A 115,343-nucleotide genomic window follows, 5' to 3' on the forward strand; every position below is an offset into this window, starting at 1 on the left:
AGGGGACGGACATGGCACGTGCGGTCGGGATCGACCTCGGTACGACGAACTCGGTGGTGGCCCTCCTGGAAGGCGGCGACCCCACCGTCGTGACCAACGCGGAGGGCGCGCGCACCACCCCCTCCGTGGTGGCCTTCGCCAAGAACAGCGAGGTGCTCGTCGGCGAGGTCGCCAAACGTCAGGCCGTGACGAACGTGGAGCGCACCGCGCGCTCGGTCAAGCGCCACATGGGCGACGCGAGCTGGCGCTTCCCGGAGCAGGGCTCCGTCGACGGCACCCGCTACCGTGCCCAGGAACTGTCGGCGCGCGTTCTGCAGAAGCTGAAGCGGGACGCGGAGGCCTACCTCGGCGAGGACGTCACGGACGCCGTGATCACCGTGCCCGCCTACTTCGACGACGCCCAGCGCCAGGCCACCAAGGAGGCGGGCGAGATCGCGGGCCTGAAGGTGCTGCGGATCATCAACGAGCCGACGGCAGCCGCCCTCGCCTACGGCCTGGACCGGGGCGAGGAGCAGACCGTCCTCGTCTTCGACCTGGGCGGCGGCACCTTCGACGTCTCGCTCCTGGAGATCGGCGACGGCGTCATCGAGGTCAAGGCGACCAACGGCGACACCCGGCTCGGCGGCGACGACTGGGACCAGCGGATCGTCGAACATCTCGCGCAGCGCTTCAAGGCCTCGTACGGCATCGATCTCGGCCACGACAAGATGGCGCTGCAACGGCTGCGCGAGGGCGCCGAGAAGGCCAAGATCGAACTGTCCAGTTCCTCCGAGACCTCCGTCAACCTGCCCTACATCACCGCCACCGCCGACGGCCCCCTGCACCTGGAGGAGAAACTCACCCGCGCCCAGTTCCAGGAGCTGACCGCCGACCTCCTCGACCGCTGCAAGACCCCCTTCCACCAGGCGGTCAAGGACGCGGGCGTCAAGCTCGCCGCGATCGACCACGTCATCCTCGTCGGCGGCTCGACCCGGATGCCCGCGGTGACGGACCTGGTCAAGGAACTCTCCGGCAAGGACCCGCACAAGGGCGTCAACCCCGACGAGGTCGTGGCGCTCGGCGCGGCCCTCCAGGCGGGCGTCCTCCGGGGCGATGTGAAGGACGTCCTGCTGCTCGACGTCACCCCGCTGTCCCTCGGCATCGAGACCAAGGGCGGCATCATGACCAAGCTGATCGAACGCAACACCACGATCCCGACCCGCCGCTCGGAGATCTTCACCACGGCCACCGACAACCAGCCCTCGGTCGGCATCCAGGTCTACCAGGGCGAGCGCGAGATCGCCGCGTACAACAAGAAGCTCGGCGTCTTCGACCTCACCGGGCTGCCGCCCGCGCCGCGCGGAGTGCCGCAGATCGAGGTCGCCTTCGACATCGACGCCAACGGGATCATGCACGTCTCCGCGAAGGACCTCGCCACCGGGCGCGAACAGAAGATGACCGTCACGGGCGGCTCCGCGCTCCCCAAGAACGACATCGACCGCATGATGCGCGAGGCCGAGCAGTACGCCGAGGAGGACCGCGCGCGCCGCGAGGCCGCTGAGACCCGCAACCAGGCCGAACAACTCGTCTACCAGACCGAGAAGTTCCTCCGTGAGAACGACGAACGCATCCCCTCAGAGACGAAACCCGAGGTCGAGTCCGCCGTCGCCGACCTCAAACGCCTCCTGGAGGACTCCGCCACCGACACCCCCGCCCTGCGCACCGGCGTCGAGAAGCTGGCCTCGGTGAGCCAGAAGATGGGCCAGGCCATGTACGCCCAGGCCCAGCAGACCCCCCAGGAGGAGCCGGCCGCCGAGCACACCACGGCGGCGGAGGATGGTGTGGTGGACGCCGAGATCGTGGACGACGAGACGGAGACGAGGGGCGGCGCGGCGTAAGGGCTTTTGAGGAGAGCCCCTCTCTGAGAGCCCCTCCCTGGGAAGGTCCTCCCTGGAAGTCCTCGCTGGGAACTCCTCAGTAGGAGTCCCGGATCTCCCGCAGGATCTCCTTGGTGCGGGGCACGGAGGCGGCGTGGGCGGACATGTGGTCCAGCACTTCCAGGTGCATGGCCACCTCGGGGCGCGAGTCCAGGTAGATGGCACCGGTCAGGTATTCGCTGTAGACCATGTCGGGCAGTTCCGGCTCCGCGAAGCGGAACAGCGCGAAAGAGGTGTACGTCCCTGGATGCGGGCCGCTCGCGTACTCGGCGACCTGGACGGAGATGTCGTCGCTCTCCATCTCGCGCAGCAGCCGGTCGATCTGGTCCCGCATGACCTCCCCACGGATGCTCACCGGGCGCCGCAGCGCGGTCTCGTCCATGATCACCCAGAGGTGGGGCCGGTTCTCGCGCCCCAGCAGCAGCTGCTGCCGCGTCATGCGCAGCGTCACGTGCCGCTCGATGGCCTCGGGCCCTGTCTGGCCCACCGTTCCCGCCTCCAGCACGGCGCGTGCGTACTCCTCGGTCTGCAGCAGCCCGGGCACGAAGTGCGGTTCGTACGAGCGGATCAGACGGGCGGCACCCTCCAGGCTGACGTGCATGCTGAACCAGTCCGGCAGCACATCGTGGAACCGCTGCCACCAGCCCGGCTGGTTCGCCTCCTCGGCGAGCGCGACGAAGGCGGCCACCTCGTCGTCGGCCACTCCGTACGTCGTCAGCAGCACCTGGAGGTAGGGGATCTTGAGGGCGACCTCGGCCATCTCCATCCGCCGCACCGTCGCCGGGGCGACACGCAGGACACGCGCGGCTTCTTCCCGCTTCAGCCCGGAGGCCTCCCGCAATTCCTGCAGCCGCCGCCCGAGCACCACTTGCCCCACGGTGGGCGCAGCCCGCCGCTCACTCACGCCACGCCCTCCCCAAGCGCCGAAGCCTCCACTCAAACGGATCGGCGACGCTCCGTCAAGACACCAGTGACTGAAGGTATTTGACCGTCGCCGGATCCGCGGGCAGAAACGTCTCGATGGCCAGCTCGGCGACGGTGACGTCCATCGGGGTGTTGAAGGTGGAGATGGATGAAAGGAAGGACAGCACGCGCCCGCCGTGCTCGATCTGCAGGGGGAGAGCGAAATAGGGAACGGGCTCGACATCTTCATCCGGTTCCAGTGCCATTTCCCCTTCCTGCCCCTGGGCCGGTACCGGGTAGGCCGCCACCTCCTCGTAGAGCGCACGCAGTGGCTCGGAGCGGTCCAGGGCGATCTGCCGTTCCATCTGCGCGAGCAGGTGGTCGCGCCACTCGCGGTGGTTGCGGATCCGAGGCGCCAGGCCCTCCGGGTGGAGAGTCAGCCGCATCGCGTTCAGCGGCGGCGTGAGCAGCGACTCGGAGACGCCCTCCAGGAGCATGGCGATGCCACGGTTGGCGGCGAGCACGGTGTACGTGGCGTCGACCACCAGCGCCGGGTAGGGCTCGTAGCCCTGGATCAGCCGCTCCACGCCCTGGCGCAGGGCGTCCATCGAAGGGTCGTCGAGGGGGGTCTCCGGGTAGTGGGGCGCGTAGCCGGCGGCCAGGAGCAGCGCGTTGCGCTCCCGTACGGGGACGTCGAGGTGTTCGGCCAGCCGCAGCACCATCTCCTCGCTCGGACGGGAGCGGCCGGTCTCGATGAAGCTGATGTGCCGGGCCGAGGAGTCGGCCCGCAGCGCCAGTTCCAGCTGGCTGACCCGACGCTGTTCCCGCCAGCCGCGCAGCAGCGGGCCGACGCCCTTGCCGACGGAGTTGGTTGAGGGCCTGGTCGGACCGGACGCGACGATGGACATACGCCGACCGTAACCGAGGAAGGCCGTGTACGGAGGGTGGTGATCGCAACCCGATACGCGGCCTAGTCCTGCGGACCCGCGGCAAGCACTGTGTGGCAGTCCGACCAAGCGGCTTGGCTCAACAGGGGCTGGAATCGGGTGAACAGGGCGAGGAGTTCGGCTCCCCACTGTTCGCGGAAGACGGGGTCAACGCGGGCAAGGTCGAGTTCGTTGGCGGCGGACAGTTCGGCGAAGTCTCGTCGAAGTTGCGGCCGGGGAGTGTGGAGACGGCCGGTGAACCGATTCCGGAAGGCCCCGTCGGCATCCGCGAGGGTGGGATAGGTGGCCTTCCGGTCACACGACGCGTAGAGATACACGATGGATTCGGTCTCGGCGCCGATCGCCTCTGCGAGTTCGGTGCGGCTGTCCAAAGACAGCAAAGCAGTGGGGAAGCCGTCGGTGCCGTAGAACGCGTGACACAGGCCCGCGAGCTGGAGGGCGGGGCGGGCGCCCCATGCGGCGAGTCGTCCCTGGACGCGCTGGAGATGGGTGACGAGAGTGCCGCCCGGATGGGCGATGTCCGCAGCGCCGAGCTCGCGCAGCAGCGCGATGGCCTGGTCGGCAGCGGCAGGAGAAGCAGGCACAGGGCGGTGTCCTTCCGTCGCTAGGCCCTGTCGTCACATTGGGGTCGGCACCCGTCCGCGCCTTCGCCTGTGGTCCGGACCCCGCGAAAGCGCCGGACGGGTTGCCGCCTGGGCCCTGCACCGATCATCCTGGACCCCATAACCCCCAGTCAATCCTATGGATTTCTAGCTATCTCCAAGCTGTAGCTTGGGGCTATGACTTTGGAGGACCTGCGCGTCTTCGTGGCCGTGTGCAGGGCGGGAAGCCTCAGCGCCGTTGCCCGGGAGCTCGACTGCACGCAGTCAGCGGTGAGCCAGCATGTGAAGCGATTGGAGCGAGAGGCCGGTGTGAGCCTCCTGGAGCGCCAGCCGCGAGGTGTCGTGCCCACACACGCGGGGCGCGTCTTGTGCGAGGCCGCGTCGGACAGCATCGCCGGTCTGGATCTGGCCCTGCGGCGTCTCGGAGACCTTGTCCACGGCGACAGCGGCTCTGTGCGCGTCACCACGGGCGGAACAACCGTGCGGCACTTCATGTCCGACGCCATCGTCGCCTTCCGTCAGCGCTACCCGAAGGTCAGTCTGGAGTTCCAGACGGAGACCTCCAGCCGCAACTGCTTCGAGGCCCTCGCCGCCGGCAACCTGGACCTCGCCTGGGTCACGATCGCCGGCCCGGTGCGCGGTATCGAGCAGCGCCCCGTCGTCGCCCTGCCCTGGGTGCTGGCTGTCCGCGCCGACGATCCGCTCGCGGGCCGGCCCTGTGTCAACACAGCCGAACTCAGCGACATCAGCCTCATCCGACTCCCCCAGAACTCCAGCTCGGGCGCCCGCCTCGATGCCGCGTTCGCCGAGCTCGGTATTCGAAGCAGTTCCGACACCAGCGTCGCCGACTGGGACACCGCCCTCCTGTTGGCAGAGCTCGGCCTCGGCCACGCCGTCGTGCCTGTGCTGCCCGGCTGGGAGATACCCGGTGACGGTCCCCTCCGCCTCGTCCCCCTCCCCGATCTGCCCCCGCTCCCGGTCGGCTGGGCCGTCCGCCGCTGGGACGCCCTCACCCCACTCGCGCGGGTCTTCGCCGATACGGTCGCCCACAGCTGTACGCAGAGGGCCGCTGACACGCAGCTCAAGGAGCACGCAGACCGGGCAGCGCGGATCAGTGGGTTCGACCCATGAGCCTTCCTTGTGCGCAGCCCTCCTTCTGTCCGACGGCTCACCCGCCCCTTCCCTTTCCGAGAGGAAGGGCGAAACGGAGCAGGTTCAGGGGAATGCGACAGGACGCCGCGCTGTACGGGAGCACCTTCGATCCCCTGGTCGGGGGACTGTGGCAGGCTGAGGACCAGCCCCCACCGCACCCCGCCGTACGAAGAACGGAGCGAGGCCATGCCCGTCGAACCGCTGTCGCAGAAGGAGATCGAGGAGCAGCTCGCGGAGCTGCCCGGCTGGTCGCTGGACGGCGACCACCTCGCCCGCTCCTACCACCTCCCCTCCCACTTCGCCGCGACCGCGATGGTCGTACACATCGCCCAGGTACAGGAGCAGCTCGACCACCACTCCGACCTCACCCTCGGCTACAACACGATCTCCCTCACCGTGAACACCCACAGCGTCGGCGGCGCCGTCACCGAGCTCGACCTCAAGCTCGCCCGCAGGGTGGAGGCACTCGCTCCGGGACATGGCGCAAGCTGATCCGCCTCGTTTTCGGGCAGGATGTCCGGTCCTTCAGGGCTGGTGCGAACGCCCGCTCCCGCGGAGCGGGGCAGCGGTGGCCGAATCGCCTTCAGGGCGATTCGGCGTCTTGCCCGACGTGACGGCGCGTCGCACGGCGGCGATCAGCCAGGAGTTCAGGGAACGGTCGTCGGCCTCGGCGGCGGCTCGGGCCTGTTCGTGCAGATCGTCGGGGAGTCTCAGGTTCACATGCTTCATGGGACCATGATCGAGCTAGAATGGTCCCATGGCAAGGTTGCGGCTGTACCCCACGGGCGAGCAGGAGCAGCAGATGCTGCTGCACTGCGCGCACGCTCGGTACGTGGGGAATCTGGCCGTCGAGCAGCACTTGCACTGGTACAGGGGCAGGAAGGCCGCGCCCGGTTTCGCCGAGCAGTGCCGCCAGCTCACCGAGGCCCGCACCGCCAGTGAGTGGCTGCGCAAGGGCAAGGCGGATGTGCAGCAGCAGGCACTGAAGGACTTCGGGAAGGCCAAGCAGGCGAGGTTCACGTCCGGGTTCGGCGAGCCGACCTGGCGCAGGAAGTACCGGCACGAGGGCTTCCGCGTCATCGGCACCGACCGTGTCCCGGAGTTCGACACCGACGGTGGCCCGAAGCTGAGCGCGAAGACCGGCAGGCAGATCATGGGCCGCTCGGTGGTGGTCCAGAAGCTGAACCGGCGATGGGCGCAGGTGAAGGTGCCGGGCTGCGGCTGGGTCCGCTTCCGCCTCACCCGGACCGAGCTGCCGCAGGCGAAGACGTTCCGGGTCACTTGGAAGAACGGGCAGCGGCGCGCCGCCCGCGCACCCAAGAACAGCCTGTACGACCTGGTGCGGTTCGAGAAGCTGAACATCAAGAACATGACCCGCTCGGCGAAGGGGACCATCGAGGAGCCGGGCAAGCGGGTGGCGCAGAGGGCCGGGCTGAACCGGGCGATCCTCGCGCAGGGCTGGGGCCTGCTACGTCAGCGCACCGAGCACAAGGCTCCCGGGCGGGTCGAGGACGTACCCGCCCCTTACACCAGCCTGCGGTGCAGTGCCTGCGGATGGATCGACAAGAACTCGCGCAAGAGCCAAGCCGAGTTCGTCTGTTCCTCCTGCGGCTTCACCTGTAACGCGGACACCAATGCAGCAGTCAACGTCGCGGCAGGACAGGACGGCGAAAGCCGCCCCGGGCGCCAAGCCCGTGCCGGAGGGACAACACCGCCCAGACAGCGGTCGAGTGTCCGTGAACCTCAACCCACCTCGGTTGGAATCCCCCTCTTTAAAAGGGAGAGGATGTCACATGCTGGACTACGACAAGGAAGCCGAGGCGTACGACGCCAGCCGGGGCGGTGAGCCCAGAGCCGTCGCGGCCGCGACCGCCGTCCTCGGCCTCGTCCCCGACGACGTACAGGCCCTGCTCGACGTCGCCTGCGGCACCGGAATAGTCACGCGCCGCCTCGCCACCGCCCGCCCGACGCTCCGGGTGACGGGCGCGGACGCCGCGCAGGGCATGGCCCGGATGGCGGCGGCACGGCTCCCGGGCGCGGTGATCCGCGCCGACAGCCGCCGACTGCCCTTCCCCGACGCCTCGTTCGACGCCGTCACCAGCGTCTGGCTGCTCCATCTGGTCGACGGCGCCGAGGACGTCCGCGCCATCGTCGCCGAGTGCGCGCGGGTCCTGCGCCCGGGCGGGGTGTACGTCACCACCGTCGACAAGGCCGCCGCACATGACGTGGGCAGCGACATCGACGCCGTACTCGCCTCCCGCCCGCGCCGCCCCGCCCAGGACCGTCCCGAGGACGTCGAGGCGTACGCCGTCGAGCACGGCCTCACCCCGGCCGGGCGGGCCCGTTTCCGGGGCCACGGCCAGGGCCGCAGCCCGCGCAGCACGGTGGCGGACCTGCGGCGCGGCTGGTTCACCCGGATCGCCCCCGACGACCCGCTGACCGAGCGCTTCGTCACGCTGCTCGAAGCCCTGCCCGATCAGGAAGTCCCGCGCCCCGACCCGCAGTTCGCTCTCCGCGCGTTCAGGAAGATCCCCGCCGCGCGAACTCCATGACCCAGTTGGTCACCCACGTCTTCTCCCCGTCCACGGAGAAGGCCTGCTCCCAGCGGGCCGTGGTCGGGGAGATCCCCGACCACACGAACCGCACCCGCACGTCCTTCCCGTCGTGGGTGTCGTCGCCGTGGAACTCACCGCGCCCGTCGGGCCCGAACCGCCCCACCACCGGCGGGAACAGCTTCCCGCTGCGGCTCGACGACCAGTTCAGCGACCACACCCGCGCCGCCGGGTCGAAGAGCCGCAGGGTGAGACCCTGCCAGCCCTGACCGGGCACCGTCATCTCGTCGATGTTCGCGGCCCCGTCGAACAGGCTCCAGCAGCGGTTCGTGGCCCCGAACTCCTCCCAGCCGCTGTCGGGGTCGAGGAAGTCGGTCAGACGCCTGTTGTGGACGTCCCACTCACCGCGGAAGAAGTCGAAGTCGTGCGGGCTGCTCATGAGCGGTCTCCAGTCGTGCCCTCGGGGAGGGAGTCGGCAAGGTAGGCGTCGAGGTCGGGGGCGTCGGGTGCGAGCATGTGCCGCACCCAGGCGTCGCGTTCGTGCAGGATCGGCGGCAGCTCCCAGACGCAGCCGATCCAGGGGAGGTCGGGTGTGATGAAGTGCGTGGGGTCCCGGTCCGGGCAGCCCAGGACCGGCTGGCCCGCGGACGCGCCCCGGAAGTGCAGGACGTTGTCCCACACCCAGCTGTACGCGTTGAGGTAGGCGCCGTCGTCGCCGCCCCGGTGCAGTACGACGAAGGTCGCGGGCGGTGTGCCGTCGGGCTCCGGCAGCAGTTTCGGCAGCATCGCGTACGCCGCCGCCTCGACGTCGGGCGCGATACCGGCCGGGTCCGCGGTGACGTGGTAGCGCTTGATCCGGCGCCCCGCCACCTCGACGGGCGGCGGCACCGTCAGCAGTTTCTCCCTGAAGTTCCGGGAGTTCGGGTCGCCCTGTGAGTTCGGGTCGTTCTGTGAGTTCGAGGGGTTCGAGGAGTTCGGGAAGGTCGTCGAGGCCATGACGCGCACGCTAGGCCGACTTCACTGACATCCTGTGTCAGTGAAGTCCAGCCGACTCGTCTCGATCCTCCTGCTGCTCCAGACCCGCGGCCGGATGACCGCCGCCGACCTCGCCGAGGAGCTCGACGTCTCGGTGCGCACGGTCTACCGGGATGTCGAGGCACTGAGCGCGGCGGGCGTCCCGCTGTACGGCGACGCCGGGCACGCCGGCGGCTACCGCCTCCTCGACGGCTACCGCACCCGCCTCACCGGCCTCACGGAGGGGGAGGCCGAGGCCCTCTTCCTCGCCGGCGTCCCCGGTCCCGCCGCCGAGCTGGGCCTCGGCCCGGTCCTGGCCGCCGCTCAGTTGAAGGTCCGTGCCGCCCTCCCGCGCGAGCTGCGCAAGCACGCCGACCGGATCAGCGGCCGCTTCCACCTGGACGCTCCCGGCTGGTACGCGGACGCCGACGACACCCCGTACCTCCCCGTCGTCGCCGACGCCGTCTGGAACGCGCGGGTGCTGAACGTCCTGTACCGCCGCTGGCGCGAGCCCACGGATGTGCGGCGCCGCCTGGAGCCGTACGGCCTGGTCCTGAAGGCGGGCCGCTGGTACGTCGTCGCGGGGCCTGGACCGCGTACGTTCCGCGTCGACCAGATCCTCGAACTAACCTCCACCGACGACGAGTTCAGCCGCCCGGAGACGTTCGACCTGGCCGCGTACTGGACGGCGTACCAACGGGAGTTCCACGACCGCCTGCACCGTGCCGAGGCGGTGATCAGGGTGGCCCCGGGAACCCGACTCACCGGTCCGGTCCGGGCCGCCGAGGTCAACGGCTGTACGGATCAGGATCAGGACGGTTGGACGATTGCCACCGTGCCCATCGAGTCCATCGACCAGGCCCACGACGAATTCCTTCGACTGGGCGCGGCGATCGAGGTGCTGGAGCCCGCCGGACTGCGGGACCGCATCGCGCACACGGTGGCGGCACTGGCCCGCCTGTACGCGTAGCGAGCACTTGCACACAGATGCCTGAGGGCGGCAACTCACCTGTGCACGGTGGCAACTGAGGGAGCAGAAGCAGTCTGTCCTCTCAGGAGGTAACCAACGTGCAGCACCCGCACAGGCAGCACCGCAGACGCGCCATCGGCTCGGCCCTGGTGGCCTCGGCCGCCCTGATCGCCGCCGGGCTCACCGCCCTCGGCACCGGCACCGCGCAGGCGGCCACCGCACGCCAGGTGGAGTTCCTCGACCGGGGTGTCGTCAGCGTTCACACCGACAGCGGCAATCTGGTCAGCTGGCGCTGGCTCGGCACCGACCCGAACGACGTGTCGTTCAACGTCTACCGGGCCGGTGCGCTGGTCAACCCGACGCCGATCACCGGCTCCACGAACTACTTCCACTCGGGTGCGCCCGCCCAGGCCGACTACACGGTCCGCGCGATCGTGAACGGCGTGGAGCAGGGCGACTCGGTGCACGCCGTCCAGTTCCGTACCGGATACAAGGACGTGCCCATCACCCCGCCCGCGGGCGGCACGACTCCCGACGGAGTCGCCTACACCTACGAGGCCAACGACGCCTCCGTCGGCGACCTCGACGGGGACGGCCAACTCGACTTCGTCCTCAAGTGGCAGCCCACCAACGCCAAGGACAACTCCCAGTCCGGCTACACCGGCAACACCATCATCGACGGCATCAAGATCGACGGCACCCGCCTGTGGCGCATCGACCTGGGCAGGAACATCCGCTCGCGCGCGCACTACACACAGTTCCAGGTGTACGACTACGACGGCGATGGCAAGGCCGAGGTCGCCATGAAGACGGCGGACGGGACGACGGACGGCCGGGGCACGGTGATCGGCAGTTCCTCCGCCGACTACCGGAATTCCAGCGGATACGTGCTGTCCGGTCCCGAGTACCTGACCATGTTCAACGGGCAGACGGGCGCCGCCATGGGCACCGTCGACTACGTCCCGGCGCGTGGCACGGTCTCCTCCTGGGGCGACTCGTACGGCAACCGGGTCGACCGTTTCCTCGCGGGAACGGCCTACTTGGACGGCTCCCGGCCCTCCCTCATCATGGCGCGCGGCTACTACACCCGTACCGTCATCGCCGCCTGGGACTGGCGGGGCGGCGCGTTCACCCGGCGCTGGACCTTCGACACCAACTCCTCGACCAACAGCGGCAAGGGCTACGACGGACAGGGCAACCATCAGTTGTCGGTCGCGGACGTCGACGGGGACGGCAAGGACAAGATCGTGTACGGCTCGATGGCCGTGGACGACAACGGCAACGGCCTGTGGACCACCAAGAACGGGCACGGGGACGCCATGCACGTCGGCGACCTCGACCCCTCCCGCCCCGGGCTGGAGGAGTTCAAGGTCGACGAGGACTCCTCGAAACCGGCGTCCTGGATGGCGGACGCCAAGACGGGTGCGATCCTCTGGTCCACGGCGGCCAACGGCGACAACGGCCGGGGCGTGTCCGGGGACATCTGGGCGGGCAGCGCGGGCGCCGAGTCCTGGTCCTCGCACGCCGACGGCGTCCGCAACCCCCAGGGCACGGTGGTGGCGACCCGCAAGCCGGGCAGCGTCAACTTCCTGTCCTGGTGGGACGGCGACCCCGTCCGTGAACTCCTCGACGACACCCACATCGACAAGTACGGCACCGCGTCCGACACCCGCCTGCTGACCGGCTCGGGCGTCCACTCCAACAACGGCACCAAGGCGACCCCGTCGCTGTCCGGCGACATCCTCGGCGACTGGCGCGAGGAGGCCGTCTGGCCGACGACCGACAACACGGCCCTCAGGATCTACTCCACCCCGTACGAGACGACCACAAGGATCACCACCCTCCTCCACGACACCCAGTACCGCACAGCCCTGGCCTGGCAAAATACTGCTTACAACCAGCCCCCGCACCCGAGCTTCTTCATCGGCGACGCAATGCCGACGCCGCCCCGGCCGACGGTGTACGTGCCCTGAACTGCCCGGGCAGCTCCCGCAACTGAACGGAAGGGCGGCTGTTCCGCATCGCGGAACGGCCGTCACACCTTTCACACAACAGGAGGTGACCGCGCCGACCCCGTACCGCCCCTACCAGGCGACGGCGTCGGACCACCTCAGCACCGCTGCTCGTACCGGAGGCCGCCGTACTGTCGGGCGGCGATGTCCTCCCGTGTGCCCACGATCAGGGTCATGGTGAACACCTTGTAGTCGATCGCCTGCCCGGCCATGTGCGCGAAGAGCACGAGATCGCCCTCGTCCGGTGCCATGTCCCTCGAAACTGTCCAGCGCGTCCTCGTCTCCGCCGCCGTCCAGGAACGCGCGGGTCTGCGGGCCCCCGTCCCAGTCGCTGCCCAGGGTCAGTCCCGGCACGGGATACAGGGTGCGTGGTTCATAGACCCTGATCATCGAACTGCCCGCCGAAGGGCACCTGTTGTTCTTCACCGAGATCGAGTACCCGCCGGAGTCGTCCGTGGTGCTCCATGTCCCTGCCGAGCACGCACCACGGAGCGCGCCGCGACATATGAATTCAACGGTGAGGCCACGCAGGGCTGTTCGGCGCCAGCGTCGGCTGGCCGGAGGTGCAACGCCCGAGCTTCGCGTACCCGCAGATTGTGCGTGATCACCACGGTAGAGAGGTGGTTGTCGTCGAGTGAGTCGAGTGAGGGGACGAGCATCCGTGGATGTGTACGAGGCCGTGGACAGTCGCCGGGCGGTGCGGGCGTTCAGCGATGAGCCGGTGTCCAAGGAGGTACTCGAACGAGTGCTGGCCGCGGCGACGCGGGCTCCGTCGAGTGGGAACCTCCAGCCGTGGCATGTGTATGTCGTGACCGGCGAGCCCTTGGCCGAACTGAAGAGGCGCGCGACGGCCAGGGCACTGGCGGGAGACCCGGGGGATGAGCGGGAGTATCCGATGTACCCGGCCGCACTGACCTCGCCCTATCTGGACCGCTTCTCCGCCGCGGCCGCCCAGCGGTACAAGGCGCTGGGAATCGAGCGCGACGACCCGGACAGGCCCATGAAGGTCGCCGCCTTGAACTCGGAGGCGTTCGGGGCGCCGGCCGTACTGTTCTGCTACCTCGACCGGACGATGGGGCCCGGACAGTGGGGGGACGCGGGGATGTACTTGCAGACGGTCATGCTGTTGCTGAGGGCGGAAGGGGTGCACAGCTGCCCCCAGGTGATGTGGACGATGTATCGCAAGACCGTCAGCCAGATCGCCGGAGCGGATGACGGGCTCGTACTGTTCTGCGGTGTCTCGGTGGGATTCGAGAAGGAAGGCGTGCCACGGCTGCGTACCGGCCGGGCGGACATGGCAGAAACGGTGAGCTTCATCGGAGCGTGACTGCCGGAGTGCGAGCCACGGCCGGAGTGCGAGCCACTGGTGGGGCGCGAGCCACTGGTGGGGCGCGTGCCGAGGTCGGCGCGCGCCCCACCCTCTCGGATCAGCTCACCGAGCAGGCCTGATCTCCCAGCTTGAAGGACGTGGGTTTGGTGTTCGTACCCGTCCAGCCGGCCGTGAAGCCGAAGCTGACCGATGAACCCGTCGCCACGTTCGCGTTCCAGGTCAGGTTCTTCGCCGTGACCGTCGTGTCCGACTGGGTGGCGTCGGCGTTCCAGGCCTGGGTGATCTTCTGTCCGTCCGCGAAGGACCAGGCGAGGGACCAGCCGCTCCAGGCGGTGGTGCCGGTGTTGGCGAGCGCCACGTCGGCCTGGAATCCGCCCGACCACTGGTTGGTGATCTTGTACGTCACCGCGCACGCGCCCGTCGGCGGAGGTGTCGGATCAGTGCCGCCGCCCCCGCCACCGGTGTCCGAACTGTCGCCGTAGATGATCCCGCGCCCGTTGGTCGCGATGTACACGCGTCCGTAGATCCGCGGGTCGCCGGTGATGGCTCCGCCGGTCCAACCCCACTGGTGGGCGTCGTCGTTGATGCGGGTCCAGCTCGCGCCCTTGTCCGTCGAGCGGAAGATGCCACGCACCCCGCCGATCTTCGCGCTGGTGTAGAGCGTCTGGTACGAGGCGCCGGTCGCCGCCTTGCCGAAGCCGATGGTGTCGGCCTGGTCGACGTTCGACAGCTTGGTGAAGCTCGCGCCGCCGTCCGTGGAGTGCCACAGCCCGTACGCGCCGTCGCTCGCGCCGCCCGCCAGCCACACGTCGCCCTTCGCGCCGGGCAGCGCCTTGAAGCGCACGCTGTCACCGCTCGGCAGGCCGGTGGCGGCGGAGGCGGTGAATGTGGCGCCGCCGTCCGAACTGACGTAGAACTTGCCGGACTTGAACGCGTAGAAGGTCTTCGGGTCGACCCGGTCCGATTCCACGATCGCGCCGGACGGGATGCCGCCGGACGCCGACCACGACGTACCGAAGCCGGTCGTGTACTGCACACCCGCGCCCGCCGGGCTCCACACGAAGCGGCTGCCGTCGGACGCCGCCGCGACCGTGCCGCCGCCGCTGACGCCCGAAGGGTCGGTGCCCGCGAACCAGTTGGCGCCGTTGTCCGTGGAGAAGGCGATGTGCGGGCCCGAGTCGAGGTTGCCGACGCGCACCACCGTGTTCGGGTTGGTCTCGGCGTAGTCGAGGCTCGTCGTCGTGGTGAGGTTCGGCGAGGTGTACATCATCGACGGCACCTTGGTGAGGTCCGTGTGCCGGAAGCCGCCGATGTCACCGAGGGCGCTGAGGAGGGTGGCTCCGGAGGGGGGAGAGGCGAGGTCGTTGACGGCCGTCTCCTCCAGGCCCTGGACCATGGGCCGAATCGTGAACTGGCCGCCGCTGTCCCAGTTCGTGAGGTTCTCGGTGCCGTAGATCGTCGCGCCCGTTCCGTACATCATCCGTGCGGAGTTGAACGGGTCGATCTCCAACCCCTCGGTCATCCAGCCGAGTTTGGGGGCCTGCTCAGGGGGTGAGGGGTTCGCGTTGAAGGTCAGCCAGGGCACGGACGACACGTCCATCGTGTAGCGGTTCGAGCGGCTGGGGTACGAGGTGTAGTCCCAGGCCTTCGTCCAGGTGCCGCCGCTGTCGGTGGATCGGAAGATCTGGGTGTCGGGCCACCACGAGCTGTACGCCGTGGTCATCACCGTGCCCGGATGCTGCCGGTCGAGGGTCAGTCCGCTGAATCCGTAGTAGGTGTCGGCCTCCGCGACCGGGCTGATGTTCGTCCAGGTCCCGGTCCTGGTCGCGTACCGCCACAGCCGGCCCTTGCCGCCGTCGTACGGGCCGCCCTTGTCGCTGTAGGCCAGGTAGAGGTAGCCGTTCGTGGCGTCGAGGACGCCCTTGTGGGCGAGGTGGCCGGTGGGCTGTCCTGGCAGCCGGGACCAGGTCGCGCCGCCGTCCGTCGAGCGGTAGACCGCGTTGTCCTTGTCGGCGACCCCGACGTAGATCGTCTGCGTGGCGCTTCCGGAGGCGCCCGTCGACTCGTCGAAGGTGACCCAGACGATTCCCTGGTTGTCGGAGGCGTAGCCGCTGGTGTCGGTCGCGTCCTGTACGTAGTTGCCGGCGTTCGGGAAGTTGGTCACCTGTGACCACGTGACACCCGAGTCCGTGGACCGCCACAGACCCTTGCCGCTGGGCGCGCCGAGGTACAGCACGCTGTCGTTGTTGGGGTCGATCGCGAGGCGCTCACCCATGCCCCGGCCCGGCATGTTTCCGCCCAGCTTGAAGGGCAGGTCCGTCTTCTGCCAGCTCGCGCCCCGGTCGGCGGAGCGCAGCACGGCACCGTTGCCGGGGTCCCAGCTGTTCGTGTACGTGCCGACCGCCGCGTACACCTTGTTCGGGGCGACGGAGTCGGACGCGAGACTGACCACCCCGGTGTGGCCCCACTGGTCCCAGCCGATCGAGTCCGTGAGCGGGGTCCAGGTCTTCGTCGACTCCTGCCAGCGGTAGGCGCCGCCGATGTCCGTGCGGGCGTAGACGAGGTTCTTCTCGGAGCGGTTGAAGACGATGCCGGGGACGAAGCCGCCGCCGTCGATCCGCGCGTTCTTCCAGGTGTACGTGTCGGCGGCGAGCGTCGTTGTCGGGGTGCTCGCGGCGAGGGCGGACGGGCTGCCCGCCAGTAAGCCGGCGGCGAGAGCCAGTACGGCGGTGAGGATGCGGGTTCTTCGCACGGTGGGGTCCTCTCTGAAGGAGGGCATGGCTACCGGGCGGCCCCCAGTGCGGGTGGGGGCCGCCCGGCGAGGTGGCCCCGTCGTCAGGTGACGAGACCGCGCACGCGGAGCTTTCAGGCGGTTCCGGAGAAGCGCGGCGAGCTACCGCGCCCCTTCAGGGGCGCGGGGAACCGCGCGACCAGCCACAACCGGCCCGCAGCTCAAGTACCGCCCATCCCGCGGAGCGCCTGGCGGGGACTATTCGAGAAGCTCCGCGTACGAGCCCATGGCCAGGGCGATGTCTGCCTGGGCCCAGAACCGGTGGTACGTGAAGGAGGGCGCGGCTCCGCCCGCCAGATAGGCCTCGATCTTCGACCAGTTCGGGTCGTTCTTGTAGAAGGACCTGAGCGAGGTGAAGGTCGCGGAGGAGTTGATCGTGTCGCCGTTGGGCATCTTGCCGCTCCAGCCGCTCGGGACGTAGACCGTGTCGTCGAAGCGGTTGTAGTCGGCGCGGGTCTCCGGGACCGCGATGCCCAGGCTGTCCTGGTAGTTGCTCCACATGCCGTCGAGGAGTGCCTTCGCCGTCGTCTTCGCTTGGGCGTTGCCGGACTTGGCGGCGTAGTACGACAGGGTCTTGGCGTACGCGGCCGCCACACCCACGTCGTTGGTGTAGTCGGCGACCGTCACGTGAAGTCCGCTGTTGGCGCCGGGACTCGATGCGTTCCAGGCGTCCGGGGCGCCTGACCACTGGAGCGTGGAGGGGATCTGGTAGGTGCCGTCCGGGTTGATCGTGGTCTTGGACAGCGCCCAGGAGACCCACTTGTCGAGGATCGCCTTCGCGCTGGCGTTCCCCGTCTGCTGGTAGTACTCGGCGACCCGCTCCATGGACCAGGCCTGGAAGCCGAACCACTGGTTGGACGGCGGGTCGTGGTACACGGGCTGCTGGTCGTAGTACATGCCGTAGAAGGTCGGCGTCCCGGCCGGCGGGGTCGCGTAACGGCCCGCCCAGCTGTTGGTCGCGCCGCCCGCGATGGCGCCCTCGTTGGACTGCAGCCAGCGGTAGAACTCCAGCTGCCGGGTGAGGGAGGTACCCCAATCGGCCGCACCGGTTGAGGACTTGGGCATCAGATCGGCGTACGAGCTGAGCGCGTACGCGGCCAGCGGGTTCTGATAGCCGCCGTGGACATGGCTGGAGCCGATGCGCCAGGCCCAGCCCGCGGAGGTGTCGTTCGCGCCGCCCCAGGCGTAGTACCAGGAGAGCAGATAGTGCGAGGCGTCCTTGCCGGTGCCGGCCGCGCAGGTCGACGGGCCGACACAGTTGCCGATCTTCTTGAAGTACTTGTCGTACATGGCGTAGCGCAGATAGTCGCCCATCTTCGCCGCCTTGCCGACGGTCGTGGACACATCGCCGCCCTTGCCCTGCGCCTTGGCCCACACGTCGGCCCAGTACGCGGCCTGCACGGCCCGCGCGTCGGCGTCCGGCGCATCGGTGTACTTCCACTGCTTGGCGTACGAGGAGTCCCCGGTGAAGAGGTCCAGGTAGCCGTTCGTGGCGCCGTACTTGAAGGCGTCGCAGGTCGGCTGCGGCACCGTCTCCCACACCGACTCCTGCGCGCCGCGCTGGAAGGTGTTGATGTACGACGGTCCGGTCGCGGTCGGTCCGGCCTCGCACTTGCCGGGCCCGTTGCCGTAGCCGTAGACGTTGTCGACGTCCTGGAGCCAGTGCATGCCGTACACGTCGTCCGTGCCGTACGCGCTCTTCAGTTCGGCCGCGATCGGATCGGAGCCGACGGAGACGCTCGTGTCGAGCTTGGCCGGGTACTCGTTCGGGGTGTCCAGCTCGGGCGCGTACGTGGCCGGCTTCGAGGCGTTGTAGAAGGAGTTCGTCGGCTGGTCGGCGTGGGTGGGGATCATGTACGTCTCCATGGTCGTCCACGCGGCGTTGAACTTGGACCAGTCGCCGGTGACCTTCCCGTACATCGCCTGCAGCCAGATCAGATAGCTGTACGCCTCCGATGTCGTCTCATGACCCTGGTCCGGCGCCTCGACGATCAGCGTCTCCACCGAGTGGTAGGGGATGCCCTCGGGGGAGAAGTAGCCGTTCGCCGGGTTGGTGATCTTGCCGTAGAGGTCCAGGAAGCGCGCGTCGTACGCCTTCGACGCGGCCAGCTCCGTCACGGTGACCGTCGCCTTGGCGTACCCGGTCGCCGAGGCCGTGAAGGTCGCGGCGCCGGTCCCGGAGGCGTCGGCGGTGATGGTGACGTTCTGTGCCGTGTTCCAGTTGGCCGGGGTGAAGGTGAGCGCGGCGCCGCCGGTGACGGACAGTCCCGTAGTGCCGTCCGTACGGGCGGTCGTCACCGTCACGTTCGTGGCCGGCTGTTTCGAAAGCTGCACGGCGAACGTTCCCGACTTGCCCTGCTGGACGCCGAGTTGGGTCGGCGAGGCCACCACGGCGGGACCCGAGGCGACCGTGATGCCGACCGGTGTGGACGCCGCGGAAGCCCCCAGGCTGTCGTACGCCTTGGCCACCAGCGAATGACTGCCGACGGTCAAGCCGGAGGTCGACAGCGTGTAGGGGGAGCTGGTGTCCGTGCCCAGCAGGGTCGCGTCGTCGTAGAACTCGACCTTGCTGATCGTCGCGTTGTCGGCGGCCGCCGCCGTCGCGGCCAGCGGGATCGCGTCGCCCTGCGTGTAGACCGCGCCCGCGGTCGGGCTGGTCAGCACGGTGACCGGCGGCTGGTGGGCGCCGGTGCAGATGGTGCCGTTGATCGTGAAGGAGGCGGGCGCCGTGTTGGTGCCGCTGTAGGTGAACTGCGCGCCGGTGGAGACCGCTGCCCCGGCGGCGATCGTCCCGTTCCAGGAGGCGTTCTTCGCGGTGACCGTCCTGCCGGACTGCGACCAGGTCCCGTTCCAGCCGCTGCTCAGCGTCTGGTTGCCCGCGTAGTCGTACGTCAGGGTCCAGCCGTTGATCGGGTCGGTGCCCCGGTTGGTGAGCGTGAGATCCGCGGTGAAGCCGGAGCCCCAGTCATTGGTCTTGTAGTCGACGCTGCACTGAACTCCTGCCGCCTGAGCGGGAGTTGAGCCATTCGCGAGCATCGTGAGCGGAAGTGCGAGAGCGGCCACCACGGCTGTCCACAGGCTGGGGCGCCCTGGAGGCGATCCAGACAAAGATGCGCGTCTTCTCCTTCTGGAACTGGGGTGCATGTGCTGGTTCCTCCTTGCGGCTCGGAGAAGTGGGGGCGGAGCAGCAACAAGCCTTGAACCAGTGGGAGCGCTCCCATATTGGAGAGGGGGGTCGAAGGGGTCAAGGTGCTTGAAGAGTCGAAATTGTTCGATTGATCAACAGTGCGACGCCTCTGTCCTTTACCGACACTTGGCGCTAACTTCATCCGCACCAGTGGGAGCGGTTCCATCAGTCGACGCGTCCGTCACGACGCGCCCGAGCTGCAAGGAGTCGCTCATGCGACACCCTCCGCGTTCAGGACTTTTAGTGGTCGGCGCCGCGGTCGCCCTCGTGGGCACCGCGATCGCGCCGGTCGTCACGGCTTCGGGAGCCACACCCGCGTGCACGGTGGACTACTCCGTCACGAGCCAGTGGGACACCGGCTTCCAGAGCGCCGTGAAGATCACCAACAACATGGCCGCGCTCAGCGGTTGGAGTCTCACCTTCGACTTCGCGGGCGGTCAGAAGGTCAGCCAGGGCTGGAACGCCAAGTGGTCCCAGTCCGCGACGACGGTCACCGCGGCCAACGAGAGCTGGAACGGCTCGCTGGGCTCAGGGGCCAGCGTCAGCGCCGGGTTCCTCGCCTCGTGGTCGGGGAGCAACGCCGTACCCACGACGTTCAAGCTCAACGGGACGACGTGCAACGTGGACACGGAGCCGTCGCCGACCCCGACGGGCCCGCCGCCCACGACCGGCACCGCGCCCAAGCTGCATGTCTCCGGGAACAAGCTCGTCGACGCCGACGGCACGACGCGGCGGCTGCTCGGCGTCAACCGCTCCGGCGGCGAGTTCATGTGCGTCCAGGGATACGGCATCTTCGACGGCCCGGTCGACGACGCCTCGGTCAAGGCGATCGCCGACTGGAAGGCCAACACGGTCCGCATCCCGCTCAACGAGGAGTGCTGGCTCGGCCTGTCCAACATCAAACCGGAGTACGCGGGCGCCAACTACATCTCCGCGGTCAAGGACCTGGTCGCCAAGGTCGAGGCACACGGGATGACCCCGCTCGTCGAACTGCACTGGAACTACGGGCAGTACACCGGAAACTCGGCGGGCTGCTCCGACGTGCACGCCACCTGCCAGAAGCCGATGCCGGACGCGCAGTACAGCCCGGCGTTCTGGTCCTCGGTCGCCAGTACGTTCAAGGACGACCAGGCCGTCGCCTTCGACCTGTTCAACGAGCCCTACCCGGACCGCGCGACCTCCACCACCGCCCAGGCGTGGGCCTGCTGGAAGGACGGCGGCACCTGCCCGGGCATCGGCTACGAGGTCGCCGGGATGCAGGACCTGGTCGACGCGGTGCGCGGCACCGGTGCCAGGAACCTGATCCTGGCCGGCGGGCTCGCGTACTCCAACGACCTGAGCCAGTGGCTGACGTACAAGCCCAATGATCCGACGGGCAACCTCGTCGCAGCCTTCCACACCTACAACTTCAACACCTGCGCCAGTGAGAGCTGCTGGAACTCGACGCTCGCCCCGGTGGCGGCCCAAGTCCCGCTCGTGGCGGGGGAGATCGGCGAGAACACCTGCTCCCACGGCTTCGTCGACACCGCGATGAAGTGGTTCGACGACCGGGGGCTCTCCTACCTCGGCTGGACCTGGAACACCTGGGACTGCTCCTCCGGTCCCTCCCTCATCTCCAGTTACGACGGCACTCCCACGTCGTACGGAGTCGGGCTGCGTGATCATCTGCGCGCCCTCAACGGATAAACGGTGCGCGCCCACAACGGATGACCGGCGCAGGAATCAGACGCACACCCGCGCAGGAACCCGACGCACACCCGCACAAGAAGTCAACGGACACCCGCACAAGAAGAGATGGGAACCCGCACTCATGAGTCGTACCAAATCCGCGCTCTTAGGGGCGCTCGTCCTGCTCGCCGGCGCCTCGGGCACCGCCGTGGCGGCCGTTCCCGCGGACCCCGCCGGGATCGCCGCCATCCCCTGCACCGTCGACTACAAGGTGCAGAACCAGTGGGACACCGGCTTCACCGCCGCCGTCACGGTCACCAACAACAGCGCCGCCAAGACCTCCTGGGCGGTGAAGTGGGCGTACGCCGGGAACCAGAAGGTGACCTCGGGCTGGAACGCGAAGATCAGCCAGAGCGGCACCGCCGTCACCGCGGCCAACGAGACCTACAACGGGACACTGGCGACCGGCGGTTCGGTCAGCTTCGGCTTCAACGCCTCCTACAGCGGCACCAACGCACTGCCCACCTCCTTCACCCTCGACGGGGTGACCTGCAACGTCGACGACGGCAGCGGCGGGGGAGGCGGGGGAGGGGGCAGTGACCCCTCCGGGAGAGTCGACAACCCGTACGCCGGTGCCAAGGTGTACGTGAACCCGGAGTGGTCCGCGAAGGCGGCGGCGGAGACCGGCGGCAGCCGGATCTCCAACCAGCCCACCGGCGTCTGGCTCGACCGGATCGCCGCGATCAACGGGGCGAGCGGCAGCATGGGCCTGCGCGCCCACCTCGACGCGGCCCTCGCGCAGAAGGGCAGCGGCGAAGAGGTCGTCCAGCTGGTCGTCTACGATCTGCCCGGACGTGACTGCGCGGCCCTCGCCTCCAACGGAGAGCTCGGCCCGACGGAGATCGACAAGTACAAGACGCAGTTCATCGACCCGATCGCGGCGATCCTCGCGGACAGCAAGTACGCCTCGCTGCGGATCGTCACGACCATCGAGATCGACTCGCTGCCGAACCTCGTCACCAACACCGGCAGCCGGGCCACCGCCACCCCGCAGTGCGACACCATGCTCGCCAACGGCAACTACGTGAAGGGCGTGGGCTACGCGCTCGCCAAGCTCGGCGCGATCCCCAACGTCTACAACTACCTGGACGCCGGCCACCACGGCTGGATCGGCTGGGACGACAACTTCGCCCCGTCCGCCACCCTGTTCAAGCAGGCGGCCACCAGTGAGGGCGCCACGGTCGACGACGTCGCCGGGTTCATCACCAACACGGCGAACTACAGCGCCCTCAAGGAGAACAACTTCACCATCAACGACACGGTGAACGGCACCTCCGTCCGCCTGTCCAAGTGGGTCGACTACAACCGGTACGTCGACGAGCTGTCCTTCGCCCAGGCCTTCCGCAACCAGCTCGTGTCGGTCGGCTTCAACTCCGGCATCGGCATGCTGATCGACACCTCCAGGAACGGCTGGGGCGGAACCGCCCGGCCCACCGGTCCCGGCGCGACGACCAGCGTCGACACCTACGTCGACGGCGGGCGCTACGACCGCCGTATCCACGTCGGGAACTGGTGCAACCAGGCCGGTGCCGGTCTCGGCGAGCGCCCGCAGGCCTCCCCGGCCACCGGGATCGACGCCTATGTGTGGATGAAGCCCCCGGGTGAGTCCGACGGCTCCAGCTCCGCCATCGCCAACGACGAGGGCAAGGGCTTCGACCGGATGTGCGACCCGACCTACACGGGCAACCCCCGGAACAACAACAACATGTCCGGCGCGCTGCCGAACGCCCCGCTGTCGGGGCACTGGTTCTCGGCGCAGTTCCAGCAGCTGATGACGAACGCGTATCCGCCGCTGTAGGGCGCCCGACCTGGTGATCCGCCGGGGGTCAGGCCTCCTGGGCCAGCCCCCGGCGGATCGCGAACTCCACCGCCGAGTAGTCGCCGTCCGCCCGCTCCAGCTCGTAGGGCACCGCCGGATACAGCGGCGGCTGCGCCATGAAACGCGGGCGCCTGCCGTGGTGCGGCTGCGCCGCGTGCACCAGGAACGGGTGGCAGAGAAATACGTCGCCGGGGCGGCCGGTGGCGTGGGCGAGCGGGCGGTGCGCGGAGGCCTCGGCCACCTTCGGACCGAGTTCGAGGAACGAGGCCCCCGCCTCGCCGTACGGCTCCAGGACCGGGGGCACATCGAGGTGCGAGCCCACCCTGATACGGGTCGGGGCGTCGGCCTCGGTCACCTCGCTGAACAGGAAGAGCATCAGCAGGGCCCGGCCCCGCGAGCGGAGATTGGAGTGGTAGAGCGCCTCACCGTCGGGGAGGTAACTGCCTTCGATGTGCCAGCCCGCGTCGTCCGGCTCCTCCGTGTGCGGGAACCGCAGCGGGAAGCTGCCCAGCGCATAACACGGCTCCCAGCGTCTCTCGCCGACCAGCAGATCGAAGGCCTGGTGCAGAGCGGGGGAGTTGGCCGCGGCGGCGAACGGGCCCTGCGCCATGCCGCTCACCCAGCGCACGGGGTCCTTCCAGGTGCCGGGGTCGTCCGGGTCGTACCCCGTCTCCTTCCACAGCAGCCGGGCGCAGCTCTCGGCGACGCGCGGCGGGAAGGCGCCCTCGATCTTCACGAACCCGTCCTCGAGGAACCGCTCCACCATCTCGTCGTCCATGGGGCCATGCTGGGGGACGGACCGCTTCGGACGCATCAGGTTTTCCGACCGCCGTTTTTGCTGTTCGCGCAACATCGTTGGCCGTCTCCGGGAGCCGAGGAGCACGCTGTGTACGCACCCGGACGAGAGGCGGACCACCATGGCGCACGACCACCACCACCACGACCAAGAGAACGCCCAGCACGCCCACGACCACACCCACATGGACTTCGCCGAGATGATTCCCATGCTGGAGCAGGAGGCGGAGCTCTTCCGCCCCCAGTACACCGAGGCGGCGGGCTGGTTGCGGGATCAGCGGACCGGGACCGGGCTGATCGTGGACGCGGGCAGCGGCCCCGGTGTCATCTCCTGTTTCCTCGCGGACGCCTTCCCCGCGGCGCGGGTCGTGGCCGTGGACGAGGTGGAACCCCTGCTGGAGCGGGCCCGCGCCCGCGCCGACCGGCTCGGCGTCGGCGACCGCTTCAGCACCCTGCGGGCCGAACTCGGCGGCGGACTCGATGAGTTGGAGTATCCGGCCGACCTTCTGTGGGCGAGCAGGTCCCTGCATCACGTGGGCGACCAGCGCGCCGCGCTCGCCGGTTTCGCGCGCGCCCTCGCGCCCGGCGGCACCCTCGCCCTCATGGAAGGCGGCCTGCCCATGCGCTACTTCCCGCGCGAGATCGGCATCGGCCGTCCCGGCCTTCAGTCCCGTGTCGACGCGGTCCACGACGAATGGTTCGGCCGGATGCGGGACGAGCTGCCCGGAGCGGTGCGAGAGACGGAGGACTGGCCCGCCCTGATGACCGCCGTCGGCCTGCGCCACACGGCGACCCGTACCTTCCTCGTCGACCTCCCCGCCCCGGTCTCGGACGCGACGCGCGCCTTCGTCGTCACCTCCCTCACCCACCGCCGCGACGCCCTCGCCCCCGGCCTCGACGCGGACGACCTCGCCGTCCTCGACCGTCTCCTCGACCCGGACGACAAGGCGAGCGTGTACCACCGGCCGGACGTCTTCCTGCTGACGGCGCACACCCTGTACGTCGCGGTGAAGCCGGAGTAGTTCCGGCCGGTCAGCACGTGCCCGGGCGCGCGTACACGGTGACCCGGGCGCCCTGGACCCGGCGCGTGCCGCACTTCTCGAAGTACGTGGCCAGGACCCGCCGTTTGACGATCTCCCCCGGGGTCGCGTCGAGCGGCTGCCCCGCGGGATCGCTCACGGCGACGACACGGGTCGCCGTGAGCATGCGGGCGCGGATGACCGGTGCCGGAGCCTCGCTGCCGTACAGCGTGTGCGAGGCGGCGGGTGCGCGGTCGAGGGCCAGATCGCGCAGCCCGCGCACGGATCCGGGGTCGGGCAGGGACCACACCCGGCGCCGCGCCGGCAGATAGAGGACCCCGTCACCCGGCGCACCGGCCTCGGCGACGGCGCGGGCGATCGCGCCCACGTCGTCGACCCGGCTCTGCGGTGTACGCAGCTGCAGGGTGACGGGGAGCAGCGCGAGAACGGCAATGCCCGCGCAGGTCAGTGCCGCCGTGCGGGTCCGCCGGGCCCGGGTGAGCCGGTCCAGCGCCGCGCCGGTCAGCAGGGCGGTGCCGCTCTGGCCGTAGAGCACATAGCGGTCCACGTACAGGGGTGTGACCAGCGAGACCAGCAGGAGCAGCAGGGCGGGCAGGACGAGGAGCCCGAGTGCGAGGACGGGCAGCCGCACGCCCCGGAGCACGCGCGAAGTGGTGTTCGGGCACATCGCCGCGCAGACCAGGGCGACGGCGGCCGTTCCCGCGAACCCCGCGAGCGCTTCGGCGTCCGGTCTGCCGATCCACGACACCTGATCCGACTGCCGCGTACTCAGGACGACGAGCGGCGCCACCGTGCCGAGGACCACCGCCGCCGCCCCGGCCCAGGCCCGGCGGGCGGCGCGTGGCACGGCGACCGCGTGCGCGGTGAGCGCCAGTACGGCGAACTCGTGCAGCAGCCCGGCCGCCACCAGCACCGCACCGTAGGCGACCCAGGTCCGGCCGTCCCGGCTCGCCACCGCCCGCACCAGCAGATACGTCGCCCACACGACCAGCGCGCACACGATGGCGTACGACCGGCCCTCCTGCGCGTACCGCTGGACCTGTGGCAGCAGCGCGAAGACGGCCCCCGCGAGGAGCCCCGCGCGGGGACCGGCCAGCCGGCGTCCCAGGAGGGCCAGCGTTCCCGTCGCCGCGGTCGTGGCGAGGACCGACGGGAGCCGGAGCACCAGGAGCGGGTCGAGCCCGCCGGTGACCTCGAACAGCAGGTGCATGAGCAGGTAGTAGAGGCCGTGCACGGCGTCGGCACCGGCGAGCGTGGACCACAGGTCGGGCAGGGACCGCCGTGCCATGTCGTAGGTCACCGCCTCGTCCCGCCACATGGTGCCGCCGCGCCGTACGCCCCACAGTCCGAGGGTGAGCGAGAGCAGGGCGGGGGCGCACACTGCCAGTGGGGTGCGCGGGGCGGGCGACGGCAACCGTGCGGGGGCGAGCGGTGGTCTGGAAGTGTGTGTGGTGGCGATGGCTGACTCCGGCGCGTGGTCGATGCCTCGCGGTCCCCTCCGACGGGGCCCCGAGGACGTGCACCGCCGAGTCCAGCCGCCGGACGGTTGATGGGCAGCCCCGTCGCGGGGCACCTATCAATGCGGGTGGGGAGCGGTGCCGACGGATCGGGCCGCCGCGGACGGGGGGAGTCACCGGTGGGACGCCGAGAGAAGCCGTTGGACCCGGCGCAGGGCGCGGTGGCGCGGTTCGCCTTCGAGCTGCGGGGGCTCCGCGACGAGGCGGGCGCCCCGACGTATCGCGCGATGGCCCGCCGGGCGGGCTACTCGGGGCCCACACTGTCCGCCGCGGCGGCGGGCGAGAAACTGCCGACTCTGCCGGTGCTCCTGGCGTACGTCGGCGCGTGCGGAGGGGACAGCTCCATGTGGGAGCGGCGCTGGCGCGCGGTGCTCGCGGACGAGGCGGGCACGCCCGCCCCGGACGACGCCGAGGGCCCCTACCCGGGACTCGCCCGGTTCGAGCCCGCGGACCGGGACCGCTTCCATGGCCGCGACGACCTGATCGCCGAACTGCTGCGACTCGTCGGCCGCAGACGGGTGTCGGCCGTCGTCGGCGCGTCGGGCAGCGGCAAGTCGTCCCTCTTACGGGCGGGGCTGATACCGGCGCTGCGCACGGCGGCCGATGCGAGGGAAGCGGAGCAGGCCGCCGCGGTGCGGACGCGCGCGTCGCTTCCCGGCCGACGCAGGTCCCCCGTGGCCGTATTCGGGACCACGGCCACCGAGCCCACTCCGCCCGACTCCCACTCCCAGCTGTCCGCCACTCACCCTCCGGCCCCCGCCGCCATCCGCATCCTCACCCCCGGCGCCCACCCGGCCCGCACCCATGGCGCGCTGTTCGTCCCGTACGACGCGCCCGGCGACACCCTGCTCGTCATCGACCAGTTCGAGGAGCTCTTCGCGCTCTGCGCCGACCCCGGTGAACGGGCCCTGTTCATCGAGCGGTTGCTCACGGCGCTGGACCCGGACAGCGGACTCCGCGTGATCATCGGGGTCCGCGCCGACTTCTACGGGCGGTGCGCCGAACACGGCCCGCTCGCCGAGGCGCTGCGGGACTCCACCCTGCTCGTCGGGCCGATGACCCCGCAGCGGCTGCGCGAGGCGGTCGTCCGGCCGGCCGTCGCGCAACGGGTCGTCGTCGAACGCGCCCTCACCGCACGCATCGTGGCGGACGTGGCCGACGAACCGGGCGGTCTGCCCCTGATGGCCCACGCGCTGCGCGAGATCTGGCGGCGCCGCAGCGCCCGCACCCTCTCGCTGGCCACGTACGAGGCGATCGGCGGCGTCCAGGGCGCCGTCGCGCACACCGCCGAGGAGGTGTACGCGCGCTGCACCCCCGTCGAGGCGGCCGCGGTACGGGCGCTGCTGCTGCGGCTGGTGAACCCCGGTGACGGGGCCGAGGACACCCGGCGGCCCGTCCATCGTGACGAACTGGGGGATGCCGACACCACCGCGCGGGTGCTCGAACAGCTGGTGGGAGCACGCCTGTTGACGGTCGACGGCGACACCGTCGACCTCGCGCACGAGGCCCTGATCAGTGCCTGGCCCCGGCTGCGCGGCTGGGTGGACGAGGACCGCGAACGGCTGCGGCTGCATCGCAGGCTCACCGAGGCGGCGCGCACCTGGCAGCAGCTGGACCGGGACGCCGGGGCCCTTTACCGCGGGCTGCGCCTGACGGCGGCGCGGGAGGAATTCGGCTCTGGACAGGGCGAGTTGAGCCCGCTGGAGAGGGAATTCCTGGCCGGGAGCGTGACGGCGTACGAGTCGGGTCGTCGTGCCGCTGCCCGCGCGGCCCGGCGTCTGCGGAGTCTGACCGTCTCGCTCGCCGTGCTGCTCTGCCTCGCCGTCGTGGCCGGAGTGGCCGCCTGGCGGCAGAGCGGGGTCAGCGCACGGCAGCGGGACGAGGCGGAGGCCCGTCGGGTCGCTGCCTTCGCGGACACGCTCCGGCCGACGGATCCGCGCACGGCGATGCGTCTCGCGCTCGCGGCCTGGCGGACCGCGGACCTGCCCGAGACCCGCGAGGCGGTCCGGACGGCCGCCGCCCAGAGCGGCCAGGCCGCCTTCACCCAACCCGCACAGGTCCGCGCCCTCAACGCACCGTACTGGCTCAGCTCGGACGGCCGGATCCTCACAACGGTCGTACGGGACAAGGCTGTTCAGTGGGATGTACGCCGTCAGCGGCAACTGCGTGAGGTCGCGCTGCCCGGCCTCTCGGAGGGGATCACCGACGTCAGCGCCGACGCACGCTGGATCGCGTACCGAGGCCGCGACGGCGCGACGGTCAGGAATCTGGCCAACGGCGCGAGCCACCGCATCGCGACGGGACCCTGGACCGACACGGACGGGGCGTTCGGGCCGAGCGGACGCACCTTCGTCGTACGGCGCGAGGGGCGCGAGGCCGGAGCCGAGCGTGCCACGGTCGAGGTGTGGGACGTACGACGGGAGCGGGTCCTCTTCCGGTATCCAGGGGGCGATCCGGACGGACCGCTGCCGGTACTGAGCCCGAACGACCGGTTCCTGGCCTGGTGCACCCACGACGGTGAACAACTGCGCGTCTGGGACGTCGTCGAACGGCGCCGGGTCGCGAGCGATCCGCCCGCGCGGACGCAGCGGCTGCTGTGCCGGTCGGACCAGTTGACCTTCACCCCCGACAACCGCGCGCTGGCCGCGGGAACCACGGACGGCGTCGTCACCTGGGACTTCCATGCCGACCGGGCACGTCCCCTGCTGCCGATGCCCGGCAAGGGCGTCAACGCGGTGGAGTTCGACCCCACGGGCGCCTACGTCCTCAGCTGGGGTTCGGCCGGCCTGGCCCTGTGGCGTACGGACGGCCCGGCCCCGGCGGACGGCGGGCCGCGTCGGCCGGTCGTCACGTTCCGCGTCGAGACGCCCGCCGTCACCGACATCCGGCTCGACCCGCGTCAGGGCGTGTTGCGCTACCGCGAAGGCTCCCAGGCAGGAGTCGTACGCACCCTCTCGCTGCACGGGCTCATCAGCCCGGCGTGGCGGAAGAAGGCGCGGACCGAGGCCGCGTTCGACGCCGACGGGAAGCCGGCCGCATCCGCGCCACGGTATGGAGCCCGTGCCGTCGCCGCCGACGGCACCGTGCACACCGCCGTCAACACCCGCGACGGGATCCGCGTCACACAACAGGGCCCGCACCCCGGCTCCCGCACCATCGGAACGCGGACCGAGGACGCCATCGCGATCGACCCGGCAGGGCGCACGGTCGTGACCGCCGAAGGGGCCCTGATCGACGTCGGGACGGGCAGGCGCAGGAGGGGGTTCGAGGGTGAGGATCTCCTGCGCACCGCGGTCTTCAGCCCCGACGGACGCTTCTTGGCCGCCGCCGACACCCAGGGGCGCCTCACTGTGTGGGACGCGGGCGGGCAGCACCGGATCGCCGTCCTGGCAGCCGCCGACTCCACCGTCGAGCGGGCCGCCCTGGCTTTCTCGGCCGACGGTTCGCTGCTGGCGTCGAGCCGGGCCGACGGCTCGGTTCGCGTGTGGGAGACGGCCTCCCCGCGACTGGCGGGAGCGACCCTGCCGACCGGTGACGGACCCGTCCTCGCGATCGAATTCACCCCGGATGGTGGGGAGTTGCGCATAGCGACGGCCCATCTGCCCTGGCGCTCGGCGCCGTTGACGCCGGGCCGCGCGGCGGACGATGTGTGCGCCCGCGCGGGGGGCGGGGCCACCCGGACCGAGTGGCGCAGATATCTGCCGGACGTGCCCTACCGGCAGACGTGTTGAGGGAGGTCGGCGGCTCTGCCCTTGACTTCGAGAGAGCTCCAAGTGGTGTACCCCCGCTGGTCTTCACACACATACGGGGGTATCCATGACCGACTCACCTGTCGCACTCATCACCGGTGGCGATGGGGGTACCCCCCGCTCGAGCGAAGCCGAGAGCTTGGGGGAGGTATCGGCGCCGCGGTCGCTCGGCGACTGCTCGATGCCGGCCACCGGGTCACGGTCACCGGCCGCCGTGAGGAGCGGCTTCGTGCCTTTGCCGAGGAACTGGGGCGTCCCGAGGGGCTGTTGACGGTCGTCGGGCACGCGGCCGAGTACGACCAGGTGCGCGCCGCGGTCGAGCTGACGCTCAAGGAGTTCGGCCGCGATCAGCAGCGCGGGACCGAGCACATTGGTCAGCACCATCTCGGGCCAGAGTGTGGCGGGCCACGTCCACGGTCCCGGCAACTTCTACGGGGCCACCAAGTGGGCCGTGACCGGGCTCGCCGAGAACGCCCGTCGCGAGGTGACCGAGTTCGGTGTCGGCGTGACCCTGATCTGGCCGGGCCGGGTGGAGACCCCGTTCTGGGACAGCAACGGGAGCCTGCCACCCGGTCATCTGCTGACGGCGGACCAGCTCGCCGAGTCGATCGTCTGGGCGATCGGACAGCCTTCGGGCGTCGATGTGAACACCGTGGTGGGTATGTCCGATCGGCCAGCCCGACTGACGTCTGACCCGCGGGCGCCTCAGTTGTCGCGGAAGCCTCAGTTGTTCTGCAGGAACTGCTTCGCCAACGAGTCCCCGAGCGACACCGCCGCGCTGTGACTCTCGATCGGCGACACCTGGGAGTTCTTGAACAGGATGTATGTCACCCCGGAGTCGGCCCCGCCCGTCGCAGGGTCGGGGTCGATCCCGAGGGCCTTCGCCGTGGCGTACGACGCCTCACCGATGATCTTCGTGGGCCCGGTGTCGCCGACCACCGCGTACTCGACCTTGTTGTTGTAGATCACGGCGACGACACCGCCGCCCTTGATGCCGTAACTCGTGTACTTCCAGATGCTGCTGGTGCTGGGCACGACCACATACGGCAGTGACTCGGCGCGCAGCGGCTTCCCGTCGGACTGGTGGAACGCCGTGTCGTCCTGGAACCAGGGGTCGGCGTCGCCATTGCACTTGCTGGTGACCTGACCGTCGCAGTCGATGTCCATGTCGGCCTTCCAGAACACCGCGCCGTTCTTGCCGCACACGGGGATGGTGGCCGAGGTCTCGTCGTCGGTCTTGTACTTGCCGCTCGAAATCTGCGAACAGGACGTCACTTTGGCGAGCAGGTCGGCCGCGCTGACCGAACCCTCCTGGGCGGAACGGGGGGTGACGGAGCCCGACGCGCTGGCCGGGAGTGCCGCGGTGGCGAGGAGCGCGGCGCCGGCGACGGCCGCGAGGGTCAGTGTTCGAGAGCGCACTGTGGGGGACCCTTCTGTTAGGAAAGTTTCCTTACCGGGTTGCGGTACAAGGTGGCCCTGCTTGCATGACCGCGTCAAGCCCTCCAGCGGAGTTGGTCCGGTCCAGGAGCTGAAACCGGCGTGGAGGGGGCGCTGATGCGCGTCGATGTGTGCGCGGGAGAACGTCGCCGGCCCGGACACGCGGTGCGCGTCCGGGCCGGCGACGGGGTCGGGGCGGGTCAGCCCATGGGGATCAGGCTCAGCCCATGTCGAACGTCGCCGGGTCGGGACCCAGGCGACGGTCCTCGTTCAGCGCGCTGATCGCCGCGATGTCCTCGGTGTCGAGCGAGAAGTCGAAGACGTCGATGTTCTCCTTGATCCGGGACGGGGTCACGGACTTGGGGATCACGACATTGCCCAGCTGGATGTGCCAGCGCAGCACGATCTGGGCCGGAGTGCGGTTGTGCTTCTGGGCGATGGCGACGATCGCCGGGACCTCCAGCAGGCCCTTGCCCGAACCGAGCGGGGACCAGGCCTCGGTGGCGATGCCCTGCTCCGCGTGGTACTCGCGGGCCGCGTGCTGCTGGAGGTGCGGGTGCAGCTCGATCTGGTTGACGGCCGGGATGACGGACGTCGCCTCGATCAGCTTCTCCACGTACTCCGGGTAGAAGTTGGAGACTCCGATGGCCTTGACCCGGCCGTCAGAGTAGAGCTTCTCGAAGGCCTTGTACGTGTCGATGTACTTGCCCCGGGACGGCAGCGGCCAGTGGATCAGATACAGGTCGAGGTAGTCCAGGCCGAGCTTCTCCAGGGAGGTGTCGAACGCGCGCAGCGTCGAGTCGTACCCCTGGTCGCTGTTCCAGAGCTTGGTGGTGACGAAGAGGTCCTCGCGGGGGATGCCGGAGGTGGCGATGGCCTTGCCCGTGCCCTCCTCGTTGCCGTAGATCGCCGCGGTGTCGATGCTGCGGTATCCGGACTCCAGCGCCGTGGCGACGGCCTGCTCCGCCTCGTCGTCCGGGACCTGCCAGACACCGAAGCCCAGCTGCGGCATCTCGACGCCGTTGTTCAGGATGATCGGGGGGACCTTGCTCACGAGCTCTCGATCCTTAAGTCGTCGGATGGTACTCCCATGGTCAACGATCACCGGCCGTTATGCATTCCTGACCGGCGGATTCGCCGTGGATTCCTGGTGAGGGTCGGAGATTGGCCAAAAATGGATCCGACCTTATCGGTCCGGACCATTGACCGGGTTCCGTCATCCGACCACTCTGTAGGGCGTCACCGAACGGGTTCATGAACCCGGTGCATGCATGTGAACACCAGCACCTGTCTGGGCTCTACACCCCCCACCCATCAGGAAAGCAGGTATGCGCACATGAACAAGAGCGCCCTCGAAGGTCGCCGCGCGGAGCAGGTCATTCGGGAAACATCGGAGGAAAGGGTCTGGGAGACCCCTGGGTATCTGGTCGTCGAGACCGCCCTCGAGGTCACCGCGTACGCGCTCGGCGACCGCCTGGGCCCGGTGGCCGAACGGGCGCCGGCCGGGCGACACCTGGCACGTACCGCGTAGGGCCTGTCCGGGGGATCATGCCGCAGACACGGGGCTTGGCACACCCTCCCCCAAGCTCTTCGAGCAGGGGCTGCCCCCAGCGGCGTTGTCGTCGGTCGCCGACTCCCCCGAGCTCTCGGCTTCGCACGAGCAGGGGGACCCCCATCGCGTCGACGCCCTCCTCCGCCTTGCGGCTGCACGCACCAAGCCCCGCTCATCTGCGTTAGTGAGGCACCGTTGCTTTTCTCCGACCTGATCCGTAGCCCCGCGGCTGTCGAACCATGACCGCGACACCGGTGCGCGACGACGGTGCCGCGGCCCCATGGGGAACCGCCGAGTTCACCGCGCGGCTGCGCGCCGTCGCCGAGGACCGCTACCACGACCGTCATCCCTTCAACATCCGCATGCACCAGGGCGAGTTGACCCCGGCCGAGCTGCGCCGATGGATCATCAACCGCTTCCACTACCAACGCCACATCCCCGTCAAGGACGCCCTGATCCTGGCCAAGTTCGACGATCCCGCACTGCGTCGGATCTGGGTCCGCAGGATCCAGGACCACGACGGCACGGCCGCCGGGCGGGGCGGCATCGAACGCTGGCTGCGGCTGGGCGAGGCCGCCGGCCTGGAACGGCCGGCGCTGTGCGACGCCGCCCGGGTGCTGCCCGGCGTCCGGCTCGCGGTCGAGGGCTACGTCAATTTCTGCCGCCTGCGCCCCGCGCTGGACGCGGTCGCCGCCTCCCTCACGGAACTGTCCGCACCGGGGCTGATGCGCACGCGGATCGCCGCGTTCGAGCGGTATTACCCCTGGATCGAGGCCGAGGGGCTCGCGTACTTCCGTACCCGCATCGGGCAGGGCGGCCGTGACAGCGAGGAGGCGCTCGCCCTGGTCCAGGGCTGGGCCCGCACCCGTGAGCAGCAGGAACGGGCCGTGGCGGCCCTGACGTTCAAGTGCGAGGTGCTGTGGGCGCTCCTGGACGCGGTGGACCGCGCGAGCGACTTCGTGCCGACGGGCACGTCGGACGGGGTGTCGCGGGGTGACCCCCGCGGCGACCCGGCCGCCGCACCGGAGGGCAGCCCGCAGCGCGCGCCGGGTCGCGGCCATCGGGGTGCGTCAGGGAGAGGTCCGGTTCACCTGCCGGGTGCCTCCGGCGGGGTGTCGGGGGATACCTTGTCCGCACAGGCGCCGGGCTCGCCCGCGCGGGTCCGGCATCCCGGTCCGGCGCCTGCCCAGGTCCGGCATCCCGGTGCGCCCGTGCCCACGGACACCCCGGTGGTACCCGGCCCCGCAGGGGGCCCGCCATGAGCTGGCGTCCCGTACTCGCCCGCCCTGTCATGCTCCGTCATGATCCTGTCCGTGGGACCGACTTGCTCCTCATGCCCGAACGCGTCGTCGTCCTGCGCGGCCACGCCGGGAGTGTCGTCCGGCTCTGCGACGGCGACCGTGAGGTGCCCGAGATCGTCGCCGCGCTCGCCGAACGGTTCCCCGGCGCGCCGGTCGCCGACGAAGTACCCCGATTCCTCTCGGCGTTGCGCGAGGAGGGCTGGCTGCGATGACCGTGACTGTCGATCCCCCCTGGGCTCTGCTGGCCGAACTCACCCACGGCTGCCCGCTGCGCTGCGCGTATTGCTCCAACCCCGTCGAACTGATCAGTCGGTCAAGAGAGCTGACCGCCGAACAATGGACCGACGTATTTCGTCAAGCCGCTGACCTGGGCGTTGTCCAGACCCACCTGTCCGGGGGCGAACCCCTCCTCAGGCGCGATCTCGCCCGGATCGTCGCCGCCGCCGACACCGCGGGCCTCTACACCCAGCTCGTCACCAGCGGTGTGGGCCTGTACGAGCGAAGGCTCGCGGAGCTGCTGGACGCGGGACTGCGCAGCGTCCAGCTCTCCGTACAGCACACCGATCCCGGGGCCGCCGGACTCATCGCGGGGGCCCGTGCGTTCACGGCCAAGGAGCGCGCCGCACGGCTGGTGCGGGCGGCAGGGCTGCCACTCGGCCTGAACGTCGTGCTGCACCGGGCCAACATCGACGCCGTCGACGACCTGATCACGCTCGCCCTCGCCTGGGGAGCCGACCGGATCGAGCTCGCCCACACGCAGTACTACGGCTGGGCCGCCCGCAATCGCACCGCCCTGCTGCCGACCCGGGACCAGGCCGAACGGGCCCGCGTCACGGTGCGCCGTCGGCGCGAACAACTCAACGGGTCTCTCGAACTGGTCTGGGTGGCTCCCGACCTTCTCGACGCCACCGCGAAACCCTGCATGGGTGGCTGGGGAGCAGTCTCCCTGACCGTCGCCCCGGACGGCACCGCGCTCCCGTGCCCCTCCGCCGCGACACTCCCCGCACTCGACGCGCCGAACGTGCGCGCACACCGGCTCGACTGGATCTGGCGCGAGTCGAAGGCCTTCAACGCCTACCGGGGCGAGGCCTGGATGCCGGACCCCTGTCGCGGCTGCGCCCTGCGCACGACCGACTTCGGCGGCTGCCGCTGTCAGGCGTACGCGCTCACCGGCGACGCCTCCCGCACCGACCCGGCCTGCCGCCACGCACCCGACCACCACCTCGTCCGCGCTCTCGTCGACGAGGCACCGCTCAGGAACTCCGCCTACGCCTACCGAGAGGGAGGAACATGAGACGACGACTGCGGGCAGCGCTGATGGCGGGCGTGCTCGCCACCGCCGGCCTGACCACGGTGGCCGCCACCGCACCCCCAGCACCTCTGCCCCCAGCACCTGTTGGAAGGCCCGTCGCCGCCCAGGACTGGTCCGTCGCACTGATCGACTCGACCATGGCCCGCTACACCCCGAGCACGATCGGCGGCTGGTCGTACCCGGTCGGGCTGTACCTCTACGGCCAGTACCTCACCTACAAGCGCACGCACGACGCCCGCTATCTCGCCTACATCAAGAGCTATGTCGACCGCTTCGTATCGAGCGACGGTTCGATCGGCCAGAGCTTCAACAGCCTCGACAGCATGCAGGCGGGCCGGCTGCTGACGATCCTGCACCACGAGACGGGCCAGGACCGCTATCGCAAGGCGGCCCTGAAGATCCGGAACCGTCTGAACACCTACCCACGCACCTCCGACGGAGGCTTCTGGCACGCCGACACCAGCAGCCGGGCCCACCAACTCTGGTCGGACGGCGTCTACATGGTGAACCCGTTCCTCGTCGAGTACGGCAAGGAGTTCGGGGACGCGACCTACGCGAACGACGAAGCCGCCAAGCAGCTCTACGTCTACGGCAGCCATCTCCAGGTGGCGAACGGCCTTTTGAAGCACGCCTACGACGAGTCGAAGACGGCGAGCTGGGCAGACCCCGCGACCGGTCTCGCCCCGGAGCACTGGTGCCGGGCGGTCGGCTGGTACGCGATGGCGATCGTCAACGTGCTCGACGCGATCCCGGTCAACCATCCGCGACGGGCCCAACTGGTCGGTATTTTGCGGAGGTTGGCCGCAGGTCTGGAGAAGTATCAGGACCCGGCCACCGGCCGCTGGTTCCAGGTGATCGACAAGGGCGCCCGCAGCGACAACTGGACCGAGACGTCCTGCTCCAGCATGTTCACCTACGCCCTCTCGCGCGGCGCCCAGCAGGGCTACCTCGACCCGCACTACGCGTCTGTCGCCGGGCGCGGTTACCAGGGCGTCCTCGCCAGGATCTCGGTCGGCTCCGACGGCCGCACCAACCTCACCGACATCTCCATCGGCACCAACGTCGGCGACTACGCGTACTACATCGCCCGCGACCGGGCCACGAACGACTTCCACGGCCTCGGCGCCTTTCTGATCATGAACGAACAGCTCACAGCCCACCCACTCAGGACGAGGTGAGTCAGCCATGAGCACCACCAGAAGAACCCTGCTCGGCGCGGCGCTCGGCGGCGCCGCCGGAGCCGCGGTCGGCATCCCGGCGACGGCCACCGCGGCCCACGCAGCCTCCTGGCAGCTGAAGTGGTCCCCATCGGCGAGCAGCGACAAGCTCGGCGCCTTCGAGACGATCGAGGACGACCGCGCCGACTCGCACCCCGCGGGCCGGCCGCACATCTTCGCCACCGGCGACAACTGGCGCTTCAACCTGCACACCGCCGACCGCGACACCTCGACGGACCGCCAGCGCCAAGAAGTCACGGGCCTGCGTAACGGCAGCGGCAGTGACTACCTCAAGTGGACCGTGGGCCAGACCTGGCGGGTCACGTACTCGATGTATATCCCGAGCTCGCTGAAGGCGACCACCACCTTCACCCACATCATGCAGATGAAGCAGCCCGGCACCGGCACCTCGCCGATCGTCGTGCAGTCACTGCGCCGGGTGAACGGGATGCAGACCATCGAGCTGAAGCTCGCGATCGACGACATCCTTGTCGGCCGCACCGATCTGGAGCCGCTGCAGAACAAATGGATCGACGTCGACTTCCAGATCAAGGTCGGCAACGGCTCCGCGGGCACCATCCGCTGGATCCTCAAGAACGGCTCCACCACCGTCATCGACGCGTCCAGGTCCGGCGTCGACACCTTCCTCGCCGACCGGGTGCGCCCCAAGTGGGGCATCTACCGGTCCCTCGGCGACACCTCCGGGTCCCTGCAGGACTGCTACCTGCTGCTGACCAACCTGCGCGGCTACCAACTGGTGTGAGGAGCCGTTCCATGAAACCCCCCATGAGAAAGCGGAGTTGGGCGGCGAGTGTCTTCTTCGCCTTCGCCGTCGTACTCGGCCTGACCCACCCCGAGGCCCTCGCGGCCTCCCGAACCGCCACCGCACCCACGTCCACGTCCACCTCCGCCAAAGCGCCCCACGCCGCGGTCTTCGACGTCCACGACTACGGAGCCAAGGGCGACGGATCCACCAACGACACCCCCGCCATCAACAAGGCCGTCACCGCGGCGAACGCGGCCGGCGGCGGCACGGTCCGCTTCCCGGCCGGCCAGTACAAGTCCAAGAACACCATCCGCATGAGGAGTGATGTCACGCTCCAGGTCGACAAGGGCGCGACGATCCAGGGCTCCAGCGCGGACACCTACGACCCGCCCGAGACCAACCCCAACGACGCCTATCAGGACTACGGGCACAGCCACTTCCACAACGCGATGATCTACGGCGACAAGCTGAAGAACATCGGCTTCGTGGGCGAGGGCGTCATCGACGGCCTCGGCAACCTCATCACCGGCAACCCCAAGTCCGGCGAGGCCGACAAGATCCTCTCGCTGACCCGCTGCGACGGACTGCGCCTCGGCGACGGACTCACCCTCCGCAGGGGCGGCCACTTCGCGGCCCTCATCAACGGCTGTACGAACGTCACCTCGGACCACCTGACCATCGACACCGCGAGCGACCGCGACGGCTGGAACATCATCAGCACGACCGACGTCACGGTCACGAACGCCAACATCAAGGCCAACGACGACGCCCTCGTCTTCAAGAGCGACTACGCGCTCGGCGCCAAGCTCCCCAACGGTCATGTCCGGGTGAGCGATTCCCATCTGTCGGCGGTGTGCTGCAACGCCCTGATGTTCGGCTCCGAGACCTGCGGCGACTTCACCGACTACCAGTTCGCCAAGATCCGCATCGAGGGCTCCGGCAAGTCCGGGCTCGGCATGGTCTCCATGGACGGCGCGAAGATCTCCGACGTCCACTACCGAGACATCACCATGACCGGCGTCCACTCGCCGATCATGCAGAAGATCGGCACCCGAAAGCGCTGCGGCAACAGTCCCGGCGTCGGCTCGATCAGCAACGTCACGTACGACAACATCACGGCGACCGGGGTGAGTCCGTCCTTCAGCCCGACACTGTGGGGTGAGAGCGGCCACCGGATCAACGGGGTCACCTTCACCGACGTCAACATCACCGTTCCCGGCGGCAACGGCACCATGTCCACCGCCGTGCCGAGCAACGACCCGGGCGACTACAACCCGAAGGCCATCGGCACGCGGCCCGCGTACGGCTGGTACCTCCACAACGCCGACAACGTCACCTTCACGGACAGCTCGGTGAAGTACGCGGCCGACGACGGACGCCCGGCCTTCATCGCGAACGCCGCGAACGGGATCAGGTTCACCCGGTTCACGGCCCAGCGGGGGAGCAACTCACCGCACGACATGGGCTTCCAGAACGTCACCGGCTACTGCCTGACGGACAGCCACAACACCTCGGGGGGCACGCTGAGGGTCTCCAACAGCGGCTCCAGCGAGAACTGCGGTACGGCAGCCAAGAGCACGGCGGTGACGACCAGAGCCGTGCGGCAGCCGCACACAGGTGTGAAGCCGCTCGACCTCGAAAACCCCCGCCAGGCCTTCCTGCGCGGCTCCGTCGGCGGACTCTTCCTGCACTGGGGCGAACGCACCGCCCCCGCCCACACCAGCTGCACCGCCTGGGAGAACGACGTCACCAACGGCGGCTGGACCCCCGACTACTGGGTGAACGAGGCCCAGAAACTGCACACCCAGTACCTCGTCCTCGCCACCTTCCACAGCCGCCTCGGCTACGCCCGCCCCTGGCCCTCGAAGATCCCCGGCAGTTGCTCCACCAAGCGGGACTTCCTCGGTGAGCTGATCACGGCTGCCAAGGCCAAGGGTCTCAAGGTCATCCTCTACATGACCGACGACCCCCAATGGCACGACGAGGGCGGTCACGAGTGGCTCGACTCGGCCGCGTACTCCGCCTACAAGGGCACCGACGTCGACCTCACCACCCGCGACGGCTTCGGCCGCTTCAGCTACGACAACTTCTTCGAGGTCATGGACCGCTACCCGGACCTCGGCGGCTTCTGGATCGACAACGACAACGCGTACTGGGAGAGCCACGACCTCTACGCGCAGATCCAGCAGAAGCGCCCGAACTACACGCTCAGCAACAACAACGAAGACACGCCGATCATGGACATGATCAGCAATGAGCAGAAGACGGGCATGACCCCGTCCTACGACTACCCCCAGGCCCTCTACACGGCCGGGCCCCGCCTCACCGAGGCCGACTTCAAGCTCCCGTCGAGCGGAGCGTGGTGGTACGACGGCTCCAACCCGTCCGTGGACAAGATGCTCACTCTCGGCCGGCTGATCACCAACGCGGGCTCGTCCGTGAAGGCACTGATGGCCGAGACCGCGCAGGTCAACGGCAAGTTCCCGTCGAATCAGGAAGCCTTCAACAACTTCGCCAACTCCTACCTCGGCCCCATCTGGCAGTCGCTGCACGGCACCGAGGGCGGCGGCTACCTGTACGGCGGCCTCAAGCCCGGCTTCTGGAACGACGGGGCCCACGGCGTCACCACGGTCAGCAAGACCGACCCCGACCTCCACTACATCCACGTACTGACCCCGCCCAGCACCAGTACCCTGCGCGTCCGCGACAACGGCTACCGCATCGCCTCCGTCACCAACCTCCGTACAGGGGCGGCCGTTTCGTGGTCCCAGTCGGGCGGCGTGCTCACCCTGAGCGGCCTGGCGAACTGGGACCCGTACGACACCGTCTTCAAGGTCACCACGGGCGGCCGCCAGGGCATCGCGTCCGGCGTCACGATGTCCGCGAGCGCCTCGGCGAGCGGTCATGGCGCGGCGGCCGCGGGCGACGGCGACTACCTCACCTACTGGGACAGCAACAAGACGCTGCCCGTCAACCTCACCTTCGACCTCGGCAGCGCGAAGAAGGTCCAGTACATCGGCCTCAACCAGCGTGAGGACTCCGTCGCCTACGCGCGCTCCGACACCGAGCAGTCCGCACGTATCAAGGACTACAAGGTGTTCCTCGGCAACGACGGGTCCACCTGGGGCAGCGCGGTCAGGACCGGTCAGCTCGCCAGCCGGCGCGGTATCCAGGGGATCGACCTGACGGCCGCCAACGCCCGTTACGTACGCCTCGAGGTCGACTCCACCTGGGCCGCGTCCACCGACACCACCCGCTACAAGCGGCTGCGGATCGACGAGGCCTGGATCGGCACGTCGTACGCCACCCCGGCGGCCACGTCCAGGTCCACGTCTCCGCCCTCGTTCGGCACCTACTCGGACAACGGTCAGTCCCTCCGCCCCGCCATGGGCTGGAGCAGCTGGAGTTTCGTGCGCCGCTGGCCGACCGAGGCGAAGATCAAGGCCCAGGCGGACGCGCTCATCGCGAGTGGGCTCAAGGATCACGGCTTCGTCCACATCAACCTCGACGACTTCTGGCAGAAGTGCGACGCGAACGGATTCGTCGTCGACTCCTACGGACGCTGGAGCGTCGACACCGCCAAGTTCCCCTCCGGGATCAAGGCGCTGGCCGACTACATCCACTCCAAGGGACTGAAGTTCGGCTTCTACGTCACGCCGGGCATCGCCAAGAACGCCGTCACCAAGAACACACCGATCGAGGGGACCTCGTACCACGCGGCCGACATCGCGGACACCTCGAAGACCGAGAAGAACTACAACTGCAAGAACATGTACTACATCGACTACGGGAAGCCGGGCGCCCAGGAGTTCGTGAACTCATGGGCCAAGCAGTTCGCCTCCTGGGGAGTCGACTACCTGAAGATCGACGGCGTGGGCAGTGCCGACATCCCCGACGTCCAGGCCTGGGACAAGGCACTGCGGGCCAGCGGCCGGCCCATCACCTTCGCCCTCTCCAACAACCTGCCGATCGCCCATGCCTCCACCTGGAAGTCCCTGGCGAACAGCTGGCGCACCCAGGGCGACGTCGAGTGCTACTGCGGCTCGGGCGCGAACGGCAGCGGCTATCCGCTGACCGACTGGTCCCACGTCCTGGCCCGCTTCACCTCGGCCGCCAACTGGCAGGCGTATGCGGGACCGGGCGGCTGGAACGACCTCGACTCGCTGGAGATCGGCAACGGCGACCAGGCGGGCCTCACCGCGGACCAGCGCCGGTCACACTTCACCCTGTGGGCGATGGCGGGCGCGCCCCTGCTCCTCGGCACGGACCTGACGAACCTCGACCCCGTCGACAGACCGATGCTGAGCAACGACCGCCTCATCGGCGTCGACCAGGACGGCGCCGCCGCGAAACGGATCGTCAGCAGTGGCGTCAAGCAGGTCTGGAGCAAGAAGGAGAGCGACGGCCAGTACGTCGTCGCCCTCTTCAACACCGGTACGTCAGGCAACTCCACCGTCGGTGTGAACTGGTCGCAGGTCGGCTTCACCGGCTCCGGTGATGTCACGGACCTGTGGTCGGGCTCCCACAAGGGCACGATCACCGACTCGTACAGCGCGACCCTGCGCCCGGGGGAGACGCGCCTGATCCGGGTGAAGCCGGTGAGCACCGCGCTGAAGGCCGCCGCGGCCTCACCCGGCATGGCGGTGGCGCCCTACGAGTACCTCGGCTGGGGCAGCCCGCAGAACCCGACGTCGGTCATGTCGGCGACCGGGGTGAAGTGGTTCACGCTCGCGTTCGTCCTCTCCGACGGCTCCTGCAACCCGAAGTGGGACGGCTCGCGCCCGCTGACCGGCGGCAACGACCAGTCGAAGATCAACGCGATCCGCTCGGCCGGCGGTGACGTCGTCGTCTCCATCGGCGGCTGGAGCGGCGCCAAACTCGGCGAGAAGTGTTCCAGCGCCTCGGCGCTCGCGGGTGCCTACCAGAAGGTCATCAACGCCTACGGCCTCAAGGTCATCGACATCGACATCGAGAACACCGAGTGGAGCAACGCCACCGTCCGGCAACGCGTGATCGACGCGCTGAAGATCGTGAAGGCCAACAACTCCGGGCTCAAGACGATCGTCACCTTCGGTACGACGACCAGCGGCCCGGACTCCACCGGCGTCGACATGATCAAGCGGGGTGCCGCCTCGGGCCTGGCGAACGACATCTGGTGCATCATGCCGTTCGACTTCGGCGGCGGCACCACGAACATGGGCACGCTCACCACCCAGGCCATGGAGGGCCTCAAGGCACGGGTCAAGTCGGCCTATGGATACAGCGACACGACGGCGTACGCGCACATCGGCCTGTCGTCCATGAACGGCAAGACCGACGACTCCGGCGAACTGGTCCGCGTCGCCGACTTCAAGACCATGCTCGCCTACGCCCAACAGCACCACATCGGGCGTCTCACCTACTGGTCGGTGAACCGCGACCGGGCCTGCGGCTCCGGCTCCGACGGTGACTCCTGCAGCGGCGTGTCGCAGCAGCCGTACGACTACCTCAAGGTCTTCGCCCAGTACACGGGCTGAGGGGACGAACCCATGAAACTCAACAGAGCGCTGCCCTGGTGCCTCTCGCTCGTCCTGGCCGTGCCGCTCGTCGCACTGACCGGCACGGCGGCGCAGGCGGCCACCGACTACCAGGCCGAGGACGCCACGATCTCGCAGGGCGCCGTGGCCACCAACCACACCGGCTACACGGGCACCGGCTTCGTCGACTACACCAACATCACCGGCTCGTACGTGGAGTTCACGGTGAGCGCGGCCACGGCCGGCACCTCCTCGCTGGCCCTGCGCTACGCCAACGGCACGAGCACCGACCGCCCGATGGACCTCTCCGTCAACGGCACGGTCGTCGCCTCCGGGGTCTCCTTCCCGGCCACCACCGACTGGAACACCTGGGCGACGAAGAGTGTGAACGTCCAGCTCGACGCGGGTTCCAACAAGATCCGCGCGACCGCCACCACGGCGAACGGCGGCCCCAACCTCGACCGCGTCAGCGTCGGTACCGCCGCCGACACCCAGGCACCCTCGCGGCCGGGCCAACCGAGCTGCTCGGCCATCGGAGAGGACGCCCTCACCCTCTCCTGGGGCGCCTCCACGGACAACGTCGGCGTGGCCGCGTACGACCTCTACGAGCACGGCAACAAGCTCGGCGAGGCGGCCGGCGACGCGACCTCCAAGGTGCTCACCGGCCTGAGTCCGAACACCACCTACAACCTCACCGTCATCGCCCGCGACGCCGCCGGCAACGCCTCCCAGGCCAGCCCTGTCGTCGACTGCACGACTCGGCCCAGCTCCGACACCACCCCGCCCGGCAAACCCGGCACCCTCACCTCCTCGAACGTCACGGCCACCAGCGCCGACCTGAGCTGGGGCGCCTCGACCGACGACAAGGCGGTCGTCGGCTACGACGTGCGCAGCGACACGACGGTCTACAAGAGCGTCACCGGCACGTCGACCACGCTCACCGGACTCGCCTGCAACAGCCCGTACACGCTGAACGTGGTGGCGCGCGACGCGGCCGGCAACGTGTCGCCGCAGAGCAACACGGTCACCTTCACGACCAAGGCCTGTGCCACCGACGGCGGGGTCCCCTCGTCCATCGGGACCGTCTCCAGCGGCTGGACGATCCCGTGGGGCACGTACTGGATGCCCGACGGACAGACGGCGCTGGTCACCGAACGGGACGACTTCCGGGTCTGGAAGGTCACCAAGGACGGCACGAGGACCCAGGTCGGAACCGTGCCGAACGCCGTCACCACGAACGGCGAGGGCGGACTGCTGGGTGTGGCCGTCGACCCGAAGTGGGCGACCAACCACTACGTGTACTTCATGCACACGGCCTCCGAAGGCAACCGTGTCGTGCGCATGACCTACGACGGCAGCTCCCTCACGAACTACACGATCCTCCTCCAGGGCATCAAGAAGAACCGCTACCACAACGGCGGACGCCTCGCCTTCGGTCCCGACGGCTATCTGTACGTCTCCACCGGTGAGGCCCAGACACCCGAACTGGCCCAGGACAAGACGTCGTTGAACGGCAAGATCCTGCGGATGACGACGGACGGCAAGGCCGCCCCCGGCAACCCGTTCGGCAACTACGTCTACAGCTACGGGCACCGCAACCCGCAGGGCCTCGCCTTCGACCGCAACGGCCGCCTGTGGGAGGCCGAGTTCGGCAACAGCTCCAAGGACGAACTCAACCTCATCAAACCGGGCGCCAACTACGGCTGGCCGACCTGCGAGGGCAGCTGCAGCGTCTCCGGGATGACCAACCCGAAGGCGACCTGGAACGTCTCCGAGGCGTCCCCCAGCGGCATCGCGATCGTCCGCAACGTCGTCTACATGGCGTCCCTGCGCGGCGAACGGCTGTGGCGCATCCCCATCACCGGCGACACGGAGAACGTCGGCACGCCGACGGCGTACTACGTCGGCACCTACGGCCGCCTGCGCACGGTCACCAAGGTGCCCGGCGCCGACCAGCTCTGGCTCTCCACCACCAACTGCGACAACAACGGAGGAGCGGCGGACGGCTCGGACAAGATCTTCAAGGTGAGCATCAACTAGCCGGACCGGAGGTGTTGTACCGGGCTCATGACCGGTACAACGCCTCCACCTCCGTCGCATACGCGTTCTCGATCGCCTTCCGTTTCAACTTCAGCGAAGGCGTCAGCAGCCCGTGCTCCTCGGTGAACTGGTTCGCCAGTATCCGGAACGTACGGATCGACTCGGCCTGCGAGACCAGGGTGTTCGCGGCGACCACCGCCCGCCGCACCTCGGTCTCCAGGTCCGGGTCGCGCACCAGGTCGGACGGGGACAGCCGCGCCTTGCCCCGCATCTGGAGCCAGTGTTCGACGGCCTCGGAGTCGAGGGTGACGAGCGCCGCGATGTACGGCCGGTCGTTGCCGACCACGATGCACTGGGCGACCAGCGGATGGTCGCGGACACGCTCCTCCAGGACGCCCGGCGAGACGCTCTTGCCGCCGGAGGTCACCAGGATCTCCTTCTTGCGCCCGGTGATGGTGAGAAAGCCATCCTCATCGAGGGTGCCGAGGTCGCCGGTGGCGAGCCAGCCGTCGTGCAGTGCGGCGTCGGTGGCCTTGGGGTCGTTCAGATAGCCCTGGAAGATGTTGCCGCCGTGCAGCCAGATCTCGCCGTCGTCCGCGATGTGCACGGTCGTGCCCGGAATGGCCTGGCCGACCGTCCCGTACCGGGTCCGCTCGGGCGGGGTGACGACCGCGGCGGCGGTGGTCTCGGTGAGCCCGTATCCCTCGTAGATCTGGATGCCCGCGCCGGCGAAGAACAGCCCGAGCCGACGGTCCATCGCGGAGCCGCCCGACACCGCGTGTCTGACCCGGCCGCCCAGGGCGGCGCGCATCTTGGTGTAGACGACCTTGTCGAAGAACTGGTGCTGCATCCGCAGGCTCGCCGACGGCCCGGCGCCGATCCCCCACGCCTTCGCCTCGATCGCGTCCGCGTAGCGGACCGCGACCTCCACGGCCTTCTCGAAGGCTCCGGCCTTTCCGTCCTTCTCGGCCTTGCGGCGGGCCGCGTTGAAGACCTTCTCGAAGATGTACGGCACCGCCAGGATGAACGTCGGCTGGAACGCGGCCAGGTCGGGCAGCAGCACGGCGGCATGCATCTGCGGCTGATGGCCCAGCTTGACCTTCCCGAGGACTCCCGCGACCTGGACCATCCGCCCGAAGACATGCGCGAGCGGCAGGAACAGCAGCGTGGACGCCCCGTTGTCGCGCTTGGAGGTGAAGATCGGTTCCATGAGCCCGATGACGGTGCTCGCCTCGGCCATGAAGTTGGCGTGCGAGATGACGCAGCCCTTGGGGCGGCCCGTGGTGCCCGAGGTGTAGATGATCGTCGCGATCGACTCGGGGGTGACGGCGCGCCGGTGCCGGTGCACCACCTCGTCGTCGATGCCCGCGCCCGCCTCGTAGAGCTCCTGCACCGCGCCCGAGTCCAGTTGCCAGAGCTTGTGCAGCTGGGGCAGCCGGTCGATCACCGTGGCGATGGTCATCGCGTGGTCCTCGTGCTCGACCACCGCGGCCGACACCTGCGCGTCGTGCAGCATCCAGAAGACCTGCTCGGCCGAGGATGTCGAGTACATGGGGACGACATGGGCGCCGATCGTCCACAACGCGTAGTCGAAGAGTGTCCATTCGTAGCGGGTACGGGACATGATCGCGACCCGGTCGCCGAATCGGATTCCCTGGGCGAGCAGTCCCTTGGCAAGTGCGAGGACCTCGTCACGGAACTCGGCGGCCGTCACATCGCGCCACTGTTCGTTCTCGTCCTTGCGGCCGAACGCGGCCCGCAGCGGGTCCTCCTGGGCATGGTCGAACACGACGTCGGCCAGGCCGCCCACCGGCGGCGCCGACGCCAACGGAGGGTTGGTGAACTCGCGCAATCCCGCTCCTAGTGGCGCTCCGCACAGCGCCGTGAAAGCTACCCCACCTCGCCGTCGGGCGGGAGGGGTGCCGGAGCAGGGGTCGGCCGGGGGTGTGTGCGGCATCCGCACAGGTCAGCAGAGAAAATGCCCGCACATGGGGAAGGGCCGGACAGAATCCCTTACGGTTCCGTAGGTTTCGGTCCCGTAATCTCCACGGAATCTGTACGACCCTCCTACGGGGCACGGGGCGCCGAATACCGGACACGGAGTTTCCGATTCCGCGCTGTGCGGCTACCGCCGGAGCCGGTCCCGGTGGCTCCGAAACCGGCTCCGCCGGTGTCATGACCGGGCCCTCACCGGTGTCATGCGCGGGACGCCGTCGCCCGCTTCGCCGGTGCCTCGGCCGTGTCCGTCACAGCGCGCGGCGTCCGCACCAACACCAGTACCAGCGCACCGGCGACCATCCCCGTCACGCCCGCCGCCACCGACGCCGAGTCGAGCCCCGAGGCGAACGCGGCCCGCAGGGTGTGCTCGGAGAGGGGGCCGCGCAGTGCCCCGGCGCCGCCGCCGGCCAGGGTGTGGGCCGCGTCGTGCGAGAGCGTGTCCTGCATGCGGGAGGTCAGCACCGTGCCGAAGACGGCGACCCCGAGCGCGTACCCCAGCTGGCGGACCGTGTTCACCGCGCCGCCCGCCATGCCCGCCCGCTCCGGCGGGACGGCGGCGAGCGCGGCGCCCGCGATGGCGGGGGACACGAAGCCCGTGCCGATGCCGACCAGGACGAGGCCCGGCACCAGCACCGTCCAACTCGTGCCCGCGTCCAGCACGGCCTGGCAGAACGCGCCCGAGCCGACCAGGAGCAGCCCGCCTCCTATCGTCAGCCGTGCCGGAACCCCGTGCAGCAGTTTCCCGGCGAGGATCGCGACCACCATCGTCGCGCCGGTCAGCGGGAGCAGGGTGAGCCCGCCACGCACCGGGCTCATGCCGAGCACGGTCTGCATCCAGATGGACAGGTACGGGATCACACCGAATGCCACCCCGTTGAAGGCGAGCGCGCCCGCCATCACGCCCACGAACGCGGGCTTGCGCAGCAGCGACAGGTCCAGGAGCGGGTGGGCGACCCGCCGCTCGACGAGGACGAACGCGACCAGCGCCAGCGCCGCCGTCCCGAACGAGCCCGTCACCACCCCAGACGTCCAGCCGTCCGCCCCGGCCCGCACCACCCCGTACGTGGTCGCCCCGGCGAAGCAGGCGAAGGCGACGGTGCCCGCCCAGTCGATGCGCATCCCGCGCGGTCCGCGCGACTCCGGCACCACCCGCAGCGTCAGCCACACCGAGGCCACGCTCACCGGCAGGTTCACGAAGAAGATCCACCGCCAGCCCGGCCCCTCGGTGAGCAGCCCGCCGAGCACCGGCCCGACCGCCGCCGCCCCACCGCTGACCGCGCCCCACACCCCGAGCGCCGTCGACCGCTGCCGCCCCTGGTAGACCGAGCCGAGCAGCGGCAGGGTCGTCGCGAACATCGCCGCCGCGCCCACCCCCTGCAGCCCGCGCGCGGCCACCAGCATCCCGGGCCCGGACGCGAGCCCGCACAGCAGCGACGCCACCGCGAACAGCACCACGCCCGCCACGTGCACCCGGCGCCGTCCCAGAATGTCGGCGGCGGCCCCCACTCCCAGCAGCAGCGCGGCGAGCGCGAGCGCGTACCCGTCGATCACCCACTGCAGATCACTCAGCGACGCGTGCAGCGCCCGCGCCATATCCGGCAGCGCGACGACCGCGATCGTCACGTCCAGCAACAACATGAACGTCCCCAGGCACACCGCCGTGAGCGGCCCCCATGTACGCATGTCCTCAACTCCTCCAGAACCCCGTGCCGTGGATGCGTATGCCTCCGTACGATGAGCTCCTGAGGGGTGATCGCGGTGGCCTCGGGCACCGGATCGCCGGAATCCGACGAGGACGGCCCCCATGGAGATGGAATCCCACACCTTCGACAAGCTCGATCTGCAACTGCTGGCCGCGCTGGAACTGGACGCCCGCGCGCCCTTCAGCCGGATCGCGGCGGTGCTGGGCGTCTCCGACCAGACGATCGCGCGCCGCTTCCGCAGACTCTCCGCCGAGGGCGGACTGCGGGTGGTCGCGGTGCGCGACGCCGAACGGCTCGGCCAGAGCCAGTGGATGCTTCGGCTGCGCTGCGCGCCCGACAGCGCGGAGACGATCGCACAGGCGCTGGCCAAGCGGCCGGACACCGCGTGGATCGCACTGGCCTCGGGCGGCACCGAGGTGGTCTGCATGACCCGGCCGCGCAGCCCCGGCGACCGCGACGACCTGCTGCTCGGCAAGCTGCCGCGCACCCCGAGCATCATGGAGATCCGCGCCCACCAGATCCTGAACCGCTTCTTCGGCGGACCGACGGGCTGGGTCAGCAGGTTCGACGCGCTGACGGACGAGCAGATGGCCGCGCTGCGGCCGCGGCTCTCCGCCCCCTCGGGCCCCGTCCGGATCGACCCCGAGGACGAGCCGCTGGTCGCCGCGCTCGAACGCGACGGACGCGCCACCTATCCCGAACTCCAGCGCGCCACCGGCCGTTCCGAGTCCGTCGTCAAGCGCCGCCTCGCCGCCCTGCTCGCCTCCGGCGCCGTGTACGTCGACGTCGAGTACCACTCCGAGACCCTCGGCTACGCCTGCGCCGCCGTCCTGTGGATCACCGCGGCCCCGGCGGCCCTGCACTCCGTCGGCGAGGCCCTCGCCACCCACGACGAGATCGCCTTCGCCGCGGCGACGGCCGGCCCCTCCAACATCGTCGTCACCGCCGTCGCCCGTGACACGGCGGGCCTCTACGCCTACCTCAGCGGCCGCCTCGGCACCCTCGAAGGGGTCCAGCACGTCGAGACGACCCCGTTCCTGCGCCGCATCAAACAACTCACGTACGCGAGACCGACCCGCTAGCCCCGCCACCCCGGAGCAGCCGGTCCCCGCCGCCCAGGATCGCCGCCGCGAGCGCGTCCGCCGCCCCCTGCGCGGACGTACGCCGCTGCCCGTGCACCAGGACGAAGTCGACCTCGCCCAGTTCCGGCAGGCCCGCGCGGTCCGGGACACGGACGAGGCCCGGGGGGATCAGCCCACGAGAGTGGGCCATCACGCCGAGGCCCGCGCGGGCCGCCGCGACGAGGGCGTTCAGACTGCCGCTGGTGCAGGCGATACGCCACGCGCGGCCCTGGCGCTCCAGGGCTTCGAAGGCGAGGGCGCGGGTGATGCCCGGGGGCGGGTAGACGATCAGGGGGACCGGGCGGTCGGGGTCGAGCCGCAGGCGTTCCGCGCCGATCCACACCAGGCGGTCGTGCCAGACCAGCTCGCCGCGCGGGTCCTCGGGCCGCCGCTTCGCCAGCACCAGGTCCAGCCTGCCCGCCGTGAGCTGTTCGTGCAGCGTGCCGGACAGCTCGACCGTCAGCTCCAGGTCCACCTCCGGATGGTCGTACCGGAAGCCCTCCAGGATCTCCGGGAGCCGGGTCAGTACGAAGTCTTCGGAGGCGCCGAAACGTAGTCGGCCGCGCAGGCGGGTGCCCGTGAAGAAGGCGGTCGCCTGCTCATGCACCGCCAGGATGCGGCGCGCGAAGCCGAGCATCGCCTCGCCGTCCTCGGTGAGCTCCACGGAGTGCGTGTCCCGCGAGAACAGCTGCCGTCCCACGGCGTCCTCCAGGCGGCGTACGTGCTGGCTGACGGTGGACTGGCGCAGCCCGAGCCGCCGGGCGGCCTGCGTGAAGCTCAGGGTCTGGGCCACCGCCAGGAAGGTACGCAGTTGGGAGGGGTCGTACACACCGCCCACGTTATCGCGACTCGCGATGACAGTCAGAACGGTATGACGGATTCCCGATCGCGGGCCGGAAGAGGACGATGGAGAGGGCACGACCCGCCCCGGGACCACCCTTGCCCGGGCCGCCCCGTACGACGTCTGAGCAGTGGAGCACCGTGAAACGCCTGCAGTGGCCGAGTTGGATGCCGATCGACCCGTACATCCTGCTGTTGCTCGGGACAGTGGGCCTCGCGGCCCTGCTCCCGGCACGGGGCACGGGCGCCGACGTCGCGTCGGGCGCGTCCACGGCCGCCATCGCCTTCCTCTTCTTCCTCTACGGGGCCCGGCTCTCCACCCGTGAGGCGGTCGAGGGCCTCAAGCACTGGCGGCTCCACGTCACCGTTCTGGCCTGCACCTTCGTCGTCTTCCCGGTGCTCGGCCTGGCCGCCCGCGGCCTCGAACCGGTGCTCCTGACACACAACCTCTACAGCGGTCTGCTCTTCCTCACGCTCGTCCCCTCGACCATCCAGTCGTCGATCGCCTTCACCTCCATGGCCCGCGGCAACGTGCCCGCCGCGATCTGCGCCGGCTCCTTCTCCTCCCTCGTGGGCATCGTCGTCACCCCGCTGCTCGCCGCGGCACTGCTGGGCAACAGCGGCGGCGGCTTCTCCGCGGACTCGCTGGTCAAGATCGTGCTGCAGCTGCTGGTGCCGTTCCTGGCCGGGCAGGTGCTGCGCCGCTGGATCGGGGGGTTCCTCACGCGTCACAAGAAGGTCCTCGGGTACGTCGACCGCGGCTCGATCCTGCTCGTCGTCTACACGGCGTTCAGCGAGGGCATGGTGCAGGGCATATGGCACCAGGTGAGCGCGGTGCGACTGTCGGGACTGCTCGCGGTCGAGGCCGTGCTGCTCGCGGTGATGCTGACCCTCACCTGGTACGGCGCGAAGGCGCTGGGCTTCCACCGGGAGGACCGCATCGCGATCCAGTTCGCCGGGTCGAAGAAGTCCCTCGCCTCGGGGCTTCCCATGGCCAGCGTGCTGTTCGGCGCGCACGCCTCGCTCGCGGTGCTGCCGCTGATGCTCTTCCACCAGATGCAGCTGATGGTGTGCGCGGTGATCGCCAAGCGCCGCGCCCACGACCCCGAGGCGGCTACGACCCCGGTTCCCCCAGTCGCAGCGTCACGAATCGCGGTCGGTACAGCGCCACGTTCCGACTGAGGTTCGCCTGCGCCGAGACACCGCCCGTCGTGTCCAGCCAGTTCACGTCATAGCTCAGGACGAGCCGGTCGCCGTCGCTCAGCTCCGCGTGCACCTGCGGGTTGTACGCGGCCACCTGCCCCTGCGGCAGGGACGGACCGAAGCTCCGGGTGGGCCCGTGCCAGGGGCCGGTCGGCGCGCACGCCCAGTACGAGGTGATCGTCGTCAGGCCCGCGGTGCCCGCCGCCATCGTGAACAGGACGTACGTCCCGCCGTCGCGCACCACCGTGAACGCGCTGCCGACCCCCGTCCGCCGCCCGTCGCCGAGCACCGGCCCCGGCCGTACCCGCACCGCCCATCCGCTGCCGTCCCAGTACTCCCAGGCAGCCGGCTGCCCGAGCCGACCGCGCGGCACCCGGGCCACGTACGCCTGCGAGGCGGGGCGCGAGGCGGCCTGCCCGTCGTCGCCGCCGAAGACATAGGTCCACGCGCCCGCGTCGACCGTCGAGGTGCCGAACAGCACCCGTCGGGAGGGATCCGCCACCAAACTCTGGTCCAGGACCGTGGTGATGCCTTCGAGCCGCAGGTCGGGCAGGGAGAGCGTGGCGACCTCCGTGGACGTGGGCACGCCGTAGATCCAGGGGGCCCGGCCGGCGGTACGGGTCCACAGCAGGACGTGGACGACCTGCTCCGAGGAGCCGGGGGAGCGGGGCTCGACACGGGCCGCGACCGGCCACCGCCACCGCCCCGGCCCCGGGTCCGGGAACACCGGCGTCGGCAGCGTCGTCTCCAGCCGCCCGTCCTTCGACATCACCACGGCCGAGTTCCGCACCAGGGGCGCGCTCGTGTCGCGCCACGCGTACGACTCGCCGACCGGGTTCGGCGGCCCGTGCACCTGGCCCAGATACGTGTCCGAGAACAGCCACAGCACCCGCCCGTCCGGCAGCCGCACCGAGTGCGTGCCGTCGCCTCCGGTCCAGTCGTCGACACGGCTCGCGTCGTCGCCGTACCGGGCGAACTCGCCCGTGAGCCGCGCGTCCGCGCTCCAGGACCGCAGCGTACGGGCCGTGCACGCGCCGCCGCCCTCCCGGTCGTGGTCGGGGAGGGCGGTGAGTAGCACGGCCGCGCAGACCAGGGCGAGCAGGACCCCGAGGCCGGCCCCGGTCCGTCGTCGTCGTGCTCGTGCGTCGTCGGGCACGGACGGGACGTTAGTGTCCGCCGCGCACTTGGTCCATGGGCAGATACAGGACGGTGTCCCGGGTCACTTCCCGGGAGGGCGGCGCGGACAGCTCGTCGTCGCTCAACGCCCGGTCGTAGACGCGTACTTCGTCGATCGCTCCAGTGAAGTACGCCTGGCTGTCCATCCGTTGCCCGACATGGACCCCGAACGGCGAGTTGCGGCTGACCGATCCCGGCACGTCCGCGGCGCCGACCGCCGTACCGTCGACGGAGAGTGTGAGCAGCCCTGCGCTCCTGCGCAGCGCGAGATGGTGCCACTGGCCGTCGTTGTAGGCGCTCGCGGTGCGCACGGAGGCGGAGGTCGGGGCCGCTGCTCCGTTCCTGGTGGTGATGAGCGCGGTGATCCTGTGGGACGCGGGCTCGGCGCGCATCCACACCTGCGGCTGGGTCGTCCCGATCCCGCCCATCCACAGCAGCGGCTGCTCCCCGCCGGTGGCCGTGTAGCGGAACCACAGCGACGCGGTGAAGTCCTTCGTCCCGAGCGGGAGTCGGTCCTGATACGGCAGTCGTACGGCGTCGTCGGCGCCGTCGAACTCCAGCGCGCCACCGCGCACGCCCGCCGTCTCCCGGGCGCCGCCGAGGACCGCGGCCGGCTCGGCGTGCCGGGCGAGGTCGGCGGTCGTCGGGTCGGGGCCGCGGCGCGGGGTGAGCCAGTCCTCGGTGAAGCGGGCGAAGCGGATCTCGTCGCGCGCGTCGACCGCGCCGCCCTCGTACAGCAGCCCCACGGCGCCGTCGCCGATCCGGACCAGGTCGGAGTAGCCCGACCAGTCGGTGGTCACGACCGTGCCGCGGTCCACGCTGTCCCAGGTGCGCCCGCCGTCGTACGAGGAGCGGATCATCATGGTCCTGCGGCGGTCGGGGTCGCCGGGGCAGGCCAGCAGGATGCGGTCGCCGAGGCGGAGTACGGAGCCCTGGACCTGGGGCGCGTAGAGGCCGGGGAGGTCGCGGAAGGGGGCCGTGAAGCTGTCGCCGCCGTCGCGGCTGAGGGTCTGGGTGCGGTGGCCGAGGTCGGTGCCGTCCTGCTCGCGCCCGCTGACGAGGACGGACCCGTCGGCGCGTTCCGTGAGCGCCGGCTCGGACGGCTTCTGGCGGAAGGTGCCGTCGTCCGCGATCGGCCAGGAGTCGCTCGCGCCGATCCGCCAGTGGTCGCCGCCGTCGTCGCTGATGATGAGGGCGGCGTTGTTGGCGGTGACCCGACTGCCGTTCCAGGTCTCGGTGTTGACGCCGAAGACGAGCCGTCCGGCGTGCCTGCCACGGGTCAGCTGGATGCCGTGCACGGGACCGGTGGCGTACCAGGAGTTCCAGTCCGGCGGGAGGATCTCGGAGCTCAGGTCGCGCGGAGCGGACCAGCTGAGGCCGTCGTCGTCGCTGTACTGGAGATGCGGCGTGCGGTCGCAGGGGACGTCGCAACCGCGCCCGTCCGTGCGGCCCGTGTTGTACGTCTCCGCCAGCACGATGCGGCCGGTCTCGCGGTCCACGATCGGGGCGGGGTTGCCGTGAGTGTCGCCCGCCCCCTCGTCGACGACCTGGAGCGGCCCCCAGGTGCGGCCGCCGTCGGTCGACCGCTTGACGACGATGTCGATGTCACCCGCGTCGCCGCAGTCGTGCACGCGCCCCTCGGCGAACGCCAGCAGGGTGCCGTGGGTGCTGCGCACGACGGCCGGAATGCGGAAGCAGGCGTAGCCGGGATCCTGGGAGGCCCTGAAGAGCACCTGTTGCTCGAACAACGCACCGGACGCGTCCGCCGCGTCCGGTGCGTCGGCCCTCGCGGGGTTCGGCAGCGCGAGCACGCACAGTGCGGCGGCCGTGAGGACGGCGGTCAGGGTGGATCTCAGACGTGCGCGGAGACGTGCCGACATGGTGCGACCTGCCCTTCATGCGCCTGGCTGATCCGGACATGGGACATCGGACATCCGACGTCTGATGTGTGTGCCACAGACGCTACTTGGGCCTTCAACGGCCCCACAAGAAGCGAGTGCCGGTCGTGTTCACGCCAAATCTGGGCGCGCAGGTCAGGGGCGCAGCACCACCTTCCCCAGGTTGCTCCGCGACTCGATCGCCGCGTGCGCCTTCGCCGCGTCCTCCAGGGCGAACTCCCCGTGCACGGCGGGCCGCAGGGCTCCCTCCGTGAACAGTCGCCACAGTTCCTCGTGCCACCGCTCGTACCGCCCCGGCTCGTTCCGGGCGATCCGGGCCATCTGGAAGCCGATCACGGACTTGGCGCCCACCAGCAGGTCGTACGCCCGCACGCTCCCGCCGCCCGAGCTGTACGCGACGAGCCGTCCGCCCGGGGTGAGGGCGGTGACGGCCGGGGTGAGCAGATCGCCGCCGACCGCGTCGAGGACGTAGTCGACGGGCTCGCCCCAGTCCTCGGAGCCGTACGCGATCACCTCGTCCGCGCCGAGCCCCCGCACGAACTCCGCCTTGCCGAAAGCGAGCGCGGACACGGCCCCGACGACATGTGACGCGCCCCGCAGCCGGGCGAGTTGGACGGCGAGATGACCGACCCCGCTGGCCGCGCCGGTGATCAGCGCCGACTCGCCGGGTGCGGGGCGCGCCGCCTCCAGGGCGCCGAGCGCGACCAGCCCGCTGCGGACGAGGGCGACGGCGTCGACCGCGCTCGCGCCCGCCGGGACCGGGGTGGCCATGGCCTCGTTCAGCAGGGCGTGATCGGCGTACCCGTGCCCGAAGCAGAGTCCGGTGACGCGGTCGCCCGCCGCGAAGCGGGTGACGCCCGCGCCGACGGCGACGACCTCGCCGGCGATCTCACCGCCGAGCGGGACCGGCTCCACGGCCTCGGTGACCTTGCGGACGACGGGAAGGGTCACGCCGATCGCCTCGGCGCGCACCAGCAGTTCGCCGGGCCCGGCGGCGGGTACGGGGACGTCCTCCAGGAACAGGGGGCCGCCGGTGTGCTCGTATCGGACGCGACGCATCGCACCTCCAGGGGTGAAGGGGCGAGCCCTCAATTCGTTGGGAGTCCCAACGGTATCCGAGATTCATGGGGAAGCCCAACGGTTATTCGCTAAGCTGGTCCCATGCCCGCCTCCGCCCCCCTGTCCGCCATCCGCACCCTCCCCAGCTGGCTCCTCGGTCGCGCCGCCGCCCGCGGCCGTGCCCTCGTCGCCGAGGCGCTGGCCGCCGAGGGACTGAAGATGTGGCACCACGTGGTGCTCTCCGCCGTCTCCGATCTCGGTCCCGTCGCCCAGGCCGAACTGGGTCGCAGCATCCAGCTCGACCCCAAGGACCTGGTCGGTGTCCTCAACGACCTCCAGGACGCGGGCCTGGTCCTGCGCGAACCAGACCCCAGGGACCGTCGCAAGAACGCGGTGTCCATCACCGAGGAGGGCGCGCGCCTCCTCGCGCGCTGCGAGCAGGCGGCGCGCGAGGCCAACGACGCGCTCCTCTCGCCGCTCTCGGAGGACGAGCGGGAGCAGTTCATGGGTTTGTTGATCCGGATTTCCGGTACGGACGGCTGATGAGGGCTAACGTTCCGTCATGACCGCACCCGAAACCGAACCCCGACTCGCCCTCGACCCCGCGCGCACCGCCCTCGTGCTCGTGGATCTGATGGAGCGCATCGTCGGCCTGCCCGTGGAACCCCGCAAGGGCACCGAAGTCCTCGCCGCCGCCGAGGAGTTGGCGGCCACCTTCCGCAAGGCGGGCGCGCTCGTCGTGCTCGTCCGGGGCGAACGGCCCGGGCTGCCCGAGCAGCCGCCCGGAAGCGGACTCGTCGCCGGGCTCGCGGTGGAGGGTGACCTCGAGGTCGTGAAGCGGACCATCGGCGGGTTCCAGGGCAGCGGTCTCGACGAGCGGCTGCGGGAGCGCGGCATCTCCACGCTGGTGTTCGGCGGGATCGCCACCAACCTCGGCGTCGAGTCCACCGCCCGCGCCGCCGGCGACCTCGGCTACGACCTCGTGTTCGCCGAGGACGCGATGGCCGCCCTCACCGCGCCCGAACACCAGGCGTCGGTCCGCCTCGACTTCCCACGCCTGGGCACGGTCGTGACCGTCGCGCAGGTGCACTTCAGCGCGGGCTGAGGCGCGGGGCGGGGCAGGGGATTCCGCGCGGTCACACCAGCACCGTGCCGCTGTCCACGACGACGGTCGAACCGGTGCTGAACCGGCCGCGCATCAGGTAGAGGTATGCCTCCGCCACGTCCTCGGGCTCCCCGGGCCGCCCGACCGGCAGCGACTGCGTGGCGGACGCGAACAGGCCCTCGCGGTCGGCCTCCGGCAGCTCCCGCCACAGTTCGGTGCGGACCACACCGGGGGAGACCACGTTGACCCGGATCGGCGCCAGCTCCAGTGCCAGTGCGCGGGTGAGGGACTCCATCGCCCCGCACAGGCCGGCCGCCACGGTCGTGCCCGGCATCGGACGCCGGCCCGCGGTGCCCGTGGTGAGCACGACGGAACCGCCCTTCCTGATCGACGGGGCACCGTACTTGACCGCCGCGTACGCGCCCCAGAACCGGGTGTCCAGGAAGCGCCGGGCCCGGTCGATGTCCGCGCTCGCCAGCTCCTCCAGCAGCAGCGACTCCCCGGCGGTGAACACCAGGTGGTCGAAGTCCCCGATCCGTGCGAAGAAGCCGCGCACCTCGTTCTCGTCCGTCACGTCGAGCACATGCCCCTCGGCCCCTCCCGGCAGCCGCCGCAGCGCGCTGTCCACGGCCGCCTGCCGGCGCGAGGCGACCACCACGTCCGCCCCCTCCCGTGCGGCGGCCTCCGCCACCGCGAGCCCGATGCCCGCCGTGCCGCCGATGACCACGACCCGCTCTCCTCGCAGACTCATGTCCGGTCCCCTTCCCTCTTCCGCTTTCCTCTTCCGTGCTTGCTTGACGTGTTCCAGCCTGCTGCCGCGGGGAGGCCGTCGTCCAAGACCTGTTTCGGCGTCGGCGATACCCTGAAGGCATCGCCACCGCGACGACGGAAGGGGCGGCCGTGGACCTCGACCTGCGGAAGATCCGCTACTTCGTGGCGGTCGCCGAGCTGCTCCACTTCGGCCGCGCGGCGGAGCGGCTGCACATCGCCCAGCCCGCGCTGAGCCGTCAGATCAGGTCCCTGGAGAAGGACCTGGACGCCGTGCTCTTCGAACGCGACAGCCACGGGGTGCGGTTGACGGACGCGGGAAGACAACTCCTGGACGACGCGGGGCCGTTGCTCTCCACCGCCGATGCCACCCGCCTTCGGGTGCGCCGGGCGGCCCGCGGACCGCGTCGGCTGGTCGTCGGCTTCCGGGCCGGCGTCGTCGTGACCCGCGCCCTGCGCGCCTTCGGGGCCGCCCACCCGGACGTCGAGGCACTCGCCCGCCGCGTCGAATGGGACGACCAGGAGCGGCTGATCCTCGACGGAACCGTCGACCTCGCCTACGTACGCCGCCCCATCCGTGAGCAGGGACTCACGCTGGTGCCGCTGTTCAGCGAGGCACGCGTGGCGATGCTCCCCGCCGACCACCGGCTCGCGGGCAAACCGGAGCTCGCCCTGGCCGACCTGGCGGACGAACCGCGCCTGAGGTACGCCGACCCCGGTCCCGGCGAGCTGCCGATCCGCACCATCGAAGAGAAGTTCGAGTCCGTGGCGAGCGGGGCCGGCATCACGCTCGTACCGGAGTCCGTCGCCGAGCAGTACTCGCGCCCGGACATCACCTACGTACCGGTGCCGGACGCGGAGCGGGACGAGGTGCTGCTCGCCTGGGAGGCGAGCCGGAGCTCGCCCCTGATCACCGCCTTCGCCCCGCTCGCGCCTCTCGCCGACCCGGCGCGGGCGCAGGAGCCGTGAGCCCGGCTGCGGTGGGCTGAGGCGGGGCCCCTACGGCGCAGGGGGCGCTCCCCGCCGGTCGGGACCCCGCCGCCGTGCCGCGGGGAGCCGGTCAGCCCTGGGCGGCCGCGGCCCGCAGGGCGATGCGGTGCTCGCCCGCGTACACGTTCATGGAGGGGCCGCGCAGGAAGCCCACCAGGGTCAGCCCGGTCTCGGCGGCCAGGTCCACCGCCAGCGAGGACGGTGCCGAGACCGCCGCCAGTACGGGGATGCCCGCCATGACCGCCTTCTGCGCCAGCTCGAAGGAGGCCCGGCCCGACACCAGCAGGATCGTGCGGGAGAGCGGGAGGTCGCCGCGTTGCAGGGCGCGGCCGACCAGCTTGTCGACCGCGTTGTGCCGGCCCACGTCCTCCCGTACGTCGAGCATCTCCCCGTCCTCCGTGAACAGGGCCGCGGCGTGCAGACCCCCGGTCCGGTCGAAGACCCGCTGGGCCTCGCGCAGCCGGTCGGGGAGGCCGGCGAGGAGAGCGGGCTCCAGCCGGACCGGGGGAGCGTCGGTGCCGTCGTCGATGGCCCAGCGGGCCGTCGTACGGACCGCGTCCAGGCTCGCCTTGCCGCACAGGCCGCAGGACGAGGTCGTGTAGACGTTGCGCTCCAGCGTGATGTCGGGGAGCACGACGCCCGGCGCGGTCCGGACGTCCACGACGTTGTACGTGTTGGAACCGTCGACGGTGGCGCCCGCGCAGTAGACGATGTTCTGCACCTCGTCGGCCCGGCCGAAGACCCCCTCGCTGACGAGGAAGCCCGCCGCGAGCGCGAAGTCGTCGCCCGGGGTGCGCATGGTGATCGCGAGCGGTTTCCCGTTGAGGCGGATCTCCAGTGGCTCCTCGGCGACGAGCGTGTCGGGGCGGGTGGAGATGGCCCCGTCCCGGATGCGGATCACCTTGCGTCGTTCCGTGACTCGTCCCATGTCCTGATCAGTCCCGGTTCTGTACGTGCTGGTAGCCGAAGCGGCCCTTGATGCAGAGATTGCCGTGGGTCACCGGATTGTCGTGCGGGGAGGTGACCTTCACGATCTCATTGTCCTGCACGTGCAGGGTGAGGTTGCAGCCCACTCCGCAGTACGCGCACACGGTCGTCGTCTCGGTCTGCGCCGACTCGTCCCATGTACCCGCCGCGCGCATGTCGAACTCCGACTTGAAGGACAGTGCTCCCGTCGGGCACACCTCGACGCAGTTGCCGCAGTACACGCACGCCGAGTCGGTCAGCGGGGCGTCGTGCTCGACGGCGATCCGGGCGTCGAAACCGCGCCCCGCGACCGAGATGGCGAAGGTGTTCTGCCACTGGTCGCCACACGCGTCGACGCACTTGTAGCAGAGGATGCACTTGTCGTAGTCGCGGACGTAGAGGCCGTTGTCGATCTTCGGCTCCTCGTCGAGGCGCGCCGCGTCGGGGCCGAAGCGGTCCGGTTTCGCCTCGTACTCCTTGATCCACCCGGCCACCTGCGGGGTGGTCGACAAGTCGACCGAGGAGGCGAGCAGCTCGATGACGATCTTGCGGCTGTGGCGGGCGCGCTCGGTGCCCGTCCGTACCGCCATGCCCGCCTCCGCCTTGCGGGAGCAGGCCGGGACGAGGGTCCGGGCGCCCTCCAGCTCGACGACACAGACCCGGCAGGCGTTCTTGGGGGTGAGCGTGTCGCCCTGGCAGAGGGTGGGGACGTCCTTGCCCGCCGCCCGGCAGGCGTCGAGGATCGTCGAGCCCTCGGGAACCCTGACCTCCTGCCCGTCCAGGGTGAACTCGACGAGCCGACGCGGCACTCCCAGCGGTATCGCGGTCATTCGTAGGCCCCCAAGCGGTCGATCGCGGATTCCACGGCGTTCCACGCGGTCTGCCCGAGACCGCAGATCGAGGCGTCCCGCATCGCGCGGCCGACCTCCCTGAGCAGGGCGACGTCGTCGGATGCCGCCGCGCCGGTCCGCTCGGCGATCCGGTGCAGCGCCTCCTCCTGCCGTACGGTTCCGACCCGGCACGGCACGCACTGCCCGCACGACTCGTCGCGGAAGAACTCGGCGATGCGCAGCAGGAGGCGGGGGAGCGGGACCGTGTCGTCGAAGGCCATGACCACACCTGAGCCGAGGGTCGTGCCCGCTGCCCGGGTGCCCTCGAAGGTGAGCGGGATGTCGAGTTCGTCGGGCCGTACGAAACCGCCCGCCGCGCCGCCGAGCAGCACCGCGCGCAGCCGCTCGCGCACGCCCGCCAGCTCCAGCAGCTCGCCCAGCGTCACCCCGAACGGCAGTTCGTAGATTCCGGGCCGGTCCACGCTGCCCGACACGCAGTACAGCTTCGGGCCGGTGGAGCCCGGGGTGCCGATCGCCGCGTACGCCTCGGCCCCCTTCGTCAGGATCGGCAGGACGTTCACCAGGGTCTCGACGTTGTTCTCGGCAGTGGGTCTGCCGAACAAACCCTTCTCCACAGGGAAGGGCGGTTTGGAACGCGGCTCTCCTCTGTACCCCTCGATCGAGTTGAACAGGGCGGTCTCCTCGCCGCAGATGTACGCGCCCGCGCCCCGCCGGATCTCGATGTCGAAGGCGTACCCCTGGCCGAGGACGTCCTCGCCGAGCAGGCCACGCGCGCGTGCCTGCCCGATGGCGTGCTCCATGCGGCGCAGGGCGCGCGGGTACTCGCCGCGCAGATAGAGGTAACCCTTGTGCGCGCCGACGGCGTACGCCGCGACCGTCATCGCCTCGACGAGGGCGTACGGGTCGCCCTCCATGACGACCCGGTCCTTGAAGGTGCCCGGCTCGGACTCGTCGGCGTTGCACACCAGGTAGTGCGGACGGTCGGGCTGGGACGCCGTGGCCTGCCATTTGCGGCCGGTGGGGAAGGCGGCGCCGCCGCGCCCGACCAGACCCGCGTCGGTGACCTCGCGGATGACCCCGGCCGGCCCGAGTGCGAAGGCCCGCCGCAGCGCGGCGTACCCGCCGTGTGCCCGGTAGTCGTCGAGCGAGGTGGGGTCGACCACCCCGACACGGCTCAGCAGCACGAGCGAGGGATCGCCCGCCTGGGGCACCGCGAAGGCCGCGGGCGGCTCCTCGGGCGCGGAGTCGGGGGCGCTCGCCGCCTGCGCCGCCCACGCGACGGTGGTGGGCGCCGACACGGCCGTACGCACCGGATCGCCCGCCCTGACCGCGAGGGCCGCCGGAGCGCGCTCGCACAGACCCAGGCAGGGGCTGCGCTCGACGCCGACGCCGCTGCCGGGCCCGAGGAGGGCCTCGACCCCGGCACACAGCTCCGTCGCGCCCTCCGCCGCGCACGCGAGGTCCGTGCACACGTGCAGCACGGTCGCGGGGCGCGGTTTCACCGAGAACATCGCGTAGAAGGTCGCGACCCCGTACGCCTCCGCCGGTGGCACGGTCAGCCTGCGGCACAGGTAGTCGAGCGCGCCCTCGCTGATCCAGCCGATCCGGTCGTTGACGGCGTGCAGCCCCGGCAACAGCAGGTCGCGGCGTTCGCGCGCCTCCCGGCCGCCGCGCGCCCACCTGAGGTCGGCGGCCCTCATCTCATCGCGCGCGGCGCCCTCCCACGAGGACTCCGCAGGACCGAGCAGCGCGTCGATCGCCGCCCGCTCCTCGTCCGTCGGTTTGCTGTCACCGAAGTGCAGATCCACCACATCACCTCACTTGAATCGCGACCGGCAGCTTCTCGATCCGGATGGCCGACGCCTTGAACTCCGCCGTCCCCGCGATCGGGCAGTTCGCCTCGATCGTCAGCTGGTTGGTGTCCACCTCGTCGGGAAAGTGCATGGTCATGAACGCCAGTCCGGGCCGCAGCGCGGTGTCGATCCACACGGGGGCCACGACGGATCCCCGGCGCGAGGAGATCTGGACCTCCTCGCCCACCACGACCCCGTAGTGCTCGGCGTCCTCCGGGCAGAGCTCGACGTACTCGCCGCGTCGCAGCGGCGAGGCGAAGCCGCCGCTCTGCACACCGGTGTTGTACGAGTCGAGCCGCCGCCCGGTGGTGAGCCGGATCGGGTACTCCTCGTCCGTCAGGTCCACGGGCGGGTCGTGCTGGACGATCCCGAACGGCGCGGGCCGGCCGCGCTCGGCGGGGTCTGCGGCCCACAACCGGCCGTGCAGGTAGGTGGGTTCGAGCCGCCCGGTGTCGGGGCAGGGCCACTGGATGCCCTGGTGCTCCGCCAGACGTTCGTACGTCATCCCGTAGTGGTCCGGCGACACCGACCGCAGCTCGTTCCAGACGGCCTCGGCGTCCTCGTACTTCCATTCGTGCCCGAGGCGCGCGGCGAGGTCGCAGAGGATGTCGATGTCCTCGCGGGCCTCACCGGGCGGCGTCACCGCGGCGCGTACACGCTGCACGCGCCGCTCGCTGTTGGTGGTGGTGCCCTCCGTCTCCGCCCACCCGGCGGTCGCGGGCAGTACGACGTCCGCCAACTGGGCTGTCTTCGTGAGGAAGATGTCCTGCACGACGAGGAAGTCGAGGGCGCCCAGCCGCCGTACCGCCTGTTCGCTGTCCGCCTCCGACTGAGCCGGGTTCTCGCCGATGCAGTAGACGGCCTTGAGCGTGCCCTCCTCCATGGCCTCGAACATCTCTGTCAGGTTCAGCCCGTAGTGCGGCTGGATGACGGTGTCCCAGGCGGACTCGAACTTCAGCCGCGCCTCGGGGTCGAGGATGTCCTGGAAGCCGGGGAGGCGGTTGGGGATGGCGCCCATGTCTCCGCCGCCCTGCACGTTGTTCTGCCCGCGCAGGGGCTGGAGCCCGGAGCCGTGGCGGCCGACATGCCCCGTCAGCAGCGACAGGTTGATCAGCGCGCGGACGTTGTCAGTGCCGTTGTGGTGCTCGGTGATGCCGAGGGTCCAGCACAGCTGGGCGCGCTCGGCGCGGGCGTACGCGTGCGCCAACTGCCGTATCGCCGCCGCCGGTACGCCCGTCACCTTCTCGGCGAGCGACAGCGTCCAGGGCTCGACGAGCTCCTCGTACTCCTCGAAGCCGCTGGTCGCCCGCTCGATGAAGGCGTGGTTGGCGAGGCCCGCGTGGATGATCTCGCGGCCGATCGCGTGCGCCATCGGGATGTCGGTGCCGACGTTCAGACCGAGCCAGCTCTCCGCCCACTCGGCCGTGGACGTACGGCGCGGGTCGACCGCGTACATCCGGGCGCCGTTCCTGATCCCCTTCAGCACGTGCTGGAAGAAGATCGGGTGTGCGAAGCGGGCGTTGGAGCCCCACATCACGATGAGGTCGGTCTCCTCGACCTCCGCGTACGAGGAGGTGCCGCCGCCGGAACCGAAGGCGGCGCTCAGGCCCGCGACGCTCGGGGCGTGACAGGTGCGGTTGCAGGAGTCCACGTTGTTCGTGCCCATCACGACCCGGGCGAACTTCTGGGCCACGTAGTTCATCTCGTTGGTCGCGCGGGCGCAGGAGAACAGGCCGAAGGCGCCGCGGGCGGCACCCAGTCCCGCCGCCACGCGGGTCAGGGCCTCGTCCCAGCCGGCCCGCCGGAAGGGCTCGTCGCGTGAGTCACGGACCAGGGGGTGCGTGAGCCGGGCGTAGATCTTCGATTCACGTTTCCTCATGCGGCGCTCCTCAGTGCGAGCAGGTCCGAGATGGCGTGGACGGTGCGCAGGGTGGGCACCTCGACGCCGGTGATGTCCGCCAGCTCGACGACCGCCGCCAGCAGTACGTCCAGTTCGAGCGGCTTGCCGCGCTCCAGGTCCTGGAGAGTGGAGGTGCGGTGGTCGCCGACGCGCTCGGCGCCGGCCAGCCGCCGTTCGATGGAGACGCCCACCTCGCAGCCGAGCGCCTCGGCGACCGCGAGCGTCTCGGTCATCATGATCTCGATGACCTTGCGGGTGCCGCCGTGCAGGCACATCTGCCGCATCGTCGCGCGGGCCAGCGCGCTGATCGGGTTGAAGGAGATGTTGCCGAGCAGCTTGAGCCAGATGTCGTTGCGCAGATCCCGTTCGACCGGGCACTTGAGGCCGCCGGCCGTCATGGCCTCGCTGAACGCCGTGCACCGCTCGGACAGGGAACGGTCGGGCTCGCCGATGGAGAACCGGGTGCCTTCCAAGTGCCGTACGACGCCGGGTCCTTCCAGCTCGGTCGCGGCGTACACGACACACCCGATGGCCCGTTCGGGCGCGAGCACCGCACTGACCGCGCCGCCCGGGTCCACGCTCTCCACACGGTGGCCGTCGTGCGGGCCGCCGTGCCGGTGGAAGTACCACCAGGGGATGCCGTTCTGGGCGGCGATCACCGCCGTGGTGTCGTGCAGCAGAGGCTCGATCAGCGGCCCGCACGCCGCGTACGAGTTGGCCTTCAGGCCGAGCAGGACGTAGTCGACCGGACCGACCTCGGCCGGGTCGTCGGTGGCATGGGTGCGCGCGGTGAAGTCGCCGCGCGGACTGAGGACTTGGACTCCGTGCTGCCTCATGGCCGCAAGATGCGGTCCACGGGCGATGAGGTGCACATCGGCGCCGGCGCGGTGCAGCGCGGCGCCGACGTAGGCGCCGATCGCACCGGCGCCGAGAACGGCGACTTTCACTGTGGCTCGCTCCGTTCGGTCGAGGGTACCGAGGAACTGCCGAACTCTGTCGACGAAATATTGTCTACAGTATGTAACTTGGGGCGGCAAGGCTTCGCGCAGCACCTCGACGGGCCACCGCGAGGACCCGTCGACCGTTCGTCGCGCGATGGATACCGCTCACCGCATACCGTCGGCGAGTTGGTGTCGAACGGCTTCACAACCGGGCAACCGCTTCCTATCGTCCGGGATCATGAGTCCCCCCGTCGCGCCACCCGGCTGGAGCCGCTGGCTCGTCCCGCCCGCCGCACTGTCCGTCCACCTCTCCATCGGCCAGGCGTACGCCTGGAGCGTCTTCAAGCCGCCGCTCGAATCCGCGCTCGGCCTCAGCGGGACCCAGAGCGCGCTGCCCTTCCAGCTCGGCATCGTCATGCTCGGACTGTCCGCCGCGTTCGGCGGCACCCTCGTCGAGCGCAACGGACCGCGCTGGGCGATGACCGTCGCCCTGGTCTGCTTCTCCACCGGCTTCCTGATCGCCTCGCTCGGCGCCGCCACCGAGCAGTACTGGCTGATCGTGTTCGGCTACGGCTTCGTCGGCGGCATCGGCCTCGGCATCGGCTACATCTCGCCCGTGTCGACCCTGATCAAGTGGTTCCCGGACCGGCCCGGCATGGCCACCGGCATCGCGATCATGGGCTTCGGCGGCGGTGCGCTCATCGCCTCGCCGTGGTCCGCGCAGATGCTGAAGTCCTTCGGTTCCGACTCCTCCGGCATCGCGCTCGCCTTCCTCGTGCACGGGCTGTCGTACGCCGTCTTCATGACGCTCGGCGTCCTGCTGGTGCGGGTGCCGCGCGACGACAAACCGCCGGTCAAGGCCGGACCCGCGCCGCTCGACGGGGTGCAGGTGTCCGCGAACAGCGCCGTGCGCACCCCGCAGTTCTGGTGCCTGTGGGTCGTGCTCTGCATGAACGTGACCGCGGGCATCGGCATCCTGGAGAAGGCCGCCCCGATGATCACGGACTTCTTCGCGGACACCTCCACCCCGGTGTCGGTCTCCGCCGCCGCGGGCTTCGTGGCGCTGCTCTCGGCCGCGAACATGGCGGGCCGGATCGGCTGGTCCTCCACGTCCGACCTGATCGGCCGCAAGAACATCTACCGCGTCTACCTCGGCGTGGGCGCGATCATGTATCTGCTGATCTCGCAGTTCGGGGACTCCTCCAAGCCCCTGTTCATCGTCTGCGCCCTGGTGATCCTCTCCTTCTACGGCGGCGGCTTCGCGACGATTCCCGCCTACCTGAAGGACCTCTTCGGCACCTACCAGGTCGGCGCCATCCACGGCCGGCTGCTCACCGCCTGGTCCACCGCCGGCGTCCTCGGCCCGCTGATCGTCAACTGGATCGCGGACCGCCAGAAGGAGGCGGGCAAGCACGGTGCGCAGCTCTACGACACCTCGTTCCTGATCATGATCGGGCTGCTGGTCGTCGGGTTCGTCGCCAATGAGCTGGTGCGACCCGTACACGCCCGCCACCACATCCCCGCCCCGAGGGAGGCCGCCGATGACGACTCCGTCCAGCCCCAGCAGTCCGCCTGACCGCCGTCCACTGATCGCCTTCGCCTGGCTCTGGGTGGGGGCGCCGCTCTGCTACGGCCTGTACGAGCTCGTCCTGAAGGCCAAGCAGCTGTTCACGGGATAGATCCCGGCGTACGGATTCGGACGCCGGGCGTGCGTGCGGACGTTGCCAGGACGTCCGAAGGTCTGACAGAAGCCGACAAGCCTGACGCCGCTTTCCTGTGGCAACACCTGCCGTCGTACCCGCGAGTCACTGATCAGACTGGAGGATCCCCCTACCCAAGGCAACGAGGGAGACCCCCCAATGAACGGCTCACGCATCGCGGCCGTCGGCCACTACCAGCCCGCCAAGGTACTCACCAACGAGGACCTGGCGGGCCTGGTCGACACCAGTGACGAGTGGATCACGAGCCGGGTGGGCATCCGCACGCGCCACATCGCCGGTCCCGACGAGCCCGTCGACGAGCTGGCCGCGCACGCCGCGGCCAAGGCGCTCGCGGCGGCGGGAATGACCTCGGGCGACATCGACCTGGTGCTGGTCGCGACCTCCACGGCGATCGACCGCTCCCCGAACATGGCCGCCCGGGTCGCCGCCCGCCTCGGCGTGCCCTCCCCGGCCGCGATGGACGTCAACGTGGTCTGCGCGGGCTTCACGCACGCGCTCGCCACCGCCGACCACGCCGTGCGCGCGGGGGCGGCGACCCGCGCCCTCGTCATCGGCGCGGACAAGATGTCCGAGGTCACGGACTGGAGCGACCGTACGACCTGTGTCCTCGTCGGGGACGGGGCGGGGGCCGCGGTGGTCGAGGCCGCCGCCCCCGGCACCGAGCCCGGGATCGGGCCGGTGCTGTGGGGGTCGGTGCCCGAGATGGGGCACGCCGTACGTATCGAGGGCACGCCCCCGCGGTTCGCGCAGGAGGGGCAGAGCGTCTACCGCTGGGCGACGACACGGCTCCCGGCGATCGCCCGGCAGGCCTGCGAGCGGGCCGGGCTCGCGCCCGAGGACCTCGCCGCGGTCGTCCTGCACCAGGCGAACCTGCGCATCATCGAACCCCTCGCCGCGAAGATCGGCGCCGTGAACGCCGTCGTCGCGCGCGACGTCGTCGACTCCGGGAACACCTCCGCCGCCAGCATCCCGCTCGCCTTCTCCAAGCTCGTCGAACGCGGCGAGATCAGCACCGGCGACCCGGTGCTCCTGTTCGGCTTCGGCGGCAACCTCTCGTATGCGGGACAGGTCGTCCGCTGCCCCTGACGTGCGCGGACACCCGGGTGTGACGCGTCCGACCCTCCCCGGGCCTGGCCATGGTGCGCCGTAGACTGTAGACGAAAGACAATCGATACTGTCGGTTGACACCTGCTTTCCGGTGACGGCGACGGTGGCGGTGAGGGTGACGGGATGGCTCGGCAGGAGGGGACCGCGATGTTGTCGACAGGACTGCCGCCGGGGGCGGTGCCCAAGCTCGAGCGGCCCGGCCCGCTGCGCGACCGCGTCTACGAGGCGCTGCTCGAACTCATCACGACCCGCGCCCTCCAGCCGGGCCAGCACCTGGTCGAGAGCGAGCTCGCCGGGCATCTCGGAGTCTCCCGGCAGCCGGTCCGCGAGGCGCTCCAGCGGCTGAACACGGAGGGGTGGGTCGATCTTCGGCCCGCCCAGGGCGCCTTCGTGCACGAGCCGACCGAGGAGGAGGCCGACCAGCTCCTCACGGTCCGTACGCTGCTGGAGGCCGAGGCCGCCCGGCTCGCCGCCGCCAACGCGGGCACCGCCGGCATCACCGCACTCGAGGAACTGTGCGCCGAGGGCGAGCGCGCGGTCGCCGCCGACGACGTGGACGGCGCGGTCGCGATGAACGCCCGCTTCCACGCGAAGGTCATGGAGCTCGCGGGCAACGCGGTCCTCGCCGAGCTGGCCGCCCAGGTCGACCGCCGGGTCCGCTGGTACTACACCCCGGTCGCCCGGCAGCGCGGCCACCAGTCCTGGATCGAGCACCGCGACCTCATCGCGGCCATCGCCGCCCGCGACGAACCCCGCGCCACCCAGGTCATGCGCGCCCACACGGAACACACGCGCAAGACGTACCACGAGCGCGAGAAGTAGCCCACCGAGAAGTAGCCCATCCGGGGCGTCTCCCACCTCATGCGAGAGCCCCCCCTGTGACCCGGACCGGCCGCGTCCGGGTCTCTCTTTGTCCACTCAGTGGAGAAAGTTGACGGCAATCTCTGCGCAACTTCTTCCCACTCCCGGCAGCCGCTGCTACGTTCCCATCGAAAGCAAGCCACGGTGATGTGGCCAAAACCCGTTGGACACTGGCCGATTGAGGCGGGGAGGGGCTCGTGAGACGCATGACGGCACGACCCGCGAACGCGCACCAGGCGCGCCTGCTGCGCCTGCTGCGCGACGGCGGCCCCAACTCCCGTGCCCAGTTGGGCGATCAGGTCGACCTCTCCCGGTCGAAGCTGGCCGTCGAGGTGGAACGGCTCCTGGAGACCGGACTCGTGGTCGCCGACGGCCTCGCCGCATCCCGCGGCGGCCGCCGCTCCCACAACATCCGGCTCGCCCCTGCGCTGCGCTTCCTCGGCATCGACATCGGGGCCACCTCGATCGACGTGGCCGTCACCAACGCCGAGCTGGAGGTCCTGGGCCACATCAACCAGCCCATGGACGTCCGCGAGGGACCGGTCGCCGTCTTCGAGCAAGTCCTGGCCATGGCAGCCAAGTTGAGGTCATCGGGGCTCGCGGAGGGATTCGACGGCGCCGGGATCGGCGTCCCGGGTCCGGTCCGCTTCCCCGAGGGCGTTCCGGTCGCACCGCCGATCATGCCCGGCTGGGACGGCTTCCCGGTCCGCGAGGCGCTCAGCCAGGACCTGGGCTGCCCCGTCATGGTCGACAACGACGTGAACCTGATGGCCATGGGGGAACAGCACGCGGGCGTCGCACGCTCGGTGGGCGACTTCCTCTGCGTCAAGATCGGCACCGGTATCGGCTGCGGCATCGTCGTCGGTGGTGAGGTCTACCGCGGCACGACGGGCAGCGCCGGCGACATCGGGCACATCCAGGCCGTACCCGACGGGCGTCCGTGCGCCTGCGGCAACCGGGGCTGCCTGGAGGCCCACTTCAGCGGGGCCGCGCTCGCCCGGGACGCCACGGAGGCCGCCCAGCAGGGGCTTTCGGCGGAGCTTGCCGCACGGCTGGAGGCGGCGGGCACACTGAGCGCCGTCGACGTCGCCGCCGCGGCCGCCGCGGGCGACGCCACCGCCCTCGCGCTGATCCGCGAGGGCGGCAACCGCACGGGGCAGGTCATCGCCGGCCTCGTCTCGTTCTTCAACCCGGGCCTGGTGGTGATCGGCGGCGGCGTCACCGGCCTCGGCCACACGCTGCTCGCCGCGCTCCGCACCCAGGTGTACCGCCAGTCACTGCCGCTGGCGACCGGCAACCTGCCCATCGTGCTGGGGGAGTTGGGACCGACCGCCGGGGTCATCGGCGCGGCCCGGCTCATCAGCGACCACTTGTTCTCGCCCGCGTAACCCTGCCAGAGCCGCACGAAGCACTCCTGCCAGAGCCGCACCAAAAGTCATCTCACCAAAGCACCTCACCAAAGCACCTCACCAAAACCACCCCACCTGTACAGCGCCCTGCTCTGCCCTGCCCGAAAACGCCCGCTCCGCGGACGCACCGCCCTGAAACCGGCCCGCACGCCCGCCAAGGGGAACCGTCATGGCACCAGAACCACCGCTGCTCACCATGTCCGGCATCACCAAGTCGTTCCCCGGAGTCCGGGCCCTCGACGGCGTCGACCTCGACGTCCAGGCCGGCGAGGTGCACTGTCTGCTCGGCCAGAACGGGGCCGGAAAATCCACCCTCATCAAGGTCCTGGCCGGCGCCCACCAGCCCGACGGCGGCACCATCGGCTGGCGCGGCGAACCCGTCACGCTCCGCTCCCCGATCGCCGCCATGCGCCTCGGCATCGCCACCATCTACCAGGAACTGGACCTGGTGGAGGGCCTGTCGGTGGCCGAGAACGTCCACCTCGGCCATGAACCCACCGCCGCCGGTTTCGTCGTACGGGGAAAGGCGGCCAAGGCCTCGACGGCGCAGCTGCTACGCCGACTCGGCCATCCGGAGATCGACCCGGCGCGCCTCGTCGGTGAGCTGTCGGCCGCCCAGCAGCAGATCGTCTCCATGGCGCGGGCACTCTCCCACGACGTACGCCTCATCGTCATGGACGAGCCGTCCGCCGCCCTCGACCCCGACGAGGTCGACAACCTCTTCCGCATCGTCGGCGACCTCACCGCGGACGGCGTCGCCGTCGTCTACATCTCGCACCGGCTGGAGGAGATCCGCCGCATCGGCGACCGGGTGACCGTACTGAAGGACGGCCGCGCGGTGGCGGGCGGACTGCCCGCGAAGTCCACCCCGACCCGTGAGGTGGTGGCGCTGATGACGGGCCGCAACGTCGAGTACGTCTTCCCGCAACGGCCCACGAGACCGCCCACGTCCGAGCCGGTGCTCAGAGTCCAAGGACTCGCACGGGCGGGCGAGTTCGAGCCCCTCGACCTCGAACTGCGCGCCGGCGAGATCGTCGGCCTGGCCGGGCTCGTCGGCTCCGGGCGCTCCGAGATCCTGGAGACGATCTACGGGGCCCGCAAGTCGACGGCCGGTCAAGTCAGCATCGACGGGAGGACGTTGCGGCCCGGAAGCGTACGCGCCGCCGTCCGCGCCGGACTCGGACTCGCCCCCGAGGAGCGCAAGGCGCAGGGCCTGCTGATGCTGGAGTCCGTCACCCGCAATGTGTCCGTGTCCTCCATGTCCCGCTTCTCGCACGGGGGTTGGATCGACCGGAGCGCCGAACGAGGCGCCGCCCGCGCCGCGACACGTGAGCTGTCGCTGCGTCCCGACAACCCGTCCGTCCCCGTCCGGACGCTGTCCGGCGGCAACCAGCAGAAGGCCGTTCTGGCCCGCTGGCTGCTGCGCGGCTGCCGCGTCCTGCTCCTCGACGAACCCACCCGCGGTGTCGACGTCGGTGCCCGCGCCGAGCTGTACGCGGTCATCCGCCGCCTCGCCGACGAAGGCCTCGCCGTACTTCTGGTCTCCAGCGAGATTCCCGAAGTTCTGGGGCTGGCTGACCGGGTGATGATTCTCCGCGAGGGCCGGGTGATCCACTTCGGCCCTTCGCGGGAACTGGACGAGTTTCGCGTACTCGACCTTGTCGTGACTCCGCCGTTTCCCGAAGGAAGTGGCTTCTCAATCGGCCGTTGACCGGCCTCATGACGGTCAAGCCCTGACCGTTGCCTGAAGGCACTTGCCAATCTAGCGGCATTTACGACGGGAGTTGCCCGTGCTCAGCAAACTGCACCCGCCAGGATCAACGGCCGCACGGAAGTCCGATCGCGCGGTGTCCCGGGGCGGCCCATTGCGTGCTCTAGCCGCCCGCGCCGACGTCCGCACCCTCTCGCTGCTCGGCGTGCTCGTCGCCCTGATCGTCATCGGCGGCATCACCAAGCCCGACGAGTTCCTCGACACCCGCAACCTCCAACTCGTCCTCACCCAGGCCTCGGTGATCGGCGTCGTCACCGTCGGCATGACCTTCGTCATCACCTCCGGCGGCATCGACCTGTCGGTCGGCGCGATCGTCGCGCTGTCGTCGGTGTGGGCCACGACGCTCGCCACCCAGGAGTACGGCTTCGCGGGCATCCTCTTCACCGCGGTGCTCGTCGGCGTAGGCTGCGGCCTGGTCAACGGCCTGCTCATCGCGTACGGCGGGATGGTCCCGTTCATCGCGACGCTCGCCATGCTCGCCTCGGCCCGCGGCCTCGCCCTCCAGATCACCGACGGCAAGACCCAGATCGTCACCATCGACGGGATCCTGAAGCTCGGCGAACGCGACTCGTACATCCTCGGCATCCCGCCGCTGGTACTGGTCTTCGCCGTCGTCACGATCATCGGCTGGCTGATTCTCAACCGCACCACCTTCGGCCGCCGCACGGTCGCCGTCGGCGGCAACGCGGAGGCGGCCCGGCTCGCCGGCATCGACGTACGGCGCCAGCGGCTGTACCTCTACCTGCTCTCCGGACTGTGCTGCGGCATCGCCGCCTTCCTGCTGATCATCCTGTCCGGCTCCGGCCAGAACACCAACGGGAACCTGTACGAACTCGACGCCATCGCCGCCGCGATCATCGGCGGGACCCTGCTCAGCGGGGGCCGCGGCACCATCACCGGCTCGGTGCTCGGTGTCCTGATCTTCACCACGATCACCAACATCTTCGCGCTGAACAACCTGCAGAGCGACGTCCAGCAGATCGCCAAGGGCGCGATCATCGTCGCCGCGGTCCTGGTCCAGCGGCGTACGGCAGCAACCAGCACCTGACACGGGAAGGGCCCACCGCCATGCCAGAATCCACGAGCTCCACCAGCTTCACGAGCCGCAGAGGACTCCTCTTCGGGACCGCCGCCGCCTCGGCCGGCGCCCTCCTGGTCGGGTGCACCAGCAACGACACCAAGGACGAGAAGACGGCCGCGGACACCCGGCCGGCCGCCGACGACAAGCCCGGCAAGCACATCACCATCGGCTTCGCGGGCCCGCAGGCCGACCACGGCTGGCTCAACGCGATCAACGACAACGCCAAGAGCCGCGCCAAGAAGTACTCGGACGTGACGCTGGAGATCACCGAGGGCTCCAACGACACGGCCGCGCAGATCGGCCAGATCGAGACACTGATCAACAAGAAGGTCGACGTCCTCGTGGTGCTGCCCGCCGACGGCAAGGCGCTCACCCAGGTCGGCCTGAAGGCGATGCGCGCGGGCATTCCGGTCGTCAACCTCGACCGGATCTTCAACACCCCGCAGGCGTACCGCTGTTGGATCGGCGGCGACAACTACGGCATGGGCCTCAGCGCCGGCCACTACATCGGCGAGAAGCTGAAGGACAAGCAGGACGCCAAGGTCATCGAACTCGCCGGGCTCGACAACCTGGAACTCACCAAGCAGCGCACCCAGGGCTTCGACGCGGCCCTGAAGAACTACCCCAACATCAAGAAGGTCGCCCGTCAGGCCGCCGACTTCACCGTCGAGTCCGGTCAGGCCAAGATGGCCCAACTCCTGCAGGCCCAGCCGAAGTTCGACGCCCTGTGGAACCACGACGACGACCAAGGCGTGGGCGCCCTGCGCGCCATCAAGCAGGCCGGGCGCGAGGACTTCCTGATGGTCGGCGGCGCGGGCGCGCTCTCCGCCTTCCAGGCCATCCAGGCCGACAACAGCGTCCTGAAGGCCACCGTCCTCTACCCGCCGACCATGGCCGCCTCCGCGATCGACCTCGCTCGCGCGCTCGGCCAGGGCAAGGGGATCGGAGGGCTCGCCGAGTTCGAGATCCCGGTCTCGCTCACGCTCTACTCGGCCGTCGTCGACAAGGACAACGTCGGCCAGTACATGGCCACCGGCTTCAGGTGATCCGCCCCGCTCACACCCCCCACAGCGTCACGACGACGAGGAGGACATCCGTATGGGACAGCCGCACCAGGGCGAGGCAGCCGGGGTGGAGGCGGGGTTCGTTGCCGGGCCCGGGGCCGAAGCGGGACTCGCTTCCGGGCCCGGGGCACAGGCGGCAGGGGCGAACGCGGGTAGGCCGACGCTCGGCGTGGGCATGGTCGGTTACGCCTTCATGGGCGCCGCCCACTCCCAGGGCTGGCGCACCGTGGGCCGCGTCTTCGACCTGCCGCGCAGCCCGGTCCTCGCCGCCGTCTGCGGCCGGGACGCGAGCGCGGTGCGGGCCATGGCCGACCGGCACGGCTGGGCGGCGTCCGAGACCGACTGGCGGGCCCTGATCGCCCGGGACGACGTCGATCTCGTCGACATCTGCACCCCCGGCGACAGCCATGCCGAGATCGCCCTCGCCGCCCTGGCCGCCGGCAAACACGTACTGTGCGAGAAGCCCCTCGCGAACACGGTCGAGGAGGCGGAGGCGATGACGGAGGCCGCCGAGGCAGCCTTCGCCCGCGGCCAGATGTCCATGGTCGGCTTCAACTACCGCCGGGTGCCCGCGACTTCACTCGCCCGGAAGATGGTCGCCGAGGGGCGGCTGGGAGCCCTGCGACATGTGCGGGTGACGTACCTTCAGGACTGGCTGGTGGACCCGGAGTTCCCGCTCACCTGGCGACTGCGCAAGGAGCTCGCGGGATCGGGCGCGCTCGGCGACCTCGGGGCCCATATCGTCGACCTCGCCCAGTACCTGGCGGGCGAGCCGGTCGTCGGGGTCTCCGCGCTCACCGAGACGTTCGTAAGGGAACGCCCGCTGCCCGGCGCGATGTCGAGCGGACTGTCCGCCGTATCGGAGACGAGCCCGCGGACGGGGGGCGTCGGCACGGTCACCGTCGATGACGCCGCCCTGTTCACCGGCCGCTTCGCCTCCGGCGCCCTCGCCTCCTTCGAGGCGTCCCGCTTCGCGACCGGGCGCAAGAACTCCCTGCGCATCGAACTCAACGGCGAGCGAGGCTCGCTCGCCTTCGACCTGGAACGGCTCAACGAACTCTCGTACCACGACCACACCGAGCCCGGCACACACGCGGGCTTCCGCCGGATCCTCGTCACCGAGCCCGACCACCCCTACCTGGACGCCTGGTGGCCGCCGGGCCACGGCCTCGGCTATGAGCACACCTTCACCCACCAGGCCCGCGACCTGGTGCGGGCCATCGCCGCGGGCAGGCGCCCCGAACCGTCCTTCGCCGACGGGCTGCGCGTACAGCGCGTCCTCGCGGCGGTGGAGGAGAGCGCCGAGAAGAACTCCGTCTACACACCCATTGCGGTCTGAGGAGGCCCCGGACATGCCGCGCACCTTCACACTCTTCACCGGCCAATGGGCCGACCTGCCCCTCGAAGAGGTCTGCCGCCTCGCCCGGGACTTCGGCTACGACGGCCTCGAACTCGCCTGCTGGGGCGACCACTTCGAGGTCGACAAGGCGCTCGCGGACCCCTCGTACATCGACTCCCGGCACGCGCTTCTCGACAAGTACGGCCTCAAGTGCTGGGCGATCTCCAACCACCTGGTCGGCCAGGCCGTCTGCGACGCCATCATCGACGAGCGGCACCAGGCGATCCTGCCCGCCCGGATCTGGGGCGACGGCGAACCCGAGGGCGTACGGCAGCGGGCCGCCGCCGAGATCGCCGACACCGCGCGCGCCGCGGCGGCCTTCGGTGTCGACACCGTCGTCGGCTTCACCGGCTCGGCGATCTGGCACCTGGTCGCGATGTTCCCGCCCGCCCCCGAGTCGATGATCGCGCGCGGCTACGAGGACTTCGCGACGCGCTGGAACCCCATCCTGGACGTCTTCGACGCGCAGGGCGTGCGGTTCGCGCACGAGGTCCACCCGAGCGAGATCGCCTACGACTACTGGACGACACAGCTCGCGCTCCAGGCAGTCGACCACCGACCGGCGTTCGGGCTGAACTTCGACCCCTCGCACTTCGTGTGGCAGGACCTGGACCCGGTCGGCTTCCTCTACGACTTCCGCGACCGCATCTACCACGTCGACTGCAAGGAAGCCCGCAAGCGGCTCGACGGCCGCAACGGCCGCCTCGGCTCGCACCTGCCCTGGGGCGATCCCCGGCGCGGCTGGGACTTCGTGTCGGCCGGGCACGGCGACGTCCCCTGGGAGGACGTCTTCCGCATGCTCCGCTCCATCGACTACACGGGCCCCATCTCGGTCGAGTGGGAGGACGCCGGCATGGACCGGCTCCAGGGCGCACCCGAGGCCCTGACCCGCCTCAAGGCGTACGACTTCGAGCCGCCGTCGGCATCCTTCGACGCGGCGTTCGGCGGCAACGACTGACTTCTCCTGTGTCTCCGGGGTGACGGCGCACCCCGGCGCAAGCACCCGCTCGTACAACCAGCCCCTTTCTGGAGGCATTCGTGCACGGGAAAGACCGCGCCACCCGCACCGACAGAACCGAGACCCACAGACGACGCCCCGCATTCCGCCGAGCGCTCGCCCTGCTGAGCGGCGCGCTGCTCGCGGCCGCCTCGCTCACCCTCACCGCACCTCCGGCCGGCGCAGCCGTCGCCGACCCGGGGAACACGGCAGCGGCCGAGGACTTCCAGCAGGTCACCCTCGCCAAGGGCGAGCCCGAGGTCGGCGAGCCCATGTCGCTCGCCGTGCTCCCCGACCGCTCGGTCCTGCACACCTCGCGCGACGGCGAACTCCGCCTCACCGACGCGGCCGGAAACACCAGGCTCGCGGGCAAGCTCGACGTCTACACGCACGACGAGGAAGGCCTGCAGGGCGTCGGCGTAGACCCGGGCTTCGCCGACAACCGCTTCATCTACCTCTACTACGCGCCGCCGCTGAACACCCCGGCGGGCGACGCCCCCGAGACGGGCACGGCGGCCGACTTCGCGCCCTTCGACGGCGTCAACCGTCTCTCCCGCTTCGTCCTCAAGACGGACGGCACCCTCGACACCGCCAGTGAGAAGAAGATCCTCGACGTCCAGGCCACCCGCGGCATCTGCTGCCACGTCGGCGGCGACATCGACTTCGACGCGGCGGGCAACCTGTACCTGTCGACCGGCGACGACTCCAACCCCTTCCAGTCCGACGGCTTCACGCCCATCGACGAGCGCCCCGACCGCAACCCGGTCTTCGACGCCCAGCGCTCGGCCGGCAACACCAACGACCTGCGCGGCAAGATCCTGCGCATCAAGGTCAACGCCGACGGCTCGTACTCCATCCCCGACGGCAACCTCTTCCCGCCCGGCACGGACAAGACGCGCCCCGAGATCTACGCGATGGGCTTCCGCAACCCGTTCCGCTTCAGCGTCGACAAGGCGACGGGCATCGTCTACGTCGGTGACTACGGCCCCGACGCGGGCGCGGCCGACCCGGCGCGCGGCCCCGGCGGCCAGGTCGAGTTCGCCCGCGTCACCGGCCCCGGCAACTTCGGCTGGCCGTACTGCACGGGCAAGAACGACGCCTACGTGGACTACGACTTCGCGACGAAGACCTCCGGCGCCGCCTTCGACTGCAACGCCCCGAAGAACACCTCCCCACACAACACGGGACTGACGGACCTGCCCCCGGCCCAGCCCGCCTGGATCCCCTACGACGGCGCTTCCGTCCCGGAGTTCGGCAGCGGCTCGGAGTCCCCGATGGGCGGCCCGGTCTACCACTACGACGCCTCGCTCGACTCGCCCGTGAAGTTCCCGCAGGCGTACGACGGGAACTTCTTCGCCGGGGAGTTCGGCCGCCGCTGGATCAAGCGCATCGCGAGCGACTCCGCGGGCACGGTGCAGTCCATCAACTCCGTGCCGTGGACCGGCACGCAGGTGATGGACATGGCGTTCGGACCGGACGGCGCCCTGTACGTCCTCGACTACGGCACCGCCTGGTTCGGCGGCGACGAGAACTCGGGCCTCTACCGCATCGAGAACGCCACCGACGGCCACTCGCCCGTCGCCCAGGCCGCGGCCGACCGCACCTCGGGGCAGGCTTCGCTCAAGGTCCAGTTCTCCTCGGCCGGTTCGTCCGACGCGGACGGCGACGCCCTTACCTACAGCTGGGACTTCGGCGACGGCGGCACGTCGACGGCGGCGAACCCGTCCCACACGTACAGGACGAACGGCACCTACACGGCGACGGTGACCGCGAAGGACGCGACCGGCCGCACCGGCAGCGCGAGCGTGCAGATCGTGGTCGGCAACACCGCACCCAAGGTCGTGATCGAACAACCGCGTGACGGCCAGCTGTTCAGCTTCGGCGATCCCGTGCCGTTCAAGGTGAAGGTCACCGACCCCGAGGACGGCCGCGCGATCGACTGCGCCAAGGTGAAGGTCACCTTCATCCTCGGCCACGACAGTCACGGCCACCCGCTCACCTCGGCGAACGGCTGCTCCGGCACCCTCCAGACCAGTGCCGACGGCGGCCACGACCAGGACGCCAACATCTTCGGAGTCCTCGACGCCGAGTACACCGACGGCGGAGGCGGCGGCCAGGCCCCGCTGACCACCCACGACCAGAACGTGCTCCAGCCCAAGCACCGCCAGGCCGAGCACTACGGCAAGGCCTCCGGCATCACCGTCCAGTCGAAGACCACCGCGCACGGCGGCAAGACCGTCGGTGACATCGACAACGGCGACTGGATCTCCTTCACGCCCTACTCCCTGAGCGACGCCAAGAAGATCACGGCACGCGTGTCCTCCGCCGGCGCGGGCGGCACCCTCGAGATCCGCGCGGGCTCCCCGACCGGCCGCACGCTGGGCCGGGCGACCGTACCGGTGACGGGCGGCTGGGACACCTTCCAGGACGTGAGCGCCGATCTCGCGCACGCCCCGCGCGGCACCACCACGCTCTACCTCGTCTTCAAGGGAAGCGGCACCGGAGCGCTCTACGACGTGGACGACTTCACCTTCACGACGAGCTGACGGGGGGTGGCGGTCATGCGCACATCGGTACGCATGCTGACCGTGGGTGCCGCTGCCGGCCTGCTCCTCGGCTGCGTGTCGGGACCGGCGGTGTCGAAGGGCGCGGACGGTGCCGACAGGAGTCGGGTCCTGGTCTTCTCGAAGACCGCGGGCTTCCGGCACGACTCGATCCCCGAGGGGATCGCGGCCGTACGGGAGCTCGGGGCCACAGGCGGGTTCGCGGTCGACGCCACGGAGGACGCGGGCGCCTTCACCGCGCGCAACCTGGCGCGGTACGACGCCGTCGTGTTCCTCTCGACGACCGGTGACGTCCTCGACACCACCCAACAGTCCGCCTTCGAGCGGTACATCAAGCGGGGCGGCGGCTATGTGGGCATCCACGCGGCCGCCGACACCGAGTACGACTGGGCCTTCTACGGCGGCCTCGCGGGCGCGTACTTCCAGTCGCACCCCGCGATCCAGCCCGCGACGGTCACTGTCGAGGACCGGTCCCACCCGGCGACCTCGGGGCTCCCGAGATCCTGGGAGCGCACGGACGAGTGGTACAACTACCGCTCGAATCCGCGCGACCGGGCCCACGTCCTCGCCTCGCTCGACGAGTCCTCGTACACCGGCGGCACGATGAACGGCGACCATCCGATCGCCTGGTGCCAGGAGTACCGGGGCGGCCGCGCCTTCTACACCGGGGGCGGCCACACCAAGGAGTCGTACGCCGAACCCGCCTTCCGGCAGCACCTGCTGGGCGGCATCCGGTACGCCATCGGCGCCGCCCAGGCCGACTGCCGCCCGGAGAACGGCTACCGGCCGCTCTTCGACGGCACGACCGAGTCGCTGACGGCGTGGAAACAGGCGGGCCCGGGCTCGTTCTCGCTGAGCGACGACGGCACGCTGACGTCGCACGGCGGCCTGGGGATGCTCTGGTACGCCGGCTCCGAGTTCGGCTCGTACTCGCTGAAGCTGGACTGGCAGGTGGCCGGGGACGACAACTCCGGAGTGTTCGTCGGGTTTCCGGAGTCCGAGGACCCCTGGTCGGCCGTCGACAACGGCTACGAGATCCAGATCGACGCGACCGACGCCCCCGACCGCACCACCGGGGCCGTGTACAGCTTCCAGTCCGCCGACGTGAAGAAGCGCGACCGTGCGCTGAACCCGCCGGGGGAGTGGAACACGTACGAGATCCGCGTGGAGGGCGAGCGCCTCCGCGTCTGGCTCAATGGCGTGAAGATCAACGATTTCACCAACACCGATCCGGTACGAAGCCTGCGCGACGGACACATCGGCCTCCAGAACCACGGAGCCGACGACCAGGTGTCCTTCCGCGACGTCCGGATCAAGGAACTGCCCACGAAGGGCGACTGACCGGCGGCGGGCGGGGGACGCCGGACCCCCGCCCGCCGTCTCGCCCACCTCGCTTCTCTCCTCTCTCCTCATCTCCTGTGTGGCTGACGTACGACAAGGAGGCTGCCCATGTCCCCCATGCCCGCGTCCCTTTCCGAACCTCGGGTGGGGGTGTGGCTGATCGGAGCCCGCGGCTCCGTCGCCACCACCGTCATCGCGGGCTGCGCGGCCCTCACCGCCGGCCTGCACCCCCCGACGGGCATGGTCACCGAGACATCCCTCTTCGCCGAGTGCGGCCTGCCCACCCTTTCCTCCCTCGTCTTCGGCGGCCACGACACCGTCGACTGCCCACTGCCGAAACGGGCCGAGGCCCTGGCCGCCGGTGGTGTGCTGCCTCCCGGCCTCCCCTCGGCGATCGCGGCCGAACTGGAGGCCGCCGACGCGGAGATCCGCCCCGGCGGCCCCGTCCCCGGCGACACACGGGACGACTCCGAACTCGTGGACGCCTTCGCGGCCGACCTGCGCGACTTCGTACGACGACGGGGCCTGACCCGTGCGGTCGTGCTGAACGTGGCCTCCACCGAACCCGCACCCGTGGGCTCCGCCCTGCCTCCGAGCTCGCTGTACGCGGCGGCAGCGCTGGCGGCCGGCTGCCCCTACGTGAACTTCACCCCGTCCACCGGCCTGCACCACCCGGCGCTGTCCTCGACGGCACGCGCCGGCGGCCTCCCGTACGCCGGCCGCGACGGCAAGACGGGCCAGACCCTGCTGCGGTCGGTGCTCGGCCCGATGTTCGCGCAGCGCGCGCTGGCGGTCCGCGCCTGGTCCGGCACCAACCTGCTCGGCGGCGGTGACGGCGCCTCCCTCGCCGACCCGGCCGCCGCCGCGGCCAAGAACGCCGGCAAGGAACGGGTCCTCGCGGACACCCTGGGCGGGGCCCCGCAAGGCGAGGTGCACATCGACGACGTACCGACCCTCGGCGACTGGAAGACCGCCTGGGACCACATCGCCTTCGACGGCTTCCTGGGCACCCGGATGATCCTGCAGACCACCTGGCAGGGCTGCGACTCCGCACTGGCGGCGCCCCTGGTCCTCGACCTCGCCCGCCTGGTGTCCCGCGCGCACGAGGCCGGACTCTCCGGCCCCCTGAGCGAACTCGGCTTCTACTTCAAGGACCCGGTGGGCGATGGGCCCGCGGCGCTGGGCGAGCAGTACGCGGCCCTGGCGGGGCTCGCGCGACGGCTCCGCGCACTCCCCGGGGAGACCCGATGACGCCGCGCTCACCCAGGCAGGACCGCCCGACCACGACGAGCCCGAGCCCGAGCCCGATTCCGAGCCCGGCGGCGAGTACGACGGCCAGAGCCTGGGCCGAACTCCTCCGCCTGCCCGCCCTGTTCACCGTCCCGGGCGACACCCTCGCCGGTGCCGCCACCACCGGCACCCGCCCCAACCCCCGCACCCTGCTGGCCATCGCCTCCTCCCTCTGTCTGTACGAGGCGGGCATGGCCCTCAACGACTGGGCCGACCAGACCGAGGACGCCCTCGAACGCCCACACCGCCCGCTGCCCTCCGGACGCATCCGACCGGCCGCGGCCCTCGCCGCCGCAGGCGCCCTCACGGCGACGGGCCTGGCCCTGGCAGCACGCGCCGGACGCCCCGCCCTCGCCGTCGCGGCCCCCCTCGCGGCCACCGTCTGGGCGTACGACCTCGCGCTCAAGCGAACCCCCGCCGGGCCGGCGGCGATGGCCACCGCCCGCGGCCTGGACCTGCTCCTCGGCGCGACGGCCACCGGCGGCAGCGCCCGTCCCGCCCTGCCCGCCGCCCTGACCCTGGCCACCCACACCCTCGCGGTGACCACGGTGTCCCGCGGTGAGACCCGGGGCGGTTCGCCGCTCGCACCGCTCGCCGCGCTCATCACGACGGGCACGCTCGCCTGGACGTTGACGAGAACTCCGGGGGCCCCGGGCACGGCCTCCTCCCGATACTCCGCCGCGGCCCCTTCACGGCACCCCGCCGCGGACGCCCTGCGCACCGCCCTCGCCGCCGCCTTCCTCACCACCTCGGGCCGCCCCCTCCTCCACGCCACCCTCAACCCCTCACCGCCGCTCACCCAGCGAGCGGTCGGCGGCGGAATCCGCGCCATGATCCCCCTCCAGGCCGCCCTCGCGGCCCGCTCAGGCGCCCTCGCCTCCGCCCTTCTCACGGCCGCCCTCGCCCCGGCGGCCCGCAGATTCGCGAGGAAGGTGAGCGTCACATGACCCCGGCCCCCCGCCGCACGAACCCCCGGCCCCACGCCACGAACGCCCACCCCCTCCGTTTCGGCTACGGCACCAACGGTCTCGCCGACCTCCGTCTCGACGACGCCCTCGCCCTCCTCGCGGACCTCGGCTACGACGGCGTCGGCCTGACCCTCGACCACATGCACCTGGACCCCCTCGCCCCGGACGTCGCCGCCCGCACCCGGAAGGTGGCCCGCAGGCTGGACACCCTCGGACTCGGCGTCACCGTCGAAACCGGCGCCCGCTATGTCCTCGACCCCCGCCGTAAGCACGGCCCCTCGCTCCTCGACCCGGACCCGGCCGACCGGGCCCGCCGCGTCGACCTGCTCATCCGCGCCGTCCGGATCGCCGCCGACCTCGGCGCCCACGCCGTCCACTGCTTCAGCGGCGTACTCCCGGCCAGCCCGGCCAGCCCGGCCAGCCCGGCCAGCCCGGCCAACCCGGCCAATCCGCCCAACCCGGCAAAACTGTCCAGCTCGGCCAACCCAGCCGACACGGCCAACCCAGCCGACACGGCCAACCCGGCCGACACAGCCGAGGAAACCGCCTGGAAGCGCCTCGCCGAGGCACTCACCCCCGTACTGGACGCGGCCACCCACGCCGGCATTCCGCTCGCCGTCGAACCCGAACCCGGCCATCTGCTCGCCACCCTCGCCGACTTCCACCACCTGCGCCGCCTCCTCGGCGACCCGCCCGCCCTCGGCCTCACCCTCGACATCGGCCACTGCCAGTGCCTGGAACCCCTGTCTCCCGTCGACTGCGTCCGCGCCGCCGCCCCCTGGCTGCGGCACGTCCAGATCGAGGACATGCGCCGCGGCCACCACGAACACCTCCCGTTCGGGGACGGGGAGATCGACTTCCCGCCCGTACTCGAAGCCCTGGCCGCCACCGGCTACCAGGCACTGACTGTCGTCGAACTGCCCCGCCACTCCCATGCGGGCCCCCACTTCGCCGCACAGTCCCTTCCGTTCCTCCACCGCGCGGCCCGGGCGATCCCCGCAGGCGCCGAAGGGAGCACCCCGTGAACCACCACCCGCACGCACCCCACGGCAGCACGGCCGGCCACCCGGCCGAACCCGCCCTCGCCGCCCTGCACACCCGCCTGAACACCTCCCTCGCCCCGGCCGCCCGCGCCTGGCTGGACCAGGCCCTCGACGAGGCCGCCGACCACCCCGGCACCCACGGACCCATCTCCGTCTGGGAGTTGCGCATCGCAGAGGCGGGCCGCCGCTGCGGCCCCGAGCACGCCGACGCCGCCCGCGTGCTCCTCCTGCACGCCGCCCGCGCCGACCCGGACGCACTCGCCCGCGTCTACCGGCAGGGCACGGCCGCCGAACGCCGGGCCGTCCTGCACGCCCTGCCCCACCTCGTGCCCGGCCCCGACGCGCTGCCCCTCGTCGAGGACGCCCTGCGCACCAACGACACCCGGCTCGTCGCCGCCGCCCTCGGCCCGTACGCCGCCCGCCACCTGGACGCCCACACCTGGCGGCACGCCGTCCTCAAGTGCCTGTTCACCGGCGTACCCGTGGACGTCGTGGCCGACCTGGAGCCGCGCGCCCACGCGGACGCCGAACTCGCCCGGATGCTCGGCGACTACGCGCGCGAACGCACCGCCGCGGACCGTCCCGTCCCCGAGGACCTGCACCGCGTGCTGGCCCTGACCGAGCCCACCGCCGCCCCCGCAGGCTCGTGCGGTACCTCCCGCACATCCGGCAAGGAGTCCTGATGCGCATCTTCGATCCCCACATCCACATGACGTCACGGACCACCGACGACTACGAGGCCATGCACACCGCCGGTGTCCGCGCCCTCGTCGAGCCCTCCTTCTGGCTCGGCCAGCCCCGCACCTCGGTCGCCTCCTTCCTCGACTACTTCGACTCCCTCCTCGGCTGGGAACCCTTCCGCGCCGCCCAGTACGGCATCGCCCACCACTGCGCGCTCGCCCTCAACCCCAAGGAGGCGAACGACCCCCGCTGCGTCCCCGTCCTCGACGAGCTGCCCCGCTATCTCGTCAAGGACCAGGTCGTGGCGGTGGGCGAGATCGGCTACGACTCGATGACCCCCGCCGAGGACACCGCCCTCGCCGCCCAGCTGCAGCTCGCCGCCGACCACGAGCTCCCCGCGCTCGTCCACACCCCGCACCGCGACAAGCAGGCCGGCCTGCGCCGCACCCTCGACGTCGTCCGGGAGTCCGCGCTGTCCCCGGACCACGTCCTGGTCGACCACCTCAACGAGAACACCGTCAAGGAGGCCAAGGACAGCGGCTGCTGGCTGGGCTTCTCCGTCTATCCCGACACCAAGATGGACGAGGAACGCATGGTCGCCGTCCTGACGGAGTACGGGCCGGAGCGGGTGCTGGTCAACTCGGCCGCGGACTGGGGCAGAAGCGACCCGCTCAAGACCCGCCGCGTGGCCGACGCCCTGCTGGCCGCCGGGTTCACCGACGACGACGTCGACCGGGTGCTGTGGCGCAACCCCGTCGCCTTCTACGGCCTCAGCGGACGGCTGAACCTCGACGTCACCACCCCCGACGTCACCCACGAAGGCAACTCCATCCTGCGCGGCGGGGAGTGAGCGATGCGCTTCCGCCACCCCGACGGCTCCACCGTCCACCTCGCCTACTGCACCAACGTCCACCCGGCCGAGACCCTCGACGGCGTCCTCGCCCAACTCCGCGACCACTGCGAACCCGTCCGCCGCCGCCTCGGCCGCGACCGCCTCGGCATCGGCCTGTGGCTGGCCAGGGACGCCGCCCACGCGCTGGTCACCGACCCCTCCGCGCTGCGCGGCCTGCGCACCGAACTCGAACGCCGCGGCCTCGAAGTCGTCACCCTCAACGGCTTCCCCTATGAAGGCTTCGGCGCCGAAGAGGTCAAGTACCGCGTCTACCAGCCGGACTGGGCCGACCCCGAACGCCTCGCCCACACCACCGACCTGGCCCGGGTCCTCGCCCAGCTCCTGCCCGACGACGTCACCGAAGGCAGCATCTCCACCCTGCCCCTCGCCTGGCGCACCGCCTACGACCAGGAGCGGGCGACGGCGGCGCACACCGCGCTGGCCACGCTCGCCGAACGCCTCGACGCCCTCCATGAACTCACCGGCCGCTCTCTGCGCATCGGCCTGGAACCGGAACCCGGCTGCACCGTCGAGACCACCCGCGACGCCCTTGCCCCACTCACCGCGATCGGTCACGACCGCATCGGCATCTGCGTCGACACCTGCCATCTCGCCACCTCCTTCGAAGACCCGCACACCGCCCTGGACGCGCTCACACAGGCCCACGTCCCCATCGTCAAATCCCAGCTCTCAGCCGCCCTGCACGCCGAACACCCCCATCTCCCCGAAGTCCGCACGGCCCTCGCCGCCTTCGACGAACCCCGCTTCCTGCACCAGACCCGCACCCTCACCGCCGCGGGCCTGCGCGGCACCGACGACCTCGGCGAGGCCCTCGCCGGTGATGCCCTGCCCGACGCCTCCCCGTGGCGCGCCCACTTCCACGTCCCGCTGCACGCGGCCCCCGCCGCACCCCTCACCTCCACGCTCCCCGTCCTGCGGGCCGCACTGACCCGCCTCGTCGGCGGCACACACCCCCTCACCCGCCACCTGGAGGTCGAGACCTACACCTGGCAGGCCCTCCCGCCGGAGCTGCGCCCCCGTGCCCGCGCCCAGCTCACCGACGGCATCGCCGCCGAACTCACCCTCGCCCGGGACCTGTTGACGGACCTCGGCCTCAAGGAGCTGCCGTGACCCCACCACCACAGGAGCCGGCCGGCCCCACTCCTCTCCTCGTCCTTGACGTCGTCGGCCTCACCCCCCGTCTCCTCGACCACATGCCCCACCTCAAGACACTCGGCCAGTCCGGCTTCCGCGCCCCGCTCGGCACCGTCCTGCCCGCCGTCACCTGCGCCGCCCAGTCCACCTTCCTCACAGGCACCCACCCTTCCGAGCACGGCATTGTCGGCAACGGCTGGTACTTCCGTGAGCTGGGCGACGTACTGCTGTGGCGGCAGCACAACGGCCTGGTGTCCGGCGACAAGCTGTGGGACGCCGCCCGGCGCGCGCATCCCGGCTACACGGTCGCCAATATCTGCTGGTGGTACGCCATGGGCGCCGACACCGACATCACCGTCACTCCCCGTCCCGTCTACTACGCCGACGGCCGCAAGGAACCCGACTGCTACACCAGGCCCCCGGCCCTGCACGACGAACTCACCCAGAAATTCGGCACGTTCCCCCTGTTCCACTTCTGGGGTCCGGGCGCCGACCTCGTCTCCAGCCGCTGGATCATCGACGCGACCCGCCACATCAACCGCACCCGCCGGCCGGACCTGACCCTCTGCTACCTCCCCCACCTCGACTACGACCTCCAGCGCTTCGGCCCCGACGACCCGCGCTCCTTCCAGGCTGCCGCGGACCTCGACGCGGCCATGGCCCCCCTCCTCGACGACGCGAAGGCGGAAGGCCGCACCGTCGTCGCGCTCTCCGAGTACGGCATCACCCGCGCGGACCGCCCCGTCGACATCAACCGCGCCCTGCGCCGCGCCGGACTCCTCGAAGTGCACACGCAGGACGGCATGGAGTACCTCGACCCGATGGCCTCCCGAGCCTTCGCGGTCGCCGATCACCAGATCGCCCATGTCTACGTGCGCCGCCCCGAGGACCTGGAGACCACCAAGGCAGCCCTCGCCGATCTGCCCGGCGTAGAACGGCTCCTCGACGACGAAGGCAAGAAGACCCATCACCTCGACCATCCGCGCTCCGGCGAACTCGTCGCCGTCGCGGAGCCGGACGCCTGGTTCACGTACTACTACTGGCTCGACGACGCCCGCGCGCCCGACTTCGCGCAGCTCGTCGAGATCCACCGCAAACCCGGCTACGACCCGGTCGAACTCTTCATGGATCCCCTCGACCCCTACGTCAAGGTGAAGGCGGCCACGGCACTGGCACGCAAGAAGCTCGGCCTGCGCTACCGCATGGCGGTCGTGCCGCTGGACCCCTCACCTATTCGCGGCAGCCACGGCCGCCTTCCCACGAGCGACGACGAAGGTCCGCTCATCATCTGCTCCACCCCCCACACCGCTCCCGGCCGCATCGCGGCCACCGAAGTGAAATCCCTGCTGCTCGATCTGGCCGGCCTCGCATGACGAGGCCGTAGGAGCCACGACCACCCGTCACGACCCGTCACGACCCGTCACGAGCAACTACGGAAAGTGAAGCACGCGCCACTGACAACGCGTCCGGCGAGCGCTTCGCACGCCTCTGACCTGCGCACGAGCAGCAGACCTACCCGGCATTCGACACCGCCGCACACCGATCCGAAAGAGAGAAACCGTGACCGCGTTCAACGACGAATCCGCCGCCGGCGACGCCCTGCGCCGCACTCTCGGCATCAACCGCCGCCGCTTCCTCAGCACCTGCACCGCCGTCGCGACCGCGGCGATCGCCGCACCCGTCCTCGGCGCCTCACCAGCCCTCGCCCAGGACCGGGACAGAGGCCACGGCCACGGCGGTGACATCCTCGTCCCCGCGAACAAGCGCGGCATCATCCTCTACACCGTCCGGGACGCCACGGGCCGCGACCCGCTCGCCACCGACCTGCCCTCCGGTTTCCGCGAGGTCTTCAAGCAGCTCTCGCGCTTCGGCTACCGGCAGGTGGAGTTCGCCGGATACGGCCAGCACGCCAACGCTCCCGGCGGCGCGAGCCTGGAGTCCGTACAGGGCGCCAAGCTGCTGCGTTCCTGGCTCGACGCGTACGGGCTGCGGGCGCAGGGCAACCACGGCTTCATACCCCCGTCCTGGCCCCTCACCACGGCCGACCTGGACACCTTCAAGAAGCACCTGGAGATCGCCAACATCCTCGGCATGGCGCACATGGGCACCGGTGGCGACCCCACCGGCAGTGCCTACCGCGCCGACTGGGACGTGGCCGCCGACAAGTGGAACGCGCTCGGGGAGATCGCCCACCGGGAGGGCATCAAGCTGTACACCCACAACCACGACGCGGCGTACGGCTTCCTGCTCGACGGGGGCCCGCTGGACGCCCAGGGCAACCCGACCCGCAGCTCCGGCATCCGCAAGCTGGAGTACTTCCTGAAGATCACCGACCCGAAGGTGGTCTGGCTGGAGATGGACATCTTCTGGGCGCACGTGGCCCAGTACAAGTTCCACACGTACACGGCCCACGACGGCTCCACCCAGGAGAAGGTGTTCGATCCCGCCGGGCTCGTCGTCCGCAACAACAATCGCTACCCGCTCTTCCACGCCAAGGACGGCGTCGTCAACACGACGAACGGCATGGGCTACGACATGGTGCCGTTCGGCACCGGCGTCATCGACTACACCACGTTCTTCTCGCGCGTCGGTGACCGGAACTACCACAACCCGATGGTCGAGCAGGACAACGCCCCGAGTGCCACGGACCCCGGGCAGTCACTCACGCACGCGAAGATCGGCTACGACAACCTCGCGGCCCTCCGCAAGCGGCGTCACTGACTTCGCGGCAGTGCACCGGGCGGCCCTCCCCACAACGCGCCACGTGGGGAGGGCCGCCCGATCCGTGCTCCGTGCCGTAGGAGAATCTCTCAACCCGTTGTCCAGGAGACTTCTCAGCCCGCGGGCTGCGGCTGAGGAGTGCGCACCTCGCTGTCGCGCCCCGGCTGCTTCAGCAGCAACGCGATCGCCGCCGCCAGCATCGAGATACCGCCGGCCAGCGCGTACGCGCCGTTGTAGCCCCAGGCCGCGACCACCATCGAGCCGAGACCGCCGCCGAACAGGCCGCTGATCAGCTTGCCGCTGTACACCAGGCCGTAGTTGGTGGCGTTGTAGTTCTCGCCGAAGTAGTCCGGGGTCAGAGCCGCGAACATCGGGTAGAACGCGCCGCCGCCGAACCCGGAGAGGAAGGCGAAGAACAGGAACAGCCACTCGCTCTTGATGTCACCGGCCCAGATCACGCCGAACTGCGCGAGCCCCAGCACGACGATGACGAACACCAGGGTCAGCTTGCGGCCCCAGGTGTCGGACAGCCAGCCCACCACCGCCCGGCCGATCCCGTTGATGACGGCCATGATGCCCATGGAGGACGCCGCCACCAGCGGACCGAAGCCCACCTCCTTGGCGAAGTCGACCTGGAAGGAGATTCCGAAGATCGACACGCCCGCCGTCATGACCAGCGTGATCCACATCAGGGGCAGCACACCTGTCCTGATGGCCTCCTTGGGCGTGTACTGCTTCACCGCGGGAGGGTTCTTCGCGAGGGCGGCGGAGGTCTTGCTGTTGCCGCCGTACGTCAGCGGGTCGATGTCCGCGGGCCACCAGTTCTTCGGCGGGTCCTTGAAGAAGAACGCGCAGGACAGCACGACGATCATCACGTAGCAGCCGATGAGGTCCAGGACGCGGTGGTAGTTCCCGGTGTCGAACGCGTAGTTGAAGATGAAGATGAACGGCAGGGAGCCGTACGCGAATCCGCCGTTGACGAACCCGGTCCGCGCGCCCCGGCGCTCGGGGAACCACTTGCCGACCATGTTGATACAGGTCGCGTAGACCAGGCCGGAGCCGAGGCCGCCGATGACGCCGAAGCCCAGGATGGCCAGGAGCACGTTGCTCAGGTGCGAGAGGGCCAGGAAGCCGATCACACACATGACCGCGCCGATGTACATGGCCCTGCGGGCGGTGAGAATGCCCCGCTCTCGCAGCCAGCCCGCCGGGAAAGCTATGCCGGCCTGGAAGAAGACCCAGACGCTCAATATCCAGAAGGTGTTGCTCTGCGTCCAGCCGTGGGCGTGGGACAGGGTGTCCTCGGCCGAGCCGTACGCGTATTCGAAGACGCTGATGGCCATCATGGCGATCCACGGCAGATACACCATGAACTTGCGGGAGTGGCCGAGGATGTCGCGGTCCGTCTCACCGATCCGGTAGACACGGCCCCGGGCGTCGGTGACTTCGCGGTACGAGCGGTTCGAGGCGCCGGCGGTGGCCGACGCGCCCTGGGTGGCGATGGGTTCTGTCGTCATGTCACGCCATCTCCTCGCCGAGCGGTTGCGGGTTGGGGACGATGCTCCGGGCCTTCGGCCGGTCCGGTGATTTGAGGAACAGCGCCAGTACGGCGGAGGCGAGGCCGATGGAGCCCGCGAGCACGAAGGCCCCGTGGTAGTCCCACGCGCCGACGACGACCGCGCCCATGCCCGAGCCCACGAGGCCCGAGATCAGCTTCGAGCTGTAGACCATTCCGTAGTTGGACGCGTTGTTGTTCTCGCCGAAGTAGTCCGCCGTCATGGCCGCGAACAGCGGGAAGATCGCCCCGCCGCCGAATCCGGAGACCATGGAGCAGAACAGGAAGAACGGCATGCTGCCCATCTGGCCGGAGACCAGCACCCCGAACTGGGCGGAGCCCAGCACCAGACAGACGATGATCAGTGTGTTGCGGCGTCCGAAGCGGTCGGAGATCCAGCCGATCACGCCGCGTCCCGTGCCGTTGACGATCGCCTTCAGGGACATCGCGGTGGCCACGATCCCGCCCGCGAACCCCATGTCCTTGCCGAACGGCACCTGGAAGGCGATGCCGAAGATGTTGATCCCGGCGGTGCACAGCAGACAGAACCACATCATCCAGAGAACGGGCGTACGGGCGGCCTCCTTGGGGGTGTACTGCTTCACGGCGGGCGGGTTCTTCTCCAGCGCCCGGCGGATCCTCGGGTCGTCGGACACCTTCAGCGGGTCCACGTGCGGGGGCCACCAGCCCTTGGGCGGGTCCTTGAAGAACCAGCCCGCGAAGGCGACCACGGCACAGCAGACCAGGCCCACCGTCACCAGGACGCCCTGGTAGTTCCCGAGGTCCATGTACGAGGTGAACAGGAAGACGAAGGGCACCGAGCCGTAGGCGAAACCGCCGTTGACCAGGCCCGTCTTGCCGCCCTTGCGCTCCGGATACCACTTGCCGACCATGTTCACGCAGGTCGCGTAGACCAGGCCGGCGCCGATCCCGCTGAACATGCCGAAGCCGATGTACGCGACGGTCACATGCGGCGCGAACGCCAGGGAGAGGTACCCCAGCACCGTGCCCAGCGCGCCGAGCATCATGGCGTACCGCGCGGGCAGCCGTCCGCTCTCACGCAGCTGCCCGGCCGGGAAGGCGACGGCGGCCTGGAAGAATATCCAGACGCCCATCAGCCAGAAGATGTGCCCACTGCCCCAGAGATGGGCGTCGTGCAGGGTGTCCTCGGCGGAGGTGAACGCGTACTCCGAGGAGCTGATGCCCATCATCCCCATCCAGGGGAAGAGCACCATGGTCCAGCGTGGTCGCCCCATGATGTCCCGATCGGTCTCACCGATGCGGTACAGGCGGCCGTTGCGATCCGTCACCTCCCTGAAGGGGACGGACGTCGATAGGTCGGTGGTTGTCATGTCGGTTCAGCACCCCTTGCGTCGAAAGATCTGGCCAGCGCCCCCTGTCCAAATGCCTTTCGTGTGCGCACGGGTCCTGGGGGCGGCCGACGCGCACCGTCCGCCGCCCCCGCCCTGGTTCACCTCATGAACCGCCCCCCAACAGGCCCGCCGCCCGCGCCCAGCGATACTTCGCACCGAGCACGTCCACCGGCTTCTCCGTCGTGTACGGGTACGCCACGACCCCCCGCTCGTACAGGTACTGGCAGGCCTCCTCGACCTCGACGTCACCCGCGAGCGACGCCACCACGGGCTTCTCGATGCCGCGCTCACGGAATTCGGCCACCACGCGCGCGGTGAGCTCGGCGAAGACCATGGGCGGGGTCACGATGGTGTGCCAGTAGCCGAGGACGAGCGCGTGGATGCGCGGGTCCTCCAGGCCCAGCCGGATCGTCGCCTCGTACGTCGACGGCGGCTCGCCCCCGGTGATGTCCACCGGGTTGCCCGCGGCCCCGAAGGGCGGGATGAAGGCCCTGAAGGACGCGTCCAGGTCCGGCGGGATCTCCATCAGGGACAGGCCGTTGTCCGTCACCGCGTCGGACAGGAGCACACCACTGCCGCCCGCGCCCGTGATGATGACGACGTTGTCCCCCTTGGGGGTGGGAAGCACCGGCAACGCGCGCGCGTACTCCAGCATTTCGTTCAGCCCGGGAGCCCTGATGACGCCGGCCTGCTTCAGGATGTCCTCGTACACGGCGTCGTCGCCCGCGAGCGCGCCCGTGTGCGAGCCGGCGGCCTTTGCCCCGGCGGCCGTACGCCCCGCCTTCAGGACGACGACCGGCTTCTTCGGGACCGTCGCGCGCGCCGCCGCCACGAAGGCGCGGCCGTCCTTCAGGTCCTCCAGATGCATCGCGATGCACTCGGTGTGCGGGTCCTCACCGAACCAGGTGAGCAGGTCGTCCTCGTCGAGGTCCGACTTGTTGCCGAGCCCGACGATCGCGGAAACACCCGTCTTCGTAGTGCGCGCGAAGCCCAGGATGGCCATTCCTATGCCACCGGACTGCGAGGTGAGCGCGACGCCGCCCTTCACGTCGTACGGTGTGCAGAACGTGGCACACAGGTCCTGCCACGTCGAGTAGTAGCCGTAGATGTTCGGCCCGAGCAGCCGGATGCCGTGCCGCTCGGCGATGGCCACGATCTCGTCCTGGAGCTCGTGCTCGCCGGTCTCCGCGAACCCGGAGGGGATCAGTACGGCGTTGGGGATCCCCTTGCGTCCCACCTCCTCCAGGGCCGAGGCCACGAACTTGGCGGGGATCGCGAAGACCGCCACATCCACCTCACCGGGAACGTCGGTGACACTCTTGTACGCCTTGCGGCCCTGAATGTCATCGGCCTTGGGGTTCACCGGGTGGATCTCGCCGGAGAAGCCCCCGTCGACGAGGTTGCGCATGACCGAATTGCCGATCTTGCCGCGCTCGTTGGAGGCACCGATCACGGCCACGGACGAGGGCTCCATCAGCCGCCGCATGGACGTGAGGATCTCCTCGCGCGTGTACTTGCGCCGCTCCTTGGGGACCGAGTCCGCGAGGATCACACGGATGTCCGCGGCGACCGCGCCGTCCGGAGTGGCGATCACCGGGTTGAGGTCCACCTCGGCGATCTCGGGGAAGTCCGCGACGAGTTCGGAGACCCGGCGGATCTGCTCGGCGATCGCCCACCGGTCCACCGGCGGGGCGCCACGCACCCCGCGCAGGATCTCGGCCGCCCTGATCGAGTCCAGCATCGACAGCGCCTCGTCGGCGTCCACGGGGGCGAGCCGGAAGGTGACGTCCTTCAGGACCTCCACCAGCACCCCGCCGAGCCCGAAGGCGACGACCTTCCCGAACGTAGGGTCGGTCACCGCGCCGACGATGACCTCCTGTCCCTGGGGGAGCAGTTCCTGGACCTGGATGCCTTCGATGCGGGCCTGCGGGTCGTAGGCCCGCGCGTTGTCGACGATCTTGTGGAAGGCGGCGCGTACGTCCGCCGCGCCCTCCACGCCCACGATCACCCCGCCGGCGTCGGTCTTGTGCAGGATGTCCGGCGAGACGATCTTCATCACGACGGGCCCGCCGAAGCGCGCCGCGTACGCCACCGCCTCGTCGACGTCCGTCGCCAGCTCCTCGCCCGGTACGGCGATCGCGTACGCGTCGGCGATCACCTTTCCCTCGGGCGCGGTGAGCGCGGTTCGCCCCTCGGCCCGCACGGCGTCGAGGAGCGTGCGCACCCTCAGCACCCGGTCTTCGGCCATCACTCAGATCACTCCGTTCGACTTGAGCAGGCGCAGCTCCTCGTCGCCGAGGCCGAGCTCGCCGATGTAGACCTCTTCGTTGTGCTCGCCGAGCAGCGGCGAACTGGTCACGTCCACGGGGGAGTCGGAGAGTTTCAGTGGGCTGCCCACGGTCACGAACTCGCCCCGCTCGGGGTGCGGCACCGTCACGACCATCTCGTTGGCCACCAGCGACTCGTCCTCGATGATCTCCTTGGTGGACAGGATCGGACCGCACGGGATGTTGTGGGCGTTGAGCTTCTCCAGCACCTCCCACTTGGGGAGCGTGGCCGACCATTCCTCGATGAGCTGGAACATCTTGGTGAGCTGTGGCAGCCGGGCCTCCGGGGTCGCCCACTCGGGGTCGTCCGCCAGCTCCGGCCGGCCGATGAGCTCGGTGATCGGCTTCCAGCCGACGGGCTGCACGATGACGTACACGTAGTCGTTGGGGCCGCCCGGCGCGCACTTGACCGCCCAGCCCGGCTGGCCGCCGCCGGACGCGTTGCCGGAGCGGGGAACCTCGAGGCCGAAGTCGTCGTTGGGATATTCAGCGAGCGGGCCATGTGTCAGTCGCTGCTGATCGCGCAACTTCACCCGGCAGAGGTTGAGCACGGCATGCTGCATGGCCACATTGACCCGCTGCCCGCGCCCGGTGTTCTCCCGCTGGTACAGCGCCGCGAGAATCCCCGCCACGGCGTGCACGCCCGTGCCCGAGTCGCCGATCTGGGCTCCCGTCGCCAGCGGCGGCCCGTCCTCGAAACCGGTGGTCGACATCGACCCGCCCATGGCCTGCGCGACGACCTCGTACGCCTTGAAGTTGGTGTACGGGCCGTCCCCGAACCCCTTGATGGAGGCATAGACGATCCGCGGATTGATCTCCTGGATGCGGTCCCAGGTGAAACCCATGCGGTCGACCGCGCCCGGTCCGAAGTTCTCGACCATGACGTCGGAGCGCCGGATCAGCTCGGCGAGGATCTCCTTGCCGCGCTCGGTCTTGGTGTTGAGGGTGATGCTCCGCTTGTTGCAGTTGAGCATCGTGAAGTAGAGGGAGTCGACGTCGGGGAGGTCGCGCAGTTGCTTGCGGGTGATGTCACCGGTCGGTGCCTCCAGCTTGACGACGTCCGCGCCCAGCCAGGCCAGCAGCTGCGTGGCGGACGGACCCGACTGGACGTGCGTCATGTCGAGGACACGGACGCCTTCGAGAGCCTTGGTCGACGTGCCTGCGATCGGGGTCATCGGGGTGATCGGGGTCATCGGGGGCACCTCACTTGTACATCGTCTGGTTCATGGTTCCGGGGGCGTACGCGTCCGGGTCGACCCAGACGTTGATCAGCGACGGCTTGCCCGACTCCCGGGCGCGCTGGAGCGCCGGGCCGATGTCGGCGGGATCGCGGACCTCCTCGCCGTAACCGCCCAGCATCTGCGCGAACTTGTCGTAGTGGACATCGCCGAGGGTGTTGCCGACCCGCTCGCGCTCCAGGCCGTACTTCTGGGCCTGGCCGTAACGGATCTGGTTCATGGAGGAGTTGTTGCCGACGATGCCGACGAAGGGGAGGTTGTAGCGGACGAGGGTCTCGAAGTCCCAGCCGGTGAGGGAGAAGGCGCCGTCCCCGAAGAGGGCGACGACCTCCTTGTCGGGCCGTGCCTGCTTGGCCGCGAGCACGAACGGGACGCCGACGCCGAGCGTGCCGAGCGGGCCAGGGTCCATCCAGTGCCCGGGGGACTTGGGCTGGACGACCTGCCCGGAGAAGGTGACGATGTCGCCGCCGTCCCCGATGTAGATCGAGTCCTCGGTGAGGAAGTCGTTGATCTCGCTGACCAGGCGGTACGGGTGGATCGGCGAGGCGTCCGACTTCAGGCTGGGCAGCCGCTTCTCGATGGCCGTCTGCTCGGCGGCCCGCAGTTCGTCCAGCCACTCCTTGCGCTTGGACGCGCCTCCGTTGAGACGCCCTGAGGCCGCTTCGGTGACCGACTTCAGGATCAGACCCGCGTCGCCGACGATTCCGAGGTCGATGTCCCGGTTCTTGCCGACGGTCCGGTAGTCGAGGTCGATCTGCACGACGGTCGCGTCCGGGGAGAGCCGCTTGCCGTAGCCCATGCGGAAGTCGAAGGGCGTACCCACGATGACGATGACATCGGCGTTGGAGAAGGCGTACCGGCGCGAGAGCTGGAAGTGGTGCGGGTCCCCGGGCGGCAGTGTGCCGCGCCCGGCGCCGTTCATGTACGCCGGGATGTTGAGGGTGCGGACGAGCTCGATGGCGGACGCGGTGCCGCGTGTCGTCCACACCTGGCTGCCCAGCAGGATCGCGGGCTTCTCGGCGTGGACGAGGAGGTCGGCGAGCTTCTCGATCGCCTCGGGGTCACCGGCCGAGCGGGTCGAGGCCCGGTAGTGGCCGGCGGCCGGGATCCGGGCCTTCTCCACCGGCACCCTGGCGTCCAGGACATCGCGCGGGATCTCCAGGAAGGAGGGGCCGGGCGCGCCGTGGAAGCACTCCCGGAACGCCATCGACACCATGTCGGCGGCGCGCGCCGTGTCCGGCACGGTCGCCGCGAACTTGGTGATCGGCGTCATCATGTCGACGTGCGGCAGGTCCTGCAGGGACCCCATCTTGTGCTGGGTGTGCGCCCCCTGGCCGCCGATGAGCAGCATCGGGGACTCGGCGCGGAAGGCGTTCGCGACGCCGGTCACGGCGTCGGTCGTACCGGGACCCGCCGTGACGACGGCGCATCCGGGCTTGCCGGTGATGCGTGCGTAGCCGTCGGCGGCGTGGGCGGCGACCTGTTCGTGACGGACGTCGACGACCTCTATGCCTTCGTCGACGCAGCCGTCGTAGATGTCGATGATGTGGCCGCCGCACAGGGTGTAGATGACCTCCACACCTTCTGCTTTGAGTGCTTTGGCGACCAGATGCCCACCGGAGATGGAGTCCTGGCTGATGTCGTCGGGCATGGCGAAGTCCTGTCCCTTCGTAGGGGGTTGGAACGCTCTCGCGGTACATTGCATACAGTCGACGAATACTGTATGAAGCTTGTTATCCCGCATCCGGTGGGTGGTGTCCAGGGGGCGTGCGGCATTTTCCGGGGGTCTGGGGGTCGCTCCCCGGACAGACACAGCAGTCAGGAGCCGGTGATGGACCTGTACGAGCACCAGGCAAGGGAACTCTTCGAGGAACACGGCATCTTGGTGCCGAGGGCCGAGGTCACGGACTCGCCCAAGGAAGCACGCGCGATCGCCCGTCGGCTCGGCGGCCGAGTCGTCGTAAAGGCCCAGGTGAAGACCGGTGGACGCGGCAAGGCGGGTGGCGTCAAACTCGCCGCCGACCCGGCCGCCGCCGAGCTCACGGCACGTCAGATGCTCGGCATGGACATCAAGGGCCACACGGTCGGCAAGGTGATGCTTGCCCAACCGGTCGACATCGAGAGCGAGTTCTACGTCAGTTACGTCCTCGACCGCGCCGCCGGACGCTTCCTCGCGATCGCGTCGGCCGAGGGCGGCATGGAGATCGAGGAGGTGGCCGCGCGCCGCCCGGAGGCGGTGGCGCGTGTCCTCATCGACCCGGCCGAGGGCGTCACCTCGGCGAAGGCGACCGAGATCGCCGAGGCCGCGGGGCTGCCCCCGGAGTCCGTCGACGTTCTCGTACGCCTCTGGGGGGTGCTGACCCGCGAGGACGCCGTGCTCGTCGAGGTGAACCCCCTCGTACGCACCGCCCGGGGACAGATCCTCGCTTTGGACGGCAAGGTCACCCTCGACGACAACGCCCGCTTCCGCCAGGCACGTTGGGGTGAGCAGGAGGCCGCGCACGACGACCCCCTCGAGGCGGCGGCCGCGGCCAAGGGCCTCAACTACGTCAAACTGGACGGCGAGGTCGGCATCATCGGCAACGGCGCGGGCCTCGTCATGTCGACGCTCGACGTGGTCGCGGGCTGCGGCGCACGCCCCGCCAACTTCCTCGACATCGGCGGCGGAGCCTCCGCCCAGATCATGGCCGACGGCCTCTCCGTGATCCTCTCCGACCCGGCCGTGAAATCCGTCTTCGTCAACGTCTTCGGCGGCATCACGGCCTGCGACGCGGTCGCCGACGGCATCGTGCGGGCGCTGGAGACCGTGCGGTTGACCAAACCCCTCGTGGTCCGCCTCGACGGCAACAACGCCGCCCGCGGCCGCGCCATCCTCGACGGCCGCGCGCACCCCCTGGTCCAGCAGGCCACCACCATGGACGACGCCGCACACCGCGCGGCCCGACTCGCCACCGCCGGCTGAAGGAGCAACAGGACATGGCCATCTTCCTCACCAAGGAGAGCAAGGTTCTCGTCCAGGGCATGACCGGTGGCGAGGGCATGAAGCACACCCGGCGGATGCTCGCCGCCGGCACGGACGTCGTCGGCGGGGTCAACCCGCGCAAGGCGGGCCGGACCGTCGACTTCGACGACCGGGCGGTGCCCGTCTTCGGCTCGGTGCGCGAGGGGATGGCGGCGACCGGCGCCGACGTCACCGTCGTGTTCGTACCGCCCGCGTTCGCCAAGGCCGCGGTGGCCGAGGCCGCCGACGCGGGCATCGGGCTCGCCGTCGTCATCACCGAGGGCATCCCCGTCCACGACTCCGTCGCCTTCCACGCGTACGCCGCCACGAAGGGCACCCGGGTCATCGGCCCCAACTGCCCGGGCCTGATCACTCCGGGGCAGTCGAACGCGGGCATCATCCCCGCCGACATCACCAAGCCTGGGCGCATCGGCCTGGTGTCCAAGTCGGGCACACTGACGTACCAACTCATGCACGAACTCCGCGACATCGGGTTCTCGACGTGCGTGGGCATCGGCGGCGACCCCGTCGTCGGCACCAGTCACATCGACTGCCTGGCCGCCTTCCAGGACGACCCCGACACCGAACTCGTCGTCCTCATCGGCGAGATCGGCGGCGACGCAGAGGAGCGGGCCGCCGCGTACGTCCGCGATCACGTCACCAAGCCCGTCGTCGCCTACATCGCCGGTTTCACCGCGCCCGAGGGCAAGACGATGGGCCACGCCGGCGCGATCGTCTCCGGCTCGTCGGGCACCGCACAGGCCAAGAAGAAGGCCCTCGAGGCGGCCGGAGTACGGGTGGGCGGCACACCGACCGAGACGGCCCGGCTGGTGCTGACCCGGTTGGAATCGGAGCGTGTCGCCGCACAGGGGTGAGATGAGACGTCACTCATAGTTGATGTGAGGTGACTGTCACGAGCGGAGCCTCCTCAGTACCTTCCTCCGTACGTACGCGACCACCCTTCGCATACGAACGCTTCCCTCCGTACGTACGCGACCACCCCTCGCGTACGAACCCCTCCCTCCGTGCGGACGCGACCACCGTCCTCCTCCGCACGGATGCGACCACTCCTCGTCCGGGCCCGTGCACCATGCAGCTCGGCAGGAGCCAGGCACCTCCCGCCCCCGACTGTGCACCGAGAGCGGAGACATCCGAATGGCATCCACCCTCAACACCCCCCTCGTCCTGAAGTCCGGTACGTCCTGGGACGACGCCTGGCAGCGCTGCCTCGCCGTCGCCCCCGAGGCGTTCCAGGAAGACCGCGTCCTCAATCTCTGGGACGCCTCCTGGCGGGCGGACGGCCGGGCACTGCCCGCCACCAGTCCGGTCGACGCAAGCCCCATCGCGGGCCCGCCCCGCCTGAACGCCGCAACCGCTCACCTGGCTGTACGGGCCTCACTCGACCAGCACCGGGCCTGGCGCCACGTCCCGCTCGCCGAGCGACGGGCGCGCGTCGCGGCCACCCTCGACGCCCTGACCGAGCACCGCGAGCTGCTCGCCCTCCTCCTCGTCTGGGAGATCGGCAAGCCCTGGCGGCTCGCGTTGGCCGACGTGGACCGGGCGATCGACGGCGTGCGCTGGTACGTCGACGGCATCGAGCCCATGGTGGACGGCCGGGCTCCGCTCGAGGGGCCCGTGTCCAACATCGCGAGCTGGAACTACCCGATGAGCGTGCTCGTTCACGCAATGCTGGTACAGGCATTGGCAGGGAACGCGGTCATCGCCAAGACCCCGACCGACGGCGGCGTCGCCTGCCTCACCCTGGCCGGCGCGCTCGCCGCACGCGAAGGGATCCCCGTCACCCTCGTCAGCGGCAGCGGAGGCGAGCTGTCGGAGGCGCTGGTCCGCGCGCCCGAGATCGGCTGTGTCTCCTTCGTCGGCGGCCGTGACACGGGCGCCGCGGTGGCCACCGCCGTCGCCGACCTCGGCAAGCGGCATGTACTCGAACAGGAAGGACTCAACACCTGGGGCATCTGGAACCACACGGACTGGGACGCACTGACGGCCGTCATCCCCAAGCTCTTCGACTACGGCAAGCAGCGTTGCACCGCCTACCCGCGCTTCGTCGTCCAGCGCTCGCTGTTCGACGAGTTCCTCGCCGCCTACCTCCCCGCCGTCCGCACCCTGCGGGTCGGTCACCCACTGGCCGTCGAGCACCCCGAAGACCCCTACCCCGCGCTGGACTTCGGGCCCGTCATCAACGCGGCCAAGGCGAAGGAGCTGCACGACCAGGTGGCGGAGGCCATCGACCGCGGCGCCGTCCCGCTGCACCGCGGCAGGCTGACCGACGCACGCTTCCTGCCCGGCCAGGACACCGCGGCGTACGTCCAACCGGTCACGCTCCTGAACCCGCCGCCGTCCTCACCGCTGCACCACGCGGAGCCCTTCGGCCCGGTCGACACCATCGTCCTGGTCGACACCGAGGCGGAGCTGCTCGCCGCGATGAACGCGTCGAACGGCGCGCTCGTCGCCACGCTGTCCACGGACGACGAGGCGACGTACGCCCGACTGGCCCCGCAGATCCGCGCGTTCAAGGTCGGCCGCGGCAAGCCCCGTTCCCGCGGCGACCGCGACGAGCTCTTCGGCGGCCTCGGCGCGTCCTGGCGCGGCGCCTTCGTCGGCGGCGAGCTGCTCGTGCGCGCCGTCACGCAGGGGCCGGTGGGGGAGCGGCTGCCGGGCAACTTCCCCGAGTACCAGCTCGTTCCGTGAGATGAGGGTGGGCGGTACCCGCTTCAGGGCGCCGCCCGCTCCCTTGGACTCGTGCGGACTCCTGCGATGATCTCGTCCACCAGCCAGCGGGCGACACCCGTCGGGTAGGGCTGGGGCAGACTGAGCACGACATGGTTCACCCCGATGCCGATGAGATCGGCGACGGTGGCGCGGGTGGCGGCAGGATCGTCGTACGAGACGACGACCTGTACGGAACGGGTGATCTCACGCGGATCGCGTCCGATGTCCGCGCAGTGCGCGTCCAGCACCCGACCGCGCTCGGCGACGAACTCGACGTCGTTGTGCGGCGGTCCGGGGACGTTCCAGATGTCGGCCTGCTCGGCGACGAGCCGCAGCAGTCGAGTTCCCCAGCCGCCGATCAGCAGGGGCGGCCCGGGCCGCTGCACCGGCTTGGGCTCGTTCCGCGTGCCACGCAGCCGGTAGTAACGCCCCTCGAAGTCGAAGGGGTCGTCCCGCGTCCACATCCGGCGCAGGATCTCGACCGTCTCGCCGAGCCGGGCGACCCCCTCGCCCGGCGGGACGAGGGAGAGCCCGTACGCCTCGTACTCGGCGATCGCCGGATTCTCGCCGGCGATCCCGCCCGCGCCGGGCGGCTGATGGGTGCCGCCGACACCGATGCCCATGACCAGCCGACCGCCGGAGATCACGTCCACGGTCGAGGCGATCTTCCCAAGGACGGCGGGCGGCCGGATGCGGTTGCTGGTGACGAGGAGCCCGAGTCGCAGCCGCTCGGTCTGGGCGGCCAGGGCGCTGAGCAGCGTCCAACTCTCATGGATCTGGCCGTCCTTGGGGCCACGGAGCGGAAGCAGATGGTCCCAGAGCCAGGCGTCCTCGATCTCGGGCAGGGCGTCGGCCTCCTGCCAGACACGGCGGATGTCGTCGTAGGAGACGTGCATGGGGGTGGTCTTGATGCCGAAGCGCACGCGTTGATCGCTCATATCGGTCAGCGTAGTAAATCATCAGCAGTCCTGACAATCAGTCTTGGGTACAGTTATGGGCATGACCGGTGAGCGCTCTTCTGTACCTCCCGTGCCCCTTGAGTCCCGGCTCGGCTATCTGTTCAAGCACGCCCAGCAGAGGCTGGCGCGGGCGTCCGCGGAAGCGCTGGCGCCCTTCGGGATCGACGGGCATGAGCTCGCGGTGCTGGCGGTGCTCGCCGCCGAGTACCCGTTGTCGCAGGTCGAGGTGGCCGGACGGCTCGGCGTCGACCGCACCACGATGGTGGCGCTCGTCGACGGTCTGGAGGACCAGGGGCTGGTCGAGCGGCGCCGCAGTCCGCAGGACCGACGCAAGAACATCGTGGAACTGACGCCCGTGGGCCGGGACTGCCTCGACCGGGCCGAGCGTGCGCGCCGGGCGATGGAGCGCCGCTTCCTCGCCCCGCTGGACGAGGAGGTGGCGGCCACGCTCGTGCGGGCCCTGCAGATCCTGGTGGTGGAGGAGCGTCAGGTCACGGAGTGACGGCGCAGGTCTGGTCTCACGGAGTTTGTGTGCGCCACCGTCACCGAGGTGCCGTCCGCGGTCACCTCCGCGACATCCGGTAGCCGCCCGATTGCGCACCGTGAGCACCCTGATTGCCTCCGCGCAGGTGCTCCCGCGACCCGGATATGCAGGTGAAAGGCACTGCGAAACCTTGGTATTGTTGTCCATGTCGCCGCGGGGAACACCTCCGGCCAGGCGGCAGACACCTAGTCCGGGTGGCGGAATGGCAGACGCGCTAGCTTGAGGTGCTAGTGCCCTTTATCGGGCGTGGGGGTTCAAGTCCCCCCTCGGACACACATGGGACCTTCACGAGATCGTCCCCAGTACGTTCGCGAATTGCCGGTTGAGTCATATGGCTCACCGGTTTTTCGTCGTTCCTGGGGCCTTCGGGTCGCGTGATCGGCTCGGTGAGGGGGCGGTGCGGTGGCGGTTCGGGTGCTGCGCGTCTCACCTGCGGAAACAGGACATGCCTGCGCGACGGTTCGTGGCCGTTGCGCAGGCAAGTGGGGCTTTCCACAACCACGCTTCTTCCATCCCAGTACCAAGCGGGACTGGCGGGCGATGGGCGCACAGTACTGGTGTCGAACAGCCCACCGGTCCGCCGACATCGGTCGTCTGTTGGGCGACGTGACGCAATCGCGGTCCCACACGCGGCGAGGGCTGCTCGAGCACCCTGACGCCGCAGGCGGCGGGCGACACGGTGTCGCCCGCCGCCTGGCGGAAGGGATTCAGGTCCAGATGCTTGGGGAGTGACGTGGCGTCAGCCGGTCGCGCTGCCCGCGACCCACTCGCTCCACGGCATGTTCCAGTCGCTGAGGCCGTTGTCGGGGGCCAACATGGTCTTGTCTTCGGAGTTCTTGACGATCACGACGTCACCGATCATCGAGTTGTCGAAGAACCATGCGGCGGGCTGCTTGCCGTCGCCGCCGCCCTTGACGTCCTTGAGGCCCACGCAGCCGTGGCTGGTGTTGACCTTGCCGAAGACCGCGTCGGCACCCCAGTAGTTGCCGTGGATGAAGGTGCCCGAGGCGGTCAGGCGCATGGCGTGCGGTACGGCCTCGATGTCGTAGGAGGGCTTGCCGTCCTTCTTCGTGAGGCCGACGGTCGCACCGTTCATGTGGATCTGCCTGAACTTCTCGGAGATGACCATCTGACCGTTGTACGTCGGGTGCTCGGTGCTGCCGGACGAGATCGGGATGGTCTTGATCGTCTTGCCGTCCCGTACGACGGTCATCTGCTTCGTCTTGGCGTCGACCGTGCTGATCTGGCTCCGGCCGATCTTGAACGTGACCGTCTTCTGGATGCCGTGGAGGTTGAGCGTGACGGTGACGGTGGAGCCGGGCTTCCAGTATTTCTTGGGGCGGAAGTCCAGGCGGTCGTCGTTGAACCAGTGGCCGACGACCTGCTGGCCGCTGCTGGAGCTGACCTGGATCTTCGACTCCACGACGGCCTTGTTGCTGATCGCCTTGTCGAAGTTGACCGTCACCGGCATGCCCACGCCGACGGTCGAGCCGTCCTCGGGGGAGAGGTGCCCGATGAAGTTGTTCGCCGGGGAGACCGTGGTCATCGTGGCGTTGCCGGTGACGGAGCGGCCCTTGGCGTCCTTGGCCTCCGCGGCGACCTGATACTTGGTGGCCCGCTCCAGCCGGCCGTTCGGCTTCCAGGATGTGCCGTCGGCGGACAGGGTGCCCGGAACCTCGGCACCGGTCGCGACGGCGGTCATGGTCACCTTGGTGAGCTTGCCGTTGCTGACGGTGACCTTGACGGAGTCGTTGATCCCGACGGCGTAGGCACCTTGCTTGGGCGTGATCATTATTCGGGCGTCGGAAGCCTCCGGGGTGGCCGCCTGATCCGCCCGCGCCTGCGGTTTCGGGTGATTCCCGGCATCGTTACCGCTGGTAGCAGCGTTGCTGGTACCGCCGAGGGCGGTGAGTGAGAGCACACCGCCGAGTACGCCGACCGCAGCCACCAGCCGGGTGCGTCCTTTATGTGCCGTTATCAAACGCTTCTCCCGTGTCACTGGTCGTTGAATCCCTGGAGCTGGATGCCGAGGGTGTGTAGCTAGCTATAAAACTACTTATATGGGCTCATCTGTCCTTAAATGAGCAAACTGTGGTGAAGGCCACGCGCCGTCGAGTGCGTCGCCGAGGTCCTGCTCGACTGACGGATGGCGCGTAGTCGATCCTGTGGGGCTCGGAAAGTCATCGCTGCAGCTCAAGCGGCATATCTGTACTCGTTGATGACTCCGCCGAGGACGCGGGTGCGTAGGAGCCTTCGTGGGTGGGGGCGTGCCCGATAGCGGGCTGGTCCTGAGCCTCGGGGGTTGTACCACTCGAAAATACGATTCGATGCTGTGCGCTGCGGCGATGCCATTCGGTCAGGCAGCGTGTCGGTACTCATTGATCAGGCCGCCGAGGACGGGCCGTCGTCGGATCCGATGCGCGTGGAGGTCGATGACGGTGGCCGGGGCGGGTGGTGCAGTGCTGTCCGGGGACAGTTGTTGCCTAGCCTGATGGGGACGATGCTGGTTGTAGTGCCGGATGTACTCGGCTAGGACTGCTTGGGCGTGGGTCTCGTTGTGGATCAGGATCCGGTCGAGGACTTCGCGGCGTAGGGTGCCCACGGCTCGCTCACAGGTCGCGTTCGCTCTCGGTGCCCGAAGTGGGCTGAGAGGACCTTTACGGCGTCGGCCTCGAAGACCGCGTCGAAGGCATCGGTGTATTTGCTGTCCCGGTCCCTGATGAGGAAGCGCGGAGAGTCCATGCGGCACCCCGACGTCATGGCGAGATTCCTGGCCTGTTGGACCGTCCGCTGGGCGGTGGGGTGGGTGGTGACCCCGGCGAGGTGGAGGCGGCGGGTGCCGTGCTCGATGAAGACCAGGGCGTACAGGCGCTTGAGCGAGATGGTCTCGAGGTGGAGGAAGTCGGCTGCGATGATGCCGTGGGCCTGGGCGGTGAGGAACTGCCGCCAGGTCGGGCCGGAGCGCTGCGGGGCGGGGGCGATGCCCGCGGCGTGCAGGATCAGCCAGACCGTGGACGGGGCGATCGAGTAGCCAAGGCGCGCGAGTTCGCCCCTGTATGCGCCGGTGGCCGCAGGTACTGTTCTCCTTGGCCAGGCACAGGACGAGTTGCTTGACGGTGGGTGTGGTGGACGGTCTGCCGGGGCGGCCTCTCGGTGGGGCAGGCGCTGACGCATCTCCGGCAGGTGTCAGAACACTCCGCCCATGCGACCTGAATCCCGGGCGGCGCTTTGCCTCACCTGGCTATGTGCCTCACCTGTCGGTGATCTCGGAGAGCCAGGCCGTGTCCTCCGGGCCCGGCGCTTCGGGGCCGGGCGCGGGCAGCCGACGGACCTCGCCCGTGCGCAGGGCGACCGTGGCCCGTGGCCGCATCGGCCCGTCGCCCCTGCGTGAGAGCAGGACGAGTTCCCAGACTGTCGCTGTCATTGCGTCGAGCCGCGTGGCGCAGTCGGCGGTGACTTGCCGCGGATCCCGGGTCCGGCCCAGGGACAGATGTGGGGTGAAGTTCTTGGCGGGCCCACGACAGCGCGGGAACCGCTGCCGCAGTAGGCGGTGCAGGTCCGCCCACGGCGTCTTGCCGGCCGCCGTCGGGTCGAGCCACACGGTGAAGTACGCCCTGTGCCGGAAGGTGCGCACCCCGTCCAGCCGGGCGGTGAACACCGGCGTCTCGGCCGTCGCCGCGGCGAGCAGCGGGGCCGCCCGCTCGAAGTCCGACTCCGGCACGAAGCCGAAGAGCACATTGACGTGCGGCGGCCAGCGGTGGATCTGCGGATCGTAGTCCTGGCGGATGTCCTGGATCGGCGGCCACAGCTCCGCAGGCGGGATCCAGGCCACCGCCGTGCGGGCCGTCGGGGACACGTCGAGGGCGTCGGCGGGCTCGCCCCTGCCGGAGCTCGTGTCGAAGCTCAGGTCCGCTTGCGGGTCCCGCACTCGGCCGGCGCCCGACGCGTCGAAGCGGTCCACACCCGTGGCCCGGTCCCAGACCACATCGCCGTCCGCCTCGATGAACATCACCCGGTGCCACGGGATGTCGCCCCCGGGCACGAAGGACGACAGCGGGATGCGTTTGAGGGCATCCCCGCGCTGGCTGATCCCCAGCACGAACCGGGCCGGGTCGAACCGCGAGTCCCAGCGGACCCGGTGATAGATCTCGTCGCTGGTCCGCATCACGCCTCCTCTTCCCGCCTTCACACCTTCTCTTCTCCTCCAGGGTGCCGCGCACCCGGCCTTCTACGGTTGTTCCGCTCGCACCGCGACGCATCAGGTGCGGTGCGCCTGACGGGGGACGGCAGGGAGAGCCGGTGTGCCCGTGCGGTGAGCACCCGCGGCAGCACTGCCGCACCTCTTCTCGGCGTCCTGTCGGTTCTGGGACCGGCTTGTTCGTCACGGCCGGTAGCGTGGGCAACGAGACAGAGCCCTGCGAAAGACAAGAGCGGGAAACCATGCGGATGATCTTCAATCCCGCTGAGGAGAACGAGTACGAGGCGGTTTGTGGTCTTCTTGTCCACCGGTTCGAACAGTGGGCCTGGGAGAACGGGATCCACGCCGATCCGTTCGTCGTCGAAGCCGCGCTGGACTACCGCCATCTCGGTACGCCGGACGGCAGGCTGGGACTGTGGGACCAGCGGCACATCGAGGAGTTCCTGCTCGACTGGGTTCCGCGGACGGTGACCGTACTTCCCGACGAGGAACCCGCCGATGCGCCGGGCACTCTGCGGTGCCTGCTGCGGTATCTGGACGCCGTCCATCTTGCCGATCCCCGAGGGGCGTCCCTGCCCGAGGTGCTGGAGGCCGTCGACGCGGCGGCGCCCCACTACGCGGAGGCGATGGCCGACCGCAGCCTCTGGGGCCTGGCGAAGTTCTGGATCACTACCGCCGCGGAGCAGGGCGTCGACGTCCACGACGAGCAGGCGTTGCAGGACTTCGTGGGGCGGGCACAGGGTGGCGAGGTGCCCTACGACCCGGAGGTGCTTCAGACCATCGTCGAGCGGCACATGCGGAGTTCCGGGCCCGTACGGTCCGAGCCTCAGCTCCCGGTCGCGCTCCCGGGCGACGACGTCCTGCGGGAGCAGGCCGGCCGGTCACCGGTCCTGCGGCAGCTGCGCGAGCTGGCCGAGTGGGCGGGGCGCGACCGCAGAACGCTCACCGGTTCCGGCAGGCTGCGTCTGTCGGATGCCCGGGAACTCGTAGAGCGGCTGGACACCGGAGATGACACGGACTCGGTCCGCTCGTCCGCGGACCTGCCGCGCCTGAACCTCCTTGTGGAGTGGGCGAAGACAGCCAGGCTGATACGAGTCGTCAAGGGGAGGCTGTACGCGGTGGCCAAGGCCGAGCCTGTGCTGAACGACCCGCTTGCACTGTGGCGGCGCGCGTTCGACGCGTTCCGCGAGCTGCCCAGCCCAGTGAGGGACGGGCGCGGCGGCAGGTACGGAGAATCCGTGCTGTTCGACGAGTACGACATGTACGGCGTCGTCCTGCCCGACGTACTGGCAACCCTCTACAGCCTGCCGTACCCGATGCCCTGGCCCGGGCTGCGGGACACCGTCCCCCTCGCCTACCGCTCAAGTTCCCTGCTCGAGGTCTTCGCCACGGACTCCATCGGGTTCGGACAGGCGGATGACGATCTGCGCACCGTGCTGAGTGTTTTGGAGGACCTGGGGGCGATCGAGTGCCACCAGGGGATGGGCGACCCTGTCTTTGCGGATCTGGCGATGAGCGAGAACGACCTGGACGACGCCCTGCTGGACGAGACCCTGTCGGGTGACGCCGTGTTGGACGGCGCCCCGCCCGATGACGCCCTGTTGAGTGGCGCTCTGCTGGATGACGAGGCCAGCCAGCGGGCCCGGAAACTGAAGTCCGAACTGAGCTCGGGCCCGGTCGAGTTGATCCGTCTCACTGACCTCGGAACGGACTCCGTGCGCCGTCGGCTGCTGGCCGAAGGCCGGGATGCACCCCTGATCGGCGAGCTTGCCCAGGCCTCGCCGGCCGGTTTGCTGGGCGTCCTCGCCGATCACTACGATCCGGAGTCCGCCCGGGTGGAGCTCGCCGCGTGGATGGCCGTCCACGGCGACCGGTCCGCGGCGCTGGAGCAGCTCGTCCACGCGGTGCGGACCATGCCGTTCCGTACCCGGGCCGAGGCCATGCTGGACGTCCTCGTCTCATTGCTCGACGACGGGGAGCTCCTGCTGCGAAGCCTGCGTTCGGACTCCTCGCTGGCTCCCACCGCGCTGAGCCTCCTGGCCCGCCGGGAGATTCTCACCCCCGAGGACCTCACGGAGCCGGAAAGCCTGCTCATGGTCGCTGAGAGCCTGTTGCAGCTCTGTGAGGCGACCGGTGCCGACGGGGTGAGGGAGGTACTACGCCAACAGGGTCGCGAGGCCGAAGAGGCCCTCCGGGCGGCTCTGGCCTCCGGTCACCCGGACCGGGAGGGCCTCGCGGACCTTCAGGCCCTCGCCGAGTGTGTGCCCCGGGAGCGCGAAACCCACGTCGGCCTTGTTCAGCAGCGCGGCCACCGAGAGAACGGTGGACGGGGCGGCAAACGGCGCCGCTGAGGACTTGGCGCTTCCTGGCGCTCAAGGGCGACGCCGGCGGCCGCGTGACCGTATGACAGGTATGCCGGCGGCCTTGAGGGACTCCGCCTGTGGGGCTCGGGATCCGGCATGGCTGACTACCCCCCGCCCGTCGGTGTGCACGACGAGCCGGGGACGTGACCCGGCAGTGTGCATGGAGAACAGCACCGCGAGCTGAGTCGAATCTTCGAGCGGCACACGGTCGGCCTATGCTTGCCGCCATGAGCCGTTGGGCGGAATTGACCGGGGGGACGTCCGGGCAGGACTACGCTGCGCGGTTCGCGGTCCTGGCCGATAGCGGGAAGGACATGCACGGTGAGGCGCGGTTCTGTACGGCGCTCGTGCCTGCCGGAGCGCGGGTGCTGGACGCCGGGTGCGGTACCGGACGGATCATGATCCGGCTCGCGGAGCAAGGGTACGACTGTGTCGGGGTGGATCTTGATCCGTCCATGCTGGCAGTGGCGCAGAAGGAGGCGCCGGGACTGCCTTGGTTCCAGGTCGATTTGGCCAAGTTCGACCCGGCCCTGCTCGGCATCGCCGCGGACTTCGATCTCGTGGTCGCCGCAGGCAACGTTTTCCCGCTGCTCGCTGCTGGCACCGAGGCCACGGTGGTCGAGCGCCTGGCCGCGGCCCTGCGCCCGGGCGGTCTGATCGTCGCCGGCTTCGGCCTGGACGAGGCCCACCTGCCGGTGCCGCCCAGCATCACGCTGCCAGAGTACGACGACTGCTGTGCCGCGGCCGGCCTCACCTTCGCCGACCGCTTCGCCACCTGGGACGCCGACCCTTACGATGGCGGCGGCTATGCCGTCAGCGTCCACCGCCGGTGAGGTTCTGCGGGACATCTTGATCACCCGCGCGCCCGCCGTGCGGCCGGCGGTTTCTCCGAGTAGTGCGCGAACAGCCACTCGGGCGGTGGCAACCAGTTCTCACGAGGAGTTGGTGGGGTGGGCCGGCAGCCGTTCGTGCAGCAGGCCGAGCGCCCACTGAATGGTCTGTGGACTTCCGTTGCGGGTGGCGGTGGCCTGCAGCGGATGGAAGACCGCGTGTGCGGGGGTGCGCTCGAAGTCCGCGCGGCGCACGGCGAGTGCCTCCGCTGCGTTGCCCGCCCGTGTGAGCAGGTCCACCAGGGCATCGCGCAGCGGCGGCAGGTAAGGGCTGGTGGGGTGGGCGGCCAGACCGCGGCGCGCCCAGACGGTCGCCTCCTCGGTGCGGGCAGCGTCCCGCAGCGCCTCGGTGATCTTCAGATACTGGCCCGGGGTGCGCAGGTCGCGCGCCACCACACCGATGTACCGGTCCGTGTCGCCGACGTTCGCGGCCAGCTGTTCACGCAGATCCTGAATGTGCAAAGCGGCCCCGTACCGGTCCTCATCCGTAAGGCCGGACGCCCGGTCCTCGACCAGGTCAGCGAGGTGCGCCAGTCCGACAGGCCCGAGGCCGGCAGCGAAATCCGCCACCTGGAGGTCGGGCCGGCCGGGCCCGTCGAAGGTGGTCTTGTCGATCCACGTGGCCAACGTCTGCGGACGCCTCGGCGGCGCAGCACATACGGCCTTGGCGTAGAGGGCCGTCAACGCACGCAACGCGTCGCCCACAGTGCCGCCGGAGTCATCCAGGTACATCAACGCCTTCGCCACCCGGTCCACCGCGGTGCGCAGTTCCGGCGCCACCTGGTCCGCCAGCCCGCCGTCCAGCAGCCGCTCGGCCGCTTCGTGGACGGCCCGGGCCGCATCCACGTATTCGCCGTCCCCGGCGCAGGAGCCGCGGCGCCTGTCCCGGCGCAGCCCGTCCACCGGCTCGGCCAGCTCCTCAACCTCGCTCATCCGGACATCCCATCAAACCGCCGCGCAGGTAGGCTGCCGGGCCGTGAGCGAGTACCAGTACTACGAGTTCCTGGCCGTCGACCGCCCGCTGACCAAGGCCGAGATCGCCCAGGTAAGAGCGCTGTCTACGCGGGCCCGGATCACCTCCACCAGCTTCGTCAACGAATATCACTGGGGTGACTTCCACGGCGATCCCACCAAGCTCGCCGAGCAGCTTTACGACGCCCACCTGTACTACGCGAACTGGGGCAGCCGCCGTCTACTGCTGCGTATCCCCGCCTCCGTGCTCCCGGCCAAGATCGCGCAGGGCTACGCGCTTCAGGAGACACGCGCGGTGTGGACGCGCGGCGGCCATACCCTGCTGGACTTCTCCCTGAGCGCCGAGGACGGCGGCGAGTGGGATTTCGAGACCTCCTTCGAGCTCGCCTCGTTCGCCGGGCTCCGCGCCGAGCTCGCGGCTGGGGACCTTCGCCCGTTGTACCTGGGCTGGCCGCCGTCGCCGTCCGGGAGCTCGCGGACGATGACGAAGAGGAGTACCAGCGCGAAACGGAGCCATCCGTCCCCGCCGGGCTGGCCGAACTGACCGGGCCGCAGCGGGGCCCTCGCGGACTTCCTGCGCGTCCCGCAGGACCTGCTCGCCGTCGCAGCGTCCGACAGCGCTCCGGCCACCGAGTCGGCGGCCGCCCCGGACAGGCTCGCCGCCTTCATCGCCGGACTTCCGGCGCCCGAGAAGGACACCCTGCTGCTCCAGGCAGCCCTCGGCACAGCCCCCCCCAGCTCGGCCCCGGACTCCTGGCCCGCTTCCGGCAATCCCTACGCACCAGCGAGGGCGGCCCCGGGGTACGCCGCAGCGCGGCCCAGCTCCTGGACGCGGCCCACCGTCACCGCACCGTGCGCGCCCAGCGGGAGCGCGCCGCACGCGGGGCGGCGGAGCAAGCGCGAGTACGGGCGGTCGCCGAGGCCCGCGACGCGCGCCTGGACCACTTGGCCCGCGACCAGGCGACCGCCTGGCGAGCCGTCGACGACCTCATTGCCCAGCGCAAACCGGCCGCCTACGATCAGGCCGTCGCGCTGCTCAGTGACCTGCGCGCACTCCACGCACGTCAGGGCAGCGCCGTCGACTTCGACCGCAGATCCGGCGAACTGCGCACCGCCCACCGAGGAAAGCCCTCGCTCATGCGCCGATTCGACGACCTGGGCTTCCCCCACCCCTGACCGTCCGGCCGGGCGAGCCGAGCCAAGGCGCCTTCATACGTGGGTGTGCGCCGAAGCCACCCACTGGGCCGGGCGGCTTCGGCACGGAGTTGGGGACGGCCAGAGGCGGGCGCGTGCGGCACGTCCAGGCACAGCCCGACCGCAGCGCGGCGATGTCGGCCGTCGATACCACATGGCCCGTCCTGGTGTCAGGCCGGTAAATGAAAGGGGAGTTGGGCTGCCGGTCCTCGGTAGGGTCGCGGTATGAGCAGAGCATCCCCACCGCCAGTCCGAGCCGTCGACTCCCCGTACGAGCAGTTCCTCGCGACGGTGGGCAGGCAGCCGACGGCGGCGCAGTGTGAACAGTGGGCCGACGAGCACCCCGGGGATCCGGACCAGGGCCGCGCCCCGGTGCACGCCGGATGGCTGACCGCCCGCGGCAAGCAGCACCAGGGCGACGACGCAAAGGCGCTGGAGCTGTTCACTCGGGCGACGAAACTCAGCGGCGCGGCCGGCCGACAGGCGCAGGTCGGGGTGGTGGCGACGCTCTACGCGCAGGACCGCGAGCGGGACGCTGAACAGGCCGAGCAAGCCCTACGCGAGGAGCTGACCGAGCAGCCCGATGAGGCCGTGCCCGACCTGCAGGTCTTCGACGACATGGTCGACATGCTCGGGGAGATCGGCAGGTCCGAACGGGCCCTTGACTGGTGTCTGGCCGCCCTGGCACATCCCGCAGCGCGGGAGAACGAGGGGACCGTTGGTGGCGAGGCCGCCCGACTGCGCCGCGGGCTGCGCATCAGCCGGGCTCTCCTGCGCCGGGACCTCGGTCTGGAGCCGACCGACGACGACCTGGCCGCCGAATCCGAGGCTGACGCCGAACTACGGGAATTCGGCGAAGAGTTGGACCGGGCACTGAGTGGGCTGCCGTCGGGGAGGCCGGTGGAGGTGCCCGAGGACACAGCGGCCTTCGACGGGATCGGGCTGCGCTGGGTACGCGAGGACTTCGCCGCGGTACGCACCCGCTGGCCCGAGTCGACCCCCTCCTACGGGGACGACTACACCGCCTACATACAGCGGCTGCAGACCGACGCGCGCACCTACGCGGAGGCCGGCGCCGCCCGGGTGCACATCGTCAGCGCCACCCTGGCCGCGTGCGAGGAGTTCGCCGTCCGTGAAGGGCGCGATGCCGACAACCCGGACACCCGTCGCGCGTTCAGCAGGCATGTGGTGCGCGCGCACCCGGACGAGTCGCCGGCCTGGCCCCCGCCGCGGAACGGGCCATGCTGGTGCGACTCGGGCCGAAAATACAAGAAGTGCTGCGGCGCCCCGGCCAGGAACTGATCTCGCAGGGAAGGACCACACAGTGGAGGGTCTGTCGGACCAGGACCTCGACGCCATGATCGCCGAGGCGCTCGTTGACGCCTACGGCGAGGACGAGGAACTGGTCGGCTTCCATGCCGTGCTCAGCGACCGCGTTACCGTGCCCTTCACCACCGAAGTGTTGGGAGTCGACGTCATCGTCGAGGAGATCGACCTGCGACCAGGCAGCGGGGTGGTGGCGATCTGCCGCCGCGGACGGATCCTCCAACCCATAGGTCTGCGAGACCTCCCGCTGCCCGACCCTCCGCCCGAGGGCGCCGAATGGATCGAAGCTTTCCGCCACTGGGCCCTGTGAAGCCCTTCGGCGAAAAGCGTCCCGAAGAGGGAGGGATGCGTGCTCCGGAATCAACAGGGCCCTTGACCCTGTCTCAGCGCCGCAGGTGCCCCAGGACGGATCGCACCGCTTGCTCCACGGCGTCGCACGCCTGCTCGGTACGGTCGATGGTCTCGAAACCATGGTGGCCGAGCGGAACGTCGATCACCTCGACATCGGCGTCGTACTTCTCGGCGGCGGCCAGGAATTCCTCGACCGTCACCGCGATCTCCGCGCGCTCCAGCTCCACCCGGGTCAACACGATCGGCAACCGTCCCGCGGTACGCACCGCGTCCGCCGGACGGAACAGGGAATCGACAAGCCCCCAGTTCGGCAGCGGTGTGAGTATCGGATAGCTCGCCGCGACGCACCGCAACCACGGCGGGGGCGCCGCGAGCCAGTCCGCCGACAACAGCCCGCCACTGGAGAAGTACCACAGCGCCACGCGGTCCCCGTCGACGCGCGGATCGGCCCGTACGAGGTCGACCGCTTCGGCTGTGTCCTCGGCGGCCCGACCGCAGTCGGCGAGATCGTGCAGCCGATGGTCCAGCGTCACGCCGATCTCCCCCCAAACCCGCCACGTACCGGCCGTAGCCGACGAAGCCCGGCCAGTCCCGGGGAGTCGGCCGCACATCGGGGTGGACCGGGCCACCGTGGACGAACACCACCGCCGGCCGCGGGTGGTCGGCTTCAGCGAGGTCGTCGGGGAGGTATAGATCGACCCGTCCCACCCGCTCGCGAGG

Annotated in this window: 86 protein-coding genes, 1 tRNA gene and 6 pseudogenes (1 of these 93 only partly in view); 57 read left to right on the top strand and 36 right to left on the bottom strand. The window is 70.1% G+C overall.

The annotated features are described in order from the left end of the window. Positions 1-11 precede the first annotated feature (11 nt). A complete protein-coding gene (gene dnaK / locus ACFZDJ_RS23500; RefSeq protein ID WP_391061144.1) occupies positions 12-1,877 on the top strand; it encodes a molecular chaperone DnaK in 1,866 nt (621 codons plus the stop codon). Between the two features lie 76 nt (positions 1,878-1,953). Here dnaK and ACFZDJ_RS23505 read toward each other — a convergent pair whose 3' ends face one another. From ACFZDJ_RS23505 to ACFZDJ_RS23515, 3 genes are all read right to left on the bottom strand, one after another. After that, the gene (locus ACFZDJ_RS23505; protein ID WP_384910361.1) at positions 1,954-2,820 is read right to left on the bottom strand and encodes a helix-turn-helix domain-containing protein; all 867 of its coding nucleotides are present in this window, start codon (positions 2,818-2,820) and stop codon (positions 1,954-1,956) included. Positions 2,821-2,875: 55 nt separating this feature from the next. Further along, the gene (locus tag ACFZDJ_RS23510; RefSeq protein WP_391061147.1) at positions 2,876-3,727 is read right to left on the bottom strand and encodes a helix-turn-helix domain-containing protein; all 852 of its coding nucleotides are present in this window, start codon (positions 3,725-3,727) and stop codon (positions 2,876-2,878) included. Positions 3,728-3,789: 62 nt separating this feature from the next. After that, positions 3,790-4,350, bottom strand: a complete 561-nt coding sequence (locus tag ACFZDJ_RS23515) for a DUF6817 domain-containing protein (RefSeq protein ID WP_391061149.1) — start codon at positions 4,348-4,350, stop codon at positions 3,790-3,792. 195 nt (positions 4,351-4,545) lie between these two features. Here ACFZDJ_RS23515 and ACFZDJ_RS23520 point away from each other — a divergent pair, with 195 nt between their 5' ends. Both ACFZDJ_RS23520 and ACFZDJ_RS23525 read left to right on the top strand, forming a co-directional pair. Then, positions 4,546-5,499, top strand: coding sequence for a LysR substrate-binding domain-containing protein (locus ACFZDJ_RS23520; protein ID WP_391061151.1), 954 nt, complete (start codon positions 4,546-4,548; stop codon positions 5,497-5,499). Between the two features lie 207 nt (positions 5,500-5,706). Continuing rightward, complete coding sequence (locus ACFZDJ_RS23525; protein WP_168513127.1) at positions 5,707-6,012, top strand: 4a-hydroxytetrahydrobiopterin dehydratase; 306 nt, start codon at positions 5,707-5,709, stop codon at positions 6,010-6,012. 33 nt (positions 6,013-6,045) lie between these two features. Here ACFZDJ_RS23525 and ACFZDJ_RS23530 read toward each other — a convergent pair whose 3' ends face one another. Continuing rightward, positions 6,046-6,249, bottom strand: coding sequence for a YlcI/YnfO family protein (locus ACFZDJ_RS23530; RefSeq protein WP_168513129.1), 204 nt, complete (start codon positions 6,247-6,249; stop codon positions 6,046-6,048). Between the two features lie 28 nt (positions 6,250-6,277). Between ACFZDJ_RS23530 and ACFZDJ_RS23535 the strand changes: the two genes are divergently transcribed. Then, positions 6,278-7,366: a zinc ribbon domain-containing protein gene (locus tag ACFZDJ_RS23535; protein ID WP_391061153.1), complete on the top strand. Its 1,089-nt coding sequence runs from the start codon at positions 6,278-6,280 to the stop codon at positions 7,364-7,366. Beyond that, positions 7,314-8,072, top strand: coding sequence for a methyltransferase domain-containing protein (locus ACFZDJ_RS23540; RefSeq protein ID WP_391061155.1), 759 nt, complete (start codon positions 7,314-7,316; stop codon positions 8,070-8,072). The genes ACFZDJ_RS23535 and ACFZDJ_RS23540 overlap by 53 nt, the downstream gene beginning before the upstream one ends. Here ACFZDJ_RS23540 and ACFZDJ_RS23545 read toward each other — a convergent pair. Both ACFZDJ_RS23545 and ACFZDJ_RS23550 read right to left on the bottom strand, forming a co-directional pair. Continuing rightward, entirely contained in the window at positions 8,041-8,511 is a 471-nt protein-coding gene (locus ACFZDJ_RS23545; RefSeq protein ID WP_384910345.1) for a hypothetical protein, read from the bottom strand. The genes ACFZDJ_RS23540 and ACFZDJ_RS23545 overlap by 32 nt on opposite strands. After that, complete coding sequence (locus tag ACFZDJ_RS23550) at positions 8,508-8,960, bottom strand: hypothetical protein (protein WP_248297804.1); 453 nt, start codon at positions 8,958-8,960, stop codon at positions 8,508-8,510. Before ACFZDJ_RS23550 ends, ACFZDJ_RS23545 begins: the two co-directional genes overlap by 4 nt. Before the next feature lie 148 nt (positions 8,961-9,108). Between ACFZDJ_RS23550 and ACFZDJ_RS23555 the strand changes: the two genes are divergently transcribed. Next, positions 9,109-10,056, top strand: coding sequence for a WYL domain-containing protein (locus tag ACFZDJ_RS23555; protein ID WP_391061158.1), 948 nt, complete (start codon positions 9,109-9,111; stop codon positions 10,054-10,056). Between the two features lie 98 nt (positions 10,057-10,154). Continuing rightward, a complete protein-coding gene (locus ACFZDJ_RS23560) occupies positions 10,155-12,029 on the top strand; it encodes a rhamnogalacturonan lyase (protein WP_391061159.1) in 1,875 nt (624 codons plus the stop codon). Between the two features lie 137 nt (positions 12,030-12,166). Here ACFZDJ_RS23560 and ACFZDJ_RS23565 read toward each other — a convergent pair whose 3' ends face one another. Continuing rightward, on the bottom strand, positions 12,167-12,319 hold the full coding sequence (locus tag ACFZDJ_RS23565; protein WP_391061161.1) for a hypothetical protein: 153 nt from the start codon (positions 12,317-12,319) through the stop codon (positions 12,167-12,169). 410 nt (positions 12,320-12,729) lie between these two features. Here ACFZDJ_RS23565 and ACFZDJ_RS23570 point away from each other — a divergent pair, with 410 nt between their 5' ends. Continuing rightward, the gene (locus ACFZDJ_RS23570; protein ID WP_390929741.1) at positions 12,730-13,395 is read left to right on the top strand and encodes a nitroreductase family protein; all 666 of its coding nucleotides are present in this window, start codon (positions 12,730-12,732) and stop codon (positions 13,393-13,395) included. 100 nt (positions 13,396-13,495) lie between these two features. On the opposite strand, the gene ACFZDJ_RS23575 is transcribed toward ACFZDJ_RS23570, so the two are convergent. After that, positions 13,496-16,150: a cellulose binding domain-containing protein gene (locus ACFZDJ_RS23575; protein WP_391061163.1), complete on the bottom strand. Its 2,655-nt coding sequence runs from the start codon at positions 16,148-16,150 to the stop codon at positions 13,496-13,498. 237 nt (positions 16,151-16,387) lie between these two features. Next, positions 16,388-19,333: a glycoside hydrolase family 48 protein gene (locus ACFZDJ_RS23580; protein WP_391061165.1), complete on the bottom strand. Its 2,946-nt coding sequence runs from the start codon at positions 19,331-19,333 to the stop codon at positions 16,388-16,390. Between the two features lie 256 nt (positions 19,334-19,589). On the opposite strand from ACFZDJ_RS23580, the gene ACFZDJ_RS23585 reads away from it, so the two are divergent. Together ACFZDJ_RS23585 and ACFZDJ_RS23590 are read left to right on the top strand one after the other, a co-directional pair. After that, complete coding sequence (locus ACFZDJ_RS23585; protein ID WP_391061167.1) at positions 19,590-21,062, top strand: cellulase family glycosylhydrolase; 1,473 nt, start codon at positions 19,590-19,592, stop codon at positions 21,060-21,062. Positions 21,063-21,186: 124 nt separating this feature from the next. Further along, positions 21,187-22,902 carry a glycoside hydrolase family 6 protein gene (locus ACFZDJ_RS23590; protein ID WP_391061169.1) on the top strand — a complete coding sequence of 572 codons (1,716 nt, stop codon included), beginning with the start codon at positions 21,187-21,189 and terminating at the stop codon, positions 22,900-22,902. Between the two features lie 28 nt (positions 22,903-22,930). On the opposite strand, the gene ACFZDJ_RS23595 is transcribed toward ACFZDJ_RS23590, so the two are convergent. Continuing rightward, the gene (locus ACFZDJ_RS23595) at positions 22,931-23,701 is read right to left on the bottom strand and encodes a phytanoyl-CoA dioxygenase family protein (RefSeq protein ID WP_391061171.1); all 771 of its coding nucleotides are present in this window, start codon (positions 23,699-23,701) and stop codon (positions 22,931-22,933) included. Positions 23,702-23,840: 139 nt separating this feature from the next. On the opposite strand from ACFZDJ_RS23595, the gene ACFZDJ_RS23600 reads away from it, so the two are divergent. Beyond that, a complete protein-coding gene (locus tag ACFZDJ_RS23600) occupies positions 23,841-24,740 on the top strand; it encodes a methyltransferase domain-containing protein (RefSeq protein ID WP_391061173.1) in 900 nt (299 codons plus the stop codon). Between the two features lie 10 nt (positions 24,741-24,750). Here the strand turns inward: ACFZDJ_RS23600 and ACFZDJ_RS23605 are convergent, their stop codons facing one another. After that, positions 24,751-26,139: a glycosyltransferase family 39 protein gene (locus ACFZDJ_RS23605; RefSeq protein WP_391061175.1), complete on the bottom strand. Its 1,389-nt coding sequence runs from the start codon at positions 26,137-26,139 to the stop codon at positions 24,751-24,753. Positions 26,140-26,394: 255 nt separating this feature from the next. On the opposite strand from ACFZDJ_RS23605, the gene ACFZDJ_RS23610 reads away from it, so the two are divergent. Both ACFZDJ_RS23610 and ACFZDJ_RS23615 read left to right on the top strand, forming a co-directional pair. After that, positions 26,395-30,006, top strand: coding sequence for a WD40 repeat domain-containing protein (locus tag ACFZDJ_RS23610; RefSeq protein WP_391061177.1), 3,612 nt, complete (start codon positions 26,395-26,397; stop codon positions 30,004-30,006). Between the two features lie 85 nt (positions 30,007-30,091). Beyond that, positions 30,092-30,710: pseudogene (locus tag ACFZDJ_RS23615) on the top strand (SDR family oxidoreductase). A gap of 37 nt (positions 30,711-30,747) precedes the next feature. Here the strand turns inward: ACFZDJ_RS23615 and ACFZDJ_RS23620 are convergent. Next, positions 30,748-31,443: a glycoside hydrolase family 75 protein gene (locus ACFZDJ_RS23620; RefSeq protein ID WP_168497499.1), complete on the bottom strand. Its 696-nt coding sequence runs from the start codon at positions 31,441-31,443 to the stop codon at positions 30,748-30,750. Positions 31,444-31,681: 238 nt separating this feature from the next. Continuing rightward, positions 31,682-32,473 carry an aldo/keto reductase gene (locus ACFZDJ_RS23625; protein ID WP_390929997.1) on the bottom strand — a complete coding sequence of 264 codons (792 nt, stop codon included), beginning with the start codon at positions 32,471-32,473 and terminating at the stop codon, positions 31,682-31,684. 366 nt (positions 32,474-32,839) lie between these two features. Here ACFZDJ_RS23625 and pqqA point away from each other — a divergent pair. From pqqA to ACFZDJ_RS23665, 8 genes and pseudogenes are all read left to right on the top strand, one after another. Further along, positions 32,840-32,935 (top strand): annotated as a pseudogene (pqqA, locus tag ACFZDJ_RS23630) (pyrroloquinoline quinone precursor peptide PqqA); the annotation flags it as partial. Between the two features lie 317 nt (positions 32,936-33,252). Then, positions 33,253-33,963, top strand: a pseudogene (gene pqqC / locus ACFZDJ_RS23635) (pyrroloquinoline-quinone synthase PqqC); the annotation flags it as partial. A 341-nt stretch (positions 33,964-34,304) separates the two neighbouring features. Beyond that, entirely contained in the window at positions 34,305-34,526 is a 222-nt protein-coding gene (gene pqqD, locus ACFZDJ_RS23640; protein ID WP_391061691.1) for a pyrroloquinoline quinone biosynthesis peptide chaperone PqqD, read from the top strand. Continuing rightward, on the top strand, positions 34,523-35,608 hold the full coding sequence (gene pqqE, locus ACFZDJ_RS23645; protein ID WP_384910311.1) for a pyrroloquinoline quinone biosynthesis protein PqqE: 1,086 nt from the start codon (positions 34,523-34,525) through the stop codon (positions 35,606-35,608). Before pqqD ends, pqqE begins: the two co-directional genes overlap by 4 nt. Then, positions 35,605-36,804: a glycoside hydrolase family 88 protein gene (locus ACFZDJ_RS23650; RefSeq protein ID WP_391061179.1), complete on the top strand. Its 1,200-nt coding sequence runs from the start codon at positions 35,605-35,607 to the stop codon at positions 36,802-36,804. Before pqqE ends, ACFZDJ_RS23650 begins: the two co-directional genes overlap by 4 nt. A gap of 7 nt (positions 36,805-36,811) precedes the next feature. Beyond that, entirely contained in the window at positions 36,812-37,606 is a 795-nt protein-coding gene (locus ACFZDJ_RS23655) for a Tat pathway signal sequence domain protein (protein ID WP_391061181.1), read from the top strand. 11 nt (positions 37,607-37,617) lie between these two features. Continuing rightward, positions 37,618-43,125, top strand: coding sequence for a glycosyl hydrolase family 28 protein (locus ACFZDJ_RS23660; RefSeq protein ID WP_391061183.1), 5,508 nt, complete (start codon positions 37,618-37,620; stop codon positions 43,123-43,125). 12 nt (positions 43,126-43,137) lie between these two features. Then, the gene (locus ACFZDJ_RS23665) at positions 43,138-45,165 is read left to right on the top strand and encodes a PQQ-dependent sugar dehydrogenase (protein WP_391061185.1); all 2,028 of its coding nucleotides are present in this window, start codon (positions 43,138-43,140) and stop codon (positions 45,163-45,165) included. Positions 45,166-45,190: 25 nt separating this feature from the next. Here the strand turns inward: ACFZDJ_RS23665 and ACFZDJ_RS23670 are convergent, their stop codons facing one another. Both ACFZDJ_RS23670 and ACFZDJ_RS23675 read right to left on the bottom strand, forming a co-directional pair. Then, positions 45,191-47,017, bottom strand: coding sequence for an AMP-binding protein (locus tag ACFZDJ_RS23670; RefSeq protein WP_390929716.1), 1,827 nt, complete (start codon positions 47,015-47,017; stop codon positions 45,191-45,193). Between the two features lie 344 nt (positions 47,018-47,361). Further along, positions 47,362-48,846 (bottom strand): MFS transporter, encoded by a 1,485-nt coding sequence (locus tag ACFZDJ_RS23675; protein ID WP_351310895.1) that lies wholly within the window; start codon positions 48,844-48,846, stop codon positions 47,362-47,364. A gap of 121 nt (positions 48,847-48,967) precedes the next feature. Here ACFZDJ_RS23675 and ACFZDJ_RS23680 point away from each other — a divergent pair, with 121 nt between their 5' ends. Then, positions 48,968-49,948, top strand: coding sequence for an AsnC family transcriptional regulator (locus ACFZDJ_RS23680; protein WP_391061188.1), 981 nt, complete (start codon positions 48,968-48,970; stop codon positions 49,946-49,948). On the opposite strand, the gene ACFZDJ_RS23685 is transcribed toward ACFZDJ_RS23680, so the two are convergent. After that, positions 49,923-50,816: a LysR substrate-binding domain-containing protein gene (locus ACFZDJ_RS23685; protein ID WP_181649193.1), complete on the bottom strand. Its 894-nt coding sequence runs from the start codon at positions 50,814-50,816 to the stop codon at positions 49,923-49,925. The two genes, ACFZDJ_RS23680 and ACFZDJ_RS23685, sit on opposite strands and share 26 nt — an antisense overlap. A gap of 179 nt (positions 50,817-50,995) precedes the next feature. Here ACFZDJ_RS23685 and ACFZDJ_RS23690 point away from each other — a divergent pair, with 179 nt between their 5' ends. Beyond that, on the top strand, positions 50,996-52,009 hold the full coding sequence (locus tag ACFZDJ_RS23690) for a bile acid:sodium symporter (protein ID WP_391061694.1): 1,014 nt from the start codon (positions 50,996-50,998) through the stop codon (positions 52,007-52,009). On the opposite strand, the gene ACFZDJ_RS23695 is transcribed toward ACFZDJ_RS23690, so the two are convergent. The 3 genes from ACFZDJ_RS23695 to ACFZDJ_RS23705 form a co-directional block, all read right to left on the bottom strand. Continuing rightward, positions 51,942-53,186: a hypothetical protein gene (locus ACFZDJ_RS23695; protein WP_391061190.1), complete on the bottom strand. Its 1,245-nt coding sequence runs from the start codon at positions 53,184-53,186 to the stop codon at positions 51,942-51,944. The genes ACFZDJ_RS23690 and ACFZDJ_RS23695 overlap by 68 nt on opposite strands. 10 nt (positions 53,187-53,196) lie before the next feature. Further along, positions 53,197-55,086, bottom strand: a complete 1,890-nt coding sequence (locus ACFZDJ_RS23700) for an exo-alpha-sialidase (protein ID WP_391061192.1) — start codon at positions 55,084-55,086, stop codon at positions 53,197-53,199. A gap of 153 nt (positions 55,087-55,239) precedes the next feature. Further along, positions 55,240-56,163: a zinc-binding dehydrogenase gene (locus ACFZDJ_RS23705; RefSeq protein WP_391061194.1), complete on the bottom strand. Its 924-nt coding sequence runs from the start codon at positions 56,161-56,163 to the stop codon at positions 55,240-55,242. A 102-nt stretch (positions 56,164-56,265) separates the two neighbouring features. Between ACFZDJ_RS23705 and ACFZDJ_RS23710 the strand changes: the two genes are divergently transcribed. Together ACFZDJ_RS23710 and ACFZDJ_RS23715 are read left to right on the top strand one after the other, a co-directional pair. Then, entirely contained in the window at positions 56,266-56,706 is a 441-nt protein-coding gene (locus ACFZDJ_RS23710) for a MarR family winged helix-turn-helix transcriptional regulator (protein ID WP_384910226.1), read from the top strand. Positions 56,707-56,725: 19 nt separating this feature from the next. After that, positions 56,726-57,268, top strand: coding sequence for an isochorismatase family protein (locus tag ACFZDJ_RS23715; RefSeq protein ID WP_168513259.1), 543 nt, complete (start codon positions 56,726-56,728; stop codon positions 57,266-57,268). Between the two features lie 31 nt (positions 57,269-57,299). Here the strand turns inward: ACFZDJ_RS23715 and ACFZDJ_RS23720 are convergent, their stop codons facing one another. Next, positions 57,300-58,019 carry an SDR family oxidoreductase gene (locus ACFZDJ_RS23720; protein ID WP_391061197.1) on the bottom strand — a complete coding sequence of 240 codons (720 nt, stop codon included), beginning with the start codon at positions 58,017-58,019 and terminating at the stop codon, positions 57,300-57,302. Positions 58,020-58,168: 149 nt separating this feature from the next. On the opposite strand from ACFZDJ_RS23720, the gene ACFZDJ_RS23725 reads away from it, so the two are divergent. Continuing rightward, positions 58,169-59,005, top strand: coding sequence for a LysR substrate-binding domain-containing protein (locus tag ACFZDJ_RS23725; protein ID WP_391061199.1), 837 nt, complete (start codon positions 58,169-58,171; stop codon positions 59,003-59,005). Positions 59,006-59,096: 91 nt separating this feature from the next. On the opposite strand, the gene fdhD is transcribed toward ACFZDJ_RS23725, so the two are convergent. Genes fdhD through ACFZDJ_RS23750 form a run of 5 tightly spaced genes read right to left on the bottom strand, consistent with a single transcriptional unit; the run spans position 59,097 to position 65,543 of the window. Beyond that, positions 59,097-59,954: a formate dehydrogenase accessory sulfurtransferase FdhD gene (gene fdhD / locus ACFZDJ_RS23730; protein WP_391061201.1), complete on the bottom strand. Its 858-nt coding sequence runs from the start codon at positions 59,952-59,954 to the stop codon at positions 59,097-59,099. Between the two features lie 7 nt (positions 59,955-59,961). After that, entirely contained in the window at positions 59,962-60,822 is an 861-nt protein-coding gene (locus ACFZDJ_RS23735) for a 2Fe-2S iron-sulfur cluster-binding protein (RefSeq protein ID WP_391061203.1), read from the bottom strand. Further along, positions 60,819-62,651 (bottom strand): NADH-ubiquinone oxidoreductase-F iron-sulfur binding region domain-containing protein, encoded by a 1,833-nt coding sequence (locus tag ACFZDJ_RS23740; protein ID WP_391061205.1) that lies wholly within the window; start codon positions 62,649-62,651, stop codon positions 60,819-60,821. Before ACFZDJ_RS23740 ends, ACFZDJ_RS23735 begins: the two co-directional genes overlap by 4 nt. A 4-nt stretch (positions 62,652-62,655) precedes the next feature. Beyond that, complete coding sequence (locus ACFZDJ_RS23745; RefSeq protein WP_391061207.1) at positions 62,656-64,575, bottom strand: molybdopterin-dependent oxidoreductase; 1,920 nt, start codon at positions 64,573-64,575, stop codon at positions 62,656-62,658. Then, positions 64,572-65,543 (bottom strand): 2-dehydropantoate 2-reductase, encoded by a 972-nt coding sequence (locus ACFZDJ_RS23750; protein ID WP_384910206.1) that lies wholly within the window; start codon positions 65,541-65,543, stop codon positions 64,572-64,574. Before ACFZDJ_RS23750 ends, ACFZDJ_RS23745 begins: the two co-directional genes overlap by 4 nt. 232 nt (positions 65,544-65,775) lie before the next feature. On the opposite strand from ACFZDJ_RS23750, the gene ACFZDJ_RS23755 reads away from it, so the two are divergent. The 20 genes from ACFZDJ_RS23755 (at position 65,776) to ACFZDJ_RS23850 (ending at position 89,602) form a co-directional block, all read left to right on the top strand. Then, positions 65,776-67,113: an MFS transporter gene (locus ACFZDJ_RS23755; protein WP_391061209.1), complete on the top strand. Its 1,338-nt coding sequence runs from the start codon at positions 65,776-65,778 to the stop codon at positions 67,111-67,113. Beyond that, positions 67,079-67,216: a hypothetical protein gene (locus tag ACFZDJ_RS23760; RefSeq protein ID WP_165853968.1), complete on the top strand. Its 138-nt coding sequence runs from the start codon at positions 67,079-67,081 to the stop codon at positions 67,214-67,216. Before ACFZDJ_RS23755 ends, ACFZDJ_RS23760 begins: the two co-directional genes overlap by 35 nt. A gap of 180 nt (positions 67,217-67,396) precedes the next feature. Further along, a complete protein-coding gene (locus tag ACFZDJ_RS23765; RefSeq protein ID WP_391061211.1) occupies positions 67,397-68,344 on the top strand; it encodes a beta-ketoacyl-ACP synthase 3 in 948 nt (315 codons plus the stop codon). Between the two features lie 168 nt (positions 68,345-68,512). Continuing rightward, complete coding sequence (locus ACFZDJ_RS23770) at positions 68,513-69,187, top strand: GntR family transcriptional regulator (RefSeq protein WP_054230090.1); 675 nt, start codon at positions 68,513-68,515, stop codon at positions 69,185-69,187. Positions 69,188-69,432: 245 nt separating this feature from the next. Beyond that, the gene (locus tag ACFZDJ_RS23775; protein WP_391061213.1) at positions 69,433-70,614 is read left to right on the top strand and encodes an ROK family protein; all 1,182 of its coding nucleotides are present in this window, start codon (positions 69,433-69,435) and stop codon (positions 70,612-70,614) included. Between the two features lie 190 nt (positions 70,615-70,804). Beyond that, a complete protein-coding gene (locus ACFZDJ_RS23780) occupies positions 70,805-72,346 on the top strand; it encodes an ATP-binding cassette domain-containing protein (protein WP_391061215.1) in 1,542 nt (513 codons plus the stop codon). Between the two features lie 136 nt (positions 72,347-72,482). Beyond that, a complete protein-coding gene (locus ACFZDJ_RS23785; RefSeq protein WP_391061697.1) occupies positions 72,483-73,454 on the top strand; it encodes an ABC transporter permease in 972 nt (323 codons plus the stop codon). A 20-nt stretch (positions 73,455-73,474) separates the two neighbouring features. Beyond that, a complete protein-coding gene (locus ACFZDJ_RS23790) occupies positions 73,475-74,533 on the top strand; it encodes a substrate-binding domain-containing protein (protein WP_168513287.1) in 1,059 nt (352 codons plus the stop codon). Between the two features lie 52 nt (positions 74,534-74,585). Continuing rightward, positions 74,586-75,890, top strand: a complete 1,305-nt coding sequence (locus tag ACFZDJ_RS23795) for a Gfo/Idh/MocA family oxidoreductase (RefSeq protein WP_391061217.1) — start codon at positions 74,586-74,588, stop codon at positions 75,888-75,890. Between the two features lie 13 nt (positions 75,891-75,903). Continuing rightward, the gene (locus tag ACFZDJ_RS23800) at positions 75,904-76,908 is read left to right on the top strand and encodes a TIM barrel protein (protein WP_391061219.1); all 1,005 of its coding nucleotides are present in this window, start codon (positions 75,904-75,906) and stop codon (positions 76,906-76,908) included. Between the two features lie 80 nt (positions 76,909-76,988). Then, positions 76,989-79,493: a PQQ-dependent sugar dehydrogenase gene (locus ACFZDJ_RS23805; RefSeq protein ID WP_391061221.1), complete on the top strand. Its 2,505-nt coding sequence runs from the start codon at positions 76,989-76,991 to the stop codon at positions 79,491-79,493. A 15-nt stretch (positions 79,494-79,508) separates the two neighbouring features. Then, a complete protein-coding gene (locus ACFZDJ_RS23810) occupies positions 79,509-80,852 on the top strand; it encodes a ThuA domain-containing protein (protein ID WP_391061223.1) in 1,344 nt (447 codons plus the stop codon). Between the two features lie 117 nt (positions 80,853-80,969). Next, positions 80,970-82,103, top strand: a complete 1,134-nt coding sequence (locus ACFZDJ_RS23815; protein ID WP_391061700.1) for an inositol-3-phosphate synthase — start codon at positions 80,970-80,972, stop codon at positions 82,101-82,103. Then, positions 82,100-83,089 (top strand): SCO3242 family prenyltransferase, encoded by a 990-nt coding sequence (locus tag ACFZDJ_RS23820; protein WP_391061225.1) that lies wholly within the window; start codon positions 82,100-82,102, stop codon positions 83,087-83,089. Before ACFZDJ_RS23815 ends, ACFZDJ_RS23820 begins: the two co-directional genes overlap by 4 nt. Next, entirely contained in the window at positions 83,086-84,135 is a 1,050-nt protein-coding gene (locus ACFZDJ_RS23825) for a TIM barrel protein (RefSeq protein WP_391061227.1), read from the top strand. Before ACFZDJ_RS23820 ends, ACFZDJ_RS23825 begins: the two co-directional genes overlap by 4 nt. Next, positions 84,132-84,836, top strand: a complete 705-nt coding sequence (locus tag ACFZDJ_RS23830; RefSeq protein ID WP_390929673.1) for an EboA domain-containing protein — start codon at positions 84,132-84,134, stop codon at positions 84,834-84,836. Before ACFZDJ_RS23825 ends, ACFZDJ_RS23830 begins: the two co-directional genes overlap by 4 nt. Then, the gene (locus tag ACFZDJ_RS23835) at positions 84,836-85,684 is read left to right on the top strand and encodes a TatD family hydrolase (protein WP_384925029.1); all 849 of its coding nucleotides are present in this window, start codon (positions 84,836-84,838) and stop codon (positions 85,682-85,684) included. Before ACFZDJ_RS23830 ends, ACFZDJ_RS23835 begins: the two co-directional genes overlap by 1 nt. Positions 85,685-85,687: 3 nt before the next feature. After that, positions 85,688-86,857 (top strand): metabolite traffic protein EboE, encoded by a 1,170-nt coding sequence (gene eboE, locus ACFZDJ_RS23840; RefSeq protein WP_391061229.1) that lies wholly within the window; start codon positions 85,688-85,690, stop codon positions 86,855-86,857. After that, entirely contained in the window at positions 86,854-88,254 is a 1,401-nt protein-coding gene (locus tag ACFZDJ_RS23845; RefSeq protein ID WP_391061232.1) for an alkaline phosphatase family protein, read from the top strand. The genes eboE and ACFZDJ_RS23845 overlap by 4 nt, the downstream gene beginning before the upstream one ends. Positions 88,255-88,441: 187 nt before the next feature. Further along, on the top strand, positions 88,442-89,602 hold the full coding sequence (locus ACFZDJ_RS23850; protein WP_391061234.1) for a TIM barrel protein: 1,161 nt from the start codon (positions 88,442-88,444) through the stop codon (positions 89,600-89,602). Between the two features lie 113 nt (positions 89,603-89,715). Here ACFZDJ_RS23850 and ACFZDJ_RS23855 read toward each other — a convergent pair whose 3' ends face one another. From ACFZDJ_RS23855 to ACFZDJ_RS23875, 5 genes are all read right to left on the bottom strand, one after another. Beyond that, complete coding sequence (locus ACFZDJ_RS23855; RefSeq protein WP_390929666.1) at positions 89,716-91,119, bottom strand: MFS transporter; 1,404 nt, start codon at positions 91,117-91,119, stop codon at positions 89,716-89,718. A gap of 1 nt (position 91,120) precedes the next feature. After that, on the bottom strand, positions 91,121-92,509 hold the full coding sequence (locus ACFZDJ_RS23860; RefSeq protein ID WP_390929664.1) for an MFS transporter: 1,389 nt from the start codon (positions 92,507-92,509) through the stop codon (positions 91,121-91,123). 124 nt (positions 92,510-92,633) lie between these two features. Continuing rightward, complete coding sequence (locus ACFZDJ_RS23865; RefSeq protein WP_391061236.1) at positions 92,634-94,778, bottom strand: acetate--CoA ligase family protein; 2,145 nt, start codon at positions 94,776-94,778, stop codon at positions 92,634-92,636. A 3-nt stretch (positions 94,779-94,781) separates the two neighbouring features. Further along, positions 94,782-96,050 carry a formyl-CoA transferase gene (gene frc, locus ACFZDJ_RS23870; protein WP_391061238.1) on the bottom strand — a complete coding sequence of 423 codons (1,269 nt, stop codon included), beginning with the start codon at positions 96,048-96,050 and terminating at the stop codon, positions 94,782-94,784. Positions 96,051-96,060: 10 nt separating this feature from the next. Continuing rightward, the gene (locus tag ACFZDJ_RS23875) at positions 96,061-97,746 is read right to left on the bottom strand and encodes a thiamine pyrophosphate-binding protein (protein WP_351422311.1); all 1,686 of its coding nucleotides are present in this window, start codon (positions 97,744-97,746) and stop codon (positions 96,061-96,063) included. Between the two features lie 180 nt (positions 97,747-97,926). Here ACFZDJ_RS23875 and sucC point away from each other — a divergent pair, with 180 nt between their 5' ends. From sucC to ACFZDJ_RS23890, 3 genes are all read left to right on the top strand, one after another. Beyond that, entirely contained in the window at positions 97,927-99,057 is a 1,131-nt protein-coding gene (gene sucC, locus ACFZDJ_RS23880) for an ADP-forming succinate--CoA ligase subunit beta (protein WP_390929657.1), read from the top strand. 14 nt (positions 99,058-99,071) lie between these two features. Next, entirely contained in the window at positions 99,072-99,971 is a 900-nt protein-coding gene (gene sucD / locus ACFZDJ_RS23885; protein WP_391061241.1) for a succinate--CoA ligase subunit alpha, read from the top strand. Between the two features lie 280 nt (positions 99,972-100,251). After that, entirely contained in the window at positions 100,252-101,805 is a 1,554-nt protein-coding gene (locus ACFZDJ_RS23890) for an aldehyde dehydrogenase family protein (protein ID WP_390929653.1), read from the top strand. Between the two features lie 23 nt (positions 101,806-101,828). Here ACFZDJ_RS23890 and ACFZDJ_RS23895 read toward each other — a convergent pair whose 3' ends face one another. Further along, positions 101,829-102,764, bottom strand: a complete 936-nt coding sequence (locus tag ACFZDJ_RS23895; RefSeq protein WP_391061244.1) for an LLM class flavin-dependent oxidoreductase — start codon at positions 102,762-102,764, stop codon at positions 101,829-101,831. A 61-nt stretch (positions 102,765-102,825) separates the two neighbouring features. On the opposite strand from ACFZDJ_RS23895, the gene ACFZDJ_RS23900 reads away from it, so the two are divergent. Further along, positions 102,826-103,287 carry a MarR family transcriptional regulator gene (locus ACFZDJ_RS23900; protein WP_391061247.1) on the top strand — a complete coding sequence of 154 codons (462 nt, stop codon included), beginning with the start codon at positions 102,826-102,828 and terminating at the stop codon, positions 103,285-103,287. 230 nt (positions 103,288-103,517) lie between these two features. Further along, positions 103,518-103,602: transfer RNA gene (locus ACFZDJ_RS23905), tRNA-Leu, on the top strand. A 466-nt stretch (positions 103,603-104,068) separates the two neighbouring features. Here the strand turns inward: ACFZDJ_RS23905 and ACFZDJ_RS23910 are convergent. The 3 genes and pseudogenes from ACFZDJ_RS23910 to ACFZDJ_RS23920 form a co-directional block, all read right to left on the bottom strand. Then, positions 104,069-105,307 (bottom strand): Ig-like domain-containing protein, encoded by a 1,239-nt coding sequence (locus ACFZDJ_RS23910; RefSeq protein WP_390929990.1) that lies wholly within the window; start codon positions 105,305-105,307, stop codon positions 104,069-104,071. Between the two features lie 378 nt (positions 105,308-105,685). Further along, a pseudogene (locus ACFZDJ_RS23915) lies at positions 105,686-106,480 on the bottom strand (integrase core domain-containing protein); the annotation flags it as partial. Positions 106,481-106,657: 177 nt separating this feature from the next. After that, a pseudogene (locus tag ACFZDJ_RS23920) lies at positions 106,658-107,494 on the bottom strand (RNA repair domain-containing protein); the annotation flags it as partial. A gap of 281 nt (positions 107,495-107,775) precedes the next feature. Between ACFZDJ_RS23920 and ACFZDJ_RS23925 the strand changes: the two are divergent. Beyond that, positions 107,776-109,878, top strand: coding sequence for a hypothetical protein (locus ACFZDJ_RS23925; RefSeq protein WP_391061250.1), 2,103 nt, complete (start codon positions 107,776-107,778; stop codon positions 109,876-109,878). A gap of 239 nt (positions 109,879-110,117) precedes the next feature. After that, entirely contained in the window at positions 110,118-110,723 is a 606-nt protein-coding gene (locus ACFZDJ_RS23930; protein WP_391061703.1) for a methyltransferase domain-containing protein, read from the top strand. A 99-nt stretch (positions 110,724-110,822) separates the two neighbouring features. Here ACFZDJ_RS23930 and ACFZDJ_RS23935 read toward each other — a convergent pair whose 3' ends face one another. Then, positions 110,823-111,713 (bottom strand): hypothetical protein, encoded by an 891-nt coding sequence (locus tag ACFZDJ_RS23935; RefSeq protein ID WP_391061253.1) that lies wholly within the window; start codon positions 111,711-111,713, stop codon positions 110,823-110,825. A gap of 43 nt (positions 111,714-111,756) precedes the next feature. On the opposite strand from ACFZDJ_RS23935, the gene ACFZDJ_RS23940 reads away from it, so the two are divergent. The 4 genes from ACFZDJ_RS23940 to ACFZDJ_RS23955 all read left to right on the top strand — a co-directional run bounded on the left by ACFZDJ_RS23940 (position 111,757) and on the right by ACFZDJ_RS23955 (position 114,582). Next, positions 111,757-112,296, top strand: coding sequence for a hypothetical protein (locus ACFZDJ_RS23940; protein ID WP_391061256.1), 540 nt, complete (start codon positions 111,757-111,759; stop codon positions 112,294-112,296). A gap of 308 nt (positions 112,297-112,604) precedes the next feature. Next, positions 112,605-112,928 carry a hypothetical protein gene (locus ACFZDJ_RS23945; protein ID WP_391061259.1) on the top strand — a complete coding sequence of 108 codons (324 nt, stop codon included), beginning with the start codon at positions 112,605-112,607 and terminating at the stop codon, positions 112,926-112,928. A gap of 243 nt (positions 112,929-113,171) precedes the next feature. Continuing rightward, positions 113,172-114,248, top strand: a complete 1,077-nt coding sequence (locus ACFZDJ_RS23950; RefSeq protein WP_391061262.1) for an SEC-C metal-binding domain-containing protein — start codon at positions 113,172-113,174, stop codon at positions 114,246-114,248. 22 nt (positions 114,249-114,270) lie between these two features. Further along, positions 114,271-114,582 carry a hypothetical protein gene (locus ACFZDJ_RS23955; RefSeq protein ID WP_099498388.1) on the top strand — a complete coding sequence of 104 codons (312 nt, stop codon included), beginning with the start codon at positions 114,271-114,273 and terminating at the stop codon, positions 114,580-114,582. A 73-nt stretch (positions 114,583-114,655) separates the two neighbouring features. Here the strand turns inward: ACFZDJ_RS23955 and ACFZDJ_RS23960 are convergent. Further along, positions 114,656-115,343, bottom strand: a pseudogene (locus tag ACFZDJ_RS23960) (alpha/beta hydrolase family protein) (its annotated part continues 432 nt past the right edge of the window); the annotation flags it as partial.

The organism is Streptomyces sp. NPDC007896 (genome assembly GCF_042959425.1).
Lineage (GTDB): Bacteria > Actinomycetota > Actinomycetes > Streptomycetales > Streptomycetaceae > Streptomyces.

Coding starts and splice junctions, on each gene's coding strand:
- dnaK (WP_391061144.1), top strand. CDS start 12: ATGGCACGTGCGGTCGGGATCGACCTCGGTACGACGAACTCGGTGGTG.
- ACFZDJ_RS23510 (WP_391061147.1), bottom strand. CDS start 3,727: ATGTCCATCGTCGCGTCCGGTCCGACCAGGCCCTCAACCAACTCCGTC.
- ACFZDJ_RS23520 (WP_391061151.1), top strand. CDS start 4,546: ATGACTTTGGAGGACCTGCGCGTCTTCGTGGCCGTGTGCAGGGCGGGA.
- ACFZDJ_RS23525 (WP_168513127.1), top strand. CDS start 5,707: ATGCCCGTCGAACCGCTGTCGCAGAAGGAGATCGAGGAGCAGCTCGCG.
- ACFZDJ_RS23530 (WP_168513129.1), bottom strand. CDS start 6,249: ATGAAGCATGTGAACCTGAGACTCCCCGACGATCTGCACGAACAGGCC.
- ACFZDJ_RS23535 (WP_391061153.1), top strand. CDS start 6,278: ATGGCAAGGTTGCGGCTGTACCCCACGGGCGAGCAGGAGCAGCAGATG.
- ACFZDJ_RS23540 (WP_391061155.1), top strand. CDS start 7,314: ATGCTGGACTACGACAAGGAAGCCGAGGCGTACGACGCCAGCCGGGGC.
- ACFZDJ_RS23545 (WP_384910345.1), bottom strand. CDS start 8,511: ATGAGCAGCCCGCACGACTTCGACTTCTTCCGCGGTGAGTGGGACGTC.
- ACFZDJ_RS23565 (WP_391061161.1), bottom strand. CDS start 12,319: ATGGCACCGGACGAGGGCGATCTCGTGCTCTTCGCGCACATGGCCGGG.
- ACFZDJ_RS23580 (WP_391061165.1), bottom strand. CDS start 19,333: ATGCACCCCAGTTCCAGAAGGAGAAGACGCGCATCTTTGTCTGGATCG.
- ACFZDJ_RS23585 (WP_391061167.1), top strand. CDS start 19,590: ATGCGACACCCTCCGCGTTCAGGACTTTTAGTGGTCGGCGCCGCGGTC.
- ACFZDJ_RS23590 (WP_391061169.1), top strand. CDS start 21,187: ATGAGTCGTACCAAATCCGCGCTCTTAGGGGCGCTCGTCCTGCTCGCC.
- ACFZDJ_RS23595 (WP_391061171.1), bottom strand. CDS start 23,701: ATGGACGACGAGATGGTGGAGCGGTTCCTCGAGGACGGGTTCGTGAAG.
- ACFZDJ_RS23600 (WP_391061173.1), top strand. CDS start 23,841: ATGGCGCACGACCACCACCACCACGACCAAGAGAACGCCCAGCACGCC.
- ACFZDJ_RS23625 (WP_390929997.1), bottom strand. CDS start 32,473: ATGCCGCAGCTGGGCTTCGGTGTCTGGCAGGTCCCGGACGACGAGGCG.
- pqqD (WP_391061691.1), top strand. CDS start 34,305: ATGCTCCGTCATGATCCTGTCCGTGGGACCGACTTGCTCCTCATGCCC.
- pqqE (WP_384910311.1), top strand. CDS start 34,523: ATGACCGTGACTGTCGATCCCCCCTGGGCTCTGCTGGCCGAACTCACC.
- ACFZDJ_RS23650 (WP_391061179.1), top strand. CDS start 35,605: ATGAGACGACGACTGCGGGCAGCGCTGATGGCGGGCGTGCTCGCCACC.
- ACFZDJ_RS23655 (WP_391061181.1), top strand. CDS start 36,812: ATGAGCACCACCAGAAGAACCCTGCTCGGCGCGGCGCTCGGCGGCGCC.
- ACFZDJ_RS23660 (WP_391061183.1), top strand. CDS start 37,618: ATGAAACCCCCCATGAGAAAGCGGAGTTGGGCGGCGAGTGTCTTCTTC.
- ACFZDJ_RS23665 (WP_391061185.1), top strand. CDS start 43,138: ATGAAACTCAACAGAGCGCTGCCCTGGTGCCTCTCGCTCGTCCTGGCC.
- ACFZDJ_RS23675 (WP_351310895.1), bottom strand. CDS start 48,846: ATGCGTACATGGGGGCCGCTCACGGCGGTGTGCCTGGGGACGTTCATG.
- ACFZDJ_RS23680 (WP_391061188.1), top strand. CDS start 48,968: ATGGAGATGGAATCCCACACCTTCGACAAGCTCGATCTGCAACTGCTG.
- ACFZDJ_RS23690 (WP_391061694.1), top strand. CDS start 50,996: ATGCCGATCGACCCGTACATCCTGCTGTTGCTCGGGACAGTGGGCCTC.
- ACFZDJ_RS23700 (WP_391061192.1), bottom strand. CDS start 55,086: ATGTCGGCACGTCTCCGCGCACGTCTGAGATCCACCCTGACCGCCGTC.
- ACFZDJ_RS23705 (WP_391061194.1), bottom strand. CDS start 56,163: ATGCGTCGCGTCCGATACGAGCACACCGGCGGCCCCCTGTTCCTGGAG.
- ACFZDJ_RS23710 (WP_384910226.1), top strand. CDS start 56,266: ATGCCCGCCTCCGCCCCCCTGTCCGCCATCCGCACCCTCCCCAGCTGG.
- ACFZDJ_RS23715 (WP_168513259.1), top strand. CDS start 56,726: ATGACCGCACCCGAAACCGAACCCCGACTCGCCCTCGACCCCGCGCGC.
- ACFZDJ_RS23720 (WP_391061197.1), bottom strand. CDS start 58,019: ATGAGTCTGCGAGGAGAGCGGGTCGTGGTCATCGGCGGCACGGCGGGC.
- fdhD (WP_391061201.1), bottom strand. CDS start 59,954: ATGGGACGAGTCACGGAACGACGCAAGGTGATCCGCATCCGGGACGGG.
- ACFZDJ_RS23735 (WP_391061203.1), bottom strand. CDS start 60,822: ATGACCGCGATACCGCTGGGAGTGCCGCGTCGGCTCGTCGAGTTCACC.
- ACFZDJ_RS23745 (WP_391061207.1), bottom strand. CDS start 64,575: ATGAGGAAACGTGAATCGAAGATCTACGCCCGGCTCACGCACCCCCTG.
- ACFZDJ_RS23755 (WP_391061209.1), top strand. CDS start 65,776: ATGAGTCCCCCCGTCGCGCCACCCGGCTGGAGCCGCTGGCTCGTCCCG.
- ACFZDJ_RS23760 (WP_165853968.1), top strand. CDS start 67,079: ATGACGACTCCGTCCAGCCCCAGCAGTCCGCCTGACCGCCGTCCACTG.
- ACFZDJ_RS23765 (WP_391061211.1), top strand. CDS start 67,397: ATGAACGGCTCACGCATCGCGGCCGTCGGCCACTACCAGCCCGCCAAG.
- ACFZDJ_RS23770 (WP_054230090.1), top strand. CDS start 68,513: ATGTTGTCGACAGGACTGCCGCCGGGGGCGGTGCCCAAGCTCGAGCGG.
- ACFZDJ_RS23775 (WP_391061213.1), top strand. CDS start 69,433: ATGACGGCACGACCCGCGAACGCGCACCAGGCGCGCCTGCTGCGCCTG.
- ACFZDJ_RS23780 (WP_391061215.1), top strand. CDS start 70,805: ATGGCACCAGAACCACCGCTGCTCACCATGTCCGGCATCACCAAGTCG.
- ACFZDJ_RS23790 (WP_168513287.1), top strand. CDS start 73,475: ATGCCAGAATCCACGAGCTCCACCAGCTTCACGAGCCGCAGAGGACTC.
- ACFZDJ_RS23795 (WP_391061217.1), top strand. CDS start 74,586: ATGGGACAGCCGCACCAGGGCGAGGCAGCCGGGGTGGAGGCGGGGTTC.
- ACFZDJ_RS23800 (WP_391061219.1), top strand. CDS start 75,904: ATGCCGCGCACCTTCACACTCTTCACCGGCCAATGGGCCGACCTGCCC.
- ACFZDJ_RS23810 (WP_391061223.1), top strand. CDS start 79,509: ATGCGCACATCGGTACGCATGCTGACCGTGGGTGCCGCTGCCGGCCTG.
- ACFZDJ_RS23815 (WP_391061700.1), top strand. CDS start 80,970: ATGCCCGCGTCCCTTTCCGAACCTCGGGTGGGGGTGTGGCTGATCGGA.
- ACFZDJ_RS23820 (WP_391061225.1), top strand. CDS start 82,100: ATGACGCCGCGCTCACCCAGGCAGGACCGCCCGACCACGACGAGCCCG.
- ACFZDJ_RS23825 (WP_391061227.1), top strand. CDS start 83,086: ATGACCCCGGCCCCCCGCCGCACGAACCCCCGGCCCCACGCCACGAAC.
- ACFZDJ_RS23835 (WP_384925029.1), top strand. CDS start 84,836: ATGCGCATCTTCGATCCCCACATCCACATGACGTCACGGACCACCGAC.
- eboE (WP_391061229.1), top strand. CDS start 85,688: ATGCGCTTCCGCCACCCCGACGGCTCCACCGTCCACCTCGCCTACTGC.
- ACFZDJ_RS23855 (WP_390929666.1), bottom strand. CDS start 91,119: ATGACGACAGAACCCATCGCCACCCAGGGCGCGTCGGCCACCGCCGGC.
- ACFZDJ_RS23860 (WP_390929664.1), bottom strand. CDS start 92,509: ATGACAACCACCGACCTATCGACGTCCGTCCCCTTCAGGGAGGTGACG.
- ACFZDJ_RS23865 (WP_391061236.1), bottom strand. CDS start 94,778: ATGGCCGAAGACCGGGTGCTGAGGGTGCGCACGCTCCTCGACGCCGTG.
- frc (WP_391061238.1), bottom strand. CDS start 96,050: ATGACCCCGATCACCCCGATGACCCCGATCGCAGGCACGTCGACCAAG.
- ACFZDJ_RS23875 (WP_351422311.1), bottom strand. CDS start 97,746: ATGCCCGACGACATCAGCCAGGACTCCATCTCCGGTGGGCATCTGGTC.
- sucC (WP_390929657.1), top strand. CDS start 97,927: ATGGACCTGTACGAGCACCAGGCAAGGGAACTCTTCGAGGAACACGGC.
- sucD (WP_391061241.1), top strand. CDS start 99,072: ATGGCCATCTTCCTCACCAAGGAGAGCAAGGTTCTCGTCCAGGGCATG.
- ACFZDJ_RS23890 (WP_390929653.1), top strand. CDS start 100,252: ATGGCATCCACCCTCAACACCCCCCTCGTCCTGAAGTCCGGTACGTCC.
- ACFZDJ_RS23895 (WP_391061244.1), bottom strand. CDS start 102,764: ATGAGCGATCAACGCGTGCGCTTCGGCATCAAGACCACCCCCATGCAC.
- ACFZDJ_RS23900 (WP_391061247.1), top strand. CDS start 102,826: ATGACCGGTGAGCGCTCTTCTGTACCTCCCGTGCCCCTTGAGTCCCGG.
- ACFZDJ_RS23925 (WP_391061250.1), top strand. CDS start 107,776: ATGATCTTCAATCCCGCTGAGGAGAACGAGTACGAGGCGGTTTGTGGT.
- ACFZDJ_RS23930 (WP_391061703.1), top strand. CDS start 110,118: ATGAGCCGTTGGGCGGAATTGACCGGGGGGACGTCCGGGCAGGACTAC.
- ACFZDJ_RS23935 (WP_391061253.1), bottom strand. CDS start 111,713: ATGAGCGAGGTTGAGGAGCTGGCCGAGCCGGTGGACGGGCTGCGCCGG.
- ACFZDJ_RS23950 (WP_391061262.1), top strand. CDS start 113,172: ATGAGCAGAGCATCCCCACCGCCAGTCCGAGCCGTCGACTCCCCGTAC.